This window comes from Janthinobacterium sp. Mn2066, from assembly GCF_049319705.1.
Taxonomy (GTDB): domain Bacteria; phylum Pseudomonadota; class Gammaproteobacteria; order Burkholderiales; family Burkholderiaceae_D; genus Janthinobacterium.
Genome location: NZ_JBMOUF010000009.1, coordinates 113546 through 228888 on the forward strand (window position 1 = coordinate 113546; position 115343 = coordinate 228888).

Genomic DNA, 115343 nt, shown 5'->3' on the forward strand with positions numbered 1-115343 from the left:
CGCCACCTGGGCCGGATCGGCAAAGCTGCGGATCGGATGGACGCTGGCGACCAGGGCGCCCGCCTGCGTGGCGGCCAGCAGCGCGGTCGAGGCCAGCGCACCGCTGCAGTGAAACACGATGCTCCCGGCCAGACGGCCTTCGGCGGCCAGCGCGGTGCAGGCCGGGCCGATCTGGTCATCGCTGACGGCCAGCATGGTCACATCGGCGCGGCGCAAGGCGGCATAGCTGTCGACGGGCGTACCGGCGCCGATAAAGTCCACGGCCGCCTGCGCCGAAGCCATCGACCGCGTCAGCACGTCCTGCACGACGATGCTGTCTGCCGTCGCCAGCAGGCGCCCCAGCACCTTGCCCACATGGCCGGCGCCGATAAGATTGAGAGTGATCTTCATGCGTACGTCATTGTCTTCAGAAGCGGGAACCGGGCTGGCGTAAAAAAACCTCTTCTTCCGGCGTGGATTGCCTGCCCAGGATAGCGTTGCGGTGCGGGAAGCGGCCGAAGCGCCTGATGACTTCCTGGTGCCGCAGGGCGTAATCGAACATGCTGTCGAAACCCGCGTGCTGCTGCGCCAGGCGCTGGAACAGCTGCACCGCCCGTGCCTGCATGGCCAGGTCTTCCGCATGCTCGAACGGCAGGTAGGCAAAAGCGCGCTGCATGGGCAGCAGCGACTGGTCACCACCGGAGTCCGTCAACTGGCGGGCCAGCGCCAAGGCCTGCGCATCGCCGGCAAACGCCTGCGGCATATCGCGGAAGGCATTGCGGGTCAGCTGGTCGAGCACGATGATGCGCGCCAGCGTGCCCTGCGGCGTCGCTTCCCACTCGCGCAAGCCGCCGGCAATGGCGGTGGCTATCAGGTCGCCAAAGCGCTGGACGATGTGCGCGTCAAAGGCGTCATCCTTGCGGAACCACTCCGCCCGCGACTGGCCGTAGCCTGCATCGGTGGGCGGCAAGAACCAGAAATCGAGTACGGCCTGAGCATCCAATGTTTTCTCCTGCGGTCAGTTGCGAGCATGCGACAGCTGGAAGCCGGCGATACCCTCGAAGACGGCCAGCTCGGCCGACATGTTGGACAGGCTGGCGCCCGTGTTCTTGCCATGCGCGATGGCGACGAAACGCCATTCCTGCATGCCGTCCGTGCTGCCGATGGTCAGCGAGCCGCTGGCGATGTCGTAGCCGCGCTTGGCCGCCATGCGCCGCAGCGCATCTTCACGCGGAATAAAATCGCGCTTGAAGCGCATGGTGATGGCAATCGCATGGCGCGACGGCAGCCAGTTTTCCAGTTTGGACAGGAAAATCATGGCCATTGCGCACATGAAGGCCAGGCCCATCGCGGACAGATAAAATCCGATGCCGACCATCACGCCAATCACGGACGAAGCCCAGATCGAGGCAGCCGTCGTCAAGCCGCTGATATTGAAGCCTTCGCGCATGATGACGCCGGCGCCCAGGAAACCCACGCCCGTGACGATGCCCTGGATCACGCGCGTCGGATCGCTGCCCGACACCATGCCATGGCCGCCATACCAGAACTCGGGATAACCGCCCAGCACCGTCAGCGCGGCCGACGCCATGCACACCAGGCCATAGGTGCGCATGCCGGCCGCACGTCCGTGATACGAACGTTCATAGCCGACCAACAGGCCAAGCAACAGCGCGCCCAGCAAATTGAGCAGGATCACCCCGTTCGTCGCCAGTTCGGCCGGCGACCAGTACGCGCGCAGGAAGTCGACGGTCGGCATCTCAGGTTTTCTTGTTCAGCTGCTTTTCAAACGCCACATCGAGCTTGCTGACGCGGCGCGCCTTTTGCGGCCCCAGGCCATTCACAAAGGCGACAAAGGCGTCCAGTTCCAGCGGCGGGCACAAGGGCGGCAAACCCGGCCCTTCCGTCAGGAAGAACAGTTCATCGCCGGTGCGCGCCATCGAATACAGGCGGTTGCCGGTGCGTTCCTTGAGCCGCTCGATAGCAGAGGTGGCGCGGGTCGAGCGCATCAGATGGCTCCCGTGCGCTGTTCCAGCCAGGCCAGGGCGCTGCCCGCCAGATGCGGCGACAGACGCGCGCGCACCGTGGCGTGGTAGTCGTTGAGCCAGGCCGCCTCGTCGTCGCGCAGCAGGCTGCGTTCCACGCAGCGCGTATCGATCGGGCACAGGGTCAGGGTTTCAAAGCGCAGGAAGGGGCCAAATTCGCCCTCGCCCGCTGCTACATTCAGTACCAGGTTTTCGATACGGATGCCCCAGCGTCCGGGACGGTAAATGCCCGGCTCGACGGACGTGATCATCCCCGGCTGCATGGCCGTCTGCGGCTCCGGCATGGCGGATTGCGAAATCGATTGCGGCCCTTCATGCACGTTCAGGAAAAAGCCCACGCCGTGGCCCGTGCCATGGCCGAAATCGATGCCCTCGGCCCACAGCGGCGCGCGCGCGATGGAGTCGAGCATGGGCGACTTCACGCCCAGCGGGAACTGCGCGCGCGACAGCGCGATCATGCTGCGCAAGACCAAGGTGAAATCGCGTTTATGCTCGGCCGTGATGGTCCCCACGGGCACCACCCGCGTGATGTCGGTGGTGCCGCCCAGGTACTGGCCGCCCGAATCGATCAGCAGCAAGCCATCGCCTTCGATGGTTGCTTCCGAACCGGCATGGGCGTGGTAGTGCATGATGGCGCCATGCGCATTGAAGCCGGCGATGGTGCCGAAGCTGGGACTGACAAAGCCGGTCCGGCGCGCACGGGCCGCCGTCAAGTGCTCGTCCACGCCGATTTCCGTCAACGGCGCACGCTGCGGATCGGCCAGGGTGGCGTCGAGCCAGCTGAAAAATTCGCACAGAGCGGCGCCATCCTGCTCCATGGCGGCGCGCACGTGGGCCGCTTCCGTGTCCGTCTTGCGCGACTTGGCAAAGGTGGTCGGGTTGATCGCTTCGACTACGCGCACCGTGCCTGGCACGGCCTGGCGCGTGCCGTAGGTGATGCGGCGCGGGTCCAGCAGCAGCACGGCGGTGGCGGGCAAGGCAGCCAGCGCGGCGCCAGCCTGGTCGTACGGCGCCACGTCCACGCCCTGCTGTTCCAGGGTCGCCCGCAGCGCGGCCGGCAGCTTGCCGTCGGCGACGAACAGGGTCGTGCGTTCCGGGCCGACCAGCGCATGGGCGACAAACACGGGGTTGTAGTGCACGTCGGCGCCGCGCAGGTTGAACAGGTAAGCGATATCGTCGAGCGTGGAAATGAGGTGGTGGCTGGCGCCATGCTGCGCCATGGCGATACGCAGGGTGGCCAGTTTTTCCGTGCGCGGCAGGGCGGGATACGGCGCGCCATGCTCGAACACGGGCGCGGCCGGCATCGCCGGGCGGTCACGCCACACCTGCTGCAACAAGTCGGTATCGGTGCGCAGCGTGACCAGTGCGCCCAGCGCCTGCTGCAGCAAGCGCGCATTGGCCAGGCCCAGCACGGCGCCATCGACACCGACCACCTGCCCCGGCTGCATGGTCTCGCCCAGCCAGTCGATATACAGCACGCTGGCGCCGGACGGGATTTTCTTCAGGACGATGCCGCTGCCGGCCAGTTCCGTCTCCGCCTGCTCCCAGTAGCGGCCATCGGTCCACACGCCGGCAAAGTCCTGCGTGACGACCAGGGTGCCGACGGAGCCCGTAAAGCCCGACAGCCATGCGCGGCCCTGCCAGCGGCCCGGCAGGTATTCGGACAAATGCGGATCGGCCGAGGGCACGATGTAGGCGTCGATCTGCTGCGCGCGCATGGCGGCGCGCAGTTGCGACAAACGAAGGGCGGGGCTGGAGAGGTCTGGAGTCTGCATGGAAGCGGCTGGAACAGTACTGGGAAGCGCCTATGATACCGCGATTGCGAGGCCACGGCAGGGGCGGTTGCGCCACCCGGCTACTCCTCGTAGCGGCGCAAGCCTTCCAGGTCCAGGATGCGGATGCCGCCGTAATCGAGGCGCAGCAGCCCCTGGCGTTCCAGCACCTGCAAGGCCTGGTTGGCGCGCTGGCGCGAGGAGCCGGACAACAGGCCGATTTCTTCCTGCGACAGCTGCACCAGCTTGTCGACACCTGGGTACAGATGCGAATTGAACATCGACGCCAGGCAGCGCGCCACGCGCGTATTCAAGTCGAGCAGGCGCTCGTTTTCCACCATGCCGATGAACTGGCCCAGGCGCTCGTTCAGCTGCATCAGCAAAAAGCGGGTAAACGGCAGGCTGGTCTCCAGCAGCCAGTGAAAGGTGGCCGCAGGCAGGCGCGCCACGCGCGTGTCGCGCAGGGCCATGGTGTCGTACTTGCGCGGCTCGCGTTTCAGCAGCGAACCTTCGCCAAACCAGCTGCCGGGCGGCACGCCGATAAAGGTCATGGCCTTGCCCGAGGCGGAAAAATTATTCATTTTCACCATGCCGCTGATGATGCCGATCCAGTTCTCGACAGGGTCGCCCTTGCGGCAGACAAAACCGCCTTTCGGCACGAAAGTTTCGAACATATCGGCTTCGACACGCGCCAATTGCGCGGCATCGAGCAACTGGGCCCAATGGGCCGCATGCAGTACTTCCTTGAGACTGGGATCTGTTGTCATCATTGTGCGACGCAGCATCGAAAAGTGGGCAAATGTCCCCGAAAAGACAACTCGGTATAGCAACGCAGGCTACTATCATTACACAAACGTAACACATATAAAAACACAGAGCGGCCCACGACGATGGGCAGCCTGAGACTAGCAACCGGAGACACTGGTGCAAACAACGAGAACAGCAGCGATGCCGACGTTTCCGCGACGGCTATTGCAACACGGCTCACTACGAGCCGACCAGCCCGCCTTTCGTGAAAAATACCTGGGCATCTGGCAAACCTGGACCTGGGCCGACGTGAACGATGAAGTGCGTGCCCTGGCTTGCGGGCTGGCCGCCCTCGGTTTCCAGCGCGGCATGAACCTGGCCATCATTGGCGACAACCGCCCGCGCCTGTATTGGGCCATGCTGGCCGCGCAAAGCCTGGGTGGCGTACCCGTGCCCCTGTACCAGGATGCGCCGGCCCTTGATATGGCCTATGTGCTGCAGGATGCGGACATCCGCTACGCCATCGTCGAAGACCAGGAGCAGGTCGACAAGCTGCTGGAACTCACATCCCTGTATCCGCACGTGAGCCGCATCGCCTACGACGACGAACGGGGCATGCGCCATTACCACCAGCCCGAACTGATGTCCTTCGCCGCCCTGCAGGAACTGGGCCGCGCCTACGACCGCGAGCATCCGGGCTTTTTTGAAGCCTCCGTCGATGCGGGACGGGGCAGCGATACCGCCGTGATCCTGTACACCTCGGGCACCACCGGCAAACCGAAAGGCGTGTGCCAGAGCCATAGCGCATTGCTGGCCGCCGGCGAAGGCTGCGTAGCCTTCGACCAGCTCACGGATAGCGAAGATATCCTGTCCTATCTGCCGATGGCGTGGGTGGGCGACTGCCTGTTTTCGCTGGCGCAATCGATGGTGGCCGGCTTCACCGTCAACTGCCCGGAGTCCAGCGACACGGTGATGATCGACATGCGCGAAATCGGCCCCACCTGCTATTTTGCACCGCCGCGCGTGTTTGAAAACATGCTGACCAGCGTGATGATACGGATGGAAGATGCGAGCAGCATCAAGCGCCGCATGTTCAGCCATTTCATGGACGTGGCCAGGCGCTGCGGCGCGCAGATCCTCGATGGCAAAGCCGTGCCGCTGCTTGACACCATCCAGTACAAGCTGGGCGAGATGCTCGTCTACGGCCCCTTGAAAAACGTGCTGGGCCTGTCGCGCGTGCGCGTCGCCTACACGGCCGGCGCCGCCATCGGCCCGGACCTGTTCCGCTTTTACCGCTCGATCGGCGTCAACCTCAAGCAGCTGTACGGCTCCACCGAAACCTGCGCCTATGTATGCCTGCAACCGGATGGCAATATCAAGTTCGACAGCGTGGGCTTGCCCGCGCCAGGCGTGGAAATCAAGCTGGCGGCCAATGGCGAAGTGCTGGTCAAGTCACCCACCACCATGAGCGGCTACTTCAAGCGGCCCGAGGCCACCGCCGAAGTGATCGATGCCGATGGCTACTTTCATACGGGCGACGCGGGCGTATTCGACAGCGAAGGCCACCTGAAAATCATCGACCGCGCGGCCGACGTGGGCAAGATGGCCTGCGGCGCCATGTTCGCGCCCAATTACATCGAAAACAAGCTCAAGTTCTTCCCCTTCATCAAGGAAGTGGTGGCTTTCGGCCACGCGCGCGAACAGGTCTGCGCCTTCATCAATATCGACATCGAAGCGGTCGGCAACTGGTCCGAGCGGCGCGGCATCGCCTATGCGGGCTACACCGACCTGGCTGCGCGCGCCGAAACCTATGGGCTGGTGCGCGACTGCATCGAACAAGTCAACGCGGAACTGGCGGCCGACCCGCTGATGGACCGCACGCAGGTGCACCGCTTCCTGGTGCTGCACAAGGAGCTCGATCCCGATGACGACGAGCTGACGCGCACGCGCAAGGTGCGGCGCAAATTCATCGCCGAAAAATACGCGGTGCTGATCGACGCCCTGTACCAGGGCAAGGCCACGCAGTACATTGAAACCCAGGTGAAGTTCGAGGATGGCCGCACCGGTTCGACCAGCGCCAACCTGCAGATCTGGGACAGCAAAACGTATCGGCCCCAGGGCCTGGCCGCATGAAGGAGCACTGCAGCATGCAAATGAATGAACCCGAAAACCACTTCGGCACGGCGCGCAAGACCGGCCCCGTGATCCTGGACCTGAAAAACATTTCGCTGTCCTTCGGCGGCGTAAAGGCGCTGACCGATATTTCCTTCGACGTGAAGCAGCACGAAATCCGCGCCATCATCGGCCCCAACGGCGCCGGCAAAAGCTCGATGCTGAACGTGATCAACGGCGTGTACCGCCCGCAGCAGGGCGAGATCATTTACCGCGGCGAACACCGGCGCGGCATGGACTGCTACGAAGCGGCCAAGTCCGGCATCGCGCGCACTTTCCAGAACATCGCCCTGTTCAAGGGCATGACGGTGCTGGACAACATCATGACGGGCCGTAACCTGAAGATGAAATCGAATTTTCTCTTGCAGGCGCTGTACTGGGGACCGGCCCGGCGCGAAGAGATCGCACACCGCAGGAAGGCCGAGGAAATCATCGATTTCCTGGAAATCCAGGCCATCCGCAAGACCCCCGTGGGGCGTTTGCCGTACGGCTTGCAAAAGCGCGTGGAGCTGGGCCGCGCACTGGCCGCCGAACCGGAAATTTTGCTGCTGGATGAACCGATGGCTGGCATGAACGTGGAAGAAAAGCAGGACATGTGCCGCTTCATCCTCGACGTCAACGACCAGCTGGGCACCACCATCGTGCTGATCGAGCACGACATGGGCGTGGTGATGGATATCTCGGATCGCGTAGTGGTGCTCGACTATGGCAAGAAGATCGGCGACGGCACGCCCGACGAGGTGCGCAGCAACCAGGATGTGATCAATGCTTATCTAGGCAGTGCAGCCGGGAATTCAGGCAGCACGCTGCCTGCCGTCGAAACGACCTGCCCGTAATCGGGCAGGGCTAAGCACAACCTATCGGAACCTCTATGAATATCAATTTCTTCTTTGAAGTGCTGATCGGCGGCCTGCTGTCGGGTGTGATGTATGCGCTGGTGGCCATCGGTTTTGTGTTGATCTACAAGGCGTCGGGCGTGTTCAATTTTGCGCAGGGAGCGATGGTGTTCTTTGCCGCCCTGACCTGCGTCGGCATCATGGATAAATTCGGCCTGTCGCTATGGCTGGCCATTCCGCTGACGATGGTCACCATGGTGGTGCTGGGCATGGCGATCGAGCGTGTAGTCTTGCGCCCGCTGGTCAACCAGCCCGAGATCACGCTGTTCATGGCCACCATCGGCCTGGCGTTTTTTATCGAGGGCCTGGCGCAGCTGATGTGGGGCTCGCAAGTGCACAAGCTGGACCTGCCCATCGACGACGTGCCCATGCCCTTCCTGATGGACCACTTCAATATCATCGTCTCGCAGTTCGACGTGGTGGCGGCCGGCATCTGCGCGCTGCTGGTGATTTGCCTGGCCCTGCTGTTCTCGAAAACCAGGGTGGGCCGCGCCCTGCGCGCCGTCGCCGACGACCACCAGGCCGCGCTGGCCGTGGGCATCCCGCTGCAGCGCATCTGGGCCGTCGTGTGGGGCGTAGCGGGCCTGGTGGCAATGGTGGCGGGCTTGCTGTGGGGCGCGCGCAATGGCGTGCAGTTCGCCCTCACCTTCATCGCCCTGAAAGCGCTGCCGGTGCTGATACTCGGTGGCTTTACCTCGGTGCCGGGCGCCATCGTCGGCGGCCTGATCATCGGCGCGTCTGAAAAACTGGCCGAAGTCTACCTGGGCCCCATGGTCGGCGGCGGCATCGAAGGCTGGTTCCCTTATGTGCTGGCCCTGCTGTTCTTGCTGGTGCGCCCGGAAGGCCTGTTCGGCGAACGCATCATCCGCCGCATCTAGTGCACACAAGCCACCACGCCACCGTTCCATCGCAAAGGACAGACCATGATTTATCGTGAAGCAGGACAATTCAAGACCAGCTACCAGGCTGACAACCAGATCTTCCCGATCCGCCAGGACAGGCTGGCCTTGACGGCGACCTTGATTGCAGCCGTCTTCCTGCTGCCGTATTTCGCTTCACCCTACATGCTGTCGGCGATCATGATTCCCTTTTTGATCTTCGCGCTGGCCGCGCTGGGCCTGAACATCCTGACGGGATACGCGGGCCAGCTGTCGCTGGGCACGGCCGCCTTCATGGCCGTGGGCGCATTCGCCGCGTATAACTTCATGGCCCGCCTGCCCGGCCTGCCGCTGCTGGTGTCGTTCATCCTGGGCGGGCTGTGCGCCGCGATGGTCGGCATCGCCTTCGGCCTGCCTTCGCTGCGCATCCGCGGCTTTTACCTGGCCGCCTCCACCCTGGCGACGCAGTTTTTCGTGGTCTGGTGCCTGACCAAGATCCCGTACCTGACCAACTACAGTAGCTCGGGCGTGATCACGGTACAAAAGATGACGATATTGGGCTACCAGTTCGACACGCCGCAAAGCAAATACCTGCTGGTGCTGGCCATCGTGGCCGGCATGGCGCTGCTGGCCAAGAACATGATCCGCTCCAACGTGGGCCGCTCGTGGATGGCCGTGCGCGACATGGACATGGCCGCCGAAGTGATCGGTTTCAGATTGATGCGCACCAAGCTGCTGGCGTTTGCCGTCAGCTCCTTCTATTGCGGCGTAGCCGGCGCCCTGTATGCCTATGCCTACCTGGGCACGGTGGAGCCGGAAGCCTACAACCTGGACCTGTCCTTCCGCATCCTGTTCATGATCATCATCGGCGGCGTGGGCTCCATCCTCGGCTCCTTTTTAGGCGCTGCCTTCATCGTGCTGCTGCCGGTGTTCCTGAACACCTTTGCGCACGGCCTGGCGCTACCCACCAACGTGGCCTCGAACCTGGAACTGATGGTGTTCGGCGCGCTGATCATCTTCTTCCTGATCGTCGAACCGCACGGCCTGGCGCGGCTGTGGCAAATCGCCAAAGAGAAGTTGAGGCTGTGGCCCTTCCCGCATTAACCGTTCTTCATTCGCCATCCAATATCACTATAAAAAAGGAGACACAATGAAACACATCAAATCGCTTTTGCTGGCCACCGCCATCGCCACTGCCGCTTTAGGCATCGCCGGCAGCGCACAGGCGCAGGATAAAGACCAATACATCGCCCTGCCATCCTACCGCGTAGGACCGTATGCGGCCGGCGGTTCGGGCTTTTACGGCGGCATCATCGATTACTTCAACCTGGTCAACCAGGCCGGCGGCGTCAATGGCGTCAAGATCAGCTGGGAAGAATGCGAAACCGAATACAACCCTTCGCGCGGCGTGGAATGTTATGAGCGTTTGAAAACCAGGCAGGGTGGCGCCACGCTGGTGGAAACCCTGTCCACGGGCGTCGCCTACGGCATCCTGGACCGGGTCGCGCAAGACAAGATCCCGATGACCATGATCGGCTACGGCCGTTCGGACGCCGCCAACGGCAAGGTTTTCCCCTATGTGTATCCGCTCATTTCCAGCTACTGGAGCCAGGCCGCCGCCATGATCAAATACCTGGGCGACAAGGATGGCGGCATGGACAAATTGAAGGGCAAGAAGATCGTCCATCTGTACCATGATTCCGCCTTCGGCAAGGAGCCGCTGCCCGTGCTGGAAGCGCTGTCGAAGCAGTATGGCTTTGAACTGGTGAAGATTCCCGTCGCCCCGCCAGGCAGCGAACAGCAGTCGCAATGGCTGCAAATCCGCCAGGCCAGGCCGGACCACGTGATCCTGTGGGGCTGGGGCGTGATGAATTCAGTGGCCATCAAGACGGCGCAGCGCAACGGCTTCCCGCGCGACAAAATCCTCGGCGTGTGGTGGGCCGGTTCCGAGGAAGACACGATCCCGTCGGGCGACGCAGCCAAGGGCTACATGGCCATGAGTTTCAACACGCCCGGTAATTACCCGGTGCTGGACGACATCCGCAAAAAACTCTACGCCAATGGCAAGGGCAACCTGGCCGACCAGTCGCGCATCGGTTCCGTGTACCACATGCGCGGCGTGACGGCCGGCATCCTGTGGGTGGAAGCGATCCGTACGGCGCAGGAAAAATTCGGCAAGGGTAAACCCGTCACGGGCGAGCAGCTGCGCTGGGGCCTGGAAAACCTGAACGTGGACGATGGACGTCAAAAAGCCGTCGGCGCGCTGGGCATGTTCCCCAACGTGAAGACCAGCTGCGAAGACCATGAAGGCTCGGGCGCCGTCAAAGTGCAGCAATGGGATGGCAAGAAGTGGACCGCCATCACGCCGCAATGGATCGTCGGCGACAAGGCGCTGGTGCGCAAACTGGTCGAGGAATCGTCGAACAAATACGCGGCCGAGAAAAAAATCACGCCAGCGTGCCTGAAGTAGGCCAGCCATGACCCACACTACTGCCACCAAAGTAGAGACTCCGCCGCCCTACCTGTCGGTCAACAATATCGAAGTCATTTACGACCATGTGATCCTGGTCTTGAAAGGCGTGTCGCTGCAAGTCCCGCAGGGCAAGATCGTCGCCCTGCTGGGCGCGAACGGCGCAGGTAAATCGACCACCCTGAAAACCATCTCGACCCTGCTGCGCGGCGAGCGGGGCGATGTCACCAAGGGAGAGGTCCAGTTCAAGGGCGAACGCGTGGACCAGCTGACGCCAAATGAACTGGTCAAGCGCGGCCTGTCGCAAGTGATGGAAGGTCGCCATTGCTTCGGCCATCTGACGATAGAGGAAAACCTGCTGACGGGCGCCTACACGCGCAGCCTGTCGCGCGGCGAGCTGAAAGAGGCGCTGGACAAGGTGTATCACTATTTTCCGCGCCTGAAGACGCGGCGCAGCAGCCAGGCCGGCTACACCTCGGGCGGCGAACAGCAGATGTGCGCCATCGGCCGCGCACTGATGGCCAGGCCGTCGATGATCTTACTGGATGAACCCTCGATGGGCATCGCGCCGCAGATCGTCGAAGAGATATTCGGCATCGTCAAGGACTTGAACCACAAGGAAAACGTCTCGTTTTTACTGGCCGAACAGAACACCAACGTGGCATTGCGCTATGCGGACTTCGGCTACATCCTGGAAAACGGCCGGGTCGTGATGGAAGGCCAGGCGCAGGAACTGGCCAGCAATGAAGACGTCAAGGAGTTTTATCTGGGCGTGTCTGGCGCCGGACGCAAGAGCTTTCGCGACATGAAGTTTTACCGGCGCCGCAAGCGCTGGCTGGCCTGATTTCTAAACACTGACAAATGACTGTGATCACATTGGAGAAGCTGTAATGCATGACACGCTCGATAGTCTGGAAGCGCGCGCACCCGAAGCGCGCGAACGCGAATTGATGGCCGGCTTGCCGCAGCTGATCGCGCGTGCTCAGGCGGCACCGGGCTGGGCCCGCATCCTCGCTGGCGTCAATCCAAGCGAGGTCACCAGCCGCGCGGCGCTGGCGCAATTGCCCGTCACGCGCAAGGCCGACCTGAAGCAGCTGCAACAAGCCATACGGCCCTTCGGCGGCTTGAACAGCACGCCCCCAAATAGCCTGTCGCGCGTGTTCGTCTCACCCGGCCCCATCTTCGACCCGGAAGGAAGGGGACCAGACTGGTGGCGTTTCGCGCGGCCCATGTATGCGGCTGGCGTACGCGCCGGCGGCTTGCTGCAAAACTGTTTTTCCTATCACTTTACGCCAGCCGCCTTCATGGTCGAAGGGGGCGCCGCGCGCATCGGCTGCACGGTAATCCCGGCCGGCATCGGCCAGACGGAAATGCAGGTGCAGGCGATGGCCGACCTGAAGCCGGACACCTATATCGGCACGCCGTCATTCTTAAAACTGATCATCGAAAAGGCACGCGAGATGGGCGCCGACATCAGCAGCGTGACGAAAGCCGTGATGGGCGCGGAAGCGCTGCCCGAGTCGCTGCGCAGCTGGTTTGCGGCGAATGGGGTGCCGCACGTGTTCCAGACTTACGCCTCGGCCGATATCGGCAGCATCGCCTACGAAACGGCCAGCGATGGCAAGCTCAATCCCGGCATGGTGATCGATGAAAACGTGCTGCTGGAAATCGTCCATCCCGGCAGCGGCATACCTGTCGCGCCTGGCGAAGTAGGCGAAGTCGTCGTCACCGTCTTCAATGCCGACTACCCATTGATCCGCTTCGCCACCGGCGACCTGTCGGCCGTGCTGCCCGATGCACCGGCCTCGTCGTGCGGACGCACGAATACGCGCATCAGGGGCTGGATGGGGCGTGCCGACCAGACTACCAAGGTGCGCGCCATGTTCGTGCATCCGTCGCAAATCCACGAAATCGCGCGCCGCCATCCGCAGATCAAAAAGGCGCGGCTGGTGGTATCGGGACGCATGGCCAACGATGAAATGACTTTGCATTGCGAAGTCGATGATCCGCTCGATAACAGCGGGGTTGACGCCATGATCGCTACCATCCGCGAGCTGACGAAACTGCGCGGCCAGGTACGGCTGGTCGCGGTGGGCAGCCTGGCGCAGGATGGCAAGGTGATCGATGATATCCGCGACTACAGTTGAGCGGCTAGCGTTGAGCCAGGGCGCAGTGTCTGGGCGCCGCTAGCACGCATGGGCCGATTTGCAGGATAATATCGGCATTAATCATCAGCCTTACTCATCGCCATGCAAGAGTCCATGCAAGAATTTCACCACAACCGTGCCCGTGACCTGATCAAGAACGCGGAACTGCTGTTCGACCAGGACGCCGTGCAAGCGTCCATCACGCGCATGGCCGACGTGCTCAATACGCGCTTCAACGCCGAAGACTCGAAAGAGTTCCCGCTGGTGCTGGGCGTGATGGGCGGCGCCGTCGTATTTACGGGCAATCTGCTGCCGCAGCTGAGCTTTCCGCTCGAATTCGACTACATTCACGTGAGCCGCTACGGCGACGACGACAAGGGGGGCGAAGTGGTGTGGAAAGTCATCCCCCGCTCGAACGTGGCGGGCCGCACCGTGATCGTGCTCGACGATATTCTCGACGAAGGCGAAACCCTGGCGCACGTCAAGCAGCGCCTGCTCGACATGGGCGCCGCCGAAGTGATCCTGGCAGTGTTTGCCGACAAGGCCATCGGCAAGAAGAAACCCGTGCAAGCCGATATCGTCGGCCTGGTGATCCCGAACCGTTTCGTGGTCGGCTTCGGCATGGACGCTTACGGCTACTGGCGCAACCTGCCAGGCCTGTGGGCGATCAAGCCCGAGGATTTGAAGCAGGAGTGATCGTATTTACAGGATGACGCGGTATGCCGCGTCATCCTGCACTACCCTTACAGTTTCAGCCGCGCGCGCGCCGCATCGTATTCCGCCTTCAGGCGCGCCACCATCTCGGCCACCGTCGGCACGTCATCCATCAAGCCCACGCCCTGGCCGGCGCCCCAGATATCGCGCCAGGCCTTGGCGCTGCCCGAACCAAAGTTCATCGAGCTCTTGTCTGCCTCAGGCAGCGCGTCCGGATCGAGTCCGGCCGCGACGATGGATTTTTTCAGGTAGTTACCGTGTACGCCGGTGAACAGATTCGTGTAGACGATATCTGCCGCTGCGGATTCGACAATCGCATCGCGGTAGCTGTCGCTGACGTTCGATTCCTTCGTCGCCAGCCAGCGCGAGCCGATGTAGGCAAAGTCGGCGCCCATCGCCTGCGCGGCCAGCACGGCGTCGCCGGTGGCAATCGAGCCTGACAGCGCCAGCGGACCGTCAAAGAATTTGCGCACTTCACCGACCAGCGCGAACGGCGACAGGGTGCCCGCATGCCCGCCGGCGCCGCTGGCCACCAGGATCAAGCCATCGACGCCCGCTTCCAGCGCCTTTTGCGCGTGGCGGATCGAGACCACGTCATGCAGCACGATGCCGCCGTAGCTGTGGATGGCGTCCAGCATCTCTTTTGGCGGCGCGCGCAGGGACGAAATGATGATGGGCACCTGGTGCTTGACGCAGATTTCCACGTCATGCGCCAGGCGGTCGTTCGACTGGTGCACGATCTGGTTGACGGCGATCGGCCCGACTTTTTTATCGGGGTTGGCAGCCTGGAAAGCGGCCAGTTCTGCTTGCAGTTCCGTCAGCCAGGTGTCGAGCAATTCGGCAGGACGCGCGTTCAGGGCCGGGAAGGAACCGACGATGCCGGCCTTGCACTGGGCCGCGACGAGGGCAGGTCCGCTGGCGATGAAGAGCGGCGAACCGATAACGGGAAGAGACAGGTTTTGCAACGCTACAGGCAGTGCCATAACAGACTCGCTTAAAAGTTAATCGGATGAAAGCATTAAACACCAGAGCAACGATTATAGATTAAAAAAAGTACGATCGTGCTGAATTTAACTGCCATCCGATTCAAATTTCATTAAGCAAGTACTCACTCTCAATACGTGCCGCCTTGGCTTTGACCAATTGCGATACGGCCCAGTCAGCCAAGGCGATGGTTTCCTGGTGCAGGAAGCGCCTGTTCGCCTCCCCGAACAGGGGCATGCCGCGCAGCAGGGCCGGCACGTCGGCGACCAGAATGCGCTGGCGTTCCAGCAGCAGGAATTTCAGCAGCACCTTGATGGCGTTCTGCGCATTGCGCACCGGGTCCGACGACAGGTAGTCCAGCCGTGAATAGGCGCGCTCCAGGGCGCCGCCTACATCGTTAAAAACGCGTCCATGACCGGGGATCACCACCGACACATCCAGGCTGTCGATCAGGTCCAGCGTGGCGCGCGCCTCGGCAAAACCGGAGCCGCCATCGAGCTCGGGAAAGATCACGCCAAAGCCGTTTTCCCACAAGGCGTCGGCGGAAACGAGCACGCCTTCCTGGGCACAGTAAAAAATCAGGGAATGCGGGTCGTGGCCGGGAGCGCCCAGCGCCTGCCATTCCATATCGGCCAACATCAATCTGTCGCCGGGCGAGACGGTAGCCTCAAAGCCAAAGCGTGCGCACTGCTGGCCCGTGGCCTTGAAACTGAGCGCGTCCACGTCCCAGTGACGCACCTTGTCCGCTTCCGACGCGGGAATGGCGGTATGGCAGCCGTAATGGGCTTGCAGCAGCGCGTTGCCGCCGCAATGGTCGGAATGCAGGTGGGTGTTGAACAGGCGGTCGAGCGGACGCCCGCCCAGGCTGTGGCGCAGCAGGGCCAGGGTCTGCGGTGCATGCGTCACGTAGCCGCTGTCGATCAGGGCGGCGTCGTCGCGCCCGTGCAGCAGGATGTTATTCGACGATAGCCAGCCTCGCTCGAATACCTGTATGGAGTCCGGTAACAGCGCGGGCGGCATCGTGTCCTCAGTCGAAATCAAGCATGGCGTCGCGCTGGGGCAGCTGGGCCCAGACGGCGCGCTTGAAATCATCGTCGGCCTTGCCCCAGGCGATGATTTCATCGAGCGTGCGCAGGCAGCCTTCGCACAGGCCGCTGTCGCGGTTCATCTTGCACAGGCTGACGCACGGCGATGGCACCGGGGAAGACAAAGCGGAAGGAAGTACGGATGCGGTATCGGCCATCATCAAAATTGCTAAAGATAAGTATCCATTATGCCGCGAAATGGTTTTCCAAGGCGCTGTAGGAGCAAACGCCATGTCATCAAAAGCCTGGGTCCGACTTGACTTGATTTATTTCACTACTATAATACCATCCATACAGATGGCGATTGGATGCCACGTGGAGTATATGGAGCGCTATGAGCAAGCCAGAACCTAAGCAGGACAGCAAACCCAAAATTGCGGAATCGGAAAAAATCACCATCAATCTGGGTATGATCGACCTGGGCCAGATTGATTTGCTGGTGCAGGAAGGGTTTTATTCCAACCGCACGGACTTGATACGCACGGCGATCCGCAACCAGCTGGGCACGCACGCGGAGGTGGTCAAGCAGACCGTGGCCCGCCGCAGCCTGGTGCTGGGCATGCAGCACTATTCACGCGCGGACCTGGAAGCGATCCAGGCGGCAGGCCAGCGTTTGCAGATCCAGGTGCTGGGCATGGCCAGCATCGCCAGCGACGTCTCGGTGGAACTGGCACTGGCCACGATTGAATCGATTTTCGTATTAGGCGCGCTGCAGGCCAGCGCCGTCGTCAAAGCCGCCCTTGCAGGGCGAATTCACTAGCGTAGCGGTGGTGGCGGATAGTCCAGCTTCTACGCGGTCACGATAAAGGATGGACATGAAACTAGCTCAAGACATGCTGGCGCAAATGCGCGCGGCAACCCGTAATCTGATGGGTGGCACTACTGGCAGCGGTATGGCCAACAACGCCGCCATCGCCACTGAAACAATCCAGCGCGCACTGGCTGCGGCCGGCCTGGCGCCAGGCGCCGCCGCACCGCAGGCGGCCGATGCGCCGCAGGCGCGCACCATGCACGATATCAATCCGCCACCGGCAGGCGCAGCGTCACAGGAGGCTGCATCATCAACACAGGAAGCGGTGCAAACGCCCCAATCGGCGGCGCATACCATGGCCCAGGATTTCATGGCGCGCATGGGCCAGCACGGCTTCGACATGCCCAGTTTCGAGATGCCGAACTTCCAGCCGCCCGGCTTTGGCGCGCCCGCCGCGACACCGGCGCCACTGCCGCCCGGTGCGCAATTCATCGATGGCAGCTACCGCAACCATGCCGGGTCGCGCAACTACAAGCTGTACATCCCCAGCAGCTACCATGGCCAGGCGATGCCGCTGGTCGTGATGCTGCACGGCTGCACGCAAAACCCCGACGATTTCGCGGCCGGCACGCAAATGAATGCGCTGGCCGAGGAAAAGCAGTGTTTCGTGGTCTACCCGGCGCAGGCGCAGGGCGCCAACAGTTCGCGCTGCTGGAACTGGTTCAATGCGATCGACCAGCAGCGCGGCCAGGGCGAACCGTCGATCATCGCCGGCATCGCGCAGCAGATCATCGACGAGTATCCGGTCAATGAACGCGAAGTGTTCGTCGCCGGCCTGTCGGCGGGTGGCGCCATGGCCGTCATCGTCGGCACCCTGTATCCGGAAGTGTTTGCCGCCGTGGGTGTGCATTCAGGCTTGCCCTTCGCCTCGGCGCAAGACTTGCCGTCGGCGCTGGCGGCGATGAAGGGCGGCGCCATGCCGGACCCGAAACGCAAGGCGCCGGCCGGCGGCGTACCCATCATCGTCTTCCACGGCGACCGCGACACCACCGTCCACCTGCGCAACGGCGATGAACTGATCGCCCAGGGCGTGCGCAGCCAGGAAGGCGGCAAGGCGGCCAGGGCCGCATCCACCGATGGCAGCGTACCGAATGGCCACCGCTACACGCGCACCACGCACAGCCAGGCCGACGGCTCGCCGCTGGGCGAATACTGGGTCATCCACGGCGCAGGCCACGCCTGGTCGGGCGGCGATGCCAGCGGCACTTACACGGACGCCAGGGGCCCCGACGCCAGCCGCGAGATGATGCGCTTCTTTAAAACCGTCAGCTGATTGTTTCTGCCATCGGCGCCAGCTGCTTCTGCTTGGCGGCGATCTCGGATACGCCGTCCGCATAGCGGTTTGAAATCGCGATGAACTGGTCCTGGATCTGCAAGAAGGCGTCGACGATCTCGGCATCGAAATGCGTGCCGCGTCCCTCGACGATGATCTGCACGGCGTGCGCGTGGTCCATGCCCGTCTTGTAGACGCGCCGGCTGATCAGGGCGTCGTACACGTCGGCCAGCGCCATCAGGCGCGCCGCGATGGGGATGTCTTCGCCGGCCAGCCCTTGCGGATAACCGCTGCCATCCCATTTTTCATGGTGGCTGTAGGCGATTTCCTTGGCCAGCCTGAGGAAATCGACTTCGATGCCCAGTTCCCGTTCCGCCGACAGGATGGCGTTGTAGCCCAGGGTGGTATGGGTCTTCATGATGGCCATTTCGTGCGGCTCGAAGCGGCCCGGCTTGAGCAGGATATGATCAGGAATGCCCACCTTGCCGATGTCGTGCAGCGGCGCCGTCTTGAACAGCATCTCGATCGTCTTGTCGGTCAAAAAATCGCGGAAACGGGGCAGCTCGCGCACTTTTTCCGCCAGCGCCTTCAGGTAGTGCGAGGTGCGGCGGATATGGTTGCCCGTCTCGCTGTCGCGCGTCTCGGCCAGCGAGGCCATCGCATGGATGGTCACGTCCTGCAGCGCCTTGATCTCCTGCACGCGGCGCTCCACTTCAGTTTCCAGGTAGTGATTCTGGTCGCGCAAGAAATCCTGCATGCGCTTCATGGCCAGCTGCGTCTTGATACGCGCCAGCACGATGGGCGCCGAAATCGGCTTGGTGATGTAATCGACGGCGCCCAGCGACAGGCCCAGCTGCTCGTCGGCCACTTCGCTCATGGCCGTGACAAACATCACGGGGATGTCAACGGTGGCAGGATCGGCCTTCAGCGCGCGGCACACGTCGTAGCCGCTCATGCCCGGCATCATGATATCGAGCAGGATCAGGTCCGGCTGGTCCGCGCCTGCGGCGATCTTCAGGGCGCGTTCGCCATTCACGGCGATCTTGGTGCGGTAATCGTTTTCCAGCACGGCGCGCAGCAAATCAATATTGTCGGGCGTGTCATCGACCACCAGGATGGTCGGCTTGCCATGCTTGCTGTTCAAGGCTTTCATGCCCGTCCTTCATTCTTCATGTTTGTCCTTGTCACAGTGTCAGTTCCAGTTCCGCGGCCACTTCGTTCAGCTGCACCAGCGCGCCCTCAAAATCGTATTGCCCCAGCATCCGCCTCAGGCGGCGCGCATGTTCGGCCTGGCCGGCCGCCACCAGCACCGGCGCGATGCCCTCAAGGTGCTTGACGGCTTGCGCATCGTCCTGCTGCAGCAGTTGCGACAACTCGCGCAAGTCCGCTTCCAGGCTGGCCAGGTCGACCGGCATTACCGTCCCGCCGGCCTGCTCTGCCGGTGTAGCCCGCAGCTGCGTGGCCTGGGCGATCCGCGGAACCAGCTCATCCAGGGCCTGGGAGCAGGCGGCCAGCGCCTGCGGCAAGCCGTCGTGCGAGTCCAGGCTCAGCAAATGTTCGACACGCGCCGCGCTGTCGGCCAGGCTGGCGGCGCCGATATTGCCGGCCAGGCCCTTGAGCGTGTGCGCCTCGCGGATGGCCGTCTCGCGCTGGCCATGTTCGATGGCCGCAGCGATGCGTTGCATCGCGTCGAACTGGGTTTCGACAAAGCGGTCCAGCAATTTTCGCATCAATCCCGCATTGCCGCCCATGCGGCGCAAGGCGTCTTCCAGCTTCAGGCCGACGATCGCCGGCATAGCCGCTTCCGGCGCCGCTACGGCCATGGCCACGTCCCGCGGCCTGGCCGGCGCGATCCAGCGCGCCAGGGTGCCGAACAGCTGCGTCACGTCGATGGGCTTGGCGATGAAATCATTCATGCCGGCGTCCAGGCATTTCTCCTTGTCGCCGACCATGGCGTTGGCCGTCATGGCGATCACGGGCAGGCTGGCGTAACGCGCATCCTGGCGCAGCTTGCGCGTGGCCTGGTAGCCGTCCATCACCGGCATCTGGCAATCCATCAGCACGCCGTCATAGGCGTTTTCGCCGATCTTCGCCAGCGCGATGGCGCCATTGCCGGCGATATCGACACGGATGCCGGCGTCGCTGAGGATTTGCTGCGCCACTTCCTGGTTCACCTCATTGTCTTCCACCAGCAGCAGCCAGGCGCCGCGCAAGGCCAGCGCGTCATGCTTGTAGCTGCTCTGGCGCTGCGTCTTGCGGCTTTGCCCCGCGCCGCCGCCAAACACTTGCACCATCTGGTCGAGCAAGGTCGATGGACTGACCGGCTTGTTCAAGACGCCATCGAGCGGCAAGCCGCGCTGGTGTGCCGCCTCCAGCAGCGCTTCACGGTGATAGGCAGTGACCATGATGCAGGCCGGCGGCGCATCGCCACCGGCCGCGTCGGCGCGGATACCGGCCAGCGCGTCGAGGCCATTCATGCCCGGCATTTTCCAGTCCATCAGCACCAGGCCATACGGCCGTCCCTCGGCGCGCGCCTGCGCCACGGCGCCGATCGCCAGCACACCGCCCAAGACAGCCTGCGCCTCGAAACCGAGCGCCGCCAGCATGCCGGTAAAGATGGCGCGCGCGCTCGGGTTGTCATCGACCACCAGCACGCGCAAGCCCTTGAACGACGGCGGCACAGGCACGCTGTCGCGCCGCACGGCGGCCAGGCCGAAGCGGGCCGTGAAATAAAAAGTGCTGCCGACGCCTGCTTCGCTTTCCAGGTTGATCTCGCCTTCCATCATCTCCACCAGGCGCTTGCTGATGGTCAGTCCCAGGCCGGTGCCGCCATGGTGGCGCGTGGTGGAGGTGTCGGCCTGCGTAAAGGCCTGGAACAGCTTGCTGCGCTGCGCAGGCGTCAAGCCGATGCCCGTATCGCGCACATCGACGCGCAGCACGGCCGCATGGTCATCGCGCTGCTGCAGGCGGATGCTGACGACGATCTCGCCCTTTTCCGTAAATTTGATGGCGTTGTTGGTGAGATTGATCAGCACCTGGCCCAGGCGCAGCGGGTCGCCCTGCAGCGCATTGGGCACGTCGGCGGCGATATCGAACAGCAGTTCCAGGCCCTTGTCCTGGGCCCGCATCACGGACAGGTCGGCAATCTGCGCCAGCACGTCTTCCAGGTAAAAATCGACTTTTTCAAAACTCATCTTGCCAGCCTCGATCTTGGAAAAATCGAGGATGTCGTCAATGATGGCCAGCAGGTTCTTCGACGCCGATTCAACCTTTTCCAGGTAATTGCGCTGGGTCGGCGTCAGTTCCGTCTGCAGCGCCAGATGCGTCATGCCGATGATGCCGTTCATCGGCGTGCGGATTTCATGCGACATATTGGCCAGGAAATCGGACTTCATCTTGGTGGCGTCTTCTGCCACCTCCACCGCGTGGCGCAAGTCCTGTTCCACCGCCAGGCTGGTGCTCATGTTTTTCAATGCCTGCATCAGTTCGCCCGTTTCGTCGCGCGAGGTCACTTCGATATGGGTGCTGAAGTCGCCATTGGCCACGCGCGTGGCAATCGCCACCGCCTGCCCCAGCGGGCGCGTGATCGAGCGGGCCGACCAGGCGAACACCAGGCCGACCAATAACGCCGCCAGGCCGATACCGCCCATCAGGAACAAGGACGTGTCGATATCGCCGCGTATCCTGGCCGCGCTGTCGCGGATCTGCTGCTGCAGCAAGAGATCGAGCTGGCCCACGTACAGCAGCACCTGCTCCAGCACGGGCAGGGTCACTGTCTTCATGGCCTGCTCGGCCGCCGCGCGCCGGCCCTGGCCGAGCAGCGCGAACACCTGCTGCAAGGAAGCGTAATACTCGGCGCGCGCGCCATGCACCTGCTCCAGCAAACGCTGCTCTTCCGGCAGCGTATCGAGACCTTCGAGTATGCCTACCTGGCGGTCGATATTGCGCTTGATCGTTTCCAGCCGCGCCTGGTTTTCAAGGCGCAGCTCCTCGCTGGGCTGGATGGGCAGGCTGACGATGCGCGTGGCCGCCTCGCGCGCCAGCGCATGGATCTTGCTGGTAGCCTTGGCAGCAACCCAGTCGCGCTGCAGGATGGCGTCGCTCTCGGCCCGTATCGCATAGATGCGGCTGCCAGCGAGCACGATCACCACCAGCATCAGCACGATCAGGATGGCGTAGCCCGCATTGATGCGCACGCCGATGCGGATATCCCTGAAACGCATGATTATTTCCTATCAGAAACGCTTAAAAACGAAGTCTGACCGGACTCTGCTACGCTTTGCAAGTAATTTTGCAAATAAATCAACAACCGTAGCGCTTATTTGACGGACGTTGGCGGGACGATAGGCGCAGTCTGGGCTGCGATATGCGCTTGCAGGCAAGCCGGGCACCAGCAGCCGATAGCGGTGCTGCCCGGCACGGGAACGGCTGGCGGCAAGGCCATGCACCAGCATGCGCCAATGCTGCCAGGATCAGTCTGGCCGCAATGAAAAGGGACGCCGCAAAGAGTGCACAGACTCATGATAAGTAATGAATTGATAACTGTGTGACGCGCGGAGTCAAAAGATGACGCAAATGTAAGGAGCAGTAAAAAGGCTGGCTGGGAAGCATATCGGTCCAGACTATAGGATGCTCAGGGAAAATACAACAAGATCGTCCTATAATGCCTCCAAGATTTTCTTCTTCCCTGTAAAATCTCACAAATCTATTTTCCGGACTCGCCATGAATCAACTTGCTAACTTGAACCTGGACATGAATGACGACTTGACGGCGGTTGCGCCGCAAATCAAGGCGCAGATTCTGGCCGAGGCCCTGCCCTACATCCGTAATTTCCACGGCAAGACCATCGTCATCAAATACGGCGGCAACGCCATGACCGACGAACGCCTGAAACACGGCTTCGCGCGCGACGTGATCCTGCTCAAGCTGGTCGGCATGAACCCGGTAGTGGTGCACGGCGGCGGACCGCAGATCGACAACGCGCTGAAAAAAATCGGCAAGCAAGGCAGCTTCGTGCAAGGCATGCGCATCACCGACGAAGAAACCATGGAAGTGGTGGAGTGGGTGCTGGGCGGCGAAGTCCAGCAAGACATCGTCATGCTGATCAACCATTACGGCGGCCAGGCAGTCGGCCTGACCGGCAAGGATGGCGGCCTGATCCGCGCGCGCAAGATGCAGATGCCGGACCGCGAACATCCGGGCGAATTCCTCGACATCGGTTTCGTGGGCGAGATCGACGCGATCAACCCGGCCGTCGTCAAGGCGCTGCAGGACGACGCCTTCATTCCCATCATCTCGCCGATCGGTTTTGGCCAGGACGGCCAGGCCTACAACATCAACGCCGACGTTGTCGCGGGCAAGATCGCGGAAATCCTGAAAGCCGAAAAGCTGATCATGATGACCAACATCGCCGGTGTGCAGGACAAGCAGGGCAATCTGGTGACCGACCTGTCGGCGCGCGAGATCGATGAAATGTTCGCAGACGGGACGATTTCGGGCGGCATGCTGCCAAAAATCTCGTCGGCACTCGATGCCGCCAAGTCCGGCGTGAACACCGTGCACATCATCGATGGCCGCATTGAACACTCATTATTGCTGGAAGTGTTGACCGAACAGGCTTTTGGCACTATGATCCGTTCGCACTAAAAAAATAAACTCGGCGCGATGTCTGCAGCGCCGATTTTTTTGCCCTTGTAGCTCAGTGGTAGAGCACTCCCTTGGTAAGGGAGAGGCCACGTGTTCAATCCACGTCAAGGGCACCAACTTTATCTCCCCGCAGCTGAAAAAATGTCCATGGCGGCGTTGTACTGCCTCGCCGTACATGCGTACTGTCTTCGGCAGTACGCCTTGCCCTGAACATTTCTCCATCTGCTGCGTCGTTTATTCTCCTCTAAAAACTGTCCATGGCGGCCTTGCATCGCCTCGCCGTACATGCGTACTGTCTTCGGCAGTACGCCTTGCCCTGAACAGTTTTCCATCTGCTCTGCTATCCGATAGCCAGCGTCTACTCTGGCTTCTGTCTTGCTCTCCCTGTTTAATACACCCGCTCCACCTTCAAACCACGCTGGCGCAGCAAATCCGGGACGCTATTGTCGCCCACCAGGTGCATCACGCCGATGGCGGCCAGGCTGTTCTTTTCACGGGCCAGCAGTTTGGCGATGCCGTCGGCCAGGGTGGGGTTGCGGCCCTCCAGCAAGACTTTTTGCATGAACTGGGCGCCGTAGCTGGGGTCGGCGGCCATTTCGTGCGCCAGGCGCTCGAAGGCTGCCTTGTCGGCCGTGCGCCAGGCTGATGCCAGTTCGCGCGCTTCCTGCTTTTCATTCTCGTCGTTGATCGACGTAATGCCGTCTTCCAGGAAGCGGCACTGCTGGTCGGGCGTCATGGCGCCGAACAGCGCCAGCTGGCTTTCCGTCGATTCCAGTTCCACCACGGGGATCTTGCGCAGCTTGGCCTGCTGCGACAGATAATTATCGACCGCCAGTTCCGAGCTGTAGCCCAGGCTGGCAAACTCGCCGATCGCCAGCATGCTGGCCAGCATCCACGGTTTCATCGGCGCCACCGCCTCAACAGGCATGCCGTATTTTTGCAACAGCGGCGTCAAACGGGGCATCAGCGCCTGGCGGCAGACATATTTTGATTCCTCGCCCGGCGCCAGCATGCCATATTTGAGCACGGCAGCGACGGTGGCCTTCTGGTCGCCGGCGATATCGACTTCCACTGCCAGCGCGCCGGCATTCTGCAAGGCCTGCGTCACTTGTGGCTCAAGCGGAAAAAAATCGGGCGCGCCGACATGGATGGTGCCAAACAAATACAGGGTATGGCTGGCGTCCTGCACCTTGAACAGGGCGCCCCGGTTTTGCGCCACTGGCGGCGCCTCGGCAAAGGCTGCCGGCAAAGGCAGCAAGAATAATCCGCAGAACATCACTATAATCTGGCGTCGCATGGTTTTCCTGATCGTTGATTTTTTATTCACTAACAAAGACTCTCGTGCCTCTGCCTCATCTTAACCGCTCGTCGCCTGTCTGGCTGTTTGACCTCGACAACACCTTGCACAATGCGTCGCACGCCATCTTCCCCACCATCACGGCCAATATGAATACCTATATTGCGCGCGTGCTGGGCGATGGCGTAACGCCGGCAGGCGACGCCGAAGTCAATGCAGCGCGCGCCGCGTACTGGCGCCGCTATGGCGCCACCTTGCTGGGCATGGTCAAGCATCACCAGGTGCAGGCCGCGCATTTTTTGCACGAAACGCACACCTTCGACGATTTGACCGCCATGATACGTGCGGAACGGGGATTGGGGACTTTACTCAGGCGCCTGCCTGGCCGTAAAATTTTACTGACCAACGCGCCGCAACGTTATTCACGCGACGTGATGCGCCATCTGGGCCTGCACCTGCATTTTTCACAGCATATCGCCATCGAGGCGATGCATGTGCACCGCCAGCTGCGGCCCAAGCCATCGACCCTGATGCTGCGCAAACTGATGCGCAAGCACCACATCCGGCCCGGCAGCTGCATCCTGGTGGAAGATACCCTGGCTAACCTGAAGGGCGCAAAGAAAATCGGCCTGCGCACGGCCTGGGTCACGCAATACCTGAAAATGGCCGATCCGATCGGTGCGGCGAGATTGCCAAAAGCGTTAAATCGCCCCGCTTACGTCGATGTCAAAGTAAAATCTGTCCGGCATTTGGTACGCCGCCTTCATCGCCTGCGTTGAAGCAGATATGCTCCGCTCCGGCTGACGCCGGAAACCGGGCCGCTAGCGGCGGTTAAACGTATCTGTCTCAAGGCAGCATTTTTTTTTAACTACAAGAGAAAACATGGCAAGTACACCGCCGGGCCAACGCAGGCTACAAATTCTTCAGGCCCTCGCCGCAATGCTGGAGCAGCCGAAAGGCGAAAAGATCACCACAGCCGCACTGGCCGCCAGACTGGCCGTATCGGAAGCGGCCCTGTACCGTCATTTCGCCAGCAAGGCGCAAATGTTCGAAGGGCTGATCGAATTCATCGAATCGAGCGTGTTTGGCCTGATCAACCAGATCGCGGAAAAGCATAGCGACGGCATGACGCAAACGCGCGACATCGTCGGCATGCTGCTCAACTTCTCCACCAGCAATCCGGGCATGACGCGCGTGCTGATCGGCGATGCGCTGGTCAATGAAGACGAACGCCTGCAAGTGCGCATGAACCAGTTCTACGACCGCGTGGAACTGGCGCTCAAGCAGTCCTTGCGCGTGGCCGCGGCCGAAGGCCATGGCAAGGAAAGCGAAGTGGTGGCGCGCGCCACCATGATGGTCAGTTTCGTCATCGGCCGCTGGCACCGCTATGCCAAGAGCGGCTTCAAGATCCAGCCCTCCCAGGAAGCGGCGCTGCAAATCGCCATGCTGCTGGGCTAACCCGCCCTGACAGCTGTTTCCATGCACCCCGACTGTTTCGCCCTGCTCGACGACGCCAGCGCCCCCGGCGCCGGCTCGCGCCTCTACACGGGCCTGGTGGAAGTGCTGCGCTGCGAGACCGCCGATGCGTGGCCGGCGCTGCTGGAAAAAATGCAGGCAGCGCTGGCGCGTGGTGATTATGCCGTCAGCGTGTGCAGCTATGAACTGGGGGCGCATCTGCTGGACATGCCAGCACGCCCGGCGGCGCCGGAAGCCCCTCCGCTGGCGCAGATACTGGTGTTTGAACACTGCCAGCAGCTGTCGCAGGACGACGTGGCGCAGTGGCTGGCAGAGCACGCGCCGGTAGACGATGCGCCGGCCGGTATCGCCGGTATCAGCGCCAATGTCGGCCAGGCCGAATTCACGCGCGCACTGAGCCGCATCCACGACTACATCGCCGCCGGCGACACCTACCAGGTCAACTACACCTACCGCTTGCGCTTCGACGCCTTCGGTTCGCCGCTGGCCCTGTATGCGCGGCTGCGCGCGCGCCAGCCGGTGCCGTATGGCGCGCTGCTGCTGCTGCCCGATGGCGGCGCGCTGCTGTCGCTGTCGCCCGAACTGTTCGTGCGCCATGCGCAGGGCGCATTGACGGCACGGCCCATGAAGGGCACGGCGCCGGCCGCACCGGCCGAACAGGTCGAAGAAAATGCGCGCCGCGCGCAGGCGCTGTCGCTGGACCCGAAGAACCGCGCCGAAAACCTGATGATCGTCGACCTGCTGCGCAACGACATCGGGCGTATCGCGGCCACCGGCACCGTCAGCGTGCCGGCCCTGTTCGAGGTCAAGCGCTACAGCAGCGTGCTGCAAATGACCTCCACCGTGCAGGCCCGCCTGCGCGAAGACGCCAGCCTGGCAGACATCTTCCAGGCGCTCTACCCGTGCGGTTCGATCACGGGCGCGCCCAAGCGGCGCACCATGGAAATCATCGCCGAACTGGAACCGGCGCCGCGCGGTATCTACACGGGCGCCATCGGCTGGTTCGACCCGCCCACCGTGGCTGGCCAGGTAGGCGACTTTTGCCTGTCGGTGCCGATCCGCACGCTGGCCCTGCAAGCGCCGGGGGGCGATGGTGTCCAGCGCGGCGAAATGGGCGTGGGCGCCGGTATCGTCTACGACAGCGATGCAGAGGATGAATATGCGGAATGCCAGCTCAAGGCGCGCTTTTTGACGGGCTTGGTCAACGAATTCGAACTGTTTGAAACCTTGCACGCCAGCCGTGTCGGTGGCTGCCGCCAGCAAGAGCGTCATCTGTCCCGCCTGGCGACATCCGCCGCCTATTTCGGCTTTCAATGGGACGGCAACGCCGCCCGCGCCGCCCTGCAGGAAGCATGTGCAGCGCGCCCTGACGATGCGCCGTTCCGCCTGCGCCTGGCGCTGCGCCACGATGGCAGGTTCACGGTGCAAAGCGGTGCGCTGCTGCCGTTGCCAGCAATCGTGAAAGTCATGCTGGCAACCGAGCCCACGACGGCGGATGACCTGTTCCTGCGCCACAAGAGCAGCGTGCGCACGCGCTATGACGCCGCCTGGCGCACGGCCGAGGTGCAAGGCTGCTTCGACATGCTGTTCTTTAACGAGCGCGATGAATTGACGGAGGGCGGGCGCAGCAATGTGTTCGTCAAGCTGGAGGGCCGCTGGCATACGCCGCCCCTGTCCTGCGGCCTGCTGCCCGGCGTACAGCGCGCCGCCATGCTGGCCGACCCGGCCTGGGATGCGCGGGAAACCGTCATCACGCGGACCATGCTGGCCGAAGCGGAAGCCATCGTCGTCTGCAATGCCTTGCGCGGCGCGATGGCCGCGCAGCTGTTTGGCTAGGCGTCCACGCGCATCTCGTAACCGCCGTAGATCATCCGCTTGCCATCGAACGGCATCTTGGCCGGGTCCATCATCTCGGCCATGCGCGGGTCTTTCATGACCTTGTCGTTGATGTCATCGCGTTTGGCGCGCGATTCGTAGATGATCCAGGAAAACACCACCACTTCGCCATCCTGCAAATCCACCGCCTGCGGGAACGAAGTCCACTTGCCCGGCTTGACATCGTCGCCCACGCATTCGCGAAATTCCAGCGCGCCCAGTTCACGCCAGATGGCGCCGCAGGTGCGCGACATGGCCAGATAGGCGTCAAGCTTGGCTTTGGGTACGGGTACAACAAATCCATCGACATACGCCATGATGATCTCCTCGACTGTTGTTGTTAAAGAAGCAGAACAGACAGCTTAGGACAGCGATAGCAATACAACAAGCACGGCAACGAAATAAAATAAAAGAAGCAGGCCAGCGGCCTGCTTGCATGGTGCAATACTGCTTACATCGCCAGCGCTTTTTCTACCGCACCCACCAGTTTCTTGTCGTCCGGCGTGACCTTGCTGGGGAAGCTCTCGACCACTTTACCGTTGCGATCGATCAGGTATTTATGGAAGTTCCAGGCCGGGGCCTTGCCCGTCAGCTTGATCAATTCCGCGTACAGCGGGTTCGGATTCGGGCCGGACACCACCGATTTCGAGAACATGGGGAATTTCACGCCATAGGTGTTGTAGCAGAAATCGGCGATTTCCTTGCTGCTGCCCGGCTCCTGCTTGCCGAAGTCATTCGATGGGAAACCCAGCACCACCAGGCCCTTGCTGCCGTACTTGGCATACATCGCCTCCAGGCCTTCGTACTGGTTAGTAAAACCACAATAGCTGGCGGTATTGACGACCAGCACGACCTTGCCCGCGTACTGGCACAGGTTTTGCGGCGCTTCATCCTGCAGGCGGTTGAAGGTCTGCTTGAGGATGGCAGGGCAGGCGGCCGGCGCTGCGACGGCTGGCGCAGCCGTTGCAGGCTGGGCGGCGGAAGCGGAAACGGCCATCGTCGCGCCCGCGCACAAGGCGGTCAAAGCGAACAGCTGGGCAAAGGTCTTGGACATGCGGGCACCATGAATAAAAGAATATCATTCTATGCCAAACACCGTCGATGCGTGCAGGACGGCGGGTGCCGTAGCAGCCCAACTGCGCCTTGAGCGACATCAAGCCATATTCAATACTTGCCTAAAGGATTGCTTTTTTGCTTATGCTCGACCCTCAAGCCTGTTTTCACCCCTCACGTGGAGAGTCCCATGACCAAGCACTACCCTGCTGCCCTACGCACCACCGGCCTGCTGGCCATCAGCCTTGCCTTGCTGGCGCAATGGCCCCGGCCGGCCATCGCGGCCACCACAAAAACTGCGGCGGCCAGCACGGGCAATGTCATCGCCCTGCCCGCCTACCAGGCCGACCTGAGCCAGACATCCGTTTCCGGCCTGTCGTCGGGCGCCTTCATGGCGGCGCAGTTTGCCGTCGCCTACTCCGGCACGGTGGTCGGCGCGGGCATCGTGGCCGGCGGTCCGTTTTATTGTTCCGGCGCGCCCAGCATCGGCCTGTACACGCCATTCCTGATCAACGCCACCACCACCTGCATGAATCCGGGCGCAAACAATGTCTCGCCGCCGGTGTCGAGCACCCTGTGGAAAATCACGCAAGATATCGCGCTCGCCGGCGCCATCGACCCCACCAGCAACCTGGCGCGGCAAAAAGTGTATCTCTTCAGCGGCACCCAGGACAACACCGTGACCACCGCCGTGGTCGACCAGACGCGCGCCTTTTACCAGTTGGCGGGTACGCCGGACAGCCAGATCCAATATGTCACCAGCGTCGGTGCCGGCCACGCCATCATCACCGACAGCAAGCAAGACACGGCTTGCCCGCTGACCGAATCACCGTACATCAATAATTGCAATATTGACCAGGCCAAGGACATCCTGACGCAAATCTATGGCCCGCTCAATCCCCCGGCCACCAGCTTGAGCGGCAAGATCATCGCCTTCAATCAGGCCAGCTTCATCAAGGGGCTCAATAGTCCGCTGTCGAGCATGAGCCGCACCGCCTACGCCTATGTGCCGCAAGCATGCAATAGCCAAAGCTGCAAAGTGCATGTGGCCTTCCATGGCTGCCAGCAAGGCGCGGAAACCATCGGCAACCTGTTCTATGCCCACACCGGCTATAACGAAGTGGCCGATACCAACAAGATCATCGTGCTGTATCCGCAAGCCAATGCCAGCCTGGCGCCCGCCTACAATCCCAAAGGCTGCTGGGACTTCTGGGGCTACACCAGCTACAACCAGCTGATGCCGGATTTCTATGCCAAGAGCAGCGTGCAAATGGCGGCGGTCAAGGGCATGCTTGACCGCCTTGCCGCCGCGCGCGGCACACGGCTATCCGTCAAAAGCACAGCCAGGAAATAATCAGATGCCACCCATGCAGATGTACTTGATGACCAGATAATCATCCATGCCGTAGGTCGACCCTTCGCGGCCCAGGCCCGATTGCTTGACGCCGCCGAAGGGCGCGACCTCGTTGGAAATCAAACCCGTGTTGACGCCGACCATGCCCGTTTCCAGGCCTTCGGCCACGCGCCAGACACGGCCGATATCGCGCGAATAGAAATACGAGGCCAGGCCGAATTCCGTGTTGTTGGCCAGGGCGACGGCTTCATCGTCGGTCTTGAAGCGGAATAGCGGCGCCAGCGGGCCGAAGATTTCTTCGGTCGCCACGCGCATGTCGTTCGTCATGTCGGCAATCACGGTCGGCTCGAAAAAGCTGTGGCCCAGCGCATGGCGCTTGCCGCCCGCCAGCAAACGGCCGCCCTTGGCCAGCGCGTCGGCCACATAAGCTTCCACCTTTTGCACCGCCTTGTCGTCGATCAGCGGGCCTTGCGTGGTGCCCGCCTCCGCGCCATTGCCGACCTTCAGCTTGCCGACAGCCGCCACCAGTTTTTCGGCGAACGCTTCGTACACGCCGTCCTGCACATAGATGCGGTTGGCGCAGATGCAGGTCTGGCCCACGTTGCGGTATTTCGAGGCCATCACGCCTTCGATGGCAGCGTCCAGGTCGGCATCGTCGAACACGATGAAGGCCGCATTGCCACCCAGTTCCAGCGACAGTTTTTTCACCGTCGGCGCCGATTGCTCCATCAGCAAACGGCCGACCTGGGTCGAGCCCGTAAACGTCAGCTTGCGTACGATGGGGTTGGAGGTCATCTCGCCACCGATCTCTTTCGGTGCACCGGTGACGATGCTGAACACACCGGCCGGCACGCCTGCGCGCTCGGCCAGCACGGCCAGCGCCAGCGCCGAAAACGGCGTCGATTCCGCCGGTTTCAAGACCATCGGGCAGCCAGCGGCCAGGGCCGGGCCAACTTTGCGGGTGATCATCGCAGAAGGGAAATTCCAGGGCGTGATGGCGGCACACACGCCGATCGGCTCCTTGGTGACGATGATGCGGCGGTCCGCCCACGGCGACTGCAAGGTGTCGCCCGCAATGCGCTTGGCTTCCTCGGCGAACCATTCGATGAAGGCCGAACCGAACTGGATTTCGCCCTTGGCTTCGGCCAGCGGCTTGCCCTGCTCGGTCGTCATGATCAACGCCAGGTCATCGCTGTTTTCCACGATCAGGTCATACCAGCGGCGCAGCACGGCCGCGCGCTCCTTGGCGCTCTTCTTGCGCCAGGCTGGCCAGGCGGCATTGGCCGCTTCGATCGCGCGGCGCGTCTCGGCGGCGCCCATCAGGGGCACGCTGCCGATGGTCTCGCCAGTGGCAGGATTGGTGACGTCAAACGTCTGGCCGCTGTCGGCATCCACCCAGGCGCCATTCAGGTACGCCTGCTGGCGCAGCAAGGAAGAATCGTTCAATTGCAGCATATACATCTCCGGTCTGTTTACACATTGACGGGGGATACTATGCCACAGCCCACCTGATCCTGCAGGCCTCCGACACGGCTACTCCACCTTGAACGAGGACAGTTTTGCATCGGGTGGCGGATACGCCAACTTCATGCCCTGCAAGGTTTCCAGCAGCAGGGTCGCCACCGCCAGGTTGCGCTGGGTCTTGGAGTTCGATGGCACCACATACCACGGCGCGTGGCCGGCATCGGTCTCGCGGATTGCCGTTTCATACGCGCGCTGGTAGGCGTCCCACTTCTTGCGCTGGGCGATATCGTTGGGATCGAATTTCCACTGGCGGTCGGGATCGTCGAGCCGCTCCTGCAGCCGTTCGCGCTGCTCCTCTTTCGAGATATGCAAGAAGATTTTCAGGATGACGGTGCCCGTGTCGCTCAGCATCCGCTCGAAATCGCGGATATGCCCATAGCGACGCTGGCATTCCGGCTTGTCGATCATGTCCTGCACGCTCGTGATCAGCACATCTTCATAATGGCTGCGATTAAAAATGGCGATCTCGCCCTTGACCGGCACATGCTGGTGCACGCGCCACAGATAGTCGTGCGCCAGCTCGATATCGGTCGGCCCCTTGAACGCCACGGCGCGTATGCCCATCGGATTGATGTTGGCAAAAATCGATTTCACCGTGCCATCCTTGCCCGAGGTATCCATGCCCTGCAGGACCAGCAGCACCTTCTTCTTGCGCTGCGCGTACAGCATGCTCTGGTACTCGGCGATCTGCGCCGTCAGCGCCACCGTTTCCTCGCGGTCCAGCGCCTTGCACTGGGCCGATGTCAGCTTCTTGTTGGCGGCCTTGGTGGCGGCGCCCAGCAGGCGCTTGCCCGCGAAATCTTCACTCAGCTCGAAGTCTTTATGGGCGCGGAACAGGGTGCGCGCCTTCATGCCGCCACCGCCAGCTTGCGGTGCTCGATTTTTGTGCAGTGATCCATCACTACCGCCAGCCCCGCCGCGCGCGCCAGCGCCGCTGCTTCGTCATTGATGACGTCCAGCTGCAGCCACAAGCAACCCGCTTTCACGGCGATGGCTTCCTCGGCGATGGGCACGATATCGGCCGATTTGCGGAAGCAATCGACGATATCGATGCGTGCGGGCGCCACGGCATCAGCGGCCTCGCTCAGGCTGGCGTAGGCGCGCTGGCCCAGCACCTCTTTACCGGCCAGGGCCGGATTGACGGGCAGTACGCGGTAGCCATGGTCGATCAGGTAGGCGGCCACTTCGTGGCTGGCGCGTTCCGGTTTGTCGGACATGCCGACGATGGCGATGATGCGGCTGACTTGCAGGATGCGGGCGATGTTGGACATGATGTGATCAAAAAAAAGCGTGCGACATTGCCCGGCTAGCGTAGCAGATTATGGCAGCGTGCTGCGCACCTTCTCCATCGCTGCGACAAAGGCCCTGGCCCGCGCCTCGACGGCCGCGAAATCGCCGCTGGCGCCCGGCCCGCTCAAGCTGCTGCCGATGCCGACGACCAGCGCGCCGCTGGCAAACCACTCGCCCAGGTTATCCACCGTCACGCCGCCGGTCGGCATCAGCGGCGCATGCGGCAGCGGCGCACCCAGCGCCTTGATATAGGCCGGGCCAAACATCTCGGCCGGGAAGATCTTGATGATGTCGGCGCCCGCTTCGAGCGCGGTGACGATTTCCGTCGGCGTCATCACGCCGGGCATCGCCAGCACCTGGTAGCGCTGGCATAGACGGATGGTGTCGACATTGAGGCCCGGTGAAATGATGAACTGGGCGCCCGCCAGGATCGCCAGCCGGGCCGTTTCCGGATCGAGCACGGTGCCGGCGCCCAGCAGTACCCCGTCGCCATGGCGCTGGCGCAGCGTCCTGATGACGTCCAGCGTGCCGGGCGTGGTGAACGCCACTTCCAGCGCGGTGATGCCGCCGGCGATGCAGGCTTCGGCAATGCCCAGCGCGATATCGGCACTGCCGGCGCGCACGATGCCGACCATGCGCCGCTGCACGATACCCTGGAAGATGGCGTGTTTTAACATGGCGGGTCTCTCTCTTTCTAACGATGTCAGTGCAGCTGTCAATGCGATTCGCGCGGCACGGCCGAACCACGGCAGCCGACCAGGAAATCGAGGTCGGCGCCCTCGTCGGCCTGCGTCACGTGCTTGATGTACATGGCCTGGTAGCCGCCGCGCATGGCCGGTTCCGGCGCGCTCCACTGCTGCTTGCGGCGCGCCAGCTCCTCGTCGCTGACGTCCAGGTGCAGACGCCGCCCATGCACGTCCAGTTCGATCATGTCGCCATCGCGCACCAGCGCCAGCGGACCGCCCATCGCCGCCTCCGGCGCCACGTGCAGCACCACGGTGCCGTAGGCGGTGCCGCTCATGCGCGCATCCGAAATGCGCACCATGTCGCTCACGCCCAGCGCCAGCAGTTTTTTCGGCAGCCCCATATTGCCCACTTCGGCCATGCCGGGATAGCCTTTCGGGCCGCAGTTTTGCAGCACCATCACGCAGCTGGCGTCGATATCGAGCTCAAGGTCGTCAATGCGCTCCTTGTAATGCTCGATGCTGTTGAACACCACCGCGCGGCCGCGATGCTGCATCAGTGCCGGCGAGGCGGCGGACGGCTTGATGATGGCGCCGCGCGGCGACAGGTTGCCGCGCAAGACAGCGATGCCGCCCTCGTCCTTGAAAGGCTGCAGCAAGGGCGTAATCACCTCGGGATTGTGGTTTTCAGCGTCGGCCACGTTGACCGCCACGCTGGCGCCGGTGACGGTCAGCGCCTCGCCATGCAGCTTGCCCAGCAAGTCGCGCATGATCACCGGCAAACCACCGGCATAATAAAAATCTTCCATCAGGTATTGGCCCGATGGCATCAGGTTCAGCAGGCAAGGCACGTCGCGCCCCAGCCGGTCCCAGTCGGCCAGGCTCAGGTCAACGCCAATGCGCCCGGCGATCGCCAACAGATGCACCACCGCGTTGGTCGAGCCGCCGATGGCGCCATTGACCATGATGGCGTTTTCAAACGCTTGCCTGGTCAGCACCTGCGACAGCTTTAAATCTTCATGCACCATGCCGACCACGCGCCGTCCCGTCAGCTGCGCCTGCAGCTTGCGCCGCGCATCGACCGCCGGAATGGCCGCGTTGCCGGGCAAGGTCACGCCCAGCGCTTCGACCATGCTGGCCATGGTGGACGCCGTCCCCATCGTCATGCAATGGCCGGTCGAGCGCGACATGCACGATTCGGCTTGCTTGAACTGCTCCAGGGTCATGCGGCCGGCCCGTACATCTTCCGAAAATTTCCACACATCGGTGCCGGAACCTATCGGCTTGCCACGGTAATTGCCATTCAACATAGGCCCGCCGGACAGCACGATGGTGGGCAGATCCACGCTGGCCGCGCCCATCAGCAAGGCGGGCGTGGTCTTGTCGCAGCCGGTCAGCAGCACTACGCCATCGATGGGATTACCGCGTATCGATTCTTCGACATCCATGCTGGCCAGGTTACGGAACAGCATGGCGGTCGGCCGCAAATTCGATTCACCGAGCGACATGGCCGGAAATTCGACGGGAAAACCGCCCGCTTCCAGCACGCCGCGCTTGACGCATTCGGCCAGCTCGCGGAAATGGCCATTGCAAGGCGTCAGTTCCGACCAGGTATTGCAGATGCCGATCACGGGCCGGCCATCAAAGGAATCGCTGGGATAACCCTGGTTCTTCATCCAGCTGCGGTGGATAAAACTGTCTTTGTCATCGCCGCCGAACCAGGCGTGCGAACGGAGCGGGCGTTTGGCTGTGGTCATGATGTCTCTGTATTTTTAGTGGGGAGGCAGGCCGCGCTCACGGGCGATCAGCATGGCGCCATAGCCAGCCATGCCGGCTTGCTGTTCGTCGCTGACGACGATGCGCTTGCCATAGAAAAAACCGTTTTCTTCGATCAGCAGGGCCAGTGCCTGGCGCAGCATGGGTTTGCCGGTAATGACGATGGGCGTATCGGGCCGCATCTGGATCGCGCTGCTATTTTTCAATGCCAGCAAGTCGCCGCTCAGTACTGCGCCGAGCAGGAAATTGGCGCGCTCATTGCGCTCGACATCGGTGAACTGGCCCAGGGTGCGCACGCTGAAACAGGCCCGCGCCAGCCCCGTCTTTTGTGCGGCGGCAGCGCCAGCGAGCACCATCTGTGGCGCCAGTTCGTGCGCAAAACCTGCTTCCAGGGTTGGGCTGATCAGGGTGTGCTGGGTGATCGCCTGCAGCAGTTCGCCCGCCAGCGTAGTGGCGCAGCCGGCGATGCGGCCTTGCTCGTCCACGCTGACCAGCTTGGTATGCGAACCGGGCATGATCAGCATGGCGCGCCCCGTCAATTGCAAGCGGTCGAGCAGGCCGATGGTTTCGCTTTCCTCGCCGCGCATCATGTCCATCGCTTCGAGATTGTGCAAACCGACGCTGCCCGTCTGGTTGCGCACGCCGGGCACCAGCCACAGCGGCTGTAAAAACACTTCCGGCATCCGCAGTTGCACCATCCCCTGCGCCAGCTGTTCGATGCCGGCCGGTGCGGGTACATGGGACACTTCCAGCAAGCCCAAAGCGGAGGTGATCATGCCGGACGCCAGCGCCAGGGTCACCTGGGCCGGCTCGACGCCGGCTTGCGCCAGCGCGCCGGCGATGGTGTCGCGCACCGCCTGCTTCAAGGCATATTTATTGCCGGCGATGGCGTTGTCGCGCACGCCCACTTCGACCTGGGCCTGGGCTACCAGCCTGCCATCGGTCCATAGCGAACTGCGGGTATTGGTGGTGCCGGCATCGATGGTGACGATATGCATGAGTGTCAGTATTGAAAGTGGGCGGCAGGCCAAAAAACAGCTATCAAAGGAGCAAGAAGTCTCATGGTAAAGGGGCGACTAATATCTTACCAATCAATTATTCATGGATTTCGATATCGATTTTGATATGAGATCCTGCTACTATTTGTGGCATGGACACGCCCAACCCGAACTGGTTTTTAAAGGCCCGCCTGAAAACGCGGCAACTCTTGCTGCTCATCGCACTCGACGAGCAACGCAATATCCACCGCGCCGCCGACGAGTTGAACATGACGCAGCCGGCCGCGTCGAAACAGTTGAAAGACCTGGAAGACATGCTCGGCGTCGAGCTGTTCGACCGCCTGCCGCGCGGCATGCGCCCGACCATTTATGGCGAAACCATGATCCGCCACGCGCGCATGGCGCTGACCAGCCTGTCGCTGGCACATGACGATATCGTGGCGCTGAAAGCGGGCCTGTCCGGCCAGGTCGATGTCGGCATCATCATGGCGCCCAGCATGTCGCTGATGCCGCGGGCGATTTCCCGCGTCAAGCAAAACGCCCCCTTGCTGCGCATCGGCGTGCAGATGGAAACGAGCAACATCCTGCTGGAACGCTTGCGGCGCGGCAGCCTGGACTTCATGGTCGGCCGCATCCTCGAAGAACAGCCCGATGCCGACCTGCAGTACGAAGAACTGGCCGAAGAGCCGGTGTGCGCGGTGGCGCGCGTCGGCCATCCGCTGGCCAGCGCGCACGGCCTGGATTTGCAGGCCATCGCCGGCGCTGCGTGGATCCTGCCGCCGCCAGGCAGCGTGCTGCGCCACCGCTGCGACATGATGTTCCGTGGCGCCGGCTTGCCGCCTCCCGTCAATGTGGTCGACACCACCGCCCTGCTGCTGACCACCGCGCTGCTGCAGCACACCGACAGCCTGCACGTGATGCCGGTCGAAGTGGCGCGCTATTACGTATCGCTCAATATCCTCAGCATCCTGCCGATCGAACTGCCCTGCCGCATGGACGCCTTCGGCATCATCACGCGTCGCAGCCATTTATTGTCGCCCGGCGCGAAGGTAATGCTCGACGCAATCCGCGTGGCCGCCAAGGAAATCTACTAGCTCCAGCCCGCGTCGACGATAAACTCCTGGGCCGTGCACATGGCGCTGTCGTCGGCCGCCAGGAACAGCACCATGGCCGCAATATGGTCGGGCATCAGCTTGCCCGGCAGGCACTGGTTTTTGGCGATCTCGATTTCAGCCGCCTCGTCCACCCACAGGTCGAGCTGGCGTTGCGTCATGACCCAGCCCGGCGTGACGGTATTGACGCGGATATTATGCTGGCCCAGGTCGCGCGCCAGGCCGCGCGTCAAGCCCACCACCGCCGCTTTCGAGGCCGCATAGGCCGGGTAGCCGCCGCCCTTGATATGCCATGAAATCGAACTGAGATTGATGATGGCGCCGCCGCCCTTGCGCTTCATCCCGGCCAGCACCGACTGGCAAGTGAAAAACATGGGCCGCTGGTTGATCGCCACGCGCTCGTTCCAGTCATCGACGGTGACGTCTTCCAGCCGGTGGCGCTGGTCGTTGGCGGCATTGTTGACCAGCACATCGAAGTCGCCCAGCGCCTGCGCCAATTCGGCCATCACGCGCTGCAGATCGGCGATATCGGTGATGTCGCAGTGGCGAAACAGCGGCACGGGCAAGCCGGCCGCCTGCAGCCGTTCGCACAGGGCGATGCTGGCCTCCCTGGCGATATCGACAAACGCCACGCGCGCGCCCTGTGCCGCAAAATTGGCGACCAGTGCTTCGCCGATACCGCTGCCGCCGCCGGTGATGAATACGTTTTTTCCACGCAAGCTGCCGTAGCTGCTGATATTGGCCATGCTGTCTCCTGTTTTCATTTTTTGTTCAGTATGCCATCGCGGTGGCGCCAGCCCTGCAGCACCTGCTCACAAGGCGATCACCGCGCTAGTGGCATCGGCCTGCACGGCCAGCGTGTTGCGCAAGGCCGGGCCAAAGGCCGGAACCTCGATTTCATAGGTATCACCGGCCTCCACGGCAATACCATCGGCAAAACTCAGGGTCGCGGTGCCAAAGAAATGGATGTGCACGTCGCCGGGACGGCGAAACAGCGGATACTTGAAATGGTGGTATTCCAGGTTGGCGATGCTGTGCGACATATTCTGTTCGCCGCTCAGGAACGGTTTTTCCCAGCGCAGTGCACCTTGTTTGTCATAGATGCGCGAGATGCCGGCCACGTGGTACGGCAGGTCGCCGACCAGCAGCGCGGGCCCCAGGCCGCAGGCGCGCAATTTGGAATGGGCCAGGTACAGATAATTCTGCCGCTCGGTGATATGGTCGGAAAACTCGTTGCCAATGGCGTAGCCGGCGCGGTAGGGCTGGCCATCGTCGCCGATCACATACAGGCCGGCGATTTCCGGCTCTTCACCGCCGTCGAGCGAAAAGGCGGGCATGGCCAAAGCCTGGCCGCTGGCCTGGACGATGCTGCCATCGCCCTTGTAAAACCATTCCGGCTGCACGCCGCGCTGGCCGGCCGGCGGCTTGCCGCCTTCCACGCCCAGGCGGAACATCTGCATGCTGTCGCTCAGCGCAGCCGCATCGCCGCCGATTTTCTGGTGCATGGCGTCGCGCGTATCGGCGCTGCCCAGATGGGTCAGGCCGGTGCCGGTGACATGGCAATGGGCGTCGTCGGGATGGTCCAGCGGAGTGAGCACGCCGCCAGCGGCAGCGATTTCTTCAAAACGGTAACGTGCCTGGCCCAGCAAGGCGGTTGCCAGTTTTTCCAGGCCCGTGTTGGCGGCGATGGCGGCGCACACCAGCGCATAGGTGGTGTCATGGCCATCGAGGACGCGAATCTGTTCCTGTTCCAGTACGCCGACTCTGCGCCGGCCTTGCGGGTCGATGAATTGAACGAGCAGCATAGTGAGTCCTTAATGCGAATGTTTGGGTACGGCAGCGCCGCGCTGGCCGACCAGGAAATCGAAGTCGCAGCCTTCATCGGCTTGCAGCACGCGTTCGATATACAGCTGCTGGTAGCCGTTCTGGAATGGCATGGCCGGCGGCACCGGGCGTGCCGCCATGCGGCTGACCAGTTCGTCATCGCTGATGTCGAGGTTCAAAATACCGCCATCGCAATCGAGGCTGATGTAGTCGCCGTCGCGCACGATGGCCAGCGGGCCGCCGGCGGCCGCTTCCGGCGCCACGTGCAGCACCACCGTGCCGTAGGCCGTGCCGCTCATGCGCGCATCCGAAATGCGCACCATGTCCTTGACGCCCTGCGCCAGCAGCTTGGGCGGCAGCCCCATATTGCCCACTTCGGCCATGCCGGGATACCCCTTGGGACCGCAATTTTTCATCACCAGCACCGAGCTGGCGTCGACCTCGAGCTCGGGGTCCATGATCCGCTGCTTGTAGTGATCGAAATCTTCGAACACCACGGCCCGGCCCCGGTGCTGCATCAGTTCCGGCGAGGCGGCCGATGGTTTCAGCACGGCGCCGCGCGGCGCCAGGTTGCCGCGCAAGATGCAGATACCCCCATCGGCGATCAGAGGCTGCTCCAGCCTGCGGATAACTTCATCGTTATACACAGGCGCATCGAGACAGTTGTCCCACAGCGTCTTGCCATTGACGGTCAGCGCATCCTGGTGCGGCAGCAGGCCAGCTTCACCCAGGCGGCGTATCACGCCCGGCAAGCCGCCCGCATAATAAAATTCCTCCATCAGGAAGCGGCCCGACGGCAGCATGTCGACAATCGTCGGCGTGCCCTTGCCAATACGGGTCCAGTCTTCCAGTTCCAGCGGCACGCCGATGCGCCCGGCAATCGCCTTCAAATGGATCACTGCATTGGTCGAGCCGCCGATGGCCGCGTTGACGCGGATGGCGTTTTCAAACGCCGCACGCGTCAGCACCTTCGACAGTCGCAAGTCTTCCCACACCATTTCCACGATGCGGATGCCCGACATATGGGCCAGGATGTAGCGCCGCGAATCGACGGCCGGAATCGCCGCATTGTGCGGCAGCGAAGTGCCCAGCGCCTCGGCCATGCAGGCCATGGTCGACGCCGTGCCCATGGTGTTGCAGGTGCCGGCCGAGCGCGACATGCCCGATTCGGCCGCCATGAACTGGTGCATGGTGATGGAACCCGCCTTGACGGCTTCGTGCAACTGCCACACGGCCGTGCCGGAGCCGATGTCCTTGCCGTCGAGCTTGCCGTTCAACATCGGCCCGCCGGACACCACGATGGTCGGGATGTCGCAGCTGGCGGCGCCCATCAGCAGCGCCGGCGTGGTCTTGTCGCAGCCCACCAGCAGCACTACCGCATCCATGGGGTTGCCGCGGATCGACTCCTCGACATCCATGGAAGCGAGGTTACGGGTCAGCATTGCGGTCGGCCGCAGATTCGATTCGCCGTTGGAAAACACGGGAAACTCGACCGGAAAACCGCCCGCTTCCAGGATGCCCCGCTTGACGTGTTCGGCCAGCTTGCGGAAGTGTCCATTGCACGGCGTCAGTTCGGACCAGGTATTGCAAATGCCGATGATCGGTTTGCCCTGGAATTCATGGTCGGGAATGCCCTGGTTCTTCATCCAGCTGCGGTACATGAAACCGTTCTTGTCCTGCGTGCCAAACCACTGTGCCGAACGCAGCTCGATTTTTTTCTTTTCGGACATGCTGATGCTTCCTTTGCTATTTGATGCTGCGCAACGTCAAAACCACTGCGACGGGATGGCAAGAATATAAAGTGTCTATTGATATCTTTCTAATCAATTTTTATTGGTATTTGATATTCAATCCGATATCAATATGAGGACTTTTAGACCTGAAAACGTCCATGGCGTGTACGCTGGGACTGTTATGGCCGGGATTACCGCGCCGATATCCGTTTCGATATCTGATAACGTTTAAAAGTCATTAGAAAGATATCTGTGGACAATTTAGTATCAGCCATCGCGTGGCATGACGAATCCCGATAGAGGACGCGACAGACAGCAGCATCCAAACCAACAATCAGAGAAGGTGGAGACCTGAAATGAAAACAACCATGAAAATGCTGATCGGCAGCCTGGTATTGGCCGGCATGGCAATCGCACCGCTGGCCAGCGCCGCCGACAAGGGCGCGATCGGCATTTCAATGCCGACCAAATCGTCGATGCGCTGGATCGCCGACGGCGACAATATGGTCAAGGTATTCAAGGAACGCGGCTACAAGACCGACCTGCAATTCGCCGACGACGATATCCCGAACCAGCTGGCGCAAGTGGAAAACATGATCACCAAGGGCGCCAAGGTGCTGGTGATCGCCGCGATCGATGGCACCACCCTCTCTGACGTACTGAAAAAAGCATCCGACAAGGGCATCAAGGTGATTTCCTATGACCGCCTGATACGCGGCACGCCGAACATCGATTATTACGCCACCTTCGACAACTTCCAGGTCGGCGTGCTGCAGGCCGGCTACATCGAAAGCGCGCTGCACCTGAAGGAAGGCAAGGGTCCGTTCAATATCGAATTGTTCGGCGGTTCGGCCGACGACAACAATGCCCACTTCTTTTACAACGGCGCCATGTCGGTGCTGAAACCGTATATCGACAAGGGCAAGCTGGTGGTGCGCTCGAAGCAGATGGGCATGGACAAGGTGGCCACCTTGCGCTGGGATGGCGCGGTGGCGCAGGCCCGCATGGATAATCTGCTGAGCGCCTATTACGGCAATGCCCGCGTCGATGCGGTGCTGTCGCCGTACGACGGTCTGAGCATCGGGATTCTGTCGTCACTGAAAGGCGTCGGCTATGGCACGCCGCAACAGCCCTTCCCCATCGTGACGGGCCAGGATGCGGAAATCCCCTCGGTCAAATCGATCATCCGTGGCGAACAGGCATCGACCGTCTTCAAAGATACGCGCGAGCTGGCGAAAGTGACGGCCAATATGGTCGACGCCATGTTGAGCGGCAAAACGCCGGCCGTCAACGACACCAAGACCTATAACAATGGCGTCAAGGTGGTGCCTTCCTATCTGCTCAAGCCGGTCATCGTCGACAAGGCGAACTGGAAGCAGGTTCTGGTCACTGGCAGCGGTTATTACACCGAAGCGCAAGTCAAATAAAAATACAGCGACAGACTGCAGCAAGGTGGGGCGTCATCGCTGATGCCCCACCTTGCCAGAGAGGTTTATATGACGAACACGATCCTGGAAATGCGCGGGATACGCAAGACGTTTCCGGGGGTGGTTGCGCTCGACAACGTCAATCTGCGGGTGCGCAGCGGCGAGATCCACGCCATCGTTGGCGAGAATGGCGCCGGCAAATCCACCCTGATGAAAGTGCTGAGCGGCGTGTATGGCCACGGCAGCTATAGCGGCGACATCGATTACCAGGGCCAGACCCGGCAATTTCGCGGCATCAAGGATAGCGAGGAAATCGGCATCATCATCATCCACCAGGAACTGGCGCTGGTGCCGCTGCTGTCGATCGCCGAGAATATCTTCCTTGGCAACGAGCCAGCCAAGAACGGCGTCATCGACTGGGAGTACGCGCAAGCGAAGACCCGCGAACTGCTGCACAAGGTCGGCTTGAAGGAGTCGCCCGACACGCTGGTCAACAAACTGGGCGTCGGCAAGCAGCAATTGATTGAAATCGCCAAGGCGCTATGCAAGGACGTCAAGCTGCTGATCCTCGACGAGCCGACCGCCAGCCTGAACGAAAACGACAGCGACGCGCTGCTGACCCTGTTGCTGGGCCTGAAGCAGCAAGGCATCGCGTCTATCCTGATTTCACACAAGCTCAATGAAATCTCGCGCGTGGCCGATGCGATTACAGTGCTGCGCGACGGTAATACCGTGGACAGTTTCGATTGCCGCGCAGAGCAGGTCAGCGAAGACCGCATTATCGAGAAAATGGTCGGGCGCGAAATGGCCGACCGCTATCCACCGCGCACGCCCGTCATCGGCGACACCATTTTCGAGGTGCGCGACTGGCGCGTGTTCCACCCGGAGCATGCGGAGCGCGCCGTCATCAAGGGCATCAATCTGCAGGCAAAAAAAGGCGAAGTCATCGGCATCGCCGGCTTGATGGGTTCTGGCCGCACCGAACTGGCGATGAGTATTTTCGGCCGCTCTTACGGCCAGCGCATCAGCGGCACGGTATTAAAAAACGGCGTGGAAATCGATGTCAGCTCGATCGGCAAGGCGATCGCGCACGGCCTGGCCTACGTTACGGAAGACCGCAAGGGACTGGGCCTGATCCTGGAAGAAGACATCAAGAAAAACACCAGCCTGGCCAACCTGGGCGCCGTGTCGAAACACCTGGTGATCGACGAGGCGCGCGAGTTTGGCGTGGCCGAAGAGTTCCGCCGCAAGCTGAAAATCCGCTGCTCCAGCATCCTGCAGAAAGTCGTCAACCTGTCTGGCGGCAACCAGCAGAAAGTGGTGCTGGCCAAGTGGCTGTTTTCGCGGCCCGACATCCTGATCCTCGACGAACCAAGCCGCGGCATCGATGTCGGCGCCAAGTATGAAATCTACAGCATCATCAACGAGCTGGCGGCCGAGGGCAAATGCATCGTCATGATTTCATCGGAAATGCCGGAATTGCTGGGCATGTGCGACCGGATTTACGTCATGAATGAAGGCAGGTTCGCCGCCGAACTGAGCGCGGCCGAAGCGACGCAGGAAAAAATCATGCGCGCCATCGTTACACACGGAGACAATCAGAATGAACACTAAAATCGCCAGCGCGCCGATCACGCCCGCGCCCGAAGCAGCGGCGCCCGCGCGCAACTATGCCGGCTTCTTGAAAAATAATATGCGCGACTACGGCATGCTGCTGTCGTTGATCGTCATCATGGGCTTTTTCGAGTACATGACCGGCGGCACCTTGATGCAGCCCCTGAACCTGACCAACCTGGTGCTGCAAAACAGCTATATCGTCATCATGGCGCTGGGTATGCTGATGGTGATCGTGGCCGGCCATATCGATTTGTCGGTCGGTTCCGTGGTCGGCTTCGTCGGCGCGCTGGCGGCGGTCCTGATCGTCAACTACGACATGAATTTTGTCGCCGCCAGCGTGATCTGCCTGGTCGCCGGCGCCATCATCGGCGGCGCGCAAGGGTATTTCATCGCCTTCTTCAGGATCCCCTCCTTCATCGTTACCCTGGCTGGCATGCTGGTGTTCAAGGGCTTGACGCTGGCACTGCTGGCGGGCCAGTCGGTCGGTCCCTTCCCGCCCGGCTTTCAGATGCTCAGTTCCGGCTTTTTACCGGACCCGTTCGGCGGCGATAACTTGCGTGGCCTGTCGCTGCTGCTGGGCGTGGCCGCTGCCGCTGCGCTGATCTTCACGTCGCTGCGCAGCCGCGCCAAGCAGCTGCGGCATGGCATGGAAAACGAACCGCGTGCTTTTTTCCTGCTCAAGAATGGCGTGTTTGCTGGCGTGATGGTGTATTTCAGTTATCTGCTGGCCTCCTACCGCGGTTTTCCGAATGTGCTGGCCGTGATGTCGGTGCTGATCGTCGCCTACACCTTTGTTACCAACCGCACCGTATTGGGACGCCGCGTATATGCCGTCGGCGGTAATGAAAAAGCGGCGCGCCTGTCCGGCATCAAAACGGAGCGGGTCAGCTTCTACACCTTCGTCAACATGGGCATGCTGGCCGCACTGGCCGGCCTGATCTTCGCTGCCCGCCTGAATACCGCCACGCCGAAAGCGGGCACCGGTTTCGAACTGGACGTGATCGCCGCCTGCTTTATCGGCGGCGCCTCGGCGTCAGGCGGCGTCGGAAAGGTGATGGGCGCGGTGATTGGCGCCTTCATCATGGGCGTGATGAACAACGGTATGTCCATCATGGGCATCGGCATCGACTACCAGCAAGTGATCAAGGGCCTGGTCTTGCTGGCGGCCGTGTTTGTCGATGTGATCAACAAAAACAAATAGGCGCGGGGCCTATAGCAATGCGGTGCCAAAGCGCACCTCCGGCAAACCGCGCAGACCAGGCAGGCGCGCGTGGAACAGGCCACCGGCCAGCGGTTCGGCCAGCAACTGGGCCGGGGTCAGGTTTTCCTGCGCCGTGGTGATGAACAATTCATCATACTGCGCTCCCCCCAGGCTCACGCAGCTGGGCTGCGACACGGGCAGCCCGACGCTGCGCTCGACGCTGCCATCGAGTGCAAAACGCACCACGCGGCCCGCCCCCCACTGCGCGCTCCACAGCTGGTCGTGCGCATCGATGGTGGCGCCATCGGCCGCACCGGGACCCGCATCGAGCACGGCAAACACGCGCACCCGGCTGGCGTCGCCGCCCAGGTAATCGTCCCAGCGGTAAATCGCCTTTTTCATCGAATCGCAAAAATACATGGCCGTGCCATCGACGCTGAAACAGATGCTGTTCGAGATGGCGACGGGCGGCAGCGGCAATCGCTCCAGGCTCAGGTCCAGGTTCAGGCGGTAAAAGCTGCCGATCGCTTCGCGGCAAGGACGTTCATCCAGCGTACCGAAGACAAAGCGTCCCTGGCGGTCACAGCGGCCATCGTTCAGGCGCGTCATGGGTAGATCGGCCTCCACCGCGCGCAAGGGCGTCACGAGCCCGCTATGCAGCTGGAACCATGCCAGCCGCGAAGCCAGTCCCAGCAGCAGCACGTCGTCGTTGTCGGTCAGCGCAAAACAGGCCAGCCGTTCAGGCATATCCCACTGCTGGCGCTCGCCCGTCGCCAGCACCAGCGCATGCAGGCGGCAGCCTTCGATATTGGTCCAGAATACGCGGCCGCTGCGTTCGCACCAGCGCACGCCCTCGCCCAGGATGTTATGCGCATCGACCAGCAATTCGGCCTGTGTTTCCATCATGTCTCCTTGTTGATTGTTTGATTGACGCCCAGCGCATCGATATCGGCCACGCCCAGGCGGTAGACCAGCATCTGCCGCGCCATCTGGCCAGGCAGTATGTCCAGCGCCAGCGGCGCCAGGCAAAAGCGGCTGGCACCGGTCAGCACATGCAGCTGCTGTCCGCCCGTAAAAAAACGCAGCACCCGGCCCGATGCCGGATCGGTCACCGTCGCCGCTTCGCGTAAAGCACCGCTGCCGGCCAGGCAAAATATGTGGTCAAAACCGTCATGGCAGCTTGCACCGGGCCAGGCCAGCCGGGCCGCAATGGGCGCGGGCTGGCGAAAATCAAAGGCGCTGCCCGCCACGTCGCGCGGTTCGCTTGCTGCCGCCCTGTTGGAATAATAATGGCTGGCGGCCAGGCGCAGCACATGGTCGCCCACACTGCTCTGCTGGCCACGCAGATTGAACGCGGGAACTGGCAAAGTGATGCGCGCCAAGGTGTCGGCCGTGACCTCGCCATCGATATGCAGGCTGCCGTCATCGTCCAGGCGATAGTGCAGGCGCGCAGCGACACCCTCTTGCAGCAGGCTCAGTGACAGGCTGGCCTCCGTCAACGCATCGCATTGCCAGCCAGCCGGCGACGATGGCCGCACGGTTGCCGCCAGCACGTCGGCCATGCGGCCATAGCGGTCAGGCGCCCACCACGACAGCAGGCTGGCGTCATGCGCGCGGACGGCCACGCGCATGCCGCGCCCGTTGCGCAAGGTGTGGCTCAGATCCGCCTCCGCCTGCATCATGCAACCGGCCCAGGGGCAGGCGCAAGCCGGCTGCGCTGCTGGAATTCGCGCGGGGTGCAACCGAGTTCGCGCTTGAACACGGCGTGCATGTACTGCACCGTGGTAAAGCCGCAGCGCACCGCCACTTCGGCTACCTGGCCCGGTTCACGCACCAGCAGGGTCTTGGCCGCATCGAGCTTGAAGTGCAGGATTTCATCGTGCACGCTGCGTCCCAGCTCATGGCGGAAATGCGCTTCCAGCGAAGAGCGCGACACGCCCACGTAATCGGCCACCTGCTCCGTCTTGATGCCCTGGCAGGCGTACTGGCGGATGAAGTGACGCGCCTGCATCACCTGCGGATGCTGGAACGGTTGATGGCGCGTGGAGGCCAGCACGTTCAAACCGGCCGGCGGCACCAGGATGCGCGTGCCGGACAGGCGCGCGCCATTGAGCATCTGGTGCAGCAGATGGGCGGCCGTGCGGCCCATTTCCTCGGTGCCCTGGATCACGGAACTCAAGGGGATGCGCGTGAGCATGCGCGCCAGCGGATCATTGTCGATGCCGATCAGGGCCACCTGTTCCGGCACGGCGATCCCCGCATGCATGCACGCCTGCAGCAGCTGGCGCGCGCGCGCATCGCTGACCGCGATGATGCCGACCGGTTTTTCCAGGCTGTTCAACCAGGCGATCTGCTGTTCCACCGCCTCGTCCCACGAGGGTGCGCTGGTGGCCAGGCCGCGGTACACATCGGCGCGCATGTGGTCGCGCTGCATCAGTGCGCAAAACGCCGTTTCGCGCTCCTGCGCCCAGCGGTTGACCGCCGCTTCGGGCAGGCTGAAACAGGCAAAACGCGTGAGGCCCGCTTCCACCAGGTGGTCATAGGCCAGCTTGACGATCTTGAAATTATCGGTGGCCACGTAGGGAATACCCACGGGGTAGTCTTCCTCGCGCGCATATGAGCCGCCCACCGCCACCACCGGCACATGGCTGTGCGCCAGCGCCGCGCAGACGGCAGGATCGTCGAAATCGGCAATGATGCCATCGCCCTGCCAGCGCTCGATGCCCGGCAGGCGGCAGCGGAAATCCTCTTCCAGGAACAAATCCCACGACACGCGCGTGGTGTTCAGGTAAGCCGCGATGCCCGCGATGATGTCGCGGTCGTAGACCTTGTTCCCGTTAAACAGCAGCGCAATCCGATGCGCGGTCGGCATCTTCATGGTGTCTCCTCCATGTGGCGGCAAGGACGTATTTTCGTCCCTCGCCGCACGGCGTAGTCTGGCCTTTTCGGAATTCCAAAAACCGTAGCGAGCGGTCCAATATCGTCTTGAGTAGCGCAAGCGTACGGAGGTACGCTGAGCAACGCAGAGGCGATAGTGGGACGCGCAGTAGGTTTTTAGCGGCGTCCTGCACGTGTGCTGACATCAACCCACACGGCTAAAGTGAGGATACTGCCTTTTACAATCATCTGCCAGTAGGTATCCACATCGAGCATGGACATGCCGTTATCGAGGCTGGCCATTACCAGGGCACCGATCAGGGCGCCGTACACGGTGCCAGATCCACCGCGCATCGAGGTGCCGCCGATGAAGCAGGCGGCAATGGCATCCAGTTCGCTGAAGGTGCCGGCCGACGGCGAACCGGCCGCCAGGCGCCCCGTGTTGATCAGGCCCGCCAGCGCGCACATCAGGCCCATGATGCCAAAGATCCACAGCTTGACGGCTTTCACATTGATGCCCGACAGGCGCGTCGCCTCCATATTGCTGCCCACGGCGTAGATGCGCCGGCCGAACACCGTCTGGCTGGTGATATAGCTGAACAATCCCAGCAGCGCCAGCAACAGCAGCACGGGCAAGGGGATGCCTTCATAATCATTCAGGGTCTGCACGAAGGCGTACAGCACGGCGCCGATGACGATCACGCGCACGCCATCCACCCAGGCCAGCGTCTGCGGCAAGCCATGCTGGGCGCGGCTGGCGCGCTGCCGCCATGTCAGGAACGCGGCCAGCAGGAACAGGCCAACGCCGAGCGCGATGCCTGGCAAGACAGGCAGATAACCTTGTCCCAGGTAGACCAGCGGGTCGGAGACGGGCGCAATCGTGATGCCGCCCGTGATGCCCAGCAAAATGCCGCGATACGCCAGCATGCCGCCCAGGCCGACGATGAAGGACGGTATGCCCCGGTACGCCGTCAGGTAGCCATTCAACAGGCCGATCACCAGGCCGCAGCCCAGCACCGCCGCCAGGTTCAGCGCCAGCGGCCAGTGCTGCGTCACGTCCAGCACGGCGGCGATGCCGCCCAGTAGCCCCAGCAGGGAGCCGATCGACAGGTCGATTTCGCCGGCGATAATTACCAGCACCATGCCGCAGGCGAGGATGCCCGTGACGGACATCTGGCGCAGCAGGTTGGACAGATTGCGCGGCGTGACGAAACTGCCTTGCGTCTTCCACGAAAAAAAGGCCCAGATCAGCGCCACGGCGATCAGCAGGGCCAGCATCTTGTATTGGGTGAACAGCTGTTTTACGCTGACAGGTTTCATGCGGCGGATTCCTTGTGTAGATTGTTGGCGCCAGGCGCCGGATGCTGGGCCAGCGCCGCCGCCAGCACGGTTTCCTGGCTCAGGCCATCGTTGATGAAGTCGCCGCGCAGCCGCCCTTCTCCCATCACCAGCACGCGGTCCGATACGCCCAGCACTTCAGCCAGTTCCGACGACACCATGATGATGGCCACGCCCTGGTCGGCCAGCGCCAGCATCAATTTATAGATTTCATATTTGGCGCCCACGTCCACGCCGCGCGTGGGTTCGTCGAGGATCAGCACGCGCGGGCGCGTCAGCAGCATCTTGGCCAGCACGGCCTTTTGCTGGTTGCCGCCGGACAGGCTGGTGATCGGCAAGGTGGGACTGGCCGCCTTCAGCTCCAGCTGCGCGATCTCGCCGCGCACGGCCAGCCGTTCCGCCTCGCCATCGATGCGCGTGGCGCGCGCAAATTGGCCCAGCACGGCCAGGGTGATGTTCTGGCCCACATCGAGGTCGGGCACGATACCGTGGTGCTTGCGGTCTTCCGGCACCATGGCCAGGCCCCTGGCAATCGCCTTTTGCGGCGTCGAGGTATCGATGCGCTGGCCATCGAGCCAGATTTCGGCCTGGAACGGCCCCTGGTAGGCGCCGAACAGGGCGGAAACCAGTTCCGTGCGCCCCGCGCCGACCAGTCCCGCGATGCCGAGAATTTCTCCCTTGCGCAGGCTGAACGACACATCGTCGACCCGCTTGCGCTGCGGGTTGTCGGCGTCGATGCACGTCACGTGGCGCGCCTCGAACAGCACCTCGCCAATGGCCGGCTGCGGCCCGCGCTGCGGATACAGCTGGCTCATTTCGCGGCCCACCATCTGCGCAATGATGCGCTCCACGTTCATCTGCGCCATCGGCGTGGTGGCGATATGCTTGCCGTCGCGGATGACGACGATGGTGTCGCAGATGGCCGCCACTTCATCGAGCTTGTGCGAGATATAGATGCAGGTGACGCCGCGCGCTTTTAACGCCCGCAGGATATCGAGCAGCACGGCGATTTCCGACGCCGTCAGCGACGACGACGGTTCATCGAGGATCAGCAGGCGCGCATTCTTGTTGAGCGCCTTGGCGATTTCCACCAGCTGCTGGTGGCCGCCGCCGTAATGCATCACGGGCAGCGCCACGTTCAGTTCCGGTATCTTCAATTCGCGCAGCAGCTCGTCGGCGCGCTTGTACATGGCCGCGTAATGCATGCGCCCGCCGGGCAGGGTGATTTCGCGGCCCATGAAGATATTCTCGGCCACGGACAGCTGCGGCACCAGCATCAGTTCCTGGTGGATGATGATGATGCCCGCGTCTTGCGTGTCGCGGATCGACTGGGCGCGCAGGGGCTTGCCTTCCCACAGGATCTCGCCCTCCCAGCTGCCATGCGGGTAGACGCCGGACAGCACCTTCATCAGGGTCGACTTGCCGGCGCCATTTTCGCCGCACAGGCCGATGCACTCGCCGGCCCGCACCTGCAGGTCGATGCCGTCGAGCGCGCGGACACCGCCAAACTGTTTGACGATGCCTTTCATTTCAAGCAGATAGTCGGACATGCTTACTCTCGTTGCGGATACGCAGGAAAAAGGCCGGCCTGGCGCGCAGCGCACAAGCCGGCATCACGCAAGGATCAATTCCCCAGCTGCGCCTTCGTATAAAACCCGTCATCGACCAGAATATTCACGTTCGCCTTGGTCAAAGGCGTCGGTTTCAACAGCACGGTGCTGACTTTTTTCAAGCCATTGTCATAGCTGGCGTTGTAGGCCGGTTTTTCATTGCGCGCCAGTTGCACGGCCAGGGTGGCCGCTTCCGAAGCGATGGTTTTCAGAGGCTTGTAGACGGTCATCGCCTGGGTGCCGGCGATCACGCGCTTGACGGCCGCCAGGTCGGCATCCTGGCCCGATACCGGCACCTTGCCGGCCAGCTTTTGCGCAGCCAGCGCCTGGATGGCGCCGCCAGCCGTGCCGTCGTTCGAGGCGACGATGGCGTCGATCTTGTTCTTATTGGCCGTCAGCGCGTTTTCCACGATCGACAGCGCTTCGGTAGCGCTCCAGTCCTTCACCCACTGCTGGCCCACGACCTTGATATCGCCCTTGTCGATGTAGGGTTTCAGGACCTTCATCTGCCCTTCGCGCAGCATCTTGGCGTTGTTGTCGGTCGGCGCCCCGCCCAGCAGGTAGTAATTGCCCTTCGGCTGCAGCTTGACCACGCCCTCGGCCTGCATCTCGCCCACTTTTTCGTTGTCGAACGAGATATAGGCGTCGATATCGGCATTGAGGATCAGGCGGTCATACGACAGCACCTTGATACCGGCTTTTTTTGCTTCCTTGACGGTGTTGTTGAGGACCGTCGCGTTGAAGGGCACGATCACCAGCACGTCCACGCCACGTGAAATCAGGTTTTCGATCTGCGAAATCTGGCGCTGCTCGCTGGCGTCAGCCGACTGCACAAAGACCTTGGCGCCCTGCTTTTCGGCGGCAGCGATAAAGAAGTCGCGGTCGCGCGTCCAGCGCTCCACGCGCAGGTCGTCGATGGAAAAACCGATCTTCGGATTTTTCGCATCGGCCAGGGCGCTGCTGCTGGCCAGCGCCAGCATGGCGGTCATGAGGGCTGCACTGATGATCTTGTTCATTACGTGTCTCCTTGTGGATTTTATTAAGAACGTTTTTCACTACGGGTGCTGCGGCTTCCTACATCAATGGTTATGGCGTGGCAGGGTCTGCCCTACGGCGCGGTATTTCAGGGCCAGCTCCATGCAGGCGCCCGTCTCCAGCTGGCCCACGCTGGCGCGGTAGATTTCCTGCCATGGCGTGGCACTCTCGTTGACCGGCGGCGGCATTTCCTGCGCGCGGCGGACCAGTTCCTGTGCATCGACCAGCATGTCGCAGCGGCCCGCGTTCAAATCGACGCGGATGATGTCGCCCGTGCGCAGCAGCGCCAGGCCGCCGCCCACCGCGCTTTCCGGCGAGGCGTTCAGGATCGAGGGGCTATCCGAAGTACCCGACTGGCGCCCGTCGCCCAGGGTCGGCAGGTTCAAGATGCCGGCCTTGAGCAGCGAATCGGGCGGCTGCATGTTGACCACTTCGGCCGAGCCGGGCCAGCCCACGGGACCGGCGCCGCGCATCACCAGCATGCAGCCATCGTCGATGGCCAGCGCCGGATCGTTGATGCGCGCGTGATAGTCGGCGGAGCCGTCAAAGACGATGGCGCGCGCCTCGAACACGCCTTCGCTGCCGGGGCGCGACAGATAGCGCTCGCGGAACTGGGCCGAGATCACGCTGGTTTTCATGATGGCGAAATCGAACAGGTTGCCCTGCAGCGCCAGGAAACCCGCTTTTTCCTTTAACGGTGTATGGAATGGACGGATCATTTCGCGGTCCGCACTTTCGCGTCCGGCCAGGTTGGCCGCCATGCTGTGGCCCGTGACGGTAGGGCGTTCGGCGTGCAGCAGGCCTGCCTGGAGTAATTCCCACATCACGGCCGGCACGCCGCCCGCGCGGTGAAAGCGCTCGCCCAGATACTTCCCGGCCGGCTGCATGTTCAGCAGCAGCGGCACGTCGTAGCCGTGCGCCATCCAGTCGCCCGAATGCAGTTCCACGCCCGCATGGCGGGCCATCGCCATCAGGTGCGGCTGGGCGTTGGTGGAACCGCCGATGGCCGCGTTGACGATGATCGCGTCGAGAAAAGCCTCGCGTGTCAAGATGTGTGACGGGCGCACATCTGCATGCGCCAGGGCGACGATGCGGCACCCCGTTTCATAGGCGATCTGGCCCCGTTCGCGGTAGGGTGCGGGTATCGCCGAGCAGCCCGTCAGCGACATGCCCAGCACCTCGGCCAGTGCGTTCATGGTCGACGCCGTGCCCATGGTGTTGCAGTGGCCGGCGGAAGGCGCCGAAGCGGCGGCGATCTGCAGAAATTTGTCATTGTCGATGGCGCCGGCGGCCAGCTGGCGGCGGCCCTTCCAGATGGCGGCGCCCGAACCCACCAGTTCGCCGTCCATCCAGCCGTCGAGCATGGGACCACCCGACAGCACGATGGCGGGGATGTCGACCGTGGCGGCCGCCATCAGCTGGGCCGGCGTGGTCTTGTCGCAGCCCGTGGTCAGCACCACGGCGTCGATCGGATAGCCATGCAGGATTTCCACCAGGCCCAGGTAAGCCAGGTTGCGGTCCAGCGCCGCCGTGGGGCGGCGGCAGTTTTCAAAGATCGGATGCAGCGGGAATTCCATCGGGATGCCGCCCGCATCGCGGATGCCGTCGCGCACGCGTTTGGCCAGCTCCAGGTGGATCCGGTTGCAGGGACTGAGGTCGCTGCCGCTCTGTGCGATACCGATGATGGGCCGGCCCGAACGCAGTTCCTCGGCCGTGATCCCGTAATTCATGAAGCGCTCCAGATACAGCGCCGTCATGTCGATATGCTCGGGATTATCGAACCAGTCCTGCGAGCGGAAGCGGCGCGCACGGGCGGTGGTCATGGCGGCGGCGTTCATGCGCCGTACCAGCCCGCGTCGACAAAGTATTCACGCCCCGTGCATTTGGCCGCATTGTCCGAAGCGAGGAACAGCGCCAGCGCCGCCACGTCCTGCGGCTCGACGCGCGTCTGCAGGCACTGGCCCTGCAGGATCACGGCTTCCGCTTCCGGGGTATGCCATAAACGCTCCTGGCGCGGCGTGCGCACGGCGCCGGGAATGATGCAGTTGACGCGGATACCATCGGCGCCCAGGTCGCGCGCCAGGCCATGCGTCAAGCCTTCGATACCCGCCTTGGCCGTCATGTAGATCGACAGATTCGCCTGCGCCAGATGCCATGAAATCGAGCCCAGGTTGAGGATCACGCCACTGCGTTTAGCCCGCATGGCGGGCGCCACTGCCTGGGCGCAAAAATACTGGTGGCGCAGGTTCACGGCGATGCGTTCGTCCCAGTAGGCAGGCGTCACGTCCTGCAACTGGTGGCGGTCGTCGTTGGCGGCGTTGTTGACGAGGATATCGGCCGCGCCGGCGCTGCGCTCCATGTCGGCAAAGGTGGTAGCCAGCATATCGAGGTCGGTCAGGTCGCAATAGCGGAAAACGGGCGGCAACGGCAAGTGCGCCAGTTGTGCTTCCAGCGCCTGCGAAGCCTCGCGGGCGATATCGAGAAAAGTGACTTGGGCGCCCTGGCGCGCGAACGCCTCGACGATGGCCACGCCGATGCCGGTGCCGCCGCCCGTGATGACGACGCGCTTGTTGGCCAGGCTGGGGTAAGTCGCATGCTGCATAAAAAAGTCTCTCTTCTTATGGTAAAAATCGGATCAGAGCAAGCCGCGCTGGGCCAGGTTTTGATACAGCGCCCGCACGCCAAAGGTCCACGGCGGGATCGCGTCGCAGCGCTGCACTTGGTTGACCAGTGCGCCCAGCTTTGCGCTGGCGATGGTGACCCGGTCGCCCAGGTGGTGCGTGAAGCCGCCGCCTGCGATATCGCGGTCTTTCACGGGCGAGAACATGGTGCCCAGGAAAAGCATGAAACCGTCCGGGTACTGGTGATAATCGCCCGCCGTCTGGCGCACCAGGTCCAGCGGATCGCGGCTGATCTCGCGCATGAAGCTGGCGCCTTCCAATACAAAACCATCGTCCGCGCCTTCGATCAGCAGCGACACTTCGGCCTGGCGCACGCTATCGAGCGTAAAGTGATCGTCGAACAGGCGGATGAAGGGACCGATGGCGCAGGAACCGTTGTTGTCCTTGGCCTTGCCCAGCAAGAGCGCGCTACGGCCCTCTATGTCGCGCAGGTTCACATCGTTGCCCAGGGTCGCGCCCAGCACTTCGCCACGGCTGTTGACGGCCAGGACGATCTCCGGTTCCGGATTATTCCAGGCGGAGTTCGGCAGCAAGCCCACTTGCGCGCCGCAGCCCACGGCGGACATGGCTTGCGCCTTGGTGAATACTTCCGCATCGGGACCGATGCCCACTTCCATATACTGCGACCAGGCGCCCCGCTGCTGCAGTTGCTGCTTCAAGCGCTGCGCCGCTTCGGAACCGGGACGCAGGGCGGACAGATCGCTGCCCAGGGTGTCTTGCAGCGCGGTGCGCAAGCTGGCGGCGCGCGCGGCGTCGCCGCCTGCCTGTTCTTCGATCACCCGTTCGAGCAGGCTGACGGCGAACGTCACGCCGCATGCCTTGATCGCTTGCAGGTCGCATGGCACCAGCAGCAGGGGCTGATCATGCGGCGCCTGCATGGCTTGCTCCAGCAGCGCCTGTACGGGGCCCAGCGAGACACCTGGCGCATGGCGGGCGATACCGGGCGCATCGACGCTGTCGAGCAGGTCGGCCACCGTGGCGACTGTTGGCGTGATATCGATCACTTCACCGCTGCGCACGACGATGACACAGGGACCATCACGCCAGATACGGCCCACCAGCAAGGCGGCGTTGAGATCGACGGGCAGGAGGGTGGCTGGTGAAATCGGCTGCATGCTGGACTCTCGAAAACGCGGTGAAGAAGCGGATGACTGCAAGGTGGAACCGATTCTGCGCGCAGCCCTGGCGCACCGCAATTACGAAAATCACCAAAAGGCTTGATGATTATTCTTATTGCAATGCAACAAAGAGCCAGCCATGAAAAAAAGGCGCCGCAGCGCCTTTTCTTCTTCCCTGCATCGGTATCAGGAGTGCCCGGGCACGCTGTCGCGCAGGGCTTCCGGCAGCAAGGCCTGATCAAAATTCTGGTAACACACGGGCCGCAGGAAGCGGTGAATGGCTGCCGTGCCCACCGACGTGCTGCGGCCATCCGAGGTGGCCGGATACGGCCCGCCATGCACCATGGCGCTGGCCACTTCCACGCCGGTCGGATAGCCGTTGGCGAGAATGCGGCCCACCTTGCGTTCCAGCGCCGGCAACAGGCGGCGCGCCGCCTCCAGGTCGCTGGCATCCATCTGCAGGGTGGCCGTCAACTGGCCTTCCAGCTGTTCCGTAATGGCCAGCATCTCATCGACATCGCGGCATTCGACCAGCAAGGTGGCCGGGCCGAACACTTCTTCGGCCAGCGCGGCGCTGGCACGAAACGCCGCGCCCGTCGTGCGAAACACCGCCGGGAACGCCTTGCACGTGTCGGACGCCACCGGTTCCAGCATGGCTTGCACGCCATCCTGGCTGGCCAGTTGCGCCACGCCGCGCCGGTAGTTGGCGGCGATGCCGGGCGTGAGCATGACGCCGGGCGGCAATGCACCCAACGCCTTGGCCACACTAAAACTGAAGTGCTCAAAGTGGCTGCCAGCCAGTCCTAACACCAGGCCGGGATTGGTGCAGAACTGGCCCACGCCGTTCGTCAGCGATGCGGCCAGGCCGGCGGCGATCGATTCGCCGCGCGCGGCCAGCGCCTGCGGCAACAGGAACACGGGATTGATGCTGCTCATTTCCGCATACACGGGAATAGGCTGCGGGCGGGCGGCGGCAATCGCCATCAAGGCCGTGCCCCCTTGCCGCGAGCCGGTAAAACCGACGGCCTGGATGGCGGGATGGCGCACCAGCTCAGCACCGAGCGCATTGCCTATGCCCGTCAACAAGCTGAAGACACCAGCCGGCAAGCCGCAATCAGCCACCGCTTGCACGATGGCGCGGCCCACCAGCTCGGAGGTGCCGGGATGGGCCGGATGGGCCTTGGCCACCACGGGGCAGCCAGCAGCCAGCGCGGCCGCCGTGTCGCCACCGGCTACCGAAAACGCCAGCGGAAAATTGCTCGCCCCGAACACGGCGACGGGCCCCAGGCCGATCATGCGCAAACGCAGTTCAGGGCGCGGCGGGGCACGCTCAGGCAGGGCCTGGTCGACGCGGATATCCTGCCAGGCGCCCTCGCGCAGCAGGTCGGCAAACAGTTTCAGCTGGCCCACCGTGCGGCCCCGCTCCCCTTCCAGGCGGGCACGCGGCAAGCCGCTTTCCGCCATGGCCCGTACGATCAGCGCATCGCCCAGCGCCAGGATCTGCGTGCCGATCGCTTCCAGGAAGTCGGCCCGCTGCATGTCCGTCGTGGCGCGGAATGGATCGAAAGCGGCCTGCGCCGCGCGGCAAGCCTGGTCGATCTGGCTGCTATCGACGGTGTAGAACGCGGGGGCGATTTCCACGCCCTGCGCAGGGTCAAACGCCTGGAAGGACGCTTGCGTGCCGCGCACGGCCTGGCCATTGATCAAGGCATCGCCGCTGATAGCCAATATTGAATTCATGTGCTTCCTTTGCGAAAGTGGAGAGGCGCGCCGCCCAGACTTCAAACCTCAGAGCACCGGCAGGCGACACGTATGCCCATGATGGTATGCCGGATAGCTGCCATAACGCCAGCGCCGGTCCACGTCCGGCAGCATTATGCTGCATCGCAACACGACAAGCTGTGCTGGTAGCGTGCCGGTGGATCGCTTACACTGTCGGCTCCTGTCCCCAACCGTGATCGCCATGCGCCGCTCTGCTCTACTCGCCCTGCCACTGCTGCTGCTCGTTTCCGCTTGCGACGATTACACGGCGCCCAGCCTGTACCAGGCCACCACGCCCGAGTGCAAGACGTGGACGGAAGGCTCGCGTTTCGAATTGCCGCGCGGTATCAGCATCTACGCCACGCCGCCCGTCACGCTGAAGGAAGGCGGCACGGAACTGGCGTTGATCTTTACGTTGCCCGTGGGCACCCAGGCCAGTTTTACACGCTTGTCCTTCTTGCTGGAAGAGCCCCACAAGGAACCGTTCGCGGCGGCCAAGATCCTCACCATCTACCAGCGCGGCATGAGCCAGAAAGCGGAAATCGTCGACGTCATCGACCAGCTGCCCATCATGTTTTCCGCTGTGGGCAACAGCAAGGAGACGCAGTGGCGCATCCGCCTGCAACTGCCACGCCAGCTGCCGCAGCGTTTTGACCTGTCCATGCCCGACATGCTGGTCGGCGGCAAGCGCTACCCCGTGCGTACCTTCACCTACCGCTATTTTGACGAGCGCAAGGCTTACGGCATGTGCAGTTAAGTCGCGCGGCAAGCATTCCGAAATGTCTGGGAGCAATTCAGGCCTGCGCCAGACATATCGGATGAGCTGCCCACCAGACGCTATCTTCAAACATGCGCTGGTTCCTGCCGAGGGCCTCGGGCCAGAACATAAATAAACAATAGCGCCATCACGCCTGCCCCCATCCACATGGCTTGCTGCCAGCCCTGTACGAAAGACTCCTGCGCGTATCGGTACACCACATCGGCGTAAGGCTGGCCTCCACGCGCACTGGCCAGTGCATTTGCAATGCCCCGGCCAGCCGACGCCGCCAATTCGGGCGGAAAACCAAGTAGGCGCGGGCCAATAGCCGAGCTATACCCTGCCGTAAAGACCGCCCCAAGCAGCGCAACACCAAGTGCCGTACCGAACTCCCTGGTCACATCGTTCAGCGCTGAAGCGACGCCCTGCTGGTCGCGCGGCAAGGATGCGGTGATGGCTTCAGTGGAGGGCGCCATGGCAAGGCCCATGCCGATACCCATGGCGATCATGCCCGGCAGGATAGAAAGGTAACCGCCCTCCACCGAAACAAGCATGGACATCAGGGCAAGCCCGACGCCACCTATGAGTATTCCACCCGCCATGGTGAAACGAGGACCCACGCGCGCTGCCAAGCGGGGGGCAACACCGGAGAACGCCATCATCATTATGGCCATGGGCATAAGCGCAAACGTGGAGCGTAGGCCAGACCAACCGAGCACAGACTGGAAGAATGGGTACAGGACGATAAAGACACCGGCTTGCACGCCAAACCAGGTGAGCAGGGATACTGAGCCACTGGCGAGACCAGCTTTGAGGAACAGCCTGATATCCAGAAGCGGTGCCTGCTGGCGCAGTTCCCAGAAACCAAAACAGATCGTGGCGCTGATGCCGACGGCGAGGCCGATTAAGACCGAGGGAGCCCACCATCCCTGTTGCGGCCCTTCATGGAGGAAGAAGATCAGGCCCATGACGGCCACCAGGCAGAGCAGCGAGCCGACAACATCAAACTTGTGCTCCTGTATTTCGCGCCAGTTTGGAATGCAGCGTCGCGCCATGAGGCCTGCCACAACAACAAGCACTACCGGCAGCGCGAACAGCCACCGCCAGGAAAGAAAGTCGACCAGAACGGCCGAGAGGAACATCCCCAGGATACCTCCGCCGCCTGCAACGGCAGTCCACACACCGATAGCCTTGGAGCGTTCTTCATCGGGGAAAACCGATGTGATGACCGAAAGAGTGACAGGCATGATCAGGGCTGCCCCCACGCCACTGAAAAGGCGCGCAGCAATCATTACCTCAACGCCAGGAGCCAGTGCCGATGAGATGTTGGCCACGCCAAAAATAACTAGTCCCAGGAGCAAGACTGGCTTGCGGCCCCATCTGTCGCCGACGGCGCCCAGCGGCAACAGCAATGCCGCCAGGCTGATGGTATAGACGTTGATCATCCACAATACTTCGCCTTGGCTCGCCTCCAGGTCCAGAGCAAGCTGTGGTTGAGCAACATTTAGCCCTGTCACGGCCGCAATCACGGCCATTAGCGCAACACATACCGTCAGCAAAATAACCCGACGCTGGCTGGCATCGTGGATGATTGGAACGACAGATCCGGAAGCGGCCCGCTTCCGGTCTGGGACGACATTGATCGACGTTGACATTGAAACTCCCATCATGTATCAATAGAGGATACTTAAGCACAATCTATCAAGTATCATTTGATGATACGTGATGGTTTATTGCATGTCAACACGCTCGGCAAGTCCGTTCAGCTATAGGATATAAGGATCGACAATGAATAAAGACACGCGCCTATCGGATGTCTTGCACGTACTGTTACACCTGGGCCATGCGACAGAACCGATCACCTCGGAGATATTGGCTAAAAGCATGGGGACCAATCCCCCCGTGTTCAGACGAACGATGGCAGGCTTGAGAGAGGCGGGATACGTCCGTTCGGAAAAGGGGCATGGTGGAGGATGGATGCTCGCACGGCCACTCCGGGAGATCACTCTGCTCGATGTCTATTCCGCTCTCGGCCAGCCGAAACTATTCGCCATAGGCAGTCGAACGAATCATCCAGACTGTCTCGTACAAAAAAAAGTCAACGATGTCCTGGCCGATACGATGGAGCAGGCTGAAGCGTTGTTTGTACGGCGCTTCAGCGAAATCACCCTGGATTTACTCACGCCGGAAAAGCACGCGCAACTTTCCGAGCCTTGTGAAAAGTCTTCGCTTCCAGCGCTTTCGCAATGATCACCAACTGCTGCGCGAGGCCCAGCGGCCCCCGCGCTACCGTATCGTCGCGTGGGCCAAGGGAAAAACCCTGGCAAGAAAGGTAGCGGAGAAAGGAAAGCGCCATCGGGTGAATCCATCAAATACGCCGTTCACAAGCCCTCTCTTGTACCGTTGTGCAGATGTCTGACGACCATCTGCCCACCCGACAGCGATTGCGCCATCGCTTGCTAGAATGCCAGGACGATGCGGCCATCCAGCGCGCGGCTCTCCATCCTCTCATGTGCAAGGGCCGCCTGGCTGAACGGCAGTACATCGATCACGGTTTTTCCGAGTCCGGCGACGACCATCTTTAATGCCGCCTCCAGCGCGGGACGTATCGCTTCGGGATGCGCCGCCATATACGCGCCCATATTGAAGCCGCACACGCTCACGCACCCCAGCCACAGCGCATTGGTCTTGACTTGATGCTCCCAATCACCGCTGGCATTGCCGGCGACGACGAGCCGGCTGCCTGGCCGCATCAACGCCAGGCTGTGGTCACGGACGGCGCCGCCGACAGGGTCGATGACGATGTCGAACTTTTCGTCTGCCAGAATTGCCGGCAGTTGCATGGCGTCAACGATACGGTCGTATGGCAGCTGTGTCTGGGCTGCAGCATCGAGCTTGCTCGCGCGTACTGTACCGACCACGCGCGACGCGCCGAGCTGCTTGGCCATGCCCGGGAACGCAGCAGCAAAGCCGCCGAGCGCACCATGGACGAGCACGCTCTCTCCTTCAGACAGGTGCGCAATTCTGGTCAAGGCAATATGCGCCATCGCCGCATTCGGTATCAGCGCAACGGCCAGGGCCGGGTCGATCCCGGAGGCGTCAAACGACACCGTGTGGGCAGCGCGCGCAATGTACACCGACGCATAGCCGCCCGTACCGCTACCGTTCGACATTGCCACGACTTTTTCACCGATCGACAAGCCAGTGACGCCCTCTCCTAGCGCACGTACCGTACCGGCAACTTCCAGTCCGGGAATGAAGGGCGGCTGAGCCATGCCAGGCATGTCCTTGAAACGCCCCTGGCGGAAAAAGATATCGATCAGTCCGACCGCCGCATGGCTGACGTCAATCGCAATGTCACCAGGGCCGGGCGCCGGATCCGGCAACTCTGTCACGGCGAGCACGCTTGGGTCGCCGAAGCGCGTAGCGAGAACAGCTTTCATCAGGATTTCCTTTGCAATCAGATTGGGAGTGCACACTCCAAAGTTAACGCACACAATGATGCGTTAACTGGAAGATAGCACAGTTTTTAATGTAACGCACAGGAAGATGCGTTAAAATCGTGTCATGAAAGAAAGAGCCCGTTCCATCGAAGATAAACAGCAACGCTGCGAGGATTTACTCGACGCAGCGGAATCACTGGCACTTGAGCTGGGAGGCGTGCGTTTGCTCACCGTCGCGGCAGTGACCGACCGTGCCGGCTTGCACCGCACGGGGGTACGGCGCTATTACGCCAACAAGGAAGAGTTATTGCTTGAACTGGCCGAACGCTGCTGGATGCGGTGGCGCGATGTGATCAGGGATAACGTGGGGACGCGGGTCGGCTTGACGCCGATGGAGCTTGCCGGGGTGGTTGCCGATAGCATCATTTCACTCCCCGTCTTCTGTGATCTGCTGACGCATGTCACATTGAGCCTGGAAGGCGCTGTCGATATCGAGCGGGCCAGGCGTTATAAAACCAATGCCTTCGCCGCACACGACCAGATTGTCAGCGCGCTGGTTCAGGCCAGCAACATGACGACACAGCAACTGCAAAGTCTGCTGTCAGCCACGATCATGCTTGCCGCCGGCTCTTGGCAAGTATCGCACCCTGCGCCCACGCTTGCCCGGCTGTACCAGGAAGTACCGGCATGGGGCCATGTCGCGCTCGACTTTGGTCCCCGGCTGCGCTATTTGCTGCAAGCAACAGCCTTGGGGCTGGTCGAGGCGATACCGCCGCACCAATAAAAAAGGCAGCCCGAAGGCTGCCTCTTGCATTGTTGCTGGTCTGCAAATTAATGCTGACGCAACTTCTGGATCGCTGCCAGCTGTGCAATTGCACTGGCCAGCTCGGCTTGCGCTTGCGCGTAGTCAATGCCCGAATCCTTGTTGTGGATATTTTCTTCCGCCAACTTCTTCGCTTCCAGCGCTTTCGCTTCATCCAGGTCGTGACCGCGGATAGCGGTATCGGCCAGGACGGTCACGGTATCCGGCTGCACTTCCAGCAGGCCGCCAGCAACGAAGACGAATTCTTCTTCAGCCTGGCCGACTACCTTGATGCGGACCGCGCCCGGACGGATGCGGGTAATCAAAGGCGTGTGGCGTGGGTAGATACCCAGCTCGCCCTGTTCACCCGGCAACGCGACGAATTCTGCTTCGCCTGAAAAAATCAGTTCTTCAGCGGAAACCACGTCAACGTGAATTGTGTGTGCCATGTGTGTCCTATCGGGTTGAAGAACCCCGCCCTAATCTAGGGCGGGGTTAGGCCCAAACTTAACTTAGTTAAGTTTCTTGGCTTTTTCGATTGCTTCTTCGATCGTGCCGACCATGTAGAACGCTTGTTCTGGCAGGTGATCGAGTTCGCCCGAAGCGATCATTTTGAAGCCCTTGATCGTGTCTTTGAGCGAAACGTATTTACCAGGCGCGCCGGTAAACACTTCAGCGACGTGGAATGGCTGCGACAGGAAACGTTGCATCTTACGTGCACGTGCTACCAGCAGCTTGTCTTCCGGCGCCAGCTCGTCCATGCCCAGAATTGCGATAATGTCGCGCAATTCCTTGTAGCGTTGCAGGGTCGTTTGCACGGCACGCGCGGTGTCATAGTGCTCTTGACCAACGATCAGCGGATCCAGCTGACGCGAGGTCGAGTCCAGTGGGTCCACGGCTGGGTAGATACCCAGGGAAGCGATGTCACGCGACAGCGCAACGGTCGAATCCAAGTGAGCAAAGGTGGTTGCTGGCGATGGGTCGGTGTAATCGTCGGCTGGAACGTAGACGGCCTGGATCGAGGTAATCGAGCCGGTTTTGGTCGACGTGATACGCTCTTGCAGACGGCCCATTTCTTCCGCCAGGGTCGGTTGGTAACCCACCGCCGATGGCATACGACCCAGCAGTGCCGAGACTTCGGTACCCGCCAGCGTGAAGCGGTAGATGTTGTCCACGAAGAACAGCACGTCTTTACCTTCGTCACGGAACGATTCAGCGATCGTCAGGCCAGTCAGCGCTACGCGCAGACGGTTACCTGGCGGTTCATTCATCTGACCGTAGACCATCGCTACCTTGGAATTCTCCGGGTTTTCCAGATCGACCACTTTCGCGTCAGCCATCTCGTGGTAGAAGTCGTTACCTTCACGGGTACGCTCACCGACACCAGCGAACACGGACACGCCGCTGTGCGCTTTAGCGATGTTGTTGATCAGTTCCATCATGTTCACGGTCTTGCCTACGCCAGCGCCGCCGAACAGACCCACTTTACCGCCTTTGGCAAACGGGCACACCAGGTCGATCACCTTGATGCCGGTTTCCAGCAGTTCTTGCGATGGCGACAGTTCGTCGTACGCAGGAGCGGTGCGGTGGATCGACGCGATCTGGTCGTGCGAGACAGGACCGCATTCGTCGATCGGGTTACCCAGCACGTCCATGATGCGACCCAGGGTTGCTTTACCGACTGGCACCATGATCGGTTTGCCGGTGTTTTGGATTTGCATGCCACGACGCAGGCCATCGGACGAGCCGAGTGCAATGGTACGGACAATGCCGTCGCCCAACTGCTGTTGTACTTCCAGGGTCAGTTCCGAGCCTGCCATTTTCAAGGCATCAAATACCTTGGGCATCGCGTTGCGTGGAAACTCAACGTCCACCACAGCGCCGATACACTGAACGATTTTGCCATCAGCCATGTTCGTTCCTTCAATATAGTTAAATTCGTTTAAACCGCAGCCGCACCGGCGACGATTTCGGAGAGTTCTTTGGTAATCGCAGCTTGGCGGGTCTTGTTGTAGATCAGCTTCAATTCGCCGATCACACTACCCGCGTTGTCGCTTGCAGCTTTCATCGCCACCATCCGCGCCGATTGCTCGGACGCCAGATTTTCTGCGACTGCCTGGTACACCAGCGCTTCTACATAGCGCTCCAGCAATTCATCGATGACCGTTTGTGCATCCGGCTCATAGATGTAATCCCACGCGTGGGCACCCTGGTCGGCTTGCATCTTGTCTTCTGGCAGTGGCAGCAATTGCTCCACGACCGGCTCTTGCTTCATCGTATTGATGAATTTGGTGTAGCACAGATAAACTGCATCGAGCTTGCCAGCCTGGAACTCTTCGAGCATGACCTTGACAGGTCCGATCAATTTATCCAGGTGCGGCGTGTCGCCGGTCTGGATCGCGTGAGCGATGACCTTGACGCCGATGCGATTCAAAAAACCCAAACCCTTGTTACCGATAGCGACTGCTTCAACCCGGTTGCCAGCTGTTTCCAGCTCGCGCGACTTGGACGTCACCTGACGCAAGATATTGGTGTTCATGCCGCCGCACAGACCCTTGTCGGTCGTCACGACGATGAAACCCACTGCCTTGGCTTCCGTACCCTGCGCTGCTGCCAGGAACGGGTGCGTGTATTCCGGATTGGCGGTCGCCAGATTGGCGGCGATATTCCGAATCTTGTCACTGTAGGGACGAGCGGCCCGCATCCGGTCTTGCGCCTTGCGCATTTTGGACGCGGCGACCATTTCCATCGCCTTGGTGATCTTCTTCGTATTCTCTACGCTCTTGATCTTGCCCCGTATCTCTTTGCTTGATGCCATGAGTCCTTACTCCTTCTGCGCGTAGGGCGGCGCCGCACTCAGGGTGGGCGCCGCCTGGCCGCTTAATATGCGCCGGATTTCTTGAAATCAGCAATGGCCGCCGACAGAGTTGCTTCGCTGTCTTTGTCGAGTTGCTTGGTTTCTTCGATCTTGGCCAGCAGAGCAGCTTGCTTGGTCTTCATGTAAGCGTGAACACCAGCTTCGAACGACAGCACTTGCTTGACTGGCACGTCGTCCATGAAGCCTTTGTTCACCGAGTACAGCGATACAGCCATCAGCGAGATCGACAGTGGCGAGTATTGGGCTTGCTTGAGCAATTCCGTTACGCGTGCACCACGGTCCAGCTGCTTGCGGGTCGATTCGTCCAGGTCCGATGCGAACTGCGCAAACGCGGCCAGTTCACGGTATTGCGCCAGGTCGGTACGGATACCGCCGGACAGGTTTTTGATGACCTTGGTCTGGGCGGCGCCACCGACGCGCGATACGGAAATACCGGCGTTAATTGCAGGACGGATACCGGCGTTGAACAGCGAGGTTTCCAGGAAGATCTGACCGTCGGTAATCGAAATCACGTTGGTTGGAACGAAGGCCGACACGTCGCCAGCTTGCGTTTCAATGATCGGCAGAGCCGTCAGAGAACCGGTCTTGCCTTTGACAGCGCCGTCGGTGAACTTCTCGACGTAGTCGGCGTTCACGCGTGCTGCGCGTTCCAGCAGGCGGCTGTGCAGGTAGAACACGTCGCCTGGGTACGCTTCGCGACCTGGTGGACGGCGCAGCAGCAGCGAGATTTGACGGTAAGCAACAGCTTGTTTCGACAGATCATCGTAGACGATCAGTGCATCTTCACCGCGGTCACGGAAGTATTCGCCCATGGCGCAACCGGAGTACGGCGAGATGTATTGCATGGCGGCCGATTCCGAAGCGGAAGCGGCAACAACGATGGTGTATTCCATCGCGCCGTGTTGTTCCAGCGAGCGCACGATGTTCTTGATCGACGAGGCTTTTTGGCCAATCGCGACGTAGATACATTTCATGCCCTGGCCTTTTTGATTGATGATCGCATCAATCGCTACAGCCGACTTGCCGGTTTGACGGTCGCCGATGATCAGTTCGCGCTGGCCACGGCCAACTGGAACCATCGCATCGATCGACTTCAGGCCGGTTTGCATCGGTTGCGAAACGGACTCACGGGCGATCACGCCCGGCGCGATTTTTTCAATCGCCGCTGTCAGTTTGGTCTCGATGGCGCCTTTGCCGTCGATCGGCTGACCCAGCGCGTTGACCACGCGGCCCAGCAGTTCAGGACCGACTGGCACTTCCAGAATGCGGCCGGTGCATTTCACCGTGTCGCCTTCGGAGATGTGCTCGTAAGCACCCAGGATCACGGAACCAACGGAGTCGCGCTCCAGGTTCATGGCCAGGCCAAAGGTGTTGCCTGGGAATTCCAGCATCTCGCCTTGCATCACGTCCGACAAACCGTGGATGCGGCAGATACCGTCGGCTACGGAAATAACCGTGCCTTGGTTACGCACTTCAGCGCCGCCGTCAAGACCTTGGATCCGGCTCTTGATCAACTCGCTGATTTCAGATGGGTTGAGTTGCATACTAACTCCTAAAAGTGTTTCTCTCAGCTTGCGCGAGGGGTAAGGGTCTGTCTAAGCTGGCCTGCCGAAGCGCGGGTCTTACGACACCAGTGCAGCGTGCAGTTGCTGCAACTTGGCGCGCACCGAAGTGTCGAGCACCTGGTCACCAACAACCACGCGTACACCGCCGAGCAGCGATGGATCTACTGTCACGGCAGGGTTGAGCTTACGACTGAATTTCTTTTCCAGCGTTGCGACCAGCTCGGCCGTTTGGCCTTCGCTCAGATCGAAAGCGCTCGTGATCTCGGCGTCAGCCGCACCTTCCAGGCTGTTTTTCAGCACGTGGAATTGCGCGCCGATTTCCGGCAGCAGGCTAATGCGGCCATTTTCGATCAACAAGGTGAGGAAGTTTTTCACTTCCTCATTGAGCGGCGATTTCAACAACGACAGGATGGTGGCGACGACATCGCTTTCCGAAACTTTCGGATTGCGCGCGTACGCCTGTACCTCGGGGTGGCTGCCGATCTGTGTCAATTCAGACACCAGTTCGGACCACGCCGCGAGGTTGCTTGACTCCTTACCAGCTTGGGCTACGCGGAACAAAGCTTCCGCGTAGGGACGGGCGACGGTTGCGAGTTCTGCCATGATTACAGCTCAACAGCAAGACGCTGCAACATTTCGGCGTGAGCCGTAGCGTTGACTTCACGCTTCAAGATCTGCTCTGCACCTTTAACAGCCAGGTCAGCCACCTGAGCGCGCAATTGTTCGCGTGCTTTCGACAGTTGCTGCTCGGCGTCCGACTGGGCTTGCGCAATGATACGCGCAGCTTCAGCTTGTGCATTTTGCTTGATCTCTTCAGCAACCAGCTGCGCGCGCTTCTCAGCGTCCGCAACGCGTTGCGAAGCTTCTTCACGTGCACTGTTCAATGCCTCTTGCGCACGCTTTTCAGCGACAGCCATCGAAGCCTGACCTTGATCGGCCGCAGCCAATCCATCCGCGATTCGTTTGGCACGCTCATCCAGCGCATTGTTCAGCGCTGGAAATACGAACTTCATCGAGAACCAGACCAACACCGCGAAGGTGATCATCTGGCCGATGAGCGACATATTGATGTCCATACCTTTGCTCCTAACTAAAAGTTTCTCCTAGGGTTGGAGCGAATTACTGAGCAGCAGCGGTCAAAGCAGCCAGGAACGGGTTAGCGAACGTGTACAGCAGAGCAACACCAACGCCGATCATCGAGATCGCATCCAGCAGACCAGCGATAACGAACAGCTTGGTTTGCAGTTGTGGCATCAGTTCTGGTTGACGTGCCGATGCTTCCAGGAATTTGCCACCCAAGATAGCGAAGCCCAGAGCGGTGCCGATTGCGGCCAGGCCGATGATGATTGCTGCTGCCAGAACGGTCATGCTTTGTACTTGTGCGATCAGAGCTTGCATAAAATTCTCCTAAATTTAAAAACGAAAGATACTAAAAAAACAAAATATAAAGTTAATGATTAATGCTTCTCAACCGCAAGGCTCAGATACACAACCGTCAACGCCATAAACACAAAAGCTTGCAAAGTTACAATCAAGATATGGAAAATTGCCCATGGACCACCCAACGCCCACTGTGCCCACCAAGGCAACAACGCGATCAAGATGAAAATCAGTTCGCCGGCATACATATTGCCGAACAGTCGCAGCGACAGGGAGATCAGTTTTGCAACCAACTCAACCATTTGCAGCAGGAAATTGACTGGCGCCAGGGCGATCGTGCCGATCACGCCACTTGCGTGGAATGGCGCCGTGAACAGTTCCTTGATCCAGCCGCCCAGGCCCTTGGCCTTGATCGAAAAAGCGATAATGCACAGCACCACAGAGAACGACATGGCGAAGGTGTGATTCACGTCGGCGGTCGGTACGGCACGCAGTTTATGCACGCCAAACCAGCTCAATACCTTCGGCAACAGGTCAACCGGCAGGAAGTCCATCGCGTTCAGCAGCCAGACCCAGACAAAAATAGTGATGGCCAGCGGCGCGATGATCTTGCTTTTCGCGTGAAAGGCACCATTAATAGTGTCATTCACGATTTCCATGATCATTTCTACGAAGTTTTGCAGCTTGCCAGGCACGCCAGCGGTCGCGCGACGCGATGCCAGGTAGAAAACACCGAGGAATACAAAACCCAAAATGGCCGAAATCCAGAACGTATCCAGATTGATGGTGCCGTCGGCACTTCTCAGGTGGGACAAGTGATGGCTGATGTATTCTGTGGCGTTAGCCGGGGCAGCATGGCCCGCTTCAATAGCGTGTTCTGTGGTCATAATGAATTTAGATTTGTCGTTTCAAGGCATACACCCCGAAACCAATGATTAAACAGCGAGCAATGAAAACCAGTATGCTAAGGTTGCCACCGCGAAACCCAAGATCAGCCATAACCAGGCGGCCGACTGAAACAACACCAGTGCTGTGATAAACAGCACCGCTGTGATAAATATTTTCACCACTTCTGCGCGCAAATGCGCCCGGAATGCCTTGTTGGCGTCGCTGGAACCGCTGGCGACCAACATGGCATACACCAGGCTGCCGATGACTGCGATAGCGCCGCCACATGCGGCGGACCAGCCTTTGATACTGCCACCGAAAAACAGGGTAACGGTTGAAAAGCTGATAACGATTGCTAGTTGCAGGGCAACTACTTTGTAGACTGGTTTGGCAATATTTTGTTGTGAATCACTCAATTACCAGGTCCCCAGAAAAATCTACACACGCAAAGACACGGGATTATAGTTGGCTTTGATATATAGAGTCAAACGTTGCCGCACTGCAGCAGGGCAATTGCTGCGCGAAACAGACGCTTTACCGACTATTCACGGATATTTGCACCAATATGTGACAAAGCCGCTTGTACAGCGGCTTTGGGACGTGTTAGCAAGAAACCACCACTTGCCTGCGGAAAGCGTTAACTGGCAAACCAGACCACCAGCTGATCGGGGCGCCTTCTTGCTTACCACTAATTACGAATGCCTCTCTATCTATGTGGCCTATATATATGTGTGTTCCCTTGGCTAGCCGCGCAGGCGGGCTAACACGCCATCGAGTACATCGAGGTCGGCAAAGTCGATTACCAGCTGACCCCGTCCTTTATTGCCCATCTTGAACACCACGGGGGTGGCCAGCGTATCGGACAGCTCTTCTTCCAGGCGGGCAATATCGCCGGACTTTTCTTTTTGCCGCGGTTCGACCGGATTGGCCGCCTCTTCCAGGCTGCGCGTCACCAGCTTTTCCGTTTCGCGCACCGACAAACGCTTGGCCACCACCTGATTGGCCAGATTGATCTGGCTGGCCGCATCGACCGCCAGCAAGGCGCGCGCGTGGCCCATGTCGATATCGCCGGCCATCAGCATGGTTTGCACCGGTGAAGCCAGATTCATCAGACGCAACAAGTTAGAGACCGCGCTGCGCGAGCGTCCAACCGCAGTGGCCGCTTGCTCATGGGTAAAACTGAAGTCCGTGATCAGGCGGTGGATGCCCTGCGCTTCTTCCAGCGGGTTCAAGTCTTCGCGCTGGATGTTTTCAATCAGCGCCATGGCGGCGGCGGCCAAGTCATCGACATCACGTACCAGTACCGGTACTTCCGTCAGGCCGGCCAGTTGCGAGGCACGGAAACGACGTTCACCGGCAATGATTTCATATTTAACAAGTCCACTCAAGGTGTCTTGTCCGATCGGCCGCACCAGGATCGGTTGCATCAAACCCTGCGCCTTGATCGAGGCCGCCAGTTCATTCAGGGCGCCCTCGTCCATGCGCGTGCGCGGCTGGTATTTGCCGGCTTGCATTTGTGACACCGGCAGATTGCTCGGCGTATTGTGCTCGGGACTGGCGAAGTCGCCACCGCCGCCGCCCAATAGCGCGTCGAGTCCGCGACCCAGTCCTTTTAGTTTTTTCGTAGCCATGCTGTCCTAATTCTCTTTTTTGAGTAAGCGCTTACATCGCAATGTCCAAACGATGCAGTCGCTACTGTTTACATATGTTTGATGCGTTCCACCATTTCGGCGCCGAAGGCGATATACGCCTGCGCGCCTTTCGAGCTGGGGTCGAAGGTCACGCCGGGCAAGCCGTACGATGGCGCTTCGGCCAGGCGCACATTGCGCGGGATGATGGTCTTGAAGACCTTGTCGCCGAAGTGCTGCTCAAGCTGGGCCGATACTTGTTGCGATAATGTCATGCGTGGATCGAACATCACGCGCAGCAGGCCGATGATCTTCAAATCCGGGTTCAGGTTGGCGTGCACTTTTTTGATCGTGTTGACCAGGTCGGACAAACCTTCCAGCGCGTAGTACTCGCACTGCATCGGGATGATCACGCCATGCGCCGCGCACAGGCCGTTCAGGGTCAGCATCGATAATGCCGGTGGGCAATCAATCAGGATGAAGTCATATTCGCCATCGACTTCGGCCAACGCATCCTTCAGGCGGCGTTCGCGGTTGTCCAGGTCGACCATCTCGACTTCGGCGCCGGCCAGCTCGCGGTTCGAGGGCAAGACATCGAAGCGCCCCGCTTCCGAACGCTGGCGTGCCGTTTTGACATCGGATTCCCCCAGCATCACTTCATAGGTCGAGGCTGGCAAGCCAGCCTTGTTGATGCCGGCGCCCATGGTGGCATTGCCTTGCGGGTCGAGGTCGACCAGCAGCACGCGCTGGTTCAATTTGGCCAGGCCGGCGGAGAGGTTGACACTTGTTGTGGTTTTACCAACACCACCCTTTTGATTTGCTACACAAAAAATTTTGGCCATGTATCTTCTAGTTGTAAGGGATGCACACTGCAAAGGATGCAAACTGCATGATTGCGCTCCGACGTCCCGCCGAAACGATTTATACTGTTTATCTTGTTTATACGATATAAATCGTTTATACGGTTTATATAATTTATACCGTATAAACTGTTTATATGATTTATACCGTTTAAATTTTCAAATTCAAACTCTTGTTATAAAGACCAGATGACGCTCTGCATTTAGCCCTGGCACCTGGATCGCTCGTAATTCGGTCACTTTCCACTCTGCTGGCAGTCGCTCGCGCTCGTCTGGCGGTGCCACCCCTTTCAAGGCGATGAATTGACCGCCCTCTTCCAAAACGTGGCCCGACCAGTTGACGAAGTCCGACAGGTCCGCAAACGCCCGCGAAGTGATTACGTCGAATTTTTGCTTCACTTCCAGCTGTTCCACCCGTTTCGTGTACACCGTGACGTTGGAAAGGCCCAATTCCGCCTTCACTTGCGTCAAAAACGCCGTCTTCTTGTGCACCGTATCGATCATCGATACTTTTACATCAGGCCGCGCGATGGCCAATACCATGCCGGGCAAGCCACCACCAGCGCCCACGTCGAGCACGTTTTTCGCATCGACAAAGGCGGGGATCGCCGCCAGCGAATCGAGCACGTGCAAGGTCAGCATCTGCATCGGATCGCGCACCGAGGTCAGGTTGTAGACACTATTCCACTTGGCCAGCAAGGCCAGGTAATCGAGCAGTTTTTCCGCCTGTTCCGCGCTCAGACTCAAGTCCAGCGCGGTGATACCTTCATGCAAAATCGGGGCCAGTGCGGCCCGGTCAAACTGCTGCTTCATTCAACAACCTCATCCTTTAAAGTCTGCGTTTGCGCGCCGCCGAAGCCGCGCTTTTTCAAGTGGACCAGCAACAGCGAGATCGCCGCCGGCGTGACGCCGGAAATGCGCGAGGCCTGGCCCAGGGTTTCAGGGCGCTGCTTGTCGAGTTTTTGACGCACTTCGACCGACAGCGCGCTGATGTCCAGGTAATTGAACCCCTCGGGCAAGGCCAGGTTTTCATAGTGTTCGTGGCGCTCGATTTCCTTGCTCTGGCGCTCGATATAGCCGGCGTATTTCAACTGGATTTCCACCTGTTCGCGCACGGCCGCGTCTTCCACGCCGGGGCCGGCCAGGACCTGGCCTTCCACGCCCGTCATGCTCATCAGGGTGTCATAGGCCACGTTTGGACGGCGCAGCAAGTCGGCCAGCGAGTATTCGCGTTCGATCGCCTGGCCCACGATGCGCTCCGATTCGGCCGCCGCCAGGATGCGCGGATTGACCCAGGTCGAGCGCAAACGCTCCAGTTCCAAGGCCACGGCCTCGCGTTTTTTCTCGAATGCCTGCCATTGGGCATCGCCCACGCAGCCCAAAGCACGGCCAATTTCCGTCAAACGCATGTCGGCATTGTCTTCGCGCAGGCTCAAACGGTACTCGGCACGGCTGGTAAACATGCGGTAGGGCTCTTGCACGCCCTGGGTGATCAAATCGTCGACCAGCACGCCCAGATACGCCTCGGAGCGGCCCGGTACCCAGGCATCCTTGTCCTGCGTCAACAAGGCGGCATTCAGGCCCGCCAGCATGCCTTGCGCGGCCGCTTCTTCGTAGCCGGTGGTGCCATTGATCTGGCCGGCAAAGAACAGGCCCGCCACGGCCTTGGTTTCCAGCGAGGCTTTCAGGCCGCGCGGGTCGAAATAATCGTATTCGATGGCATAGCCGGGGCGCAGGATATGCGCGTTTTCCATGCCTTTCATCGATTGCACCAGGGCGATCTGCACGTCGAACGGCAAGCTGGTGGAGATGCCGTTTGGATAGAATTCATGCGTCGTCAAACCTTCCGGCTCGAGGAAAATCTGGTGCGATTCCTTGCCCGAGAAGCGGTGAATCTTGTCTTCAATCGACGGGCAATAACGGGGGCCCACGCCTTCGATCACGCCCGTGTACATGGGGCTGCGGTCCAGGCCGGCACGGATGATGTCATGCGTCTGGCTATTCGTGTGCGTGACCCAGCACGGCACCTGGCGCGGGTGCATGGCCGTGTTGCCCATCACCGAGAACACCGGCACGGGATCGAGGTCGCCCGGCTGTTCCTGCATCACGGAAAAGTCGATGCTGCGGCCATCGATACGCGGTGGCGTACCCGTTTTCAAACGGCCTTGCGGCAGTTTCAATTCCTTCAAACGGGCCGACAGGGACAGCGCAGGCGGGTCGCCGGCACGGCCGGCCGAATAGTTATTCAAGCCCACGTGGATCTTGCCGTCGAGGAAAGTGCCTGCCGTCAAGACGACGGCGCGCGCCAGGAATTTCAAGCCGATCTGCGTGACGGCGCCGACTACGCGGTCGCCTTCGACGATCAAATCATCGACCGCCTGCTGGAACAGCCACAAGTTCGGCTGGTTTTCCAGCCGCGTACGGATGGCGGCCTTGTACAAGATGCGGTCGGCCTGGGCGCGCGTGGCGCGTACTGCCGGGCCTTTCGAGGAATTCAGGATGCGGAACTGGATGCCGGACTCGTCGGTGGCAATCGCCATCGCGCCGCCCATGGCATCGACCTCCTTGACCAGGTGGCCCTTGCCGATGCCACCGATGGAGGGATTGCACGACATCTGGCCCAGGGTCTCGATATTATGCGTGAGCAACAGCGTCTTCTGCCCCATACGGGCGGAAGCGAGGGCCGCTTCGGTGCCGGCGTGACCACCACCGACAACGATGACGTCAAATTCTGTAGGAAATAACATGGGTATAAGTAACGATACAAATAAAGATACGGATAAAATATGCGTAAACATGCGGGGATTAGCTCCGATTATAGAGTCTTTTTGCAGGCGCAACCTTGCAAGGGCCAATTTTTTGCTTAATTTTTACTCAGCAAGAACAACGCTCTGCTGCCAATTGCACTGTTCCACGTGGAACATGCTGGCAAACTCCCTTCTTTTACGCTACCATCCTTGCATCGTTGACAAGCGTAGCTGCACCACACGCTGACGATGACCAGGAGGACGGCCTCCCCCATCATGGGAACGCACCGGGACGGCCCGCTCTAGCAAGGAGCCTCCCATGGTCTGGATCTGTTTAGTTATTGCCGGCATTTTTGAAGTCGTTTGGGCGTATTCGATGAAGCTCTCCGAAGGCTTCAGCAAACCCCTCCCTACCCTGATTACCCTCGTCATGATGATCGCCAGCTTCGGCTTGTTGTCATACGCCATGCGGTCGATTCCCCTCGGCACCGCTTACACCATCTGGACCGGCATCGGCGCCGTCGGTGCCTTTGTCGTCGGCATCGTGGTCCTGGGCGAGCAACTGAGCGCCCTGCGCGTCTGTGCCGCCATCCTCATCGTCTGCGGCATCGTCCTGATGAAACTGTCATCCACCCACTAAGGAGTACAGCATGTTCCTCGAAAATTATTTCCCTGTCCTGCTATTCATCGTGATTGGCACCCTGGTGGGGATCGTGCCCATGCTGCTGGGCCGTTTGCTGGGACCACATAAACCGGATCCGCAAAAACTGTCGCAATATGAATGTGGCTTCGAAGCCTTCGGTGACGCCCGGATGAAATTCGATATCCGCTTTTACCTGGTCGCCATCCTGTTCATCCTGTTCGATATCGAAGTGGTGTTCCTGATGCCCTGGGCTGCCAATGTGAAGGAGCTAGGCCTGGTCGGCTTCTGGGCCGTCATGTTCTTCCTCCACGTGCTGGTGATCGGCCTGGTGTATGAGTGGAAAAAAGGTGCTCTGGAATGGGAATAAAGCGCGCCGATGTTTCACGTGGAACGTGGAACAGCCCAGGTTAGTTGGGAATATTGACCGCCGTTCCCGTCACCTGGATCAGGTTGCCCGATGCGGGCGCCGTGGCAATCGGCGGCACGTTGGCAGTCGTGATCAGCGTGTTGGCGTCCAGTCGCGTTACCGTGCGCACCACCTGCGACGGCGGTAAACTTTGCCCCGAGCGCAGGTGGGCATACATGGCGTCGAGTGCCCGGTTGAAATACACGTGCAGCGGCACGATCAGGCTGGGCAAGGTGTTGCTGAAGGAATCGAAGTGATTGGCGTTCGTCACTTCGATATAGCGCAGCTTGCTGTTACTGCCGTCAGCCGCCGCATTCAACCCCAGGTAAGCACGTGAAGCGTGATTGACGGGGATCAAGGTATCGCTGCGGCCGTGCACGATGAGCGCCGGCTTGCCGCCGAGTTTGCCGCTGGCCTGCACGTCCGCCATGCCAGCACGGATGCGGACGCTTTGGCCAGCCAGGGTCCCTTCCAGCCGGGCGCCATTGACGGCATCGACACCGGTGGCCAGGCTGCGCAGGCACAGGAAACCATCGAGCGACTGGTCGGCCAGGTTGCTCGATGGCGAGACTCCTGCCGTATAGACTTTGGCGCCACCGACGGATTTCTCATACAGCACATTACCCAGGATACCGTTTTGCGCGGCAAAGCTGGCCGCCTTCTGGGCGCTACTCAAAGCGATGGGATTACCTGCACCATCCGTCTGGGCAAAGTTAAAACCGCAAAGCTGATCCGTGACGGAAAATTTCCCGTAGGCATAAGCATACGTGACCGCCACTAATATATTCGTGCCTGCGTGCGCCGCCTGCAAGGAATCGGAGTCGACCAGCCAGCCATACGCTTGCAGGCGCCGCTTCGCATCGCTTTGCTGCGCCGCCAGGTCGGCCCCCGTCAATAGCCCTTTCGCCACCAGCGCCGTGCAGCGTCCGGACGCGCCCGTCACGGCAGCGATGCAAGGCTGGTACAGCGCCGCGTAGGTGGCATAGTCGAACAGGGTACGCCCTGGCGAGGCAACGGGCACCCCGCCCTGCCGCACACTGTATGCCGTCGAAGAACCGGGCTGGATTTGCGGCTCGCTGACCGCCACGCCGCTGATCAAGCCACGGCTATCCTGTTCCGCCGCCAGCAAGGCCGAGCCGCCGCCATTCGAAATGCTGGACGCGATGGTGATCGTATTCCTCGGGTGCAGGCGCACGGTGTGTCCGCTGCCATCGCGCGCCAGCGCACCATAGCGTTCATTGAGCACGTAGTAAGCCATCTCGACCGCTTGCAGGGTGAGCTTGCCCCACTCTTTTTCCGGGTTCTGCTGCGAGTGCGCATGCTTGAACGCCACGCGGTTCGGGTAGGCGCTGGCAAAGGCGGCGCGGTCGGCATCGTCGAGGTCCGGCGCAAAGATCGCCTGCTTGCCGGCCGCGTCCCGGCCTGCGCGCAGACCATTTTGCAGGTTGACGCTATCGTCCTCGAAGACGTACAAGCCCGTGCCGGAACCCTTGTCGGCATACGCCACGGCGCAACCATTTTTCAGGCCCCATTCGCCCGAACTGCCGATGGCGCCGTAAATGCCGCGCGATCCGCTGGAAGTGCCGGTGACGATGCAGGCGCGTGCGGGATCGAAGCTGTTGGGGATCTGCACCATCAAGGTGACGTTCTTGCGGCCCGTGCCATCGTCGGCATACGCGAGGTATTCACTGCCCGCAATCAAACCTTCACCGTTGCCCACCTTGCCCTGTGCATCGACGTTGGGTCCGTACAGGCTGCCGTAACCGCTGTTGGCTGAAATATCGAGTACGGCGCGGTAATTGGCATAGATGGCGTTGCGGCGCAGTTCGGCTGCCGTCGGCTGCTCAGGATCGGCATATGCGGGTGTGCCCGCCGCCAGCCCCGTCTTGCCCAAGCCGGCCGTCAATAAATCATTGCTCTTGCCATCGTAATCGGTGCGTGTGATATTCCCCAGGTAACTGGGCATCTGGTTCAATTGTTCTGGCGCATGGTTGCTGCCGCAAGCTGCCAGCAAGCTGCACAGGCCTGCGAGGGTAAGTATCTTTTGCATCGCTGTTCTCCAAGGAAATCAGGCACCGCTCAACATCGAACGCCCCATAAAAAAAACGCCGGACTCGCGGTCCGGCGTTACTTGCCCATCAGGCGGCAGGTTTGGCTCCCCTGCCGCCGAAGCGCGCAATCGCTTCCCCGACGATGCCCCGCCGGAACATCAGCACGCAAATCACGAAGATGATGCCGGTAACGATGCCGACCGATTCGCCCAGGGTACCGAACCACTCGACACCCGTATGCGTGGCCAGGTAGGTGCCGAAATCGCCGAGCTTGTTTTCCAGCGCGATAATCAGCACGGCGCCGATGATGGGGCCGGCCAGGGTGCCCATGCCGCCGACCAGAGTCATCAGCACCACCAGGCCGGACATGCCCCAGTAGACATCGGTCAAGGTTTCAAAGCCCAGCACCAGGGTCTTGGTGGCGCCAGCCAGTGCCGCCAGCGAGGCCGACAAGATGATCGCCAGCAGCTTGTACTTGTTGACGTCATAGCCCAGCGAGATGGCGCGTGGCTCGTTTTCCTTGATTGCTTTCAAGACTTGCCCGAACGGCGAGTGGATGGTGCGCACGATCAGGGCGAAGCCGGCGATGAAGATGGCCAGCACCACGTAATACAAAGTGATGTCCTTGCCCAAGTCCAGCATGCCCAACAAGGTTCCACGTGGAACACCCTGCAAGCCATCTTCGCCACCCGTGAACGGCAAGCGCAAGGCCAGGAAGTACACCATCTGCGCCAGCGCCAGGGTAATCATGGTGAAGTAGATACCCTGGCGGCGGATCGCCAGCGCGCCCATCACCAGGCCCAGCAGAGCGCCGGTGACCACGCCGGCCAGCAGGCCCAGTTCCGTCGGCCAGCCCCAGGTACGCAGCGCGTAACCCGTCACGTAACCGGCGCCGCCAAAGAAGGCGGCATGGCCAAACGACAGCAATCCCGTGTAGCCGATCAGCAAGTTGAAGGCACAGGCAAACAGGGCAAAGCACAGCAGCTTCATCAGGAAAACGGGATAACCGTAAAACGGTGCGGCCAGCGCCAGCGCCAGGGCGATTGCGTAGCCTATCTTTTTGTTCATCGTCGGTGCTCCAATCTATGTCTGATGAGGATTACTTTTCTTTGCCGAACAGGCCGGCAGGACGCAGCAGCAGCACGATGACCATCACCACGAACACCACGGTGGCCGAGCCTTCCGGATAAAACACGCGGGTCAAGCCTTCGATCACGCCCAGCGCCAGGCCCGTCAGGATGGATCCCATGATGGAACCCATGCCGCCGATCACGACCACGGCAAAGACCACGATGATCAGGTTCGAGCCCATCAGCGGCGAAACCTGGATGATGGGCGCGGCCAGTACGCCGGCAAACCCGGCCAGCGCCACGCCGAAGCCAAACGTCAGGGTCACCATCAGCGGCACGTTGATGCCGAACGCTTCCACCAGTTTCGGGTTTTCCGTGCCGGCACGCAGGTAGGCGCCCAGCTTGGTTTTTTCGATCACGAACCAGGTGGACAGGCACACGGAGAGCGAGGCGATCACCACCCAGGCGCGGTAGTTCGGCAGGATCATGAAGCCCAGGTCGGTCGCGCCGGACAGCAATTCCGGTACCGCATACGGCTGGCCGGAAACGCCATAAAACGAGCGGAACACGCCTTCGACGATCAGGGTGATGCCGAAGGTCAAGAGCAAGCCATACAGATGATCGAGCTTATATAGCCAGCGCAACATGGTTTTTTCAATCACGATGCCGAACAGGCCGACGATCAGCGGGGCGATCACCAGCATGGTCCAGTAACTGATATCGAAATAGCTGAGGCCCATCCAGGCCAAAAAGGCGCCCATCATGTACATGGCGCCATGCGAGAAATTAATGACGTTGAGCAAGCCGAAGATGACGGCCAGACCGAGGGACAACATGGCATAGAACGAGCCGTTGACGAGACCGAGCAGCAGCTGGCTCATCATCGCTTGTAATGGAACGCCGAAAATTTCCATGGCAGCACAGTATAAAAAGCACCGCGGGGTACGCGGTGCGGACTCAAGGGTAACGCGCCACCGCAGGTAGATGCGGCGGCGCAAGGCGGGCAGTTGCTAGCGTTTTACTTCCACAGCGAACACTTCGACTCGGCCTTGGTCAGATACGCCTGGGCGCCCGGCACGGTGGCCACGACTTTGTAGTAATCCCACGGCGCTTTCGATTCCGACGGCTTTTTGACTTCCATCAGATACATGTCGTGCACCATGCGGCCATCAGGACGGATCTCGCCATCCTTGGTAAACATGTCGTTGATTTTGGTCTTTTTCAGGTAGGCCATGACCTTGTCGGTATCGTCCGAGCCCACCGCCTTGACGGCTTTCAGGTAATTGGCAGCGGCCGAGTAGTCGGCAGCCTGCAGCATCGACGGCTCTTTTTTCATCTTGTCGAAATAGCGTTTCGACCAGGCGCGCGTTTCCGGATTCAAGTCCCAGTACCAGCCATCGGTCAGGTACATGCCTTGCGTCAGGTTCAAGCCCAGCGAATGGATGTCGTTGATGAAAATCAGCAAGCCCGCCAGCTTCACGTTTTTCGTCACGCCGAATTCATTGGCGGCCTTGATGCTGTTGATGGCGTCGCCACCGGCATTGGCCAGGCCCAGGATTTGCGGCTTGGCTGCCTGCGCCTGCAGCAGGAACGAGGAAAAGTCGGAAGCGCCCAGCGGATGCTTGACGCTGCCCAGCACCTTGCCGCCCGCCTTTTGCACCACTTCGGCCGTGTCTTTTTCCAGCGAGTGGCCAAACGCGTAGTCGGCCGTCATGAAATACCAGTTCTTGCCGCCCTGCTTGACGATGGTGCCGCCCGTGCCGCGCGCCAGCGCCACCGTATCGTAGGCATAGTGGATGGTGTATGGCGTGCATTCTTCATTGGTCAGGCGCGAGGAACCGGCGCCGATGGCGATAAAAATCTTTTTCTTTTCCGCCGCCACCTTGGCCATGGCCAGGCTGGCGCCGGAATTGGTGCCGCCGATCAGCATGTCGACGCCCTGCTGGTCGAACCATTCGCGCGCCTTGGAGGCGGCGATATCAGCCTTGTTCTGATGGTCGGCGGAAATGAATTCCACCTTTTTACCGGCGATGACCACGCCGGCATCGGCAATCGCCATCTTGATGGCTTCCGCGCCACCGAGGCCATCGACGTCGGAATACACGCCCGACATATCCGAAATAAAACCGATCTTGATGGTGTCGCCCGAGACCTGGGCATGGCTCAAGGTGGAGAAGCCCAGTGCGCAAAGGGCAGAGGTGGCAATGGCGATAGCGTTACGTTTCATAGTGTCTCCGTTGGGATTATTGTTTGCTATTTAAACGACGGCCGATGACAATCAGCAGGATTACACGCCGAGCAATTCAGTCAATACCGGCATCTTGGCCTCCAGTTCGGATGCAGCAAAAGTCTCGACGATCTGACCGTGCTCCATCACATAAAACCGGTCCGCCAGCGGCGCGGCAAACCGGAAATTCTGTTCCACCATGACGATGGTGTAGCCCTTGGCTTTCAGCGTGGTGATCATGCGTGCCAGGCCCTGCACGATGACGGGCGCCAGGCCTTCGGAAATTTCATCGAGCAGCAGCAGGCGCGCACCCGTGCGCAAGATGCGCGCCACAGCCAGCATCTGCTGTTCGCCGCCAGACAGGCGCGTGCCCTGGCTATGCCGGCGCTCCTGCAGATTGGGAAACATGGCATAGATTTCCGCCACCGACATGCCCTTGTCCGCGCCCGCCAGCACGGGCGGCAGCAACAGGTTTTCCTCGGTCGACAAGGAAGAAAAAATGCCGCGCTCTTCGGGACAATAACCGATGCCCAGGTGGGCGATTTTGTGTGTCGGCAAACCGATCGCTTCTTCGCCATGCACCTTGATGGACCCCGTGCGGGCGCCCGTCAGCCCCATGATGGCGCGCAAGGTGGTGGTGCGGCCGGCGCCATTGCGGCCCAGCAAAGTCACCACCTCGCCCTGCTCCACTTTCAAATTCACGTCGTGCAAGATATGCGATTCACCATACCAGGTGTGCAGCTGTGCAATTTCCAATGCGGGCGCTTGCTTGGCGGTCGTCATCAATGCGCCCCTTCCAGCTCGGTCTGGGTGGTGCCCATATACGCTTCCATCACCAGCGGATTGCGCGACACGTCCGCATAACTGCCCTCGGCCAGCATGGTGCCCCGCTGCAGCACAGAAATCTTGTCGCAGATGCCGGACACCACGTTCATATTGTGTTCCACCATCAAGATCGTGCGGCCGGCCGACACCTTCCTGATCAGCTCCGTAACCCGGTGCACGTCTTCGTGGCCCATGCCTTGTGTCGGTTCATCGAGCAGCATCATTTCCGGTTCCATCGCCAGGGTAGTGGCAATTTCCAGCGCCCGCTTGCGTCCGTACGGCATGTCGACCGTGATGGTGTCGGCAAATTCCGTCAAGTCCACTTCGGCCAGCAAGGCCATGGCCCTGTCATTGAGACGGTCCAGCGCCCGTTCGCTCTGCCAGAAATGAAACGACGTGCCCAGCTGGCGCTGCAAGCCGATGCGCACATTCTGCAACACGGATAAATGGGGAAACACAGCGGAAATCTGGAACGAACGGATCACGCCCATGCGGGCGATCTGGGCCGGCCTGGCGGCCGTGATGTCCTTGCCGTTGAACAAGATCTGTCCGGAAGTGGGCACCAGGAATTTGGTGAGCAAGTTGAAACAGGTCGTCTTGCCGGCGCCGTTGGGACCGATCAAGGCGTGGATATGGCCACGCTCGACTTTCAAATTGACATCGCTGACAGCGGTGAATCCCTTGAATTCCTTGGTCAAACTTCTTGTTTCCAAGATTACGTCTGGCATCGTGTCTCCTAGTTGTATTTTTGTACTAGCTAGTCATTTTTATAATACACAACTTAAAATTGGCGCACAATACAGTATAACTACGGGCTTTTTTACCTACCCCGATTGGCGCAAACAGCGTCGATTGAGCGTTTATTTCCAGGCTGCCTGTAGCATGAATGCCGCTTTTTCCGCAATCATCAACGTGGGCGAGTTGGTATTGCCCGACGTAATGTAGGGCATGATGGACGCATCGACCACACGCAAACCGGCCACGCCGATCACGCGCAACTGGCTGTCGACCACCGACGATGGCTCGCTGGCCAGGCCCATCCTGCAAGTGCCGACCGGGTGGAAAATCGTCGTGCCGATCTGGCTGGCAGCTCGCGCCAGTTCTTCCTCCGTCTGATATTGCACGCCCGGCAGATATTCTTGCGGCGCAAACTTGCGCAAGGCGGGCGCGGCCACGATGCTGCGCGTCAGGCGCAAGGCATCGGCCGCCACTGTCAAGTCTTGCGGCGTACTCAGGTAATTGGGCGTGATTTTTGGCGCGGCGTAACTATCGGCGCTGGCGATGGCGACCTGCCCGCGCGAAGTGGGCCGCAAATTGCACACGCTGGCCGTGAAGGCAGGAAAGGCATGCAGGGGAGAACCAAACTTGTCGAGCGACAAGGGCTGCACGTGATACTGCAAATTCGGCGTCGCTTGCCCAGGATCAGATTTGGCAAACGCCCCCAGCTGCGACGGCGCCATCGACATGGGACCGCTCTGGAACAGCGCATATTGCAAGCCGATCTGCATCTTGCCCAGCCAGCGGCTGGCCATCTGGTTCAGGGTTTTGACGCCCTGCACCTTGAACACCATGCGCAGTTGCAAATGGTCTTGCAGATTGGCACCCACGCCGGCCAACTCGCGCACGGGTACGATGCCATGTTGCTGCAGCAAATCAGCCGGGCCGATACCGGACAATTGCAGCAATTGCGGCGAGCCGATCGCCCCCGCCGTCAGCAAGGTTTCGCGCCTGGCCGTGGCTTGCCACTGCGTACCGCCGCCCGTAAACACGATGCCCGCGCAGCGGGGGCCGCTTTCCTCGGTGGCAAACAGCAGCCGTTCCACGTGGCAACCGGTCATGATGGTCAGATTGGGCCGGCGCGAAGCCGGTTTCAAAAACGCTTTCGAGGTATTCCAGCGGATGCCGCGACGTTGATTGACGTCGAAATAAGCACAGCCACTATTGTCGCCGCCATTGAAATCGCTGGTTTTCGGGATACCGGTTTGCTGGGCGGCATCACGAAAAGCGTCAAGGATATCCCACGACAAGCGCTGTTTTTCCACCCGCCATTCACCGCCCACGCCGTGATTTTCCGAAGCTCCGCCGTAATAATCCTCGCTTTGCTTAAACAGCGGCAAGACATGCTCCCAGCGCCAGGACACATCGTCCGTCACATCGGCCCAATGATCATAGTCGCCGGCCTGGCCGCGCATATAAATCATGCCATTGATCGAGGAACTGCCGCCCAGCACTTTTCCGCGCGGATAGATCAGGCTGCGTCCGCCCAGGCCGGCATCGGCTTCGGTGGAATACAGCCAGTCGGTGCGGGGATTGCCGATGCAATGCAGATAGCCAACGGGAATATGGATCCAGACGTAATCGTCCTTGCCCCCCGCTTCCACCAGCAAGACATGGACGTTTTGATCGCGTGTCAGCCGGTTGGCCAGCACGCAGCCAGCCGTGCCGCCACCGACGATGATGTAGTCGTATTCGCCTGCAGATTCCAATGAAGCTCCTATACCTTGAAGGGATCGCGCAGCGTGTCTCCCCACCGCTATCGATCAGAGTCTGTATTCATTCATCCATGCATTACTACTAAACAACAAGTGAGCGTCTCGAGAGTAGCACCAGTCGCCGCCTACGGCGAGCTTAATTTACCTCGTTAGCAACTAAAAACGGACGTTGATAGCAGCAAAAAAAGTGAAAAAACGCCCTCTTCTTCTGTGGATAAGCCTATGGATATCCACAAGCACACAATGTGCGTAAACGAAAAATTTTTTTGGATGACTTTTTTTGTTCAGAATTCATCCTTTTCCCATACAACGCTTACTCAGCGTTTATCCGGAAGCCAAGCGATTGTTTACAAGGATAAATCTGCACTTATCCACAGAAGATTGCTGCGTTAACTACTATTACTATTCTTGTATACGATCTTGTTAGGGTAAACCCGACCTCGCCGGCTTTGCCTGGCTCGCGCGCCGAGCACCTGCGCCGTACTGCCATCAAAAAAAAGCGCCTGCTTTAAAAAAAAAATCACGCCCACCACGACGCAAAAAAAAATCGTCGAGCCAACACACCAGGCACTGCGCTGCAAAACCGTTTTTAAAAGTTCAGCACGCAAGCGCAAGACGAAGTCATGTCGCCTGGCACTAGCAAGCAAGGTGATGGAAAAGACGGGGGAAATGGGAATTTCAGAGGGATTGTGGATAAGTGACTTGATATCCACAGGATGACTTGTGAGTAAACACGAAGTTATGCGCAGGCCCATATTTTATACAATTTTGCTCCTGACGCGATACAGCGATTATGCACGCTTTTTTTTAGGTGTAAGCGCTTGATCCTGTTGAAAAAAAGCGACTTATCCACAGAAAAAACCGCGTTTACTACTACTATTATTTTTATATATGAATCTATTGTAAACCGACAAAAAAACGCGAACTGCGTGGATACTTTCAGCAGGCATGCAAAAAACGTCAAAAAAAACGTTCTCGACGGCATCAGCTTCCACTGCAAAACCGTTTAGCAAGAATCCCAGGTAAGTCGAGACCACCAATACAAACTGGTCCCAGACTCTTCAACCTTGATCGTTGGTAGTGCTGAGAACATCGGCAACATCACACTGAAGACCTGAAGCACGTCAAAAAGTACTGGCAGAGCATGAAAAACACGATTTTTTGATAGCCGATGTGGATAACTGCCTGCATATCCACAGGATGAGATGTGGGAAAACTCGTCTTTTGTCCACACGCGCACTTTTATCCCAAACATCACCGCCATCGATACAGTCGTTATGCAGCGACTTTTTTATGCGCTAAGTCGATGATTTTTTGATGGTATACCGACTTATCCACAGAAAAATGGTCGTTTACTATCACTACTATTTTTATGTATACATCTTTATTTAAAACATCTATACAGGCACGGACGGTGGAAAACCACGCCGTACGGCTGTCTCACCCAGTTTTTTTGTCGACAAAACCATCCATCTGACTTCCATACGAGTAAAAAACAGCATGAATTCAAGCAAAAAAATGCGTTTAGGCATCATTAGTGCCTTGCACGAAGAACAGCAGGGGCTGATAGAAGCCATGCAAGGGCCTGTAGAGCACGCGCACGGCATGCGTGACTACACCCTGGGAACCCTGTGGGAAATCGACGCTGTGTGCGTTTTATCGCGTATAGGCAAGGTTGCCGCTGCCATGACAGCTTCTATCCTTGTGGAAAAGTATGGAGTTACCCACATTGTCTTCACGGGCGTGGCCGGCAGTGGCGATGCCAACGTAAAAGTGGGCGATATCGTGGTGGCAGAATCGCTGCTGCAGCACGATATGGATGCCAGCCCCCTGTTTCCCCGCTTCGAAGTGCCGCTGACCGGTTTACAGCGCTTTGGCAGCGACCTGGGCCTCAGTGATGCACTGGCAGCGGCCAGCGAGCATTTCTTGCGCCAGCAGGCTGAAAAGCCCGCTGGTAGCGCCCTGGAAATCGAGGAATTTGGTTTGCAGCACGCTAAAGTACACCGCGGCATGATCGCCAGCGGCGATCAGTTCATCAGCAGCGCATCCCATTTGCGCCAACTCAAGCAGGATCTGCCCGATTTGCTGGCCGTCGAAATGGAAGGCGCTGCCGTAGCGCAAGTGTGTTTTGAACTGGGCGTGCCGTTTACCGTCATGCGCACGATTTCGGACAATGCCAATGAAGAAGCGGCCGTCGACTTTATGCGTTTCGTGCAGACAGTGGCGTCGCGTTATGCGTTTGGTGTCGTGAAAAACCTGTGCGCACGTCTGAGCGCCTGAGTTTTCATCGAATTTGCATAAAAAAAGGGCAGAACCATTGGTTCTACCCTTTTGCTTTATCAGACTACAAGCTTAGACACTCAACATCATCAGGCTGGCATTCCCGCCTGCCGCCGTCGTATTGACGCACAGCGCGCGCTCGGCGACCAGGCGCCACAGGGGGATGACACCCTCTTCGGTCGTCTCGATCGTGCCTACCAGCGCCCCATCACGGGCCGCCAGCAGCGGTTTGAGCTGGCTGTCGAGCACCGGTTCGATCATGGCGATCTGGAAATCATGTTTTCCGGACTCAATATTGTTGATGACCTGGATGCGGTCTTTCAACGCTGGCGGCAGATCGGCAGGAATCAGGCCCGTCGATTGCGCCAGCACCAACGCTTTATTACCCGTCGCCAGCACGGCGGCCAATTGGTTCATCAGCACGCCCGTATTGACGGCGGCGCACAGAATCGTGCCGCGTGCGGCAAAGCTCAGGGTATTGCGTTCACCGGTCGGGCCAGGCAAGACGATGCTGCTGTCCAGCAAGGTGGTGCGCGCATATTCCTGCGCCAGATGCATGACCTTGTCCTGGCCGTGCTGCTTGGCCCAGACCGTCAGTGCATCGAGGGCCGGGGACGCCTGGCGCTGGTGCTGCGCGCCAGGCGCTGCATTGCGCTGCAGGCGTTTCAGGTACAAGGGACCACCGGCTTTCGGACCGGTGCCCGATTTGCCTTCGCCGCCGAATGGCTGCACGCCGACCACGGCGCCCACGATGTTGCGGTTCACATAGATATTGCCCACGTGCGCGCGGCTGGTGATGAAATCGATGGTTTCATCGATGCGCGTATGGATGCCCAGGGTCAAGCCGTAGCCGCTGTCATTGATCGATTGCAGCAGTTGCGGCAATTCCGCGCGCTTGTAGCGGATCACGTGCAGCACGGGGCCGAAGACTTCGTGCGTCAATTGCTCCAGCGATTTGATTTCCAGCACGGTCGGCGCCACAAACGTGCCCGTGACGGGGGGCAGATCGAGCGAATAGTGATCGAGGGCCACGGTTTTCATCTTGTTGATGTGCGCCAGCAGATTGCCTTGCGCTTCCGCATCGATGACGGGACCGATATCGGTGGCCAGACGGTCAGGATTGCCAACGCGCAATTCCTGCATCGCGCCTTTCAGCATCTTGATGGTCTTGTCGGCGATGTCTTCTTGCAGGAACAACACGCGCAAAGCCGAGCAGCGCTGGCCGGCGCTGTCGAAAGCGGACGACATCACGTCCTGCACCACTTGTTCCGGCAGCGCCGACGAATCGACGATCAGGGCATTCTGGCCACCGGTTTCAGCGATCAGGGGAATGTCCACCGACTCGGCCACGGCGCGCGCCGCCAGGGTGCGGTTGATCAATTGTGCCACTTCCGTCGAGCCCGTGAAAATCACGCCTTTCACGCGCGCATCGTTGCACAGGCCGGCGCCGACCACTTCACCGCTGCCTGGCAGGAATTGCAATGCGGCCAGGGGCACGCCCGCTGCGTGCAGCAATTGCACGGCGCGGTAGGCGATCAGCGGTGTCTGTTCGGCTGGCTTGGCCAGCACCACGTTGCCGGCCGCCAGGGCTGCCGCCACCTGGCCCGTGAAAATGGCCAGCGGGAAATTCCATGGGCTGATGCAGGTAACCGGGCCCAGCGCCAGGGTATTCGGTGCGTGCTCGACCTGGGCCGCGTAGTAGCGCAGGAAGTCGACTGCTTCGCGGATTTCAGCGATGGCGTTCGGCAAGGATTTACCGGCTTCGCGGATCGCCAGGGCCATCAGCTCGACATGGTGTTCTTCGAACAGGTCGGCCGCGCGCTGCAGCGCCTGCGCACGCAGCAAAGGCTCGGTGGTTTGCCAATCCATGGCGTAGGCAGCCGCGCTGGCCAGCGCCGTTTCCACATCGGCCGTGCCCGCTTCGGCGACTGTGCCCACGTGGTCTTCATGGCGGGCAGGATTGCTGATGCGCTGTGTGGGGGCATTGACACTGACGGCGCCATCGATCAGCGGCGCTGCGTTCCACGCGTAGTCCTGGGCGATGCTGGCCGACAGCGCACGCAGGGTATCGTCGTTCGACAGGTCGAGGCCGGCCGAATTCTTGCGCTCGCTGCCAAACATGGCCAGCGGCAAGGGAATCGATGGGTGCGGCAAGCCGCCCTGCTCCCGCGCCAGGTCCAGCGGATTGCGGATCAGGCTATCGATGGCCACGCTTTCATCGACGATCTGGTTGACGAAGGACGAGTTGGCGCCGTTTTCCAGCAGGCGGCGCACCAGGTAGGCCAGCAGGGTTTCGTGCGAGCCGACGGGCGCGTAGATGCGGCAAGGCTTGTCCAGGTTCGCCGGGCCGACCACCTGGTCGTACAAGGTTTCGCCCATGCCGTGCAGGCACTGGAATTCATAGTCGGTAATGCCGTCGCGCTTGGCCCAGGTGTAGATGGTCGACAAGGTTTGCGCATTGTGGGTGGCAAATTGCGGGTAGATCAGGCTATTGGCGGCCAGCAATTTTTGCGCGCACACCAGGTAAGACACGTCCGTGTAGACCTTGCGCGTGTAGACCGGGTAGCCGCTCTGGCCATCGACCTGGGCGCGCTTGATTTCTGCATCCCAATACGCGCCCTTGACCAGGCGCACCATGAATTTGCGGTTGCTGCGCTTGGCCAGGTCGATCAGGAAATCGATGGCGAACGGGCAGCGTTTTTGATACGCCTGCACCACATAGCCAATGCCTTCGAAGCCGGCCAGGTCAGGGTCAAAGGCCAGCACTTCCATCATGTCGAGCGACAATTCCAGGCGGTCGGTTTCTTCCGCATCGATATTGAAGCCGATGTTGTATTGCTTGGCCAGCAAGAGCAGTGCCTTGACCTTCGGCAGCAATTCTTCCAGCACGCGGGTGCGCTGGGCGCGGCTGTAGCGTGGGTGCAGGGCCGACAATTTGACGGAAATGCCGGGGCCATTCTTGATGCCGCGGCCATTCGAGGCCTTGCCGATGGCGTGAATCGCCGTTTCATAGGATGTGTAATAAAACGCCGCGTCGTTTTCCGTCAGCGCCGCTTCGCCCAGCATGTCGTAGGAATAGCGGTAGCCGCGCGTTTCATTCTCGCGGCTGTTTTTCAAGGCTTCTTCGATGGTCTGGCCCGTCACGAACTGGTTGCCCAGCATGCGCATGGCCAGGTCGACGCCTTTGCGGATCAGCGGCTCGCCGCCCTTGGCGATCAGCTTGGTCAGCGCCGAACCGAGGCCTGTTTCACTGCTGGTACTGACCAGTTTGCCCGTAATCAGCAAGCCCCAGGTGGCGGCGTTGACGAACATCGAAGGCGATTCGCCCAGATGCTTGCGCCAGTCGCCTTTGCTGATTTTGTCGGCGATCAGGCGATCGGCCGTTTGAGTGTCGGGTATACGCAACAGCGCTTCCGCCAAACACATCAGTGCAACACCTTCTTCGGAGGATAGTGAGAACTCATGCATCAGTGCATCGACGCCCGATGCGCGCGTGCGTTTTTGGCGCACGTTGGAGACCAGGTTGTGCGCCAGCGCTTGCGCTTCGGCCGTGGTTTCGGCGCTGCTGGTGCGCACTTGTTCCAGCAGCCATTGCACGGCGGAGACCTCATCGCGCCTATAGGCGGCAGTGATGGCAGCGCGTTGGGGCGTGGCTGCAGGCAGGATTTCCGCCTGGAGCGCAGCAAAGGGAATCGGGGTAATAACCGAAGGACCTGCAGGGTGCATAGAAGCTCTTTACAAGGAAAAATAAGACGAAACTTGCGCTAATTCTTGCTCCTTTTTGGTGCAAAAACAGACGAAAAGTCGGACGATAAGATGATTCGATTGTAAAGGGGATTCTTATGGATTAATTCTGGTAATACAGGGGGCTAGCAATAGATAGTTTTTGATGCGACAATTTAACCAAATAATATTTATTTGGGGGTGATGGTAATGCTGGACAAGATCAGTAAGAAAATCTTGATGGAATTGCAGAGCGATGGACGCATCAGCAATGTGGAACTGGCGGCACGGGTCAACCTGTCGCCTGCCGCCTGCCTGGAGCGCGTGCGCAAGCTGCATGAATCGGGCTATATCATGGGCTACACAGCCCAGTTGAACCCGCAATTGCTCGACGTCTCGCTGCTGGTTTTCATCGAAGTGGTGCTGGACCGCACGACACCGGAAGTGTTCGACGCCTTCAAGCATAGCGTACAAATCATTCCAGAGGTACTGGAATGTCATATGGTCGCCGGCGGCTTCGATTATCTGGTCAAGGCGCGGGTCAAGGACATGGCCGCTTACCGTGAATTCCTGGGCAAAACCCTGCTGCAAAAAGGCGTGCGCGAAACCCACACCTATGCGGTGATGGAAGAAGTCAAGAACACCACCAAGCTGCCCATCAAATAAAGCAATCTGACCTCGATGTAGTCTATCCGCTTTTCCGATTGAGCTGACAGGCTAAATGTTGTAGGGTAGGAACTATTATTCTGCTACCCGGTAGCCGTTGATACGCCACGCAGAGGGCGATTCAGGGTGTGAGGTGATGCATCGTGCCCACCCACACTGGCTGCAGCACACCCCGCCCGGGGTGTGCGCGGGATTCCGCAGCGGGGGACACATGAAGCAGTTGCAGCATCCATGGGTGCGCTTTCTGGTATGCACGTTCGCGGCCATCGTCCTGGCCTGTTGCCTGGTGGTGGTATTGCAGCTGGCAACATCCCAGCCCCTTTCTCCGTATCTGATCGCCATCCTGGCCGCCGTGCTTGGCGCCGTGCTGCTGGCGCTGGCTGGCCGTCCGCGTGGCGGCAGCGATGATTTGCGCCACTTTGCCGACACCGTAGGCCACGCGATCGACGACATCATGATAGGCGCGGCCGAAACCTCGTATTTTGTCGACTCCGTCAAAAAGAAGGTGGAGCTCGATGTGCAGACGGCCAGCGATATCGCCGACAGTTCCGAACAGAATGCCCGCACCACGGAAAAGATTGCCGCCAACGCTGAACGGGCCGCCACCGTGGCTGCCGGCGTGCGGGTGGAAAGCGTGGCCGCGCGGGCCGAAGTGGATCAGGGCTTGAAGCGCATCAACAGCGCGCGCCAGCATGCGCAGGATGCGTCCAGCGCCATGCTGAGCCTGCAGGAAAAATCCAGGCGCATCAGCGGTTTCACGGAAGCCATTTCCGATATTTCCGCGCGCACCAACCTGCTGGCGCTGAACGCCGCCATCGAAGCGGCGCGGGCCGGAGAACATGGCCGCGGTTTTGCCGTGGTGGCCGGGGAAGTGCGGCAATTGGCGCAGCGCACCAAGGAAGCCAGCGATGAAATCAGCGTGATGGTGCGCGAAATCAATGAGCAATCCGAAAAAGCGGCACGCGGCATGCAGTCGCTGGCGGCCGGCGTGACGGAAGCGGCGCGCAATGTGGAAAGCGTGCATGGTTCACTGAGCCATATCGAGCAATCGTCGGGCGTGTCGGAAGACGAGATCGGCCAGATTGCCCGCGCTTCGCGTGGACACGTCGACACCACGCAAGTGATCGCCGACGCCATCGTGCAGATACGCGACAGCATGCTGTCGACCAATCAGCAATTGCCACGCGCCACGCAATCGGCGATGGCGCTGGCGGAACGGGCCGAAGTGATCGCCAGCGCCATGGGCGATTCGTCGATCGCCACGCCGCATGACGCCATCCGCATCGCTGCCCAGCGCGCCGCGCAGGAAGTCGGCCGCTTGTTCGAGCAGGCGATCGCCAGCGGCAAGATTACGCGCGAAGCCTTGTTCGACCGCCATTACCGGGCCATCCCGAACACCGATCCACCCAAGCACAACACGAAATTTGACGCGTTTACGGACCGTGTGCTGCCTGACTTGCAGGAAAGCCTGCTTGCTGCACTGCCGCAACTGGCGTATGCGGGCGCCGTCGATAACAATGGATACTTTCCCACACACAACAAGAAATTCTCACAGCCGCTGACGGGCGATTACGAGCACGACATCGTGCACAACCGCACCAAACGCATCTTCAGCGACCGCACGGGCAGCCGCTGCGGCAGCAATACCAAGGCGTTTTTATTGCAGACGTATAAACGCGACACGGGCGAAGTCATGCATGACTTGTCGGCGCCGATTTATGTCGATGGCAAGCACTGGGGCGGTTTCCGGATGGGCTACCGCTCCAGCGGGGGCTGAGGATTTACTCGACGTGCGGCTTGGCGGCCACGCCGCCGCCAGCAGCCGTGGCCGAGCGCAAGGTGGCCGTGTTCATGCCTTCAAGGTGATTGCGCAGCCATTTGTGGGCCGGGCTGCGGGCGTCGCGTTCGTGCCACAGCATGTCCAGGTGGACGGCCGGCAAGGCCAGCGGCAAGTCCTTGTACAGCAGGGAATCGGTCATGCCCGTCGAGGCGATCAAGTGACGCGGCAGCACGGTGATCAGGTCGGAGTTGGCGACGACTTTGCCGGCCGTAAAGAACTGGTTCACCGTCAGCAAGATGCGCCGTTCGCGGTGGATCTGCGCCAGCGCTTCATCGACCAGGCCATGGGCGCGGCCGGAAAAACTGACCAGCAAGTGATTCGCCGCGCAATAGTTGTCCAGGGTCAGGTCCACCTTGGCCAGCGGATGGCCGCGCCGCATCACGCACACGTATTTACCGGAATACAGACGTTCATGGCGGATCGGCGAACTTGTTTCGTACGACAATTGCGCCGCCACCCCAGGGAAAAAGCCCACCGCCAGGTCGATATCGCCGCGCAGCAGCATCGGACGCGGTTCGCGCGTGGTCAGCGGCATCATGCGCACGTTCACGCCCGGCGCTTCCCGTTCGATCGACCGCATCAAGGATGGCAGCCAGAACGCGGCCGTGGCGTCGGCCATGGCCATGCGGAAGGTCGCATGCGTTTTCGACACATCGAAGGTTTCCGGCGTGACCGCTGCTTCCAGGCTGGCCAGGGCCGAGCGCACGGAAGGCCACAGCGCTTCGGCGCGCGGCGTGGGTTTCACGCCATAGGCGGTGCGGATCAGCAATTCATCCCCCAGGCTTTCGCGCAGGCGCTTGATGGCGTTGGAGACCGCCGGCTGCGTCATCGCCAGGTGGCCGGCTGCGCGCGTCAGGTTTTGCTCCGTCATGACGGCATCGAAAACACGCAGCAAGTTCAGGTCCAGCGTCAGGAAACTCATGGAAAGCCCAGGTAAAGAAAGTTGAAGTCAGAGAAATAATGTATGCGTGTAAACCGGAGTGTAAACCGCGCCGGGGGCGAATGATTTCACTCGTGAAAAAATATTACAATTTACCATTCACGAACCATATAATCGGTATCAGAAAATGGAATTAGATTTATATGTTGCACTGCACTATAGTACGTCAAATTCTATAATGCACTGGAACAGTATGTCTACCTTCGCCACCGCCTTCTACGCAGTATCCGCACCCGTGCTGGATATCTCGCTGCTGAACGTCTTGCAGATCGCACTCGCGATGGTGGCCATCGGTGCGTTTGCCTTGCTGTTCAAGCCCTTGCTGGTGGGTATCGCACGCGCCATGGTGCTGGTGGTACGGCCTAAACTGAGCCGTGATGAGCGTCTGGCGCAGCAGGAACTGAAATTCCGCCAGCGCGCCTGATCAGTCAGCTGGCGTCCCCGAGCAGATGCGCACGCAAGGTGGTGTCTGCCGGATGGGCGCCGATCCAGATTTTCAGTAGCGCATTGTAGAAAGCCAGGTCGGGCACCGCATCGCCCAGTTGCTTGCCATTGAGCCTGCACACTGTTCCGCCCTCTTCCGGCAACCAGTCCACCGTCAGCACGTCCCCTTTTTTCAAGCCGGGCACCATGCCAAACAGCGCACCGAACTGCATGGTTTGATTGAGCAGCCGCGTGCGGTCGGCCTGGTCGGAACTGTGATCGAGTCCCTGCGTGAACGCATGCCCCAGGTCTTCCGAGCTGATATCGCGCAGCATGACGATTTCCAGCCGGCGCGGGCCGGGCAGCGCCAGCACGTCGGCCAACTGGCTTTTCTTTTCCGGTAGATATAAGGCGATGGTATACACCTGGAACACGATCTTGTAGCGCACGCCGGCGCCATTGAGCTTGAGCGCATGGCTGCCCAATTGCACGGTGTCATCGAGCTTGACGCCGCCCACTTCGACCGCCAGCGCGGGTTGCAGCATGGCGCTGCACAGGCACAAGGCCGCGAGGCGGCCGAACAGGGACTTGTTGCCGTGCATCTACTGCCTCCAAAAGAATCACTGCGGTCAATAAATCAGTCGACAGTGTAAAACAGTTGGCAGAAGCTGGCGCGATGTTGAAGAAGGAATGCTGGCGCTGGAAAGCGGATCAGGCTTTCTCTGCGGTGAGCCGCTCGTACTTGGCCATCAGCTCGTCGCGGCTTTCGCGCCAGGCGGGATTGAAGGGGATGCAGCTGACGGGGCATACCTGCTGGCATTGCGGTTCATCGAAATGGCCCACGCACTCGGTGCACTTGTTGGGATCGATCTCGTAGATTTCCGCGCCCATATAGATTGCGTCATTCGGGCACTCGGGCTCGCAGATGTCGCAATTGATGCATTCGTCGGTGATTAATAAAGCCATGATTACACTCTTAATTACAATCTTGCTTAGTCGGGCAGCGCCGCATTGGCGGCAATCTTGCTTTGCAGCCAGCGGTTGACCGAAGGGAAGACAAACTTGGAAACGTCGCCGCCCAGCGCTGCAATTTCACGCACGATGGTGCCCGAAATAAACTGGTACTGGTCGGACGGGGTCAAAAACATGGTTTCGACATCGGGCAGCAGGTAGCGGTTCATGCCCGCCATCTGGAATTCGTATTCGAAGTCGGACACGGCGCGCAAGCCGCGCACGATGACGCGCGCTTCATGCTTGCGCACGAAATCCTTGAGCAGGCCGGAAAAACTTTCCACCTGCACATTCGGATAATGGCCCAGCACCTCGTTGGCGATTTCCAGGCGTTCGTCGAGCGAGAAAAACGGTTTTTTGTTTTTACTGTCGGCGACACCGACGATCAGCTTGTCAAACAGACCCGATGCGCGGCGCACCAAATCTTCATGACCACGCGTGAGCGGATCGAATGTTCCTGGATAAACTGCTACAACCATTGCGGCTCCCTGACGATGCACCAATATAGACGCGCATTATGCCTCAAATTGGGGTGTCGCCTTGGGGATGGGGCTGATTTTGCCTAAATTATAGGCAGAAAATGGCAGATTCAGGCAGTTGCCGCCACTTTGTTGTAAGTTAGCAAATGATAGTAAACCGTACCCGCTTTATCGGCGCGGATGACTTCCCACGGCGCCATCCAGTCCGGTTGTTCGAATTCATTGTTTTCATCGAACACCAGCGACAAGCCCGATTCTGCATACACGATGCCGCCTTCCTTCAGCAGCGACTGGCACAGCGGCAAGGCCTTGGCCAGGAAATCCTGTTGATACGGCGGGTCGAGGAAGATCAGGTCGAAACGCTGGCCGCGCGCGGCCAGGCTGTGCGCCGTCAGCAAGGCGTCGCCGCGCAGCAGCTGCACATTATCGGCGCGCAATTTGTTCTTGTTTTCTTCCAGCTGGCGGATCACGGGCGTGTGCGTATCGACCAGGGTGACGGCGGCGGCGCCGCGGCTGGCCGCTTCGAAACCGAGCGCGCCGCTGCCGGCGAACAAGTCCAGCACCTGGGCGTTGGCCCAGTCGCCATCGCGCAAGTGGTTGATCCAGTTAAACACGGTTTCACGTACGCGGTCCGGCGTGGGGCGCAAACCCAGTGCCTGTAACACAGGCAGTACGGAGCGTTTCCATTGTCCGCCGATGATGCGCACCTGGTTCGGTGGCGGCGCGTGGTGGACGGGGACTTTGGCGGGTTTTTTGATCTTCTTTTGCATGGGGATTTCTTCAATTCAATGGCGGCCACTATAGCATATGGCCCCCTGCCCACCGGCAGCGCCCCCTGCTGGCGCTGCCCGTCAGCCCCCTTATTTGGCTTGCGTGGCCAGGGTAGTGAAATCGTCGATCCAGCCCTGCATGCGCTTGATGGCGTGGGCTTTTTGCGCGGGCGTGGCAAGCTTGATGGCGGTCAAGACAAATTGCGCCGTGCTGTTTTCATAAGCGTCAAAGAAGGGCTGGCGCTCGGAATGTTCGAGGCGCTCGAAACTGTCCTTGATCAAGCCATTGATCAGGCTCACGGTGGCGTCTTTGCCGAGCTTTTCTTGCTGTACTTTTTTGACCAGGTTCAAGACATTGCGCTGGCGCCGCATGCGTTCATCGAGCCAGATTTCATTGTCGAGCGGGCGCGCGTCCGAGGCCTTGCGCAAGACGGCTTCCTGCTCGCTGCTGAAGCTGCCGAACCACAGTTCAAATTGCTCCATGGCTTTTTTATAGCGCAGCTTCTGGCGCTGTTCCTGGTCGCCGCTCAGGTACTTCTTGCGATAGTCATCATTGTTGGACTTGAACTTCTTTTCCATCTGCACGATCTGCTCGGGCTTCAGCGAACGGGCCAGGTCGGCCAGTTCCGGCGCCGCCTTCAGCAGCAGGGTTTGCGTGCGCTGCTTGACTTCCGCATAGTCGGCGAGCAGGTCGGTCTGCGTGACATTGCCCTGCAATTGCTTCTGGCCGGTACGCAGGATTTCCACGTAATCCTTCAGCTGCGTCTTGCGGTGCCAGTCGAACAGCTTGCCGATATCGTCGCGCACCCAGTCCTTCTGGTCGCGGTCCAGGTCGACATAGGCGTTCAGCCACCAGTACAGCACCGTGTCGCCATTGTTATAGGCCAGGCGCAAACCGCTGCACGCCGTCATGACGACCAGCAGCAGCGCCAGCACCGCATAAGTAAAGCGGCTGGAACAGGGGGCCTGCGTGTTAAAATTTTTCATATTCTCAACTGGTAAATTCGGACTATGAACGTTGTCATTCTCGCCGCCGGCATGGGCAAGCGCATGCAATCTGCCCTGCCTAAAGTATTGCACCCACTGGCGGGCAAGCCGCTGCTGTCGCATGTGATCGATACGGCGCGCAGTCTGGCGCCGTCCAAATTATGCGTGATTTATGGACATGGGGGCGCAGCGGTGCTGAAATTGCTGGAGCAATACAATGCCACCCACGAGCTGCCGATTGTCGCCGCCGAACAGGCGCAGCAGCTGGGCACCGGCCATGCCGTGCAGCAAGCGCTGCCTTTGCTCGACGATCACGTGCCCACCCTGATCCTGTACGGCGACGTGCCGCTGACCAGCGCCGTTTCCCTGCAGCACCTGGTACAAGCGGCGGGCCGCGACAAGCTGGCCATTCTCACCGTGGAACAGGATGATCCGTTCGGCCTGGGCCGCATCGTGCGCGACAACGGCGCCATCGTGCGCATCGTCGAAGAAAAAGATGCGACTGCTGCCGAGCGCGCCATCCGCGAAATCAATAGCGGCATCATGGTCGCGCCGACCGTGCCACTGAAAAAATGGCTGTCGTCCTTGTCGAATAACAATGCCCAAGGCGAATACTATCTGACCGACATCGTGGCCCAGGCCGTGGCAGATGGCGTGACCGTCACCTCGGCCCAGCCTGGCGCCGTGTGGGAAGTCGCCGGCGTCAACAGCAAGGTGCAACTGGCCCAGCTGGAACGCATCCACCAGAACAATATCGCGCAAGCCCTGCTGGAACGGGGCGTGACCCTGCTCGACCCGGCCCGCATCGACGTGCGCGGCGAACTCATTTGCGGGCGCGACGTCACCATCGACGTCGGCTGCGTATTCGAGGGCCTGGTAGAACTGGGCGACGGCGTGCGCGTGGGCGCCAACAACGTGCTGGTCAACGCCAAGGTGGCGGCCGGCGCGCACATCAAGCCGTTCTGCCATATCGAAGACGCGGTGGTGGGCGCCGGTTCCCTGATCGGCCCGTACGCGCGCTTGCGCCCCGGCACCGTGCTGGAGGAAGAAGTGCATATCGGTAACTTCGTCGAAGTCAAGAATAGCCAGATCGCCGCCCGCAGCAAGGCCAACCACCTGGCGTATATCGGCGACGCCACCATCGGTTCGCGCGTCAACGTGGGCGCCGGCACCATCACCTGCAACTACGATGGCGTCAACAAGTTCCGCACGGTGATCGAAGACGATGCCTTTATCGGCAGCGACAGCCAGCTGATTGCCCCCGTTACCGTGGGCAAAGGCGCGACTCTGGGCGCCGGCACCACCCTGTCGAAAGATGCGCCAGCGGGCAAGCTGACCGTTTCGCGCGCCAGGCAAGTGACGATTGAAGGCTGGACCCGTCCCGTCAAGGTCGCCAAGTAATACTGTCAGATAATACTGCTACCTAACTTCGTACTGCGCCGCCAGCCTGCACGGGCTGGCGGCTTTTTTTTGCCTTCAGACTGCCTGTGGGTAAATCTGTGGAAATTGGGCTGACAAGTCGGGATAACTGAGCACGATTAGCGACTCTTTCTTAGAGGTATTATTTTTCACTGTGGATAAACATGTGAACAAGCGCCGGTACAAGTGCGGGATAAGGCTTGTATAAGCATTGTAAAACTGCTGTAAAAGCAGTGGAAAAAACGGGATAAGTTTGCTGTGATTCAGCTGCTGACAGCGTTGTGAATCTTGATAATGGCATTGCAAAATCACTGCCTGAATTTGCATATCTGTAGTGTGGATAAGCTTGTGTGTAATCGTTGAATAATCGATGAATAACTTGTAAGTTATTGAATTTATTGTTTATTTTAGCATCGATGCTGTTTTTCTCTTGTGGGTAAATCTGTGCACAAGCCTGTGATTAGTGTGTGGGCAAGCGGCGGATAAGATGGGATAAGTAACGCCAGCTTGTTTTCATGCAATTTTTCCACAGGGCACTTTTAGAGAGAATCGATGCTGCTGGGGCGTGAGCGGGCATGAATGCCTGTGGATAAAGATGTGCATAAGGGAACTAACAAGCCGGGATAACTTGCCGGCATCCTTGTTTGGGCAGCGATTACACGGCGATGCGCGTCTCGAACTTGCTGCGGAAGGTAGAAAAATACGTTTTGACGTTGCGCACATTGGCATGCGTGGCAAACAAGCGGTGCGCCAGCGCGTGGTAGGCGGGCATGTCGGCCACCTGCACGATCAGCACGAAGTCCGGCCCCGGCGAGACGCGGTAGCATTGCAGCACGGCCGCTTCCTGGGCCACCAGCTGTTCAAATTGTTCCATGCGCTCGAACGCCTGCACATCGAGCGTGATTTCCACGATGGCGCTCAGGCGCGCGCCCACCATGTGCGGCGCGACGATGGCCACTTGCCGCTCGATCACCCCGGTTTCCGTCAAATGTTTGACGCGACGCAAACAAGTGGGCGCCGACACATGAACTTCTTGCGCCAGCTCACTATTGGTTTGCGTTGCATCAACTTGCAAGGCATTCAAGATGCGACGATCAATATCGTCCAGGGTGATGGCGGTCTCGGTCATGGTCTTGATGAATCTAAAAAGAAAATCGCATTAAATGAAATAATATTTCATCGTTAAATATACATGAAATATTCAGTCAAAAGTGAATGGATTTAGAAAGCTTATTTCATGCGCTCTGCTTTAGCATGCTGGCATTCATCTATTTCTAACGCGAGGTTTCCATGTGCGGCATCGTCGGCGCAGTAGCGCAACGTAATATCACTCCCATCCTGCTCGAAGGCTTGAAGCGCCTGGAATACCGCGGCTACGATTCCTGCGGCATCGCCGTGCACGCCGATGGCCGTTTGCAACGCGCGCGTTCCACCTCGCGCGTAGCCGAACTGGAAAAACAGATCGCCGAAGAAGGCTTGAGCGGCTACACGGGCATTGCCCACACGCGCTGGGCCACGCATGGCGCGCCCGTCAACTTCAATGCCCATCCGCACTTTTCCCCCACGGAAGAAAACGCCCGCGTCGCGCTGGTGCATAACGGCATCATCGAAAACCACGACGCCTTGCGCGCCGAACTGACGGCCCTCGGTTATGTGTTCCAGAGCCAGACCGACACCGAAGTCATCGCCCACCTGGTCGAGCATATGTATAACGGCGACCTGTTCGACACCGTGCAGCAAGCCGTGAAACGCCTGGACGGCGCCTACGCGATTGCCGTTTTCTGCCGCGACGAACCGCACCGCGTGGTCGCCGCGCGCCAGGGCTCGCCCTTGATCGTGGGCCTGGGCAATGGTGAAAACTTTGTCGCCTCCGACGCCATGGCGCTGGCCGGCACCACCGACCAGATCATTTACCTGGAAGAAGGCGACGTGGTCGACCTGCAACTGTCGCGCTGCTGGATCGTCGACGTTAACGGCAAGCCGGTCGAACGCGACGTGAAAACCGTGCACGCGCATACCGGCGCAGCCGAGCTTGGCCCGTACCGCCACTACATGCAAAAGGAAATCTTCGAACAGCCGCGCGCCATCGGCGATACGCTCGAAGGCGTGACGGCCATCATGCCCGAACTGTTCGGCGACAATGCCTATAAGATCTTCAAGCAGATCGACCGCGTGCTGATCCTCGCTTGCGGCACCAGCTCGTATGCGGGCATGACGGCCAAGTACTGGATCGAATCGATCGCCCAGATCCCGGTCAGCGTGGAAGTGGCCAGCGAATACCGCTACCGCGACAGCGTGCCGCACCCGAACACCCTGGTCGTGACCATTTCGCAAAGCGGCGAAACGGCCGACACCCTGGCCGCGCTGAAACACGCGCGCAGCCTGGGCATGCAGCACACCTTAACCATCTGCAACGTGGCCACCAGTGCCATGGTGCGCGAATGCGCGCTGTCCTACATCACGCGCGCCGGCGTGGAAGTGGGCGTCGCCTCGACCAAGGCCTTCACCACGCAACTGGCCGGCCTGTTCCTGCTGACCCTGTGCCTGGCGCAAGTCAACGGCCGCCTGTCCGAAGAACAGGAAGCCGCCCACCTGAAAGCCATGCGCCACCTGCCTGTCGCCATCGCTTCCGTACTGGCGCTGGAACCGCAAATCATCGCCTGGTCCGAAGAATTCGCCCGCAAGGAAAACGCCCTCTTCCTGGGCCGCGGCATGCATTACCCGATCGCCCTGGAAGGCGCGCTGAAGCTGAAAGAAATTTCCTACATCCACGCCGAAGCCTACCCCGCAGGCGAGCTGAAGCACGGCCCGCTGGCGCTGGTCACCAATGAAATGCCGGTCGTCACCATCGCGCCTAACGACACGCTGATCGAAAAGCTGAAGTCGAACATGCAGGAAGTGCGCGCCCGCGGCGGCCAGCTGTACGTCTTCGCCGACGTCGATTCGCGCATCAGCTCCGGCGAAGGCCTGCACGTGATCCGCCTGCCCGAACACTACGGCGATTTGTCACCGATCCTGCACGTGTGCGCACTGCAATTGCTGGCGTACCACACGGCCTTGGCGCGGGGCACGGATGTGGATAAGCCGAGGAATTTGGCGAAGTCGGTGACGGTGGAGTGAGGTAGTGCAAGCACCATGACCTGGTATTCCTGCTCAATAAAGTCGTAAATGGTTCATTAAAGTCGTAAATGAGCCATTAAAGTCGTAAATTGTGTAGGTAAGCCAAGAACGCCAGCACGTTAGCGTGCGTCGTCGCTGATCATAGTGTTGGCGCCGACGCCATATAGACTCACAGCACCGATTGTGCTTGACCCACGCTTCGCCAAGGAATGCCGCACTGGGCCTAAGCTTGTGCGAATTCATTGGGCATAACGAATCTCGGTACCTAGGTTAATTTAACGTCGACGCCAACTCGCCCCTACCAGGATGGAACCGATAGACGCGCTACCGCATAGACGCTATCGCCTAGGCCAGAGCTCGCTATTCGGTTGCTTAAGGGCGTCGCATAACCTTTTCTAGCACGACGTTGGGCGTGTCAACCAGTCGTTCAATGACCTCCTGTACTTCTACAGAATGCGCGTCACCCGGAGGAAACTCTTCACAAATGCCACTATCACAGCAGTGTTCATTACGGCAGTAATGGCAACTCCAGTTCCTTAAGGAACTCATTATGCCGTTTGGTTGCTGCATCAATTTTCTGATCTAGTGAAACCAGTTCTAAATACACTGAATCGAGATCGACCTTCTCCTCAACATTTGCGGTGCTTACGTAACGTGAGATATTCAGGTTGTAGCCTTCCTTCTCGATTCGCTCCATCGACACGCGCATGGAATAGCGATCTTCTTCGCGGCGGTACTGGTAGGTGTCGAGAATTTTGTCGATGTGCTCGGGCAGCAACTTGTTTTGGCGCTTGCCTTTCTCGAAATGCTCGGCGGCGTTGATGAACAGCACGTCATCGGGCTTCTTACATTTCTTTAGCACCAGAATGCACACTGGGATACCCGTGGAGAAAAACAAATTAGCAGGCAGGCCGATTACGGTGTCGATGTGGCCATCTTTCAGCAGTTTGGTGCGGATACGCTCCTTAGGGCAATTCCGCCTACAGTCAGTGCAGTAACCGAGATTGGACGCTAAATGAGCCTAAAACTGCTGAAATAGCCCCGAGAATACCCACTTGCGACGACAAAACCAACTGCCACCGTTATTCGATAGTGGTACCGGCTGGCGGCACGAGTATTTCAGCAGTCTGTTAGGGAAACGCTGATTAATTCAGTTTCTAAAAATCCGTCACCTTACAAATCAAGAGCTTACATACACGATTTGGAAGAAAAGTCGAATTAATCAGTGGCTCCTTAGATGCTCAAGTTAATCCGGCCATATTCGGGCAGGTTTGCGAAGCCAGTCATGCGTTGACGACAGCTTTCGATCTTGCGGAATGCTTCAATTTCTCCCGAGGCCGTCGGCTGCTGATGCTCCTATCTTTTTGTTTACTGGTTTACAATTGCGAATGAACAACAGGAGGTCGGCTTGGCAGCAATTTTTGTACATCTCTCAGACATCCATTTCGGACAAGAAAAAAGGGTTGGCGATCTCATCGTCAACAAGGACGCTCGCCACAAGTTGATCCAGGACGCGTCTGCAGTGATCGCAGGATTGCCCGGTAAAAAGGCTGCCGGAGTCATCGTTACCGGAGACATCGCATACGCCGGTAAGCGGCACGAATACGATGACGCCGGCAACTGGCTGGATGAACTGACTGAGAGCATAGGCTGCACAGCAGCAGATATTCAGATGGTTCCTGGGAACCATGATGTTGATCGAAGCACGATTAAGGGGATGTCTGAGCTTGTGCTTAATGCCATCCACGATGGTGGTGAGGCCAGATTAGATTCGTTTTTGGAGCTAGAGTCTGATCGGGATTTACTGTACGTCAGGTTCGCCGAATATCGTCGCTTCGCCGATGCATACCAGTGTCCGTTGGACTGCGATGGAAAAAATACCGCCGAACGTCGGGTGGAATTGCGGCCGGGTCGTGCAATCCGATTCGTGCGGCTAAATTCTGCGCTGATATGCACTAAAGACCGCGAGGAGTACGGAAAACTTTTACTGGGTGCTCGTCAGCGTGTGTTAACTGATTCCATCGGTGAAGAGCTCGTTGTGTTGGCTCATCATCCACTTGCTTGGTATTCCGACGCTGCGGACATGACTAAGTTTCTACGTGGTCGGGCCAGGGTTTTCATCTCGGGGCACGAACACCTTGCTGCGGTGAATATTCAAAATGTAGAACCTGGTCGAGATCTAATGATGCTCGCTGCCGGCGCAACTACCCCCGACAAGCTGGATGGCACTTACACGTACGCCTACAATATTATTGAATTTGATTGGGATGAGGCCGAGGATGCGTTGGCCGTCACACTGCATGCGAGAGCGTGGAACGACGAAATGAAGCGGTTCGAGTGCGATGACAAACGCTTAGGGGGCAAGGATTCGCGCATCGTTCTTGGATCGCCAAACTTTCTTATGGCTCCTAAGCCAGCAGTACCGTTCGCATCTGTGCCCATTGACTCCTCGCGCGTGGAGATCATCCAGCCCCCCAAGAAAGTTACCGTTGTCGGTAAGGTGGATGAATCTGCCTACCAAAATATCTATTTGCGATTTTTCCGGGATTTGGCGGAAGGGGAACGTCTCCGTATTTTCTTCGAGCTTAACGCATTGCCAAGCGAGATATCGGGCAGATTAAACCATGAGATGGAAGGTAAATTTCTCAGAAGTATTGTAGATGCAAACCGTTTTGAAGAGCTTCAGGAAAAAGTAGAGTACGCGCTGGAGAGGCGCGAAACCTTAAGGGAAGAACATGAATAAGATGGGGGAGTACGCTCGGATCTTGAATACGGGCATAGACGATGATTGGGTCGAGAAAAGAAAGCGCGTTGTTGACGACTTAAAGCTCTGGTATGCAGCCATGACACACGCGTCGGCGATCAGCAATGCCTCAAATATCGCGGCTTCAATAGTCGATGGCTCGACCCTGCCTGACGCTATCGCAATCGTAGGCGAGACCACTATTCAGAAGCATGCGTCGTCCTTCGTCCGATCAGATGGCGAAGGGATTTTGCAGATCAAAGTAATGCTGTTTGCTGCTGCCATTGATTTCGTCAACGCAGCAGATGAAGGCGGCGGTTGGGAAATTGCTGACGCGCTCGCTGCAGCATTTTGGTCTGCGTTATGGTTTCAACCAGTGGTAGCCCAAACTAAAGTGGAGAGATTGCGTCAGGACTTACTTGAGGCGAGCCGTGCTAGGGTACTTCGCTCTGGCGCCGCTTCTCGTCGACGTCGACCTATACCATCGATCGGTCCTGTTAACGTCGATCAGGATTCAGTGCAGGGCGTTAAGGTAAACAATGCTTTTAGTCGTGCTGTTGAGCCGATGCTCACAGTCGTACGCGACAACGCGGCTCTTGATCGAGAAGAGCTTGATTTTATGTGGTGGCTTATGTCTGATCGAAGCGATATTCTGGATGAACCTTTGCGCGGTTTGCCAAGTGCTGTTCGCGCTGTGGTTGCGGGCTTGGACGCCGCGGCGAAACTTAGGAAGCTTCCCGCTGATGCTCATCGGCACATCGTGTTTCGTCACGTTGATGATAGTGAACCACTCACCCTCGCTGAGATTGTTGGCCAGCTTGAGCCTTACAAAGAGAAGATCACGGTCCATCTTAATGGACTTTCAAGTGATTGCACTGCCGTGTTCCCGCTGATAACAGCGATCGTCAGCGGTACCGTCGACCACACAATGGCAGAAGCAAAGATACGACCGTCGGAGTGGGGGGCTAGGGCTCTGCTTGAGGGGGCGATACACAATCAATTGACTGGAACAGCGGGCGGGCTATGACCGATCAGATCTGTGACGAACCAGAGTGTACTTTCGCGCAAACTGGCACCTGCATGAAAAGCTATCCTCCGGAAGCATGTCCTTCCCATTTAGCAACGATAGCGCGCGTAAAAGGTGGAGACTTCGAAACACAGAACTTTGGAATAGCTGTGGACGAATCATCTTCGACGCCTAGCGAGCAGTCCTCTGGTATCAGCGGGGACGCAGTCCTTCAGGCACCGGAAGTAAAGCCATCCTTGCCTCGTAGCGGAACAATGGGCCTACACGAGACGAATCTGTTTATGAGCCAACGGTATGTCAATATGGTTGGCATCGTCGGATTGCCGAATGCAGGGAAGACGGCTTGTATCACGAGCCTATACTTGTTATTGGCGCATAGTGCGATGAGCGGCTTTCGTTATTTGGACAGCAAAACGCTTATGGCCTTTGAGGAGATAGCTAGGGGAAGCCGTAGATGGAATGACGGAAGCGCTCCGAAGCAGATGACATCGCACACTGAGCTTGCTGACGACCGGCAAGCTGGCTTCTTACATCTTAGAATGAAGCGCGATGCTGACGGACGGAAGTTTGACTTACTTTTGCCGGATCTTCCCGGCGAGTGGTCGCGTACGTTGATTAGCGCTGGAGACTCGGCAAGATTTGAGTTTTTAAGATCCGCTGAGGCGATCTGGCTGATGGTCAACGGAGCTGATTTTTTGCAGCCTGGTACACGTGAGGTAGCAATTCACCGCATGACCAACCTCATTGAGCGGCTAGCAGCACTTTTGCTAGGTGCCCGGCCACGGACTATTCTTGTCGCGACTTGGCGCGACAAAGGGGATTTCCCAAACTCGGGATTGCAACGCATTCAAGAATACGGAAAAACATTCGGGATGACGATTGAGTTTGCTTCAATAGCTTCATTCTCAGATACCGAGGTCCAACCTGGTGCTGGGATAGCAGACCTTATCGATAAGACGCTAAATAGTAGCGCCGAGCGTCCTAATCCATGGCCGGTCGAAACTGGACCTGACCTGCATCGTGAATTTTTGAAGTACGGGATTGTCCAATGAAGCCCAAATCGATCATTTTGGTAGGTGGGCCGGAGACCGGTAAGAGTAATTACGTTGGAAGGCTCTGGGCTTCGCTTAAGGCAGGTAACGGTACCCTAAAACGGGCAGGCATGCCTCGTAATATTGAGTACGTAGAGAGTATTTGTGAGCATTTATTGCAAGGGAAATTTGCAGGCCGTACTGACACAAATATGGCGCGTCAGGATTTTTGCGTCCCGCTGACAGCAGTCGATGGCGCTATACCCACGGAACTGATTGTGCCCGATTTTACAGGTGAGCTCTGGAGAGATGCAGTGAAAAATTCAGAGCTTCCTCAAGAATGGGTGGATGAGCTAGAAAGCGCCGATGGAGCACTCTTATTTGTACGTGCTCATTCTCCACTAAACGTTCAACCTTTCAATTGGGTCACTTCTCGTGACATACTTCGCTTACCTATTGGAGCTGGAAACAACAGTACTGAGTTGCCAACGCAAGTCACTTTGTGTGAGTTGTTGCGCTTGCTTCAAAACAAACTAGCCTGTAAGCCGAATGGAGGTAAACCGCGCGTCGCTGTGGTCGTGACTGCATGGGATACGCTGAACAAGGAACTGCAAGCGCAGGGACCAAGCGCCTATCTTCGTGAACAGTTTCCGCTTTTCGCGGGAATGCTGGAGGACGTTGAAGATATAGACTTGCAGGTCTATGGGGTTAGTATCGTTGGTGGCGATCTTCAGCGAGACCAAGCTTTTCAGAAACGATATGAAGGGATGATTATGGCGCAAAGCGGCTCCGTTACCTATGAACTAGATGCGGTAGTGCACGCGGACCCGGACGTAACGATGCCGGTAGCCTGGGTCATTGGAAACTGAAAGAAAGATGAACCAACTTGAGCAGCAACTGCACGGATACCGACACGGACATGAGCTTCTATCCGCGTCGGTTACGTTGCCAAAGACAGATCAAGACCTTATCGACCGCTTGTCCGACGTCGCTGGGCCGCTTCGTCCTGACGAAAAGTTCGAGCCGTACTTTACTTGCTACCCTTTGCCATCGGGTTTGCACTACGTTTTTGCATGTACCTGGCAAGACCTTGAAGCTCCACGCGCTGGCTGCGTTCGAACACGCAGTTTTATAGTTCCGATGAGAGAGTGGATGACGGGGATAAATATCGTGGGACTGGCCGCGAACCTCGTGCAAGAGGGCCCTTGGGACTCTGCCAGATCAGTTGATTTTTTCGAAAAAGATGACACACTCCCCTATGTCCCTCGGGCGGAGGCGGTGGAGCTGGTGGAGGCATTATTTCTCGAAGAACGTAAGCCTATTGTGGTTTTTGATTCCTCGAATGCGAGTGCCATAACGCTGAGAGTGTTAGCAGGAGTTTGGCCAGCTCTGCGACGTAGCTTAGCGGTCTCTAGTTTTGCGTTGTCTCCACGGACCATCGCGGGTCGCAGCTTCGACCTGATGTTTGCACCAAAAGAAGCGAGATCTCGATTCCACGATTGGTCTGGTCGAAAAATTGACGCTAATAAGCAGTTTGCCGCGCGCCACCGTTGGACCGCTCAAATCATTGAGCGGATGTTCGATAGCTCTGATCCGACGCTTCTTCGCAATGACTCAATCGTTAACTTGATGCCTGAAGACGGTGGTACTGAGGCTGAGTTCAGAATTTCACTGCTTTGGAACGAGCTTCAGGAAAGATTGGAGACATCGCCCAACGCTGCTCTTGGACTTTTGGATATCGCCAACAGTCGATCAAGTCGCAATATAGATGCTATCAGACAGCTTGAGCCAAAGCTAGGTAAGGCTGCCCAGAAAGCGATAGCGATGCTCCCGTCAAGCGAGGCATGGCGGTTTTTGCTTGCGCTGACTGACAAGCTCAAAGATATACGTGTTCAGCTTTCGGTTGCAAAATCCATCCGGGGCGCCGCCGTTCAGCTCGCGAAACGACAGCCCATTGATGCTATTGCAAATGCTGAAATGCTCGCCACTGCACGAAGAGCGGATCTCCTACTAGGAGCCGTTGGAGATGGTATCGCGGAGAACCTAGATGCGGTTTCGGCTTCACAGAGTGCCGAACTACAGCCTAAAACATTTCTTCAATTGCTCTTACTCAGTGCCTCATTTGCAGACACTGCGTTAAGTAATTTTCCATTGCTAATCGAACCTCTTAGCGTAGCATTAGCCGAGGCGTCGCACACTACGCTAGATGAAGCAAAGCGTCGGCTCCTACGCTTGCTTACCAACGATTTTCAAGCGGAGGCTGCGGCTATCCTCATCGCGGAACTCAGCCATGAAGAGTTAGTAAAGGAAGTGAGACTGCTCCACGCTGCCAATGCTCTCTCTGCGATCCGGCTTCATGAGGCCATAAGTAGACGAGCTCAATTGCTCGGGGTTGTACCGGAAATTTGCGACGAAGTTGCTGAGTTTGTAGACTCACCCGGCGCACTTGCTCTACTCGATTGTCTGTTAACGCCGACAAACCAAAACGTGTTTTGGATACTCAATTCGCCGAAGTTGTCTTCGACTCGTCGCCTCGCGCATATGCATCGAATTCTGGACATCTCCTCGCAAAACGAGTTTAGATCGATGATGCTCGCTGAACAGCGGGGCGCGATCATTTACTTACTTTTGCGAGATACTATTCAAAGCGTGAATGCTCTCCTAAGAATAATTGAGAGTGATGTTGTAGACGGTACGACGACTGTGGATCTTGCTATGAAACTTCTGCCATATGTAGATGGCATTGTGGCTGAAGAACTTGCGCTTAAAGCTTTGCAGAAGATACTGATCCAGAAAACTAACTTGCGAACTAGGGACGTCTTCGGGACGTTAATCACCACGTTGGGCGCGCGAGTAAGCGCATCTTGGATCGTCAAGGTAGGGTTTGGGCCCCAAGTGCCAGGAGAAGTAGTGACTGAAAACTTGTTAGCCATTGACAGTTTGCCATCGGCTATCAGGAAAAATTTCTTGTTAGCTGTTGAGGATATCGCGAACGCGATTGTCGAACGTAGGCGAGTCGACTACGACGAAGCTGCCGTGGCGGCGGCTTCCAATCTCTTGTGGGATTCTGCAAAGATAAGTCGCCAGTCTTTCGAAAAGTCCTGCGCCACAATACTTCCGTTTCTATTCCGTGTTTATCGGGACCCAGTATCTAAACTCGTCGCTGTCGCCTATCCATCGGTTTATCTAGAACTAAAAAAATCAGACATTGCATCCGATTTTTTCAAACTTTTTTTATTCGAATATTGGGGAAAAAGCCAAACGTTGCGCCACGAACTTGTTGCTGCCTTCAGTCGTTCTAATTGGCATGCAACGGATATCGCATTGGCGGCTGCTAGGGCTGGTGATTGCAGTCAAATATTGAAAGAAATTTCTAGGCTTGAGAATGGATTTCGCGTCATATCAGAAATTAAAAGAGACTTAGGCACAGTACCTGCGCCATGGCGCGACAGAATCAGCAAATGCCTGGCCAAGCTATATCCTATTTAGTATTAGATACCCTTGCTGTTGAGTTGCTGTTGGCGCCGACGTCAAATTGATCCGAGCTGTCGATTCCAACTGAGCCAACTCAAAACATCTGGACCTGTTGCTGCACGCAGGTTTGCTGGCTACGGATGTGGGTCAAAAATTCGTCGGCGCCAACATCCGGCGAGTGATCGAGTCCCAGAATTGCTGTTCGTGATGTATTTACGACTTTATTAGACAGAAAACATAGAAAAATCAGTAAATACGGCGGAGAATTTACGACTTTATCGGTATGAATTTATGCCGTTTACTTCATTCCTGCCCGTGGAGAATTTACGACTATATTTGGCGGGAATACCTGGCCGGATAATCTCCCCAGGCATGGTGCATGCGACGTGATCTTCAGGGCCCTGGCTTGGCGCGAGCGCGATACTGCTCCACCCACCTCACCGACTGCGCAATCCCGCCAAATGGAAAGAAATGCAGGCTGACCTTGCCATGGGCTGCTGTCAGGCCGGCGGCCAGGCGATCCACAAACATATCGGGGCCTGCCGTGCCGAACAGTTTGCCGATGGAGACGCCGTATTTGGACCACATCGAGGCGCAGGCGCTGACGCCGCATAGTGCGGCATAACGGGCCAGCACTGCGATGTTCGCGGGGCCCGGCACGCCCACGCGCACGGGATGGTCGATGCCGCGCTCGCGCAGCGCTGTTAACCATGTCAGGACGATGTCGGCATCAAACGCAAACTGGGTGACGATCAAGGGTGTCATGCCGCGCTGGACGATGCTGTGGCACTTGCGTTCGAGCACTTCCCATTGCTCTGCCGTGCTCATGACCGGATGGCCTTCCGGGTGGCCGCCTACGCCGATCAGCTTGATGCCTGCGCGCTCGAACACGCCTGTTTCGATCAGCGAAGCGCTGTCGGAAAACGGGCCCATCGGGGTGGATGGATCGCCAGCGATCACGAAGCAGCGCTCGACGCCGGCTTCGGCGGCCGCGCGGCTGACGAAGGATTCAAACTCGGCGAGCGAGGCGATACGGCGCGCAGAAAAGTGCGGCATCGGTTCAAAGCCGAGCCTGCGCACGGCCTGCACGGCGGCCAGCCGTGCCGCGTTGTCTTCGCGTGGCAGATAGGGAATGGAAATGGTGGTCGCGGGTAATATCCGGGGCGCCGCTGCGCTCAAGGCAGCAATATCTTTCGCACTGACTTCCAGGGAATAGGCGTGCGTGATGTGGCTGGCGGGCAGCGGAAGCGGTTTGTATTCGACGCAGGCGTTCATCAGTTAGCTTCTGCGATCACCGGCTGGCGTGCCAGTTCGATGAAGGCCCGCACGTAGTCGGTGGCGGTGTCCGTCTCGCGCGCGCCCAGGAAGATTTGCTTGGCGATGCCGCGCAGACCCAGCCGCACAGGCACCACGTCCATCTTGGCTGCGTATTCCTCGACCAGCCAGCGCGGCAGGGCGGCCACGCCGCGGCCGCTGGCCACCATCTGCAGCATGATGTCGGTGGTTTCGATGGCTTTGTGGCGCTTGGGCGTGACACCGGCCGGCAGCAGGAACTGATTGTAGATGTCGAGGCGCTCGATATCCACCGGGTAGCTGATGAGCACTTCCTGGGTCAGTTGCTGGGGCTTCACATAGGCCGCCGACGCCAGGGCATGTCCCTTGGGCACGACCAGCACCTGCTCGTAGTCGAATACGGGTTCGAACTTCAGCCCCGGCTTGAACAGCGGATCGGGCGTGACCAGCAGGTCGATTTCGTAGCCGAACAGTGCGCCGATTCCGCCGAACTGGAACTTTTGCTTGACGTCCACTTCCACGTCGGGCCATGCGCTCAGATACGGGGAAACCACTTTGAGCAGCCACTGGTAGCAAGGGTGGCATTCCATGCCGATGCGCAGCGCACCGCGCTCGCCCTGCGCGAACTGGCCCAGGCGTTCCTCGGCCAGGTCCAGTTGCGGCAGCACCCGGTTCGCCACCGCCAGCAGGTACTGGCCGGCTTGCGTCAGGCGCAGGTTGCGCCCTTCGCGCAGCCAGACGTCGGTGCCCAGCTGCTGTTCCAGTTTCTTCATGCTGTGGCTCAGGGCCGACTGGGTCAGGTTCAGCACGCCTGCGGCAGCCGTCAACGACCCTTGCTTCTCGACCTGTTGAACGATGCTGAGATGGATGCGTTCAAGCATTTAGATGAGCCTCATTCATGGATGTATGAAATAAAACCATTATACTTCATCGATCCCCACCGCTATCATCCTCCCCTCGCTGCTGGCATTTCCTTGTCCTCGCGCAGCTATCGATATGAAAGCAAAAATGACACGTCCACTGCGTTTAGTAGGGGTTTCCGGCGGGCTGCAACGCCCCTCCAAGGCTGCCGCCCTGACCGAGCACCTGATGGATCTGATCGCCGACGCATTCCCGTGCGAACAACGGCTGGTCGAAATGGGGCAACTGCTACCGCAACTGGCCGGTGCCAGCTGGCGCTCCCATTTGCCCGAGACGGTGGAACGCGAACTTGTCGCGGTCGAGCAGGCGGACATCCTGGTAGTGGCTACGCCGGTTTTCCGCGGCTCCTACACGGGACTGTTCAAGCACTTCTTCGACTTCATTGACCAGGACGCCCTGATCGACAAGCCCGTCCTGCTGGCGGCCACCGGCGGCAGCGAGCGCCATGCGCTGATGATCGATCACCAGTTGCGGCCGCTGTTCAGCTTTTTCCAGGCCCGCACATTGCCGCTGGGCGTCTACGCGACCGACAAGGATTTCCTCGACTACCGTCTGCAGGACGAGGCCCTGATCCAGCGCGCCGCACTGGCGGTGCAACGGGCATTGCCCTTGCTCGGATTGACGCAGCCTGCACGCCATGCCACCGCCGAAGAGGTGGTCGCGGCTTGAAAAGAACAAAAATTGTAAAGCCCTGAATACGCCATCCGCCTATTCAGATTTTTTCGCAGAAATCAGGACACCAGATCACCATGAGCAAAGATTTTGAATTTAGCATCAAGAGTATTTCTTTCGATGAAAACTATCATCCATCGGAGAGTACGCGCCTGACGACCAACTTTGCCAATCTGGCCCGAGGAGCGAGTCGCCAGGAAAACCTGCGCAATACCCTGAGGATGATCGACAACCGCTTCAATAATCTGGCGCATTGGGACAATCCGAACGGAGATCGCTATTCTGTCGAACTCGAAATCATTTCGGTTGAAATGAATATTGGTGGTGAAGGCGGCAATAATCCTCTTCCATTGATCGAGATATTGAAACCGAATATCCTCGACACAAAAACCGGTGAACGCATTGATGGCATTGCAGGCAATAACTTCTCTTCTTATGTGCGCGATTACGATTTCAGCGTAGTGCTGCCAGAGCATAACAATAATAAACCCGGTTTCAGCATCCCGGATAATTTTGGCGATTTCCACGGCAAGCTGTTCAAGCACTTTGTCAATTCAGCTACGTACAAAGAGCGCTTCAAGAAGCCGCCGGTGATCTGCATCAGTGCTTCGAGCAGCAAGATTTATCAGCGGACTGAAAATAAGCATCCCATCTTGGGCGTGGAATATCAGCAAAATGAATTTTCGTCGACAGACCAATATTTCGAAAAAATGGGCATGCAAGTCCGTTATTTCATGCCGCCAAACAGTTTTGCACCACTGGCTTTTTATTTTATCGGTGATTTGCTGGGCGACTACACGAATCTTGAGCTGATCGGCACCATCAGCACGATGGAAACGTTTCAAAAGATTTACCGGCCCGAGATTTACAATGCCAATTCGGCAGCGGGGCAAGTTTATCAGCCTAGCCTGAAGCATCAGGATTACTCATCGACGCAAATTGTCTATGACCGCGAAGAGCGCAGCCAATTGGCTGTCAAGCAGGGGAAATATACAGAGGAGCATTTCATCAAGCCCTACAAACATATCCTTGAACAATGGGCTGCCAATTACGCGCTCTGATTAACCAACATACACGACATTATTTATCATGAAAAAATTATTGCCTACTTCCACCGCCGGCAGCTTGCCGAAACCGTCCTGGCTTGCACAACCTGAAAAACTGTGGTCGCCGTGGAAATTGCAAGACGAGGAATTAATCGAGGGCAAACAGGATGCCTTGCGTTTGTCACTGCATGAACAACAGCAGGCAGGCATCGATATTGTCAGCGATGGCGAGCAAACCCGTCAGCATTTTGTCACCACGTTTATCGAGCATCTGAGCGGCGTTGATTTTGAAAAACGTGAAACCGTCAGGATTCGGGACCGCTATGATGCGAGCGTGCCGACCGTCGTTGGCGCGGTGAGCCGTCCGAAACCGGTGTTTGTGGACGACGCCAAGTTTTTGCGCCAGCAAACCAAGCAGCCGATTAAATGGGCGCTGCCAGGTCCGATGACGATGATCGATACGCTGTACGATAGCCATTACAAGAGCCGTGAAAAACTGGCCTGGGAATTCGCCAAGATCCTCAATCAGGAAGCCC

At 59.6% G+C, this 115343-nt stretch carries 105 protein-coding genes, 1 tRNA gene and 1 pseudogene (2 of these 107 running past the window's edge); 39 read left to right on the forward strand and 68 right to left on the reverse strand.

Annotated elements, in window-relative coordinates:
* The 6 genes from ACL9RI_RS18645 to ACL9RI_RS18670 all read right to left on the reverse strand — a co-directional run.
* On the reverse strand, positions 1-390 hold the start of the coding sequence (locus tag ACL9RI_RS18645) for a Rossmann-like and DUF2520 domain-containing protein (protein ID WP_422727998.1). It extends 438 nt beyond the left edge of the window; 390 of the gene's 828 nt are visible here — the first part of the coding sequence; it begins with the start codon at positions 388-390; its stop codon lies off the left edge, out of view.
* Positions 391-406: 16 nt separating this feature from the next.
* On the reverse strand, positions 407-982 hold the full coding sequence (locus tag ACL9RI_RS18650; protein ID WP_422727999.1) for a DUF924 family protein: 576 nt from the start codon (positions 980-982) through the stop codon (positions 407-409).
* 15 nt (positions 983-997) lie between these two features.
* Complete coding sequence (locus ACL9RI_RS18655) at positions 998-1738, reverse strand: MgtC/SapB family protein (protein ID WP_183679549.1); 741 nt, start codon at positions 1736-1738, stop codon at positions 998-1000.
* A gap of 1 nt (position 1739) precedes the next feature.
* A complete protein-coding gene (locus ACL9RI_RS18660; RefSeq protein WP_422728000.1) occupies positions 1740-1988 on the reverse strand; it encodes a hypothetical protein in 249 nt (82 codons plus the stop codon).
* The gene (locus ACL9RI_RS18665; protein WP_422728001.1) at positions 1988-3799 is read right to left on the reverse strand and encodes an aminopeptidase P family protein; all 1812 of its coding nucleotides are present in this window, start codon (positions 3797-3799) and stop codon (positions 1988-1990) included. Before ACL9RI_RS18665 ends, ACL9RI_RS18660 begins: the two co-directional genes overlap by 1 nt.
* An 80-nt stretch (positions 3800-3879) precedes the next feature.
* Positions 3880-4566 (reverse strand): Crp/Fnr family transcriptional regulator, encoded by a 687-nt coding sequence (locus tag ACL9RI_RS18670; protein ID WP_422728002.1) that lies wholly within the window; start codon positions 4564-4566, stop codon positions 3880-3882.
* Positions 4567-4744: 178 nt separating this feature from the next.
* On the opposite strand from ACL9RI_RS18670, the gene ACL9RI_RS18675 reads away from it, so the two are divergent.
* From ACL9RI_RS18675 to ACL9RI_RS18710, 8 genes are all read left to right on the forward strand, one after another.
* On the forward strand, positions 4745-6676 hold the full coding sequence (locus ACL9RI_RS18675; protein ID WP_422728003.1) for an AMP-dependent synthetase/ligase: 1932 nt from the start codon (positions 4745-4747) through the stop codon (positions 6674-6676).
* Positions 6677-6690: 14 nt separating this feature from the next.
* Positions 6691-7551, forward strand: a complete 861-nt coding sequence (locus tag ACL9RI_RS18680) for an ABC transporter ATP-binding protein (protein ID WP_422728004.1) — start codon at positions 6691-6693, stop codon at positions 7549-7551.
* A gap of 41 nt (positions 7552-7592) precedes the next feature.
* Positions 7593-8489 (forward strand): branched-chain amino acid ABC transporter permease, encoded by an 897-nt coding sequence (locus tag ACL9RI_RS18685; protein WP_300750586.1) that lies wholly within the window; start codon positions 7593-7595, stop codon positions 8487-8489.
* 45 nt (positions 8490-8534) lie between these two features.
* The gene (locus ACL9RI_RS18690) at positions 8535-9593 is read left to right on the forward strand and encodes a branched-chain amino acid ABC transporter permease (RefSeq protein WP_422728005.1); all 1059 of its coding nucleotides are present in this window, start codon (positions 8535-8537) and stop codon (positions 9591-9593) included.
* 46 nt (positions 9594-9639) lie between these two features.
* Positions 9640-10959: an ABC transporter substrate-binding protein gene (locus ACL9RI_RS18695; protein WP_422728006.1), complete on the forward strand. Its 1320-nt coding sequence runs from the start codon at positions 9640-9642 to the stop codon at positions 10957-10959.
* A 7-nt stretch (positions 10960-10966) separates the two neighbouring features.
* Positions 10967-11803, forward strand: coding sequence for an ABC transporter ATP-binding protein (locus tag ACL9RI_RS18700; protein WP_422728007.1), 837 nt, complete (start codon positions 10967-10969; stop codon positions 11801-11803).
* A gap of 46 nt (positions 11804-11849) precedes the next feature.
* A complete protein-coding gene (locus ACL9RI_RS18705) occupies positions 11850-13106 on the forward strand; it encodes a phenylacetate--CoA ligase family protein (protein WP_422728008.1) in 1257 nt (418 codons plus the stop codon).
* Positions 13107-13220: 114 nt separating this feature from the next.
* Positions 13221-13802 carry a hypoxanthine-guanine phosphoribosyltransferase gene (locus tag ACL9RI_RS18710; protein WP_422728009.1) on the forward strand — a complete coding sequence of 194 codons (582 nt, stop codon included), beginning with the start codon at positions 13221-13223 and terminating at the stop codon, positions 13800-13802.
* A 47-nt stretch (positions 13803-13849) separates the two neighbouring features.
* Here ACL9RI_RS18710 and ACL9RI_RS18715 read toward each other — a convergent pair whose 3' ends face one another.
* The 3 genes from ACL9RI_RS18715 to ACL9RI_RS18725 all read right to left on the reverse strand — a co-directional run bounded on the left by ACL9RI_RS18715 (position 13850) and on the right by ACL9RI_RS18725 (position 16050).
* Complete coding sequence (locus ACL9RI_RS18715) at positions 13850-14803, reverse strand: NAD(P)H-dependent flavin oxidoreductase (protein WP_422728010.1); 954 nt, start codon at positions 14801-14803, stop codon at positions 13850-13852.
* 103 nt (positions 14804-14906) lie between these two features.
* Positions 14907-15824 (reverse strand): MBL fold metallo-hydrolase, encoded by a 918-nt coding sequence (locus ACL9RI_RS18720; RefSeq protein ID WP_422728011.1) that lies wholly within the window; start codon positions 15822-15824, stop codon positions 14907-14909.
* A 7-nt stretch (positions 15825-15831) separates the two neighbouring features.
* Entirely contained in the window at positions 15832-16050 is a 219-nt protein-coding gene (locus ACL9RI_RS18725) for a DUF1289 domain-containing protein (RefSeq protein WP_422728012.1), read from the reverse strand.
* A 173-nt stretch (positions 16051-16223) separates the two neighbouring features.
* Here ACL9RI_RS18725 and ACL9RI_RS18730 point away from each other — a divergent pair, with 173 nt between their 5' ends.
* Together ACL9RI_RS18730 and ACL9RI_RS18735 are read left to right on the forward strand one after the other, a co-directional pair.
* The gene (locus ACL9RI_RS18730; RefSeq protein WP_422728013.1) at positions 16224-16649 is read left to right on the forward strand and encodes a CopG family transcriptional regulator; all 426 of its coding nucleotides are present in this window, start codon (positions 16224-16226) and stop codon (positions 16647-16649) included.
* Between the two features lie 55 nt (positions 16650-16704).
* Positions 16705-17973 carry an alpha/beta hydrolase family esterase gene (locus tag ACL9RI_RS18735; RefSeq protein WP_422728014.1) on the forward strand — a complete coding sequence of 423 codons (1269 nt, stop codon included), beginning with the start codon at positions 16705-16707 and terminating at the stop codon, positions 17971-17973.
* Here ACL9RI_RS18735 and ACL9RI_RS18740 read toward each other — a convergent pair.
* From ACL9RI_RS18740 to ACL9RI_RS18750, 3 genes are all read right to left on the reverse strand, one after another.
* The gene (locus tag ACL9RI_RS18740; RefSeq protein ID WP_422728015.1) at positions 17966-19126 is read right to left on the reverse strand and encodes an HD-GYP domain-containing protein; all 1161 of its coding nucleotides are present in this window, start codon (positions 19124-19126) and stop codon (positions 17966-17968) included. The genes ACL9RI_RS18735 and ACL9RI_RS18740 overlap by 8 nt on opposite strands.
* A gap of 31 nt (positions 19127-19157) precedes the next feature.
* Complete coding sequence (locus ACL9RI_RS18745; protein WP_422728016.1) at positions 19158-22196, reverse strand: response regulator; 3039 nt, start codon at positions 22194-22196, stop codon at positions 19158-19160.
* Between the two features lie 95 nt (positions 22197-22291).
* Complete coding sequence (locus ACL9RI_RS18750) at positions 22292-22495, reverse strand: cysteine-rich CWC family protein (RefSeq protein ID WP_422728017.1); 204 nt, start codon at positions 22493-22495, stop codon at positions 22292-22294.
* 231 nt (positions 22496-22726) lie between these two features.
* Here ACL9RI_RS18750 and argB point away from each other — a divergent pair, with 231 nt between their 5' ends.
* Positions 22727-23620 carry an acetylglutamate kinase gene (gene argB / locus ACL9RI_RS18755; protein ID WP_422728128.1) on the forward strand — a complete coding sequence of 298 codons (894 nt, stop codon included), beginning with the start codon at positions 22727-22729 and terminating at the stop codon, positions 23618-23620.
* 41 nt (positions 23621-23661) lie between these two features.
* Positions 23662-23736: transfer RNA gene (locus tag ACL9RI_RS18760), tRNA-Thr, on the forward strand.
* A 272-nt stretch (positions 23737-24008) separates the two neighbouring features.
* Here the strand turns inward: ACL9RI_RS18760 and ACL9RI_RS18765 are convergent.
* On the reverse strand, positions 24009-24917 hold the full coding sequence (locus tag ACL9RI_RS18765; RefSeq protein ID WP_422728018.1) for a TraB/GumN family protein: 909 nt from the start codon (positions 24915-24917) through the stop codon (positions 24009-24011).
* Positions 24918-24961: 44 nt separating this feature from the next.
* Between ACL9RI_RS18765 and ACL9RI_RS18770 the strand changes: the two genes are divergently transcribed.
* The 3 genes from ACL9RI_RS18770 to pabB all read left to right on the forward strand — a co-directional run bounded on the left by ACL9RI_RS18770 (position 24962) and on the right by pabB (position 28229).
* A complete protein-coding gene (locus ACL9RI_RS18770) occupies positions 24962-25696 on the forward strand; it encodes a pyrimidine 5'-nucleotidase (protein WP_422728019.1) in 735 nt (244 codons plus the stop codon).
* A gap of 103 nt (positions 25697-25799) precedes the next feature.
* Entirely contained in the window at positions 25800-26375 is a 576-nt protein-coding gene (gene slmA, locus ACL9RI_RS18775; protein WP_422728020.1) for a nucleoid occlusion factor SlmA, read from the forward strand.
* Positions 26376-26396: 21 nt separating this feature from the next.
* Positions 26397-28229 carry an aminodeoxychorismate synthase component I gene (pabB, locus tag ACL9RI_RS18780; protein ID WP_422728021.1) on the forward strand — a complete coding sequence of 611 codons (1833 nt, stop codon included), beginning with the start codon at positions 26397-26399 and terminating at the stop codon, positions 28227-28229.
* Here the strand turns inward: pabB and ACL9RI_RS18785 are convergent.
* Complete coding sequence (locus tag ACL9RI_RS18785) at positions 28226-28585, reverse strand: DUF1428 domain-containing protein (RefSeq protein WP_422728022.1); 360 nt, start codon at positions 28583-28585, stop codon at positions 28226-28228. The two genes, pabB and ACL9RI_RS18785, sit on opposite strands and share 4 nt — an antisense overlap.
* 134 nt (positions 28586-28719) lie before the next feature.
* Positions 28720-29322 carry a glutathione peroxidase gene (locus ACL9RI_RS18790; RefSeq protein WP_422728023.1) on the reverse strand — a complete coding sequence of 201 codons (603 nt, stop codon included), beginning with the start codon at positions 29320-29322 and terminating at the stop codon, positions 28720-28722.
* A 189-nt stretch (positions 29323-29511) separates the two neighbouring features.
* On the opposite strand from ACL9RI_RS18790, the gene ACL9RI_RS18795 reads away from it, so the two are divergent.
* Positions 29512-30675: a poly(3-hydroxybutyrate) depolymerase gene (locus ACL9RI_RS18795; protein WP_422728024.1), complete on the forward strand. Its 1164-nt coding sequence runs from the start codon at positions 29512-29514 to the stop codon at positions 30673-30675.
* Here the strand turns inward: ACL9RI_RS18795 and ACL9RI_RS18800 are convergent, their stop codons facing one another.
* The 6 genes from ACL9RI_RS18800 to ACL9RI_RS18825 all read right to left on the reverse strand — a co-directional run bounded on the left by ACL9RI_RS18800 (position 30676) and on the right by ACL9RI_RS18825 (position 36946).
* The gene (locus ACL9RI_RS18800) at positions 30676-32130 is read right to left on the reverse strand and encodes an NAD-dependent succinate-semialdehyde dehydrogenase (RefSeq protein WP_422728025.1); all 1455 of its coding nucleotides are present in this window, start codon (positions 32128-32130) and stop codon (positions 30676-30678) included.
* Positions 32131-32208: 78 nt separating this feature from the next.
* Positions 32209-33051, reverse strand: a complete 843-nt coding sequence (locus ACL9RI_RS18805) for a PPK2 family polyphosphate kinase (RefSeq protein WP_422728026.1) — start codon at positions 33049-33051, stop codon at positions 32209-32211.
* Positions 33048-33470, reverse strand: coding sequence for a CoA-binding protein (locus ACL9RI_RS18810; protein ID WP_422728027.1), 423 nt, complete (start codon positions 33468-33470; stop codon positions 33048-33050). The genes ACL9RI_RS18805 and ACL9RI_RS18810 overlap by 4 nt, the downstream gene beginning before the upstream one ends.
* Before the next feature lie 48 nt (positions 33471-33518).
* The gene (locus ACL9RI_RS18815; protein WP_422728028.1) at positions 33519-34166 is read right to left on the reverse strand and encodes a bifunctional 2-keto-4-hydroxyglutarate aldolase/2-keto-3-deoxy-6-phosphogluconate aldolase; all 648 of its coding nucleotides are present in this window, start codon (positions 34164-34166) and stop codon (positions 33519-33521) included.
* Between the two features lie 38 nt (positions 34167-34204).
* Positions 34205-35929 carry an L-arabinonate dehydratase gene (araD, locus tag ACL9RI_RS18820; RefSeq protein WP_422728029.1) on the reverse strand — a complete coding sequence of 575 codons (1725 nt, stop codon included), beginning with the start codon at positions 35927-35929 and terminating at the stop codon, positions 34205-34207.
* A gap of 15 nt (positions 35930-35944) precedes the next feature.
* Entirely contained in the window at positions 35945-36946 is a 1002-nt protein-coding gene (locus ACL9RI_RS18825) for a 2-dehydro-3-deoxygalactonokinase (RefSeq protein WP_422728030.1), read from the reverse strand.
* Between the two features lie 152 nt (positions 36947-37098).
* On the opposite strand from ACL9RI_RS18825, the gene ACL9RI_RS18830 reads away from it, so the two are divergent.
* Positions 37099-38040 (forward strand): LysR family transcriptional regulator, encoded by a 942-nt coding sequence (locus ACL9RI_RS18830; RefSeq protein ID WP_422728031.1) that lies wholly within the window; start codon positions 37099-37101, stop codon positions 38038-38040.
* Here ACL9RI_RS18830 and ACL9RI_RS18835 read toward each other — a convergent pair.
* From ACL9RI_RS18835 to ACL9RI_RS18845, 3 genes are all read right to left on the reverse strand, one after another.
* Positions 38037-38804 (reverse strand): SDR family NAD(P)-dependent oxidoreductase, encoded by a 768-nt coding sequence (locus tag ACL9RI_RS18835; protein ID WP_422728032.1) that lies wholly within the window; start codon positions 38802-38804, stop codon positions 38037-38039. The two genes, ACL9RI_RS18830 and ACL9RI_RS18835, sit on opposite strands and share 4 nt — an antisense overlap.
* A gap of 66 nt (positions 38805-38870) precedes the next feature.
* Positions 38871-39863: an AraD1 family protein gene (gene araD1, locus ACL9RI_RS18840; RefSeq protein WP_422728033.1), complete on the reverse strand. Its 993-nt coding sequence runs from the start codon at positions 39861-39863 to the stop codon at positions 38871-38873.
* Between the two features lie 9 nt (positions 39864-39872).
* Positions 39873-41612: an IlvD/Edd family dehydratase gene (locus ACL9RI_RS18845; RefSeq protein ID WP_422728034.1), complete on the reverse strand. Its 1740-nt coding sequence runs from the start codon at positions 41610-41612 to the stop codon at positions 39873-39875.
* Between the two features lie 407 nt (positions 41613-42019).
* On the opposite strand from ACL9RI_RS18845, the gene chvE reads away from it, so the two are divergent.
* From chvE to mmsB, 3 genes are all read left to right on the forward strand, one after another.
* Positions 42020-43042, forward strand: a complete 1023-nt coding sequence (gene chvE, locus ACL9RI_RS18850; RefSeq protein WP_422728129.1) for a multiple monosaccharide ABC transporter substrate-binding protein — start codon at positions 42020-42022, stop codon at positions 43040-43042.
* Positions 43043-43111: 69 nt separating this feature from the next.
* On the forward strand, positions 43112-44656 hold the full coding sequence (gene mmsA, locus ACL9RI_RS18855; protein WP_422728035.1) for a multiple monosaccharide ABC transporter ATP-binding protein: 1545 nt from the start codon (positions 43112-43114) through the stop codon (positions 44654-44656).
* Positions 44646-45860 carry a multiple monosaccharide ABC transporter permease gene (gene mmsB / locus ACL9RI_RS18860; RefSeq protein WP_422728036.1) on the forward strand — a complete coding sequence of 405 codons (1215 nt, stop codon included), beginning with the start codon at positions 44646-44648 and terminating at the stop codon, positions 45858-45860. Before mmsA ends, mmsB begins: the two co-directional genes overlap by 11 nt.
* A gap of 9 nt (positions 45861-45869) precedes the next feature.
* Here the strand turns inward: mmsB and ACL9RI_RS18865 are convergent, their stop codons facing one another.
* From ACL9RI_RS18865 to ACL9RI_RS18910, 10 genes are all read right to left on the reverse strand, one after another.
* The gene (locus tag ACL9RI_RS18865) at positions 45870-46763 is read right to left on the reverse strand and encodes an SMP-30/gluconolactonase/LRE family protein (protein WP_422728037.1); all 894 of its coding nucleotides are present in this window, start codon (positions 46761-46763) and stop codon (positions 45870-45872) included.
* Positions 46763-47542 carry a hypothetical protein gene (locus tag ACL9RI_RS18870; protein WP_422728038.1) on the reverse strand — a complete coding sequence of 260 codons (780 nt, stop codon included), beginning with the start codon at positions 47540-47542 and terminating at the stop codon, positions 46763-46765. Before ACL9RI_RS18870 ends, ACL9RI_RS18865 begins: the two co-directional genes overlap by 1 nt.
* On the reverse strand, positions 47539-48738 hold the full coding sequence (locus ACL9RI_RS18875; RefSeq protein WP_422728039.1) for a XylR family transcriptional regulator: 1200 nt from the start codon (positions 48736-48738) through the stop codon (positions 47539-47541). The genes ACL9RI_RS18870 and ACL9RI_RS18875 overlap by 4 nt, the downstream gene beginning before the upstream one ends.
* A gap of 176 nt (positions 48739-48914) precedes the next feature.
* On the reverse strand, positions 48915-50057 hold the full coding sequence (locus ACL9RI_RS18880) for a sugar ABC transporter permease (protein ID WP_422728040.1): 1143 nt from the start codon (positions 50055-50057) through the stop codon (positions 48915-48917).
* On the reverse strand, positions 50054-51625 hold the full coding sequence (gene xylG / locus ACL9RI_RS18885; protein ID WP_422728041.1) for a D-xylose ABC transporter ATP-binding protein: 1572 nt from the start codon (positions 51623-51625) through the stop codon (positions 50054-50056). Before xylG ends, ACL9RI_RS18880 begins: the two co-directional genes overlap by 4 nt.
* 74 nt (positions 51626-51699) lie before the next feature.
* Complete coding sequence (gene xylF, locus ACL9RI_RS18890; RefSeq protein WP_422728042.1) at positions 51700-52701, reverse strand: D-xylose ABC transporter substrate-binding protein; 1002 nt, start codon at positions 52699-52701, stop codon at positions 51700-51702.
* Between the two features lie 63 nt (positions 52702-52764).
* Positions 52765-54543 carry an IlvD/Edd family dehydratase gene (locus tag ACL9RI_RS18895; protein WP_422728130.1) on the reverse strand — a complete coding sequence of 593 codons (1779 nt, stop codon included), beginning with the start codon at positions 54541-54543 and terminating at the stop codon, positions 52765-52767.
* Positions 54544-54554: 11 nt separating this feature from the next.
* Positions 54555-55322: an SDR family NAD(P)-dependent oxidoreductase gene (locus ACL9RI_RS18900; protein WP_422728043.1), complete on the reverse strand. Its 768-nt coding sequence runs from the start codon at positions 55320-55322 to the stop codon at positions 54555-54557.
* 33 nt (positions 55323-55355) lie between these two features.
* Positions 55356-56516: a fumarylacetoacetate hydrolase family protein gene (locus ACL9RI_RS18905; RefSeq protein WP_422728044.1), complete on the reverse strand. Its 1161-nt coding sequence runs from the start codon at positions 56514-56516 to the stop codon at positions 55356-55358.
* Between the two features lie 189 nt (positions 56517-56705).
* Positions 56706-58259 (reverse strand): aldehyde dehydrogenase (NADP(+)), encoded by a 1554-nt coding sequence (locus tag ACL9RI_RS18910; RefSeq protein WP_422728045.1) that lies wholly within the window; start codon positions 58257-58259, stop codon positions 56706-56708.
* A 223-nt stretch (positions 58260-58482) separates the two neighbouring features.
* Between ACL9RI_RS18910 and ACL9RI_RS18915 the strand changes: the two genes are divergently transcribed.
* Positions 58483-59037, forward strand: a complete 555-nt coding sequence (locus ACL9RI_RS18915; protein ID WP_422728046.1) for a hypothetical protein — start codon at positions 58483-58485, stop codon at positions 59035-59037.
* An 86-nt stretch (positions 59038-59123) separates the two neighbouring features.
* Here ACL9RI_RS18915 and ACL9RI_RS18920 read toward each other — a convergent pair whose 3' ends face one another.
* Positions 59124-60692 (reverse strand): MFS transporter, encoded by a 1569-nt coding sequence (locus ACL9RI_RS18920; RefSeq protein ID WP_422728047.1) that lies wholly within the window; start codon positions 60690-60692, stop codon positions 59124-59126.
* A 133-nt stretch (positions 60693-60825) separates the two neighbouring features.
* On the opposite strand from ACL9RI_RS18920, the gene ACL9RI_RS18925 reads away from it, so the two are divergent.
* A complete protein-coding gene (locus ACL9RI_RS18925; RefSeq protein WP_422728048.1) occupies positions 60826-61287 on the forward strand; it encodes an Rrf2 family transcriptional regulator in 462 nt (153 codons plus the stop codon).
* 209 nt (positions 61288-61496) lie between these two features.
* Here ACL9RI_RS18925 and ACL9RI_RS18930 read toward each other — a convergent pair whose 3' ends face one another.
* The gene (locus tag ACL9RI_RS18930) at positions 61497-62480 is read right to left on the reverse strand and encodes a quinone oxidoreductase family protein (RefSeq protein ID WP_422728049.1); all 984 of its coding nucleotides are present in this window, start codon (positions 62478-62480) and stop codon (positions 61497-61499) included.
* A 124-nt stretch (positions 62481-62604) separates the two neighbouring features.
* Between ACL9RI_RS18930 and ACL9RI_RS18935 the strand changes: the two genes are divergently transcribed.
* Positions 62605-63264: a TetR family transcriptional regulator gene (locus ACL9RI_RS18935; RefSeq protein WP_422728050.1), complete on the forward strand. Its 660-nt coding sequence runs from the start codon at positions 62605-62607 to the stop codon at positions 63262-63264.
* A 47-nt stretch (positions 63265-63311) separates the two neighbouring features.
* Here ACL9RI_RS18935 and ACL9RI_RS18940 read toward each other — a convergent pair whose 3' ends face one another.
* The 13 genes from ACL9RI_RS18940 to mnmG form a co-directional block, all read right to left on the reverse strand.
* A complete protein-coding gene (locus tag ACL9RI_RS18940; protein ID WP_183679465.1) occupies positions 63312-63731 on the reverse strand; it encodes a F0F1 ATP synthase subunit epsilon in 420 nt (139 codons plus the stop codon).
* A 63-nt stretch (positions 63732-63794) separates the two neighbouring features.
* Entirely contained in the window at positions 63795-65195 is a 1401-nt protein-coding gene (atpD, locus tag ACL9RI_RS18945; RefSeq protein WP_422728051.1) for a F0F1 ATP synthase subunit beta, read from the reverse strand.
* A gap of 29 nt (positions 65196-65224) precedes the next feature.
* Entirely contained in the window at positions 65225-66100 is an 876-nt protein-coding gene (gene atpG / locus ACL9RI_RS18950) for a F0F1 ATP synthase subunit gamma (protein WP_422728052.1), read from the reverse strand.
* Between the two features lie 62 nt (positions 66101-66162).
* On the reverse strand, positions 66163-67704 hold the full coding sequence (gene atpA, locus ACL9RI_RS18955; protein WP_422728053.1) for a F0F1 ATP synthase subunit alpha: 1542 nt from the start codon (positions 67702-67704) through the stop codon (positions 66163-66165).
* A 78-nt stretch (positions 67705-67782) separates the two neighbouring features.
* Positions 67783-68328, reverse strand: coding sequence for a F0F1 ATP synthase subunit delta (locus ACL9RI_RS18960; RefSeq protein WP_422728054.1), 546 nt, complete (start codon positions 68326-68328; stop codon positions 67783-67785).
* 2 nt (positions 68329-68330) lie between these two features.
* A complete protein-coding gene (locus tag ACL9RI_RS18965) occupies positions 68331-68801 on the reverse strand; it encodes a F0F1 ATP synthase subunit B (RefSeq protein ID WP_034752697.1) in 471 nt (156 codons plus the stop codon).
* Between the two features lie 43 nt (positions 68802-68844).
* The gene (atpE, locus tag ACL9RI_RS18970) at positions 68845-69123 is read right to left on the reverse strand and encodes a F0F1 ATP synthase subunit C (RefSeq protein ID WP_183679459.1); all 279 of its coding nucleotides are present in this window, start codon (positions 69121-69123) and stop codon (positions 68845-68847) included.
* A gap of 59 nt (positions 69124-69182) precedes the next feature.
* Positions 69183-69992 (reverse strand): F0F1 ATP synthase subunit A, encoded by an 810-nt coding sequence (gene atpB / locus ACL9RI_RS18975; protein ID WP_422728055.1) that lies wholly within the window; start codon positions 69990-69992, stop codon positions 69183-69185.
* Positions 69993-70040: 48 nt separating this feature from the next.
* Positions 70041-70409 carry an ATP synthase subunit I gene (locus ACL9RI_RS18980; protein ID WP_183679455.1) on the reverse strand — a complete coding sequence of 123 codons (369 nt, stop codon included), beginning with the start codon at positions 70407-70409 and terminating at the stop codon, positions 70041-70043.
* Positions 70410-70736: 327 nt separating this feature from the next.
* Positions 70737-71624, reverse strand: coding sequence for a ParB/RepB/Spo0J family partition protein (locus ACL9RI_RS18985; protein ID WP_422728056.1), 888 nt, complete (start codon positions 71622-71624; stop codon positions 70737-70739).
* A 68-nt stretch (positions 71625-71692) separates the two neighbouring features.
* Positions 71693-72463, reverse strand: coding sequence for a ParA family protein (locus tag ACL9RI_RS18990; protein WP_422728057.1), 771 nt, complete (start codon positions 72461-72463; stop codon positions 71693-71695).
* Positions 72464-72646: 183 nt separating this feature from the next.
* A complete protein-coding gene (rsmG, locus tag ACL9RI_RS18995; RefSeq protein ID WP_422728058.1) occupies positions 72647-73294 on the reverse strand; it encodes a 16S rRNA (guanine(527)-N(7))-methyltransferase RsmG in 648 nt (215 codons plus the stop codon).
* Positions 73291-75228: a tRNA uridine-5-carboxymethylaminomethyl(34) synthesis enzyme MnmG gene (mnmG, locus tag ACL9RI_RS19000; protein ID WP_422728059.1), complete on the reverse strand. Its 1938-nt coding sequence runs from the start codon at positions 75226-75228 to the stop codon at positions 73291-73293. Before mnmG ends, rsmG begins: the two co-directional genes overlap by 4 nt.
* Positions 75229-75547: 319 nt before the next feature.
* Here mnmG and ACL9RI_RS19005 point away from each other — a divergent pair, with 319 nt between their 5' ends.
* Positions 75548-75868, forward strand: a complete 321-nt coding sequence (locus tag ACL9RI_RS19005; protein ID WP_422728060.1) for a DMT family transporter — start codon at positions 75548-75550, stop codon at positions 75866-75868.
* 10 nt (positions 75869-75878) lie between these two features.
* Positions 75879-76238 (forward strand): NADH-quinone oxidoreductase subunit A, encoded by a 360-nt coding sequence (locus ACL9RI_RS19010; RefSeq protein WP_422728061.1) that lies wholly within the window; start codon positions 75879-75881, stop codon positions 76236-76238.
* A gap of 40 nt (positions 76239-76278) precedes the next feature.
* On the opposite strand, the gene ACL9RI_RS19015 is transcribed toward ACL9RI_RS19010, so the two are convergent.
* The 8 genes from ACL9RI_RS19015 to ACL9RI_RS19050 form a co-directional block, all read right to left on the reverse strand.
* Complete coding sequence (locus tag ACL9RI_RS19015; protein WP_422728062.1) at positions 76279-78327, reverse strand: 3-hydroxybutyrate oligomer hydrolase family protein; 2049 nt, start codon at positions 78325-78327, stop codon at positions 76279-76281.
* Between the two features lie 88 nt (positions 78328-78415).
* Positions 78416-79396, reverse strand: a complete 981-nt coding sequence (locus ACL9RI_RS19020) for a branched-chain amino acid ABC transporter permease (RefSeq protein ID WP_422728063.1) — start codon at positions 79394-79396, stop codon at positions 78416-78418.
* 31 nt (positions 79397-79427) lie between these two features.
* A complete protein-coding gene (locus ACL9RI_RS19025) occupies positions 79428-80312 on the reverse strand; it encodes a branched-chain amino acid ABC transporter permease (protein ID WP_422728064.1) in 885 nt (294 codons plus the stop codon).
* A gap of 104 nt (positions 80313-80416) precedes the next feature.
* Positions 80417-81625 carry an ABC transporter substrate-binding protein gene (locus ACL9RI_RS19030; protein ID WP_422728065.1) on the reverse strand — a complete coding sequence of 403 codons (1209 nt, stop codon included), beginning with the start codon at positions 81623-81625 and terminating at the stop codon, positions 80417-80419.
* A gap of 60 nt (positions 81626-81685) precedes the next feature.
* On the reverse strand, positions 81686-82408 hold the full coding sequence (locus ACL9RI_RS19035; protein WP_422728066.1) for an ABC transporter ATP-binding protein: 723 nt from the start codon (positions 82406-82408) through the stop codon (positions 81686-81688).
* Positions 82408-83178 (reverse strand): ABC transporter ATP-binding protein, encoded by a 771-nt coding sequence (locus ACL9RI_RS19040; RefSeq protein ID WP_422728067.1) that lies wholly within the window; start codon positions 83176-83178, stop codon positions 82408-82410. Before ACL9RI_RS19040 ends, ACL9RI_RS19035 begins: the two co-directional genes overlap by 1 nt.
* Before the next feature lie 132 nt (positions 83179-83310).
* Positions 83311-84936, reverse strand: coding sequence for a GMC family oxidoreductase (locus ACL9RI_RS19045; RefSeq protein WP_422728068.1), 1626 nt, complete (start codon positions 84934-84936; stop codon positions 83311-83313).
* A 395-nt stretch (positions 84937-85331) separates the two neighbouring features.
* The gene (locus ACL9RI_RS19050; RefSeq protein WP_422728069.1) at positions 85332-85655 is read right to left on the reverse strand and encodes a hypothetical protein; all 324 of its coding nucleotides are present in this window, start codon (positions 85653-85655) and stop codon (positions 85332-85334) included.
* A gap of 805 nt (positions 85656-86460) precedes the next feature.
* Between ACL9RI_RS19050 and ACL9RI_RS19055 the strand changes: the two genes are divergently transcribed.
* Entirely contained in the window at positions 86461-87222 is a 762-nt protein-coding gene (locus tag ACL9RI_RS19055) for a 5'-methylthioadenosine/adenosylhomocysteine nucleosidase (RefSeq protein WP_422728070.1), read from the forward strand.
* Between the two features lie 72 nt (positions 87223-87294).
* Here the strand turns inward: ACL9RI_RS19055 and putA are convergent, their stop codons facing one another.
* Complete coding sequence (gene putA, locus ACL9RI_RS19060; RefSeq protein ID WP_422728071.1) at positions 87295-90948, reverse strand: trifunctional transcriptional regulator/proline dehydrogenase/L-glutamate gamma-semialdehyde dehydrogenase; 3654 nt, start codon at positions 90946-90948, stop codon at positions 87295-87297.
* 207 nt (positions 90949-91155) lie between these two features.
* Here putA and ACL9RI_RS19065 point away from each other — a divergent pair, with 207 nt between their 5' ends.
* Entirely contained in the window at positions 91156-91611 is a 456-nt protein-coding gene (locus tag ACL9RI_RS19065) for an Lrp/AsnC ligand binding domain-containing protein (protein WP_010393827.1), read from the forward strand.
* A gap of 211 nt (positions 91612-91822) precedes the next feature.
* Positions 91823-93388: a methyl-accepting chemotaxis protein gene (locus tag ACL9RI_RS19070; protein WP_422728072.1), complete on the forward strand. Its 1566-nt coding sequence runs from the start codon at positions 91823-91825 to the stop codon at positions 93386-93388.
* A gap of 4 nt (positions 93389-93392) precedes the next feature.
* On the opposite strand, the gene ACL9RI_RS19075 is transcribed toward ACL9RI_RS19070, so the two are convergent.
* Complete coding sequence (locus ACL9RI_RS19075) at positions 93393-94373, reverse strand: LysR family transcriptional regulator (RefSeq protein ID WP_183679419.1); 981 nt, start codon at positions 94371-94373, stop codon at positions 93393-93395.
* Between the two features lie 211 nt (positions 94374-94584).
* On the opposite strand from ACL9RI_RS19075, the gene ACL9RI_RS19080 reads away from it, so the two are divergent.
* Positions 94585-94815: a hypothetical protein gene (locus tag ACL9RI_RS19080; protein WP_183679417.1), complete on the forward strand. Its 231-nt coding sequence runs from the start codon at positions 94585-94587 to the stop codon at positions 94813-94815.
* Positions 94816-94819: 4 nt separating this feature from the next.
* On the opposite strand, the gene ACL9RI_RS19085 is transcribed toward ACL9RI_RS19080, so the two are convergent.
* The 5 genes from ACL9RI_RS19085 to ACL9RI_RS19105 form a co-directional block, all read right to left on the reverse strand.
* Entirely contained in the window at positions 94820-95416 is a 597-nt protein-coding gene (locus ACL9RI_RS19085) for a chalcone isomerase family protein (protein ID WP_422728073.1), read from the reverse strand.
* Between the two features lie 109 nt (positions 95417-95525).
* A complete protein-coding gene (locus tag ACL9RI_RS19090) occupies positions 95526-95780 on the reverse strand; it encodes a YfhL family 4Fe-4S dicluster ferredoxin (protein WP_422728074.1) in 255 nt (84 codons plus the stop codon).
* 26 nt (positions 95781-95806) lie between these two features.
* Complete coding sequence (gene coaD / locus ACL9RI_RS19095) at positions 95807-96304, reverse strand: pantetheine-phosphate adenylyltransferase (RefSeq protein ID WP_183744666.1); 498 nt, start codon at positions 96302-96304, stop codon at positions 95807-95809.
* 110 nt (positions 96305-96414) lie between these two features.
* Complete coding sequence (gene rsmD / locus ACL9RI_RS19100) at positions 96415-97074, reverse strand: 16S rRNA (guanine(966)-N(2))-methyltransferase RsmD (protein WP_422728075.1); 660 nt, start codon at positions 97072-97074, stop codon at positions 96415-96417.
* 90 nt (positions 97075-97164) lie between these two features.
* Entirely contained in the window at positions 97165-98061 is an 897-nt protein-coding gene (locus ACL9RI_RS19105) for a DUF6279 family lipoprotein (protein WP_422728076.1), read from the reverse strand.
* 24 nt (positions 98062-98085) lie between these two features.
* On the opposite strand from ACL9RI_RS19105, the gene glmU reads away from it, so the two are divergent.
* A complete protein-coding gene (glmU, locus tag ACL9RI_RS19110) occupies positions 98086-99462 on the forward strand; it encodes a bifunctional UDP-N-acetylglucosamine diphosphorylase/glucosamine-1-phosphate N-acetyltransferase GlmU (protein ID WP_422728077.1) in 1377 nt (458 codons plus the stop codon).
* 673 nt (positions 99463-100135) lie between these two features.
* Here glmU and ACL9RI_RS19115 read toward each other — a convergent pair.
* A complete protein-coding gene (locus ACL9RI_RS19115) occupies positions 100136-100609 on the reverse strand; it encodes an Lrp/AsnC family transcriptional regulator (RefSeq protein ID WP_422728078.1) in 474 nt (157 codons plus the stop codon).
* A 161-nt stretch (positions 100610-100770) separates the two neighbouring features.
* Between ACL9RI_RS19115 and glmS the strand changes: the two genes are divergently transcribed.
* Positions 100771-102600 carry a glutamine--fructose-6-phosphate transaminase (isomerizing) gene (gene glmS, locus ACL9RI_RS19120; protein WP_422728079.1) on the forward strand — a complete coding sequence of 610 codons (1830 nt, stop codon included), beginning with the start codon at positions 100771-100773 and terminating at the stop codon, positions 102598-102600.
* 508 nt (positions 102601-103108) lie between these two features.
* Here the strand turns inward: glmS and ACL9RI_RS19125 are convergent.
* Positions 103109-103564 (reverse strand): annotated as a pseudogene (locus ACL9RI_RS19125) (N-6 DNA methylase); the annotation flags it as partial.
* A gap of 444 nt (positions 103565-104008) precedes the next feature.
* Here ACL9RI_RS19125 and ACL9RI_RS19130 point away from each other — a divergent pair.
* The 5 genes from ACL9RI_RS19130 to ACL9RI_RS19150 are packed head-to-tail and all read left to right on the forward strand — an operon-like array spanning position 104009 to position 110890.
* Entirely contained in the window at positions 104009-105343 is a 1335-nt protein-coding gene (locus ACL9RI_RS19130) for a metallophosphoesterase (protein WP_422728080.1), read from the forward strand.
* Positions 105336-106370, forward strand: coding sequence for a GTPase-associated system all-helical protein GASH (locus tag ACL9RI_RS19135; protein WP_422728081.1), 1035 nt, complete (start codon positions 105336-105338; stop codon positions 106368-106370). The genes ACL9RI_RS19130 and ACL9RI_RS19135 overlap by 8 nt, the downstream gene beginning before the upstream one ends.
* A 53-nt stretch (positions 106371-106423) precedes the next feature.
* Positions 106424-107422 carry a TRAFAC clade GTPase domain-containing protein gene (locus tag ACL9RI_RS19140; RefSeq protein ID WP_422728082.1) on the forward strand — a complete coding sequence of 333 codons (999 nt, stop codon included), beginning with the start codon at positions 106424-106426 and terminating at the stop codon, positions 107420-107422.
* Positions 107419-108270: a hypothetical protein gene (locus ACL9RI_RS19145; protein ID WP_422728083.1), complete on the forward strand. Its 852-nt coding sequence runs from the start codon at positions 107419-107421 to the stop codon at positions 108268-108270. The genes ACL9RI_RS19140 and ACL9RI_RS19145 overlap by 4 nt, the downstream gene beginning before the upstream one ends.
* 7 nt (positions 108271-108277) lie before the next feature.
* Entirely contained in the window at positions 108278-110890 is a 2613-nt protein-coding gene (locus ACL9RI_RS19150) for a hypothetical protein (RefSeq protein ID WP_422728131.1), read from the forward strand.
* A 378-nt stretch (positions 110891-111268) separates the two neighbouring features.
* On the opposite strand, the gene ACL9RI_RS19155 is transcribed toward ACL9RI_RS19150, so the two are convergent.
* Both ACL9RI_RS19155 and ACL9RI_RS19160 read right to left on the reverse strand, forming a co-directional pair.
* Positions 111269-112150, reverse strand: a complete 882-nt coding sequence (locus tag ACL9RI_RS19155; protein WP_422728084.1) for a methylenetetrahydrofolate reductase — start codon at positions 112148-112150, stop codon at positions 111269-111271.
* The gene (locus ACL9RI_RS19160; protein ID WP_422728085.1) at positions 112150-113049 is read right to left on the reverse strand and encodes a LysR family transcriptional regulator; all 900 of its coding nucleotides are present in this window, start codon (positions 113047-113049) and stop codon (positions 112150-112152) included. Before ACL9RI_RS19160 ends, ACL9RI_RS19155 begins: the two co-directional genes overlap by 1 nt.
* A 127-nt stretch (positions 113050-113176) precedes the next feature.
* On the opposite strand from ACL9RI_RS19160, the gene msuE reads away from it, so the two are divergent.
* From msuE to ACL9RI_RS19175, 3 genes are all read left to right on the forward strand, one after another.
* Complete coding sequence (msuE, locus tag ACL9RI_RS19165; protein WP_422728086.1) at positions 113177-113758, forward strand: FMN reductase; 582 nt, start codon at positions 113177-113179, stop codon at positions 113756-113758.
* Between the two features lie 80 nt (positions 113759-113838).
* Positions 113839-114822, forward strand: coding sequence for a DUF1852 domain-containing protein (locus ACL9RI_RS19170; RefSeq protein WP_422728087.1), 984 nt, complete (start codon positions 113839-113841; stop codon positions 114820-114822).
* A gap of 28 nt (positions 114823-114850) precedes the next feature.
* Positions 114851-115343 carry the 5' end (the start) of a methionine synthase gene (locus ACL9RI_RS19175; protein ID WP_422728088.1) on the forward strand. It continues 536 nt past the right edge of the window, so the window shows 493 of its 1029 coding nt (coding positions 1-493); its start codon is at positions 114851-114853; its stop codon lies off the right edge, out of view.

Bases quoted from the DNA above. Each gene is read 5' to 3' on its own strand.
- atpA (WP_422728053.1), bottom strand. From the start codon at position 67,704: ATGCAACTCAACCCATCTGAAATCAGCGAGTTGATCAAGAGCCGGATC.
- ACL9RI_RS18720 (WP_422728011.1), bottom strand. From the start codon at position 15,824: ATGCCGCCCGCGCTGTTACCGGACTCCATACAGGTATTCGAGCGAGGC.
- ACL9RI_RS19075 (WP_183679419.1), bottom strand. From the start codon at position 94,373: ATGAGTTTCCTGACGCTGGACCTGAACTTGCTGCGTGTTTTCGATGCC.
- ACL9RI_RS19035 (WP_422728066.1), bottom strand. From the start codon at position 82,408: ATGACGACCGCCAAGCAAGCGCCCGCATTGGAAATTGCACAGCTGCAC.
- ACL9RI_RS19135 (WP_422728081.1), top strand. From the start codon at position 105,336: ATGAATAAGATGGGGGAGTACGCTCGGATCTTGAATACGGGCATAGAC.
- ACL9RI_RS19010 (WP_422728061.1), top strand. From the start codon at position 75,879: ATGTTCCTCGAAAATTATTTCCCTGTCCTGCTATTCATCGTGATTGGC.
- ACL9RI_RS18940 (WP_183679465.1), bottom strand. From the start codon at position 63,731: ATGGCACACACAATTCACGTTGACGTGGTTTCCGCTGAAGAACTGATT.
- ACL9RI_RS18765 (WP_422728018.1), bottom strand. From the start codon at position 24,917: ATGCGACGCCAGATTATAGTGATGTTCTGCGGATTATTCTTGCTGCCT.
- ACL9RI_RS18705 (WP_422728008.1), top strand. From the start codon at position 11,850: ATGCATGACACGCTCGATAGTCTGGAAGCGCGCGCACCCGAAGCGCGC.
- ACL9RI_RS19105 (WP_422728076.1), bottom strand. From the start codon at position 98,061: ATGAAAAATTTTAACACGCAGGCCCCCTGTTCCAGCCGCTTTACTTAT.
- pabB (WP_422728021.1), top strand. From the start codon at position 26,397: ATGCACCCCGACTGTTTCGCCCTGCTCGACGACGCCAGCGCCCCCGGC.
- ACL9RI_RS18935 (WP_422728050.1), top strand. From the start codon at position 62,605: ATGAAAGAAAGAGCCCGTTCCATCGAAGATAAACAGCAACGCTGCGAG.
- ACL9RI_RS18825 (WP_422728030.1), bottom strand. From the start codon at position 36,946: ATGCATATCGTCACCATCGATGCCGGCACCACCAATACCCGCAGTTCG.
- chvE (WP_422728129.1), top strand. From the start codon at position 42,020: ATGGCAATCGCACCGCTGGCCAGCGCCGCCGACAAGGGCGCGATCGGC.
- ACL9RI_RS18680 (WP_422728004.1), top strand. From the start codon at position 6,691: ATGCAAATGAATGAACCCGAAAACCACTTCGGCACGGCGCGCAAGACC.
- ACL9RI_RS18745 (WP_422728016.1), bottom strand. From the start codon at position 22,196: ATGCGTTTCAGGGATATCCGCATCGGCGTGCGCATCAATGCGGGCTAC.
- glmU (WP_422728077.1), top strand. From the start codon at position 98,086: ATGAACGTTGTCATTCTCGCCGCCGGCATGGGCAAGCGCATGCAATCT.
- ACL9RI_RS18710 (WP_422728009.1), top strand. From the start codon at position 13,221: ATGCAAGAATTTCACCACAACCGTGCCCGTGACCTGATCAAGAACGCG.
- putA (WP_422728071.1), bottom strand. From the start codon at position 90,948: ATGCACCCTGCAGGTCCTTCGGTTATTACCCCGATTCCCTTTGCTGCG.
- ACL9RI_RS19080 (WP_183679417.1), top strand. From the start codon at position 94,585: ATGTCTACCTTCGCCACCGCCTTCTACGCAGTATCCGCACCCGTGCTG.
- atpG (WP_422728052.1), bottom strand. From the start codon at position 66,100: ATGGCATCAAGCAAAGAGATACGGGGCAAGATCAAGAGCGTAGAGAAT.
- ACL9RI_RS19155 (WP_422728084.1), bottom strand. From the start codon at position 112,150: ATGAACGCCTGCGTCGAATACAAACCGCTTCCGCTGCCCGCCAGCCAC.
- atpE (WP_183679459.1), bottom strand. From the start codon at position 69,123: ATGCAAGCTCTGATCGCACAAGTACAAAGCATGACCGTTCTGGCAGCA.
- ACL9RI_RS18895 (WP_422728130.1), bottom strand. From the start codon at position 54,543: ATGACCACCGCCCGTGCGCGCCGCTTCCGCTCGCAGGACTGGTTCGAT.
- ACL9RI_RS18870 (WP_422728038.1), bottom strand. From the start codon at position 47,542: ATGATGCAGGCGGAGGCGGATCTGAGCCACACCTTGCGCAACGGGCGC.
- ACL9RI_RS18875 (WP_422728039.1), bottom strand. From the start codon at position 48,738: ATGAAGATGCCGACCGCGCATCGGATTGCGCTGCTGTTTAACGGGAAC.
- ACL9RI_RS18880 (WP_422728040.1), bottom strand. From the start codon at position 50,057: ATGAAACCTGTCAGCGTAAAACAGCTGTTCACCCAATACAAGATGCTG.
- ACL9RI_RS18930 (WP_422728049.1), bottom strand. From the start codon at position 62,480: ATGAAAGCTGTTCTCGCTACGCGCTTCGGCGACCCAAGCGTGCTCGCC.
- xylF (WP_422728042.1), bottom strand. From the start codon at position 52,701: ATGAACAAGATCATCAGTGCAGCCCTCATGACCGCCATGCTGGCGCTG.
- ACL9RI_RS18915 (WP_422728046.1), top strand. From the start codon at position 58,483: ATGCGCCGCTCTGCTCTACTCGCCCTGCCACTGCTGCTGCTCGTTTCC.
- ACL9RI_RS19090 (WP_422728074.1), bottom strand. From the start codon at position 95,780: ATGGCTTTATTAATCACCGACGAATGCATCAATTGCGACATCTGCGAG.
- ACL9RI_RS18920 (WP_422728047.1), bottom strand. From the start codon at position 60,692: ATGTCAACGTCGATCAATGTCGTCCCAGACCGGAAGCGGGCCGCTTCC.
- ACL9RI_RS18865 (WP_422728037.1), bottom strand. From the start codon at position 46,763: ATGGAAACACAGGCCGAATTGCTGGTCGATGCGCATAACATCCTGGGC.
- ACL9RI_RS19160 (WP_422728085.1), bottom strand. From the start codon at position 113,049: ATGCTTGAACGCATCCATCTCAGCATCGTTCAACAGGTCGAGAAGCAA.
- ACL9RI_RS19085 (WP_422728073.1), bottom strand. From the start codon at position 95,416: ATGCACGGCAACAAGTCCCTGTTCGGCCGCCTCGCGGCCTTGTGCCTG.
- ACL9RI_RS18830 (WP_422728031.1), top strand. From the start codon at position 37,099: ATGGACACGCCCAACCCGAACTGGTTTTTAAAGGCCCGCCTGAAAACG.
- rsmG (WP_422728058.1), bottom strand. From the start codon at position 73,294: ATGAAGCAGCAGTTTGACCGGGCCGCACTGGCCCCGATTTTGCATGAA.
- araD (WP_422728029.1), bottom strand. From the start codon at position 35,929: ATGACCACAGCCAAACGCCCGCTCCGTTCGCACGCCTGGTTCGGCGGC.
- ACL9RI_RS19150 (WP_422728131.1), top strand. From the start codon at position 108,278: ATGAACCAACTTGAGCAGCAACTGCACGGATACCGACACGGACATGAG.
- glmS (WP_422728079.1), top strand. From the start codon at position 100,771: ATGTGCGGCATCGTCGGCGCAGTAGCGCAACGTAATATCACTCCCATC.
- ACL9RI_RS18785 (WP_422728022.1), bottom strand. From the start codon at position 28,585: ATGGCGTATGTCGATGGATTTGTTGTACCCGTACCCAAAGCCAAGCTT.
- msuE (WP_422728086.1), top strand. From the start codon at position 113,177: ATGACACGTCCACTGCGTTTAGTAGGGGTTTCCGGCGGGCTGCAACGC.
- ACL9RI_RS18900 (WP_422728043.1), bottom strand. From the start codon at position 55,322: ATGCAGCATGCGACTTACCCCAGCCTGGCCAACAAGCGCGTCGTCATC.
- ACL9RI_RS18810 (WP_422728027.1), bottom strand. From the start codon at position 33,470: ATGTCCAACATCGCCCGCATCCTGCAAGTCAGCCGCATCATCGCCATC.
- ACL9RI_RS18800 (WP_422728025.1), bottom strand. From the start codon at position 32,130: ATGCTGCAATTGAACGATTCTTCCTTGCTGCGCCAGCAGGCGTACCTG.
- slmA (WP_422728020.1), top strand. From the start codon at position 25,800: ATGGCAAGTACACCGCCGGGCCAACGCAGGCTACAAATTCTTCAGGCC.
- ACL9RI_RS19140 (WP_422728082.1), top strand. From the start codon at position 106,424: ATGAAAAGCTATCCTCCGGAAGCATGTCCTTCCCATTTAGCAACGATA.
- ACL9RI_RS18715 (WP_422728010.1), bottom strand. From the start codon at position 14,803: ATGGCACTGCCTGTAGCGTTGCAAAACCTGTCTCTTCCCGTTATCGGT.
- mnmG (WP_422728059.1), bottom strand. From the start codon at position 75,228: ATGTTATTTCCTACAGAATTTGACGTCATCGTTGTCGGTGGTGGTCAC.
- ACL9RI_RS19025 (WP_422728064.1), bottom strand. From the start codon at position 80,312: ATGGAAATTTTCGGCGTTCCATTACAAGCGATGATGAGCCAGCTGCTG.
- ACL9RI_RS18735 (WP_422728014.1), top strand. From the start codon at position 16,705: ATGAAACTAGCTCAAGACATGCTGGCGCAAATGCGCGCGGCAACCCGT.
- ACL9RI_RS18665 (WP_422728001.1), bottom strand. From the start codon at position 3,799: ATGCAGACTCCAGACCTCTCCAGCCCCGCCCTTCGTTTGTCGCAACTG.
- ACL9RI_RS18990 (WP_422728057.1), bottom strand. From the start codon at position 72,463: ATGGCCAAAATTTTTTGTGTAGCAAATCAAAAGGGTGGTGTTGGTAAA.
- ACL9RI_RS18660 (WP_422728000.1), bottom strand. From the start codon at position 1,988: ATGCGCTCGACCCGCGCCACCTCTGCTATCGAGCGGCTCAAGGAACGC.
- ACL9RI_RS18910 (WP_422728045.1), bottom strand. From the start codon at position 58,259: ATGAATTCAATATTGGCTATCAGCGGCGATGCCTTGATCAATGGCCAG.
- ACL9RI_RS18750 (WP_422728017.1), bottom strand. From the start codon at position 22,495: ATGAGTCTGTGCACTCTTTGCGGCGTCCCTTTTCATTGCGGCCAGACT.
- ACL9RI_RS18655 (WP_183679549.1), bottom strand. From the start codon at position 1,738: ATGCCGACCGTCGACTTCCTGCGCGCGTACTGGTCGCCGGCCGAACTG.
- ACL9RI_RS18965 (WP_034752697.1), bottom strand. From the start codon at position 68,801: ATGGACATCAATATGTCGCTCATCGGCCAGATGATCACCTTCGCGGTG.
- araD1 (WP_422728033.1), bottom strand. From the start codon at position 39,863: ATGCTGCTCGTTCAATTCATCGACCCGCAAGGCCGGCGCAGAGTCGGC.
- ACL9RI_RS19145 (WP_422728083.1), top strand. From the start codon at position 107,419: ATGAAGCCCAAATCGATCATTTTGGTAGGTGGGCCGGAGACCGGTAAG.
- ACL9RI_RS19015 (WP_422728062.1), bottom strand. From the start codon at position 78,327: ATGCAAAAGATACTTACCCTCGCAGGCCTGTGCAGCTTGCTGGCAGCT.
- argB (WP_422728128.1), top strand. From the start codon at position 22,727: ATGAATGACGACTTGACGGCGGTTGCGCCGCAAATCAAGGCGCAGATT.
- ACL9RI_RS18795 (WP_422728024.1), top strand. From the start codon at position 29,512: ATGACCAAGCACTACCCTGCTGCCCTACGCACCACCGGCCTGCTGGCC.
- ACL9RI_RS18695 (WP_422728006.1), top strand. From the start codon at position 9,640: ATGAAACACATCAAATCGCTTTTGCTGGCCACCGCCATCGCCACTGCC.
- ACL9RI_RS18670 (WP_422728002.1), bottom strand. From the start codon at position 4,566: ATGATGACAACAGATCCCAGTCTCAAGGAAGTACTGCATGCGGCCCAT.
- ACL9RI_RS18815 (WP_422728028.1), bottom strand. From the start codon at position 34,166: ATGTTAAAACACGCCATCTTCCAGGGTATCGTGCAGCGGCGCATGGTC.
- ACL9RI_RS18740 (WP_422728015.1), bottom strand. From the start codon at position 19,126: ATGAAAGCCTTGAACAGCAAGCATGGCAAGCCGACCATCCTGGTGGTC.
- ACL9RI_RS19055 (WP_422728070.1), top strand. From the start codon at position 86,461: ATGCGTTTAGGCATCATTAGTGCCTTGCACGAAGAACAGCAGGGGCTG.
- ACL9RI_RS19030 (WP_422728065.1), bottom strand. From the start codon at position 81,625: ATGAAACGTAACGCTATCGCCATTGCCACCTCTGCCCTTTGCGCACTG.
- ACL9RI_RS19040 (WP_422728067.1), bottom strand. From the start codon at position 83,178: ATGCCAGACGTAATCTTGGAAACAAGAAGTTTGACCAAGGAATTCAAG.
- ACL9RI_RS19070 (WP_422728072.1), top strand. From the start codon at position 91,823: ATGAAGCAGTTGCAGCATCCATGGGTGCGCTTTCTGGTATGCACGTTC.
- ACL9RI_RS18690 (WP_422728005.1), top strand. From the start codon at position 8,535: ATGATTTATCGTGAAGCAGGACAATTCAAGACCAGCTACCAGGCTGAC.
- ACL9RI_RS18730 (WP_422728013.1), top strand. From the start codon at position 16,224: ATGAGCAAGCCAGAACCTAAGCAGGACAGCAAACCCAAAATTGCGGAA.
- ACL9RI_RS18700 (WP_422728007.1), top strand. From the start codon at position 10,967: ATGACCCACACTACTGCCACCAAAGTAGAGACTCCGCCGCCCTACCTG.
- ACL9RI_RS19115 (WP_422728078.1), bottom strand. From the start codon at position 100,609: ATGACCGAGACCGCCATCACCCTGGACGATATTGATCGTCGCATCTTG.
- rsmD (WP_422728075.1), bottom strand. From the start codon at position 97,074: ATGCAAAAGAAGATCAAAAAACCCGCCAAAGTCCCCGTCCACCACGCG.
- mmsB (WP_422728036.1), top strand. From the start codon at position 44,646: ATGAACACTAAAATCGCCAGCGCGCCGATCACGCCCGCGCCCGAAGCA.
- ACL9RI_RS19020 (WP_422728063.1), bottom strand. From the start codon at position 79,396: ATGAACAAAAAGATAGGCTACGCAATCGCCCTGGCGCTGGCGCTGGCC.
- ACL9RI_RS19005 (WP_422728060.1), top strand. From the start codon at position 75,548: ATGGTCTGGATCTGTTTAGTTATTGCCGGCATTTTTGAAGTCGTTTGG.
- ACL9RI_RS19170 (WP_422728087.1), top strand. From the start codon at position 113,839: ATGAGCAAAGATTTTGAATTTAGCATCAAGAGTATTTCTTTCGATGAA.
- ACL9RI_RS18925 (WP_422728048.1), top strand. From the start codon at position 60,826: ATGAATAAAGACACGCGCCTATCGGATGTCTTGCACGTACTGTTACAC.
- xylG (WP_422728041.1), bottom strand. From the start codon at position 51,625: ATGTCCGACTATCTGCTTGAAATGAAAGGCATCGTCAAACAGTTTGGC.
- ACL9RI_RS18905 (WP_422728044.1), bottom strand. From the start codon at position 56,516: ATGCAGCCGATTTCACCAGCCACCCTCCTGCCCGTCGATCTCAACGCC.
- ACL9RI_RS18675 (WP_422728003.1), top strand. From the start codon at position 4,745: ATGCCGACGTTTCCGCGACGGCTATTGCAACACGGCTCACTACGAGCC.
- mmsA (WP_422728035.1), top strand. From the start codon at position 43,112: ATGACGAACACGATCCTGGAAATGCGCGGGATACGCAAGACGTTTCCG.
- atpB (WP_422728055.1), bottom strand. From the start codon at position 69,992: ATGACCACAGAACACGCTATTGAAGCGGGCCATGCTGCCCCGGCTAAC.
- ACL9RI_RS18725 (WP_422728012.1), bottom strand. From the start codon at position 16,050: ATGATGGCCGATACCGCATCCGTACTTCCTTCCGCTTTGTCTTCCCCG.
- ACL9RI_RS18985 (WP_422728056.1), bottom strand. From the start codon at position 71,624: ATGGCTACGAAAAAACTAAAAGGACTGGGTCGCGGACTCGACGCGCTA.
- ACL9RI_RS18805 (WP_422728026.1), bottom strand. From the start codon at position 33,051: ATGAAGGCGCGCACCCTGTTCCGCGCCCATAAAGACTTCGAGCTGAGT.
- atpD (WP_422728051.1), bottom strand. From the start codon at position 65,195: ATGGCTGATGGCAAAATCGTTCAGTGTATCGGCGCTGTGGTGGACGTT.
- ACL9RI_RS18960 (WP_422728054.1), bottom strand. From the start codon at position 68,328: ATGGCAGAACTCGCAACCGTCGCCCGTCCCTACGCGGAAGCTTTGTTC.
- ACL9RI_RS18835 (WP_422728032.1), bottom strand. From the start codon at position 38,804: ATGGCCAATATCAGCAGCTACGGCAGCTTGCGTGGAAAAAACGTATTC.
- ACL9RI_RS19065 (WP_010393827.1), top strand. From the start codon at position 91,156: ATGCTGGACAAGATCAGTAAGAAAATCTTGATGGAATTGCAGAGCGAT.
- ACL9RI_RS18845 (WP_422728034.1), bottom strand. From the start codon at position 41,612: ATGTCCGAAAAGAAAAAAATCGAGCTGCGTTCGGCACAGTGGTTTGGC.
- coaD (WP_183744666.1), bottom strand. From the start codon at position 96,304: ATGGTTGTAGCAGTTTATCCAGGAACATTCGATCCGCTCACGCGTGGT.
- ACL9RI_RS18790 (WP_422728023.1), bottom strand. From the start codon at position 29,322: ATGTCCAAGACCTTTGCCCAGCTGTTCGCTTTGACCGCCTTGTGCGCG.